General features: G+C 71.5%; 97 protein-coding genes, 1 tRNA gene and 2 pseudogenes (2 of these 100 running past the window's edge). 65 read left to right on the top strand and 35 right to left on the bottom strand.

Annotated features, from left to right (window positions below; genetic code table 11):
* The 4 genes and pseudogenes from ACFYX0_RS09880 to ACFYX0_RS09865 all read left to right on the top strand — a co-directional run.
* Positions 1–40 carry the end of a hypothetical protein gene (locus ACFYX0_RS09880; protein ID WP_355914690.1) on the top strand. 341 nt of this gene lie to the left of the window's left edge, so only the last 40 of its 381 coding nucleotides appear in the window; its start codon lies beyond the left edge, outside the window; the stop codon is at positions 38–40.
* A 259-nt stretch (positions 41–299) separates the two neighbouring features.
* Positions 300–560, top strand: a pseudogene (locus tag ACFYX0_RS09875) (hypothetical protein); the annotation flags it as partial.
* A complete protein-coding gene (locus tag ACFYX0_RS09870) occupies positions 557–847 on the top strand; it encodes a BON domain-containing protein (protein ID WP_355914696.1) in 291 nt (96 codons plus the stop codon). The pseudogene ACFYX0_RS09875 and the gene ACFYX0_RS09870, both read left to right, overlap by 4 nt.
* The gene (locus ACFYX0_RS09865) at positions 844–1,608 is read left to right on the top strand and encodes a metallophosphoesterase (RefSeq protein WP_388968587.1); all 765 of its coding nucleotides are present in this window, start codon (positions 844–846) and stop codon (positions 1,606–1,608) included. The genes ACFYX0_RS09870 and ACFYX0_RS09865 overlap by 4 nt, the downstream gene beginning before the upstream one ends.
* A 67-nt stretch (positions 1,609–1,675) precedes the next feature.
* Here the strand turns inward: ACFYX0_RS09865 and ACFYX0_RS09860 are convergent, their stop codons facing one another.
* A complete protein-coding gene (locus ACFYX0_RS09860) occupies positions 1,676–2,452 on the bottom strand; it encodes an HAD family hydrolase (protein WP_388968584.1) in 777 nt (258 codons plus the stop codon).
* A 267-nt stretch (positions 2,453–2,719) separates the two neighbouring features.
* Entirely contained in the window at positions 2,720–3,568 is an 849-nt protein-coding gene (locus tag ACFYX0_RS09855; protein ID WP_388968581.1) for a ScbA/BarX family gamma-butyrolactone biosynthesis protein, read from the bottom strand.
* 210 nt (positions 3,569–3,778) lie between these two features.
* Here ACFYX0_RS09855 and ACFYX0_RS09850 point away from each other — a divergent pair, with 210 nt between their 5' ends.
* The 3 genes from ACFYX0_RS09850 to ACFYX0_RS09840 all read left to right on the top strand — a co-directional run bounded on the left by ACFYX0_RS09850 (position 3,779) and on the right by ACFYX0_RS09840 (position 7,850).
* Positions 3,779–4,429, top strand: a complete 651-nt coding sequence (locus ACFYX0_RS09850) for a ScbR family autoregulator-binding transcription factor (RefSeq protein ID WP_388968578.1) — start codon at positions 3,779–3,781, stop codon at positions 4,427–4,429.
* Positions 4,430–4,574: 145 nt separating this feature from the next.
* Positions 4,575–7,040 carry a SpoIIE family protein phosphatase gene (locus tag ACFYX0_RS09845; protein WP_388968575.1) on the top strand — a complete coding sequence of 822 codons (2,466 nt, stop codon included), beginning with the start codon at positions 4,575–4,577 and terminating at the stop codon, positions 7,038–7,040.
* 18 nt (positions 7,041–7,058) lie between these two features.
* A complete protein-coding gene (locus ACFYX0_RS09840; protein ID WP_388968572.1) occupies positions 7,059–7,850 on the top strand; it encodes a DUF429 domain-containing protein in 792 nt (263 codons plus the stop codon).
* 23 nt (positions 7,851–7,873) lie between these two features.
* Here the strand turns inward: ACFYX0_RS09840 and ACFYX0_RS09835 are convergent, their stop codons facing one another.
* From ACFYX0_RS09835 to ACFYX0_RS09820, 4 genes are all read right to left on the bottom strand, one after another.
* Positions 7,874–9,943 (bottom strand): SpoIIE family protein phosphatase, encoded by a 2,070-nt coding sequence (locus ACFYX0_RS09835; protein ID WP_388968569.1) that lies wholly within the window; start codon positions 9,941–9,943, stop codon positions 7,874–7,876.
* A gap of 240 nt (positions 9,944–10,183) precedes the next feature.
* Entirely contained in the window at positions 10,184–10,702 is a 519-nt protein-coding gene (locus ACFYX0_RS09830; protein ID WP_388968566.1) for a hypothetical protein, read from the bottom strand.
* A gap of 124 nt (positions 10,703–10,826) precedes the next feature.
* Positions 10,827–12,200: a sensor histidine kinase gene (locus ACFYX0_RS09825; RefSeq protein WP_388968563.1), complete on the bottom strand. Its 1,374-nt coding sequence runs from the start codon at positions 12,198–12,200 to the stop codon at positions 10,827–10,829.
* A gap of 5 nt (positions 12,201–12,205) precedes the next feature.
* Complete coding sequence (locus ACFYX0_RS09820; protein WP_355914726.1) at positions 12,206–12,892, bottom strand: response regulator transcription factor; 687 nt, start codon at positions 12,890–12,892, stop codon at positions 12,206–12,208.
* 347 nt (positions 12,893–13,239) lie between these two features.
* Between ACFYX0_RS09820 and ACFYX0_RS09815 the strand changes: the two genes are divergently transcribed.
* A complete protein-coding gene (locus ACFYX0_RS09815) occupies positions 13,240–15,684 on the top strand; it encodes an MMPL family transporter (protein WP_388968560.1) in 2,445 nt (814 codons plus the stop codon).
* Positions 15,685–15,686: 2 nt separating this feature from the next.
* Positions 15,687–16,421, top strand: coding sequence for an LmeA family phospholipid-binding protein (locus ACFYX0_RS09810; RefSeq protein ID WP_388968557.1), 735 nt, complete (start codon positions 15,687–15,689; stop codon positions 16,419–16,421).
* 31 nt (positions 16,422–16,452) lie between these two features.
* On the opposite strand, the gene ACFYX0_RS09805 is transcribed toward ACFYX0_RS09810, so the two are convergent.
* Entirely contained in the window at positions 16,453–17,172 is a 720-nt protein-coding gene (locus tag ACFYX0_RS09805) for a hypothetical protein (RefSeq protein WP_388968554.1), read from the bottom strand.
* Positions 17,173–17,447: 275 nt separating this feature from the next.
* A complete protein-coding gene (locus ACFYX0_RS09800) occupies positions 17,448–18,686 on the bottom strand; it encodes a PP2C family protein-serine/threonine phosphatase (RefSeq protein ID WP_388968551.1) in 1,239 nt (412 codons plus the stop codon).
* A 251-nt stretch (positions 18,687–18,937) separates the two neighbouring features.
* Between ACFYX0_RS09800 and ACFYX0_RS09795 the strand changes: the two genes are divergently transcribed.
* Both ACFYX0_RS09795 and ACFYX0_RS09790 read left to right on the top strand, forming a co-directional pair.
* Positions 18,938–19,750, top strand: coding sequence for an SAM-dependent methyltransferase (locus tag ACFYX0_RS09795; protein WP_388968548.1), 813 nt, complete (start codon positions 18,938–18,940; stop codon positions 19,748–19,750).
* A 248-nt stretch (positions 19,751–19,998) separates the two neighbouring features.
* A complete protein-coding gene (locus ACFYX0_RS09790) occupies positions 19,999–20,988 on the top strand; it encodes an aldo/keto reductase (RefSeq protein WP_388968545.1) in 990 nt (329 codons plus the stop codon).
* Positions 20,989–21,205: 217 nt separating this feature from the next.
* Here ACFYX0_RS09790 and ACFYX0_RS09785 read toward each other — a convergent pair whose 3' ends face one another.
* From ACFYX0_RS09785 to ACFYX0_RS09755, 7 genes are all read right to left on the bottom strand, one after another.
* Positions 21,206–23,209, bottom strand: coding sequence for a collagenase (locus ACFYX0_RS09785; RefSeq protein ID WP_388968542.1), 2,004 nt, complete (start codon positions 23,207–23,209; stop codon positions 21,206–21,208).
* 161 nt (positions 23,210–23,370) lie between these two features.
* Complete coding sequence (locus ACFYX0_RS09780) at positions 23,371–24,330, bottom strand: LysR family transcriptional regulator (protein ID WP_388968539.1); 960 nt, start codon at positions 24,328–24,330, stop codon at positions 23,371–23,373.
* Positions 24,331–24,459: 129 nt separating this feature from the next.
* Positions 24,460–25,440 carry an ATP-grasp ribosomal peptide maturase gene (tgmB, locus tag ACFYX0_RS09775; RefSeq protein WP_388968536.1) on the bottom strand — a complete coding sequence of 327 codons (981 nt, stop codon included), beginning with the start codon at positions 25,438–25,440 and terminating at the stop codon, positions 24,460–24,462.
* 16 nt (positions 25,441–25,456) lie between these two features.
* The gene (gene tgmA, locus ACFYX0_RS09770) at positions 25,457–25,648 is read right to left on the bottom strand and encodes a putative ATP-grasp-modified RiPP (protein WP_311698028.1); all 192 of its coding nucleotides are present in this window, start codon (positions 25,646–25,648) and stop codon (positions 25,457–25,459) included.
* Positions 25,649–25,936: 288 nt separating this feature from the next.
* Positions 25,937–26,872: an anti-sigma factor RsbA family regulatory protein gene (locus ACFYX0_RS09765; protein ID WP_388968533.1), complete on the bottom strand. Its 936-nt coding sequence runs from the start codon at positions 26,870–26,872 to the stop codon at positions 25,937–25,939.
* The gene (locus ACFYX0_RS09760) at positions 26,869–27,222 is read right to left on the bottom strand and encodes an STAS domain-containing protein (RefSeq protein ID WP_388968530.1); all 354 of its coding nucleotides are present in this window, start codon (positions 27,220–27,222) and stop codon (positions 26,869–26,871) included. The genes ACFYX0_RS09765 and ACFYX0_RS09760 overlap by 4 nt, the downstream gene beginning before the upstream one ends.
* Positions 27,223–27,413: 191 nt before the next feature.
* The gene (locus ACFYX0_RS09755) at positions 27,414–27,587 is read right to left on the bottom strand and encodes a CsbD family protein (protein WP_311698031.1); all 174 of its coding nucleotides are present in this window, start codon (positions 27,585–27,587) and stop codon (positions 27,414–27,416) included.
* 177 nt (positions 27,588–27,764) lie between these two features.
* Between ACFYX0_RS09755 and ACFYX0_RS09750 the strand changes: the two genes are divergently transcribed.
* Positions 27,765–28,661: a hypothetical protein gene (locus ACFYX0_RS09750; protein WP_388968527.1), complete on the top strand. Its 897-nt coding sequence runs from the start codon at positions 27,765–27,767 to the stop codon at positions 28,659–28,661.
* A gap of 101 nt (positions 28,662–28,762) precedes the next feature.
* Here ACFYX0_RS09750 and ACFYX0_RS09745 read toward each other — a convergent pair whose 3' ends face one another.
* Positions 28,763–29,674, bottom strand: coding sequence for an SGNH/GDSL hydrolase family protein (locus tag ACFYX0_RS09745; RefSeq protein ID WP_388968524.1), 912 nt, complete (start codon positions 29,672–29,674; stop codon positions 28,763–28,765).
* A 254-nt stretch (positions 29,675–29,928) separates the two neighbouring features.
* Between ACFYX0_RS09745 and ACFYX0_RS09740 the strand changes: the two genes are divergently transcribed.
* Together ACFYX0_RS09740 and ACFYX0_RS09735 are read left to right on the top strand one after the other, a co-directional pair.
* Positions 29,929–30,909 carry a D-cysteine desulfhydrase family protein gene (locus ACFYX0_RS09740; RefSeq protein WP_388968522.1) on the top strand — a complete coding sequence of 327 codons (981 nt, stop codon included), beginning with the start codon at positions 29,929–29,931 and terminating at the stop codon, positions 30,907–30,909.
* Positions 30,910–31,029: 120 nt separating this feature from the next.
* Positions 31,030–31,224, top strand: coding sequence for a DUF6417 family protein (locus tag ACFYX0_RS09735; RefSeq protein WP_311698035.1), 195 nt, complete (start codon positions 31,030–31,032; stop codon positions 31,222–31,224).
* A gap of 50 nt (positions 31,225–31,274) precedes the next feature.
* On the opposite strand, the gene ACFYX0_RS09730 is transcribed toward ACFYX0_RS09735, so the two are convergent.
* Positions 31,275–32,993 (bottom strand): SpoIIE family protein phosphatase, encoded by a 1,719-nt coding sequence (locus ACFYX0_RS09730; protein ID WP_388968793.1) that lies wholly within the window; start codon positions 32,991–32,993, stop codon positions 31,275–31,277.
* A gap of 240 nt (positions 32,994–33,233) precedes the next feature.
* Between ACFYX0_RS09730 and ACFYX0_RS09725 the strand changes: the two genes are divergently transcribed.
* A complete protein-coding gene (locus ACFYX0_RS09725; protein WP_388968519.1) occupies positions 33,234–34,298 on the top strand; it encodes a biotin/lipoate A/B protein ligase family protein in 1,065 nt (354 codons plus the stop codon).
* Positions 34,299–34,331: 33 nt separating this feature from the next.
* On the opposite strand, the gene ACFYX0_RS09720 is transcribed toward ACFYX0_RS09725, so the two are convergent.
* Both ACFYX0_RS09720 and ACFYX0_RS09715 read right to left on the bottom strand, forming a co-directional pair.
* Positions 34,332–34,787 (bottom strand): hypothetical protein, encoded by a 456-nt coding sequence (locus tag ACFYX0_RS09720; protein WP_355920744.1) that lies wholly within the window; start codon positions 34,785–34,787, stop codon positions 34,332–34,334.
* An 86-nt stretch (positions 34,788–34,873) separates the two neighbouring features.
* Positions 34,874–35,596, bottom strand: a complete 723-nt coding sequence (locus tag ACFYX0_RS09715) for a GNAT family N-acetyltransferase (protein ID WP_388968516.1) — start codon at positions 35,594–35,596, stop codon at positions 34,874–34,876.
* Between the two features lie 591 nt (positions 35,597–36,187).
* Between ACFYX0_RS09715 and ACFYX0_RS09710 the strand changes: the two genes are divergently transcribed.
* Genes ACFYX0_RS09710 through sbnA form a run of 5 tightly spaced genes read left to right on the top strand, consistent with a single transcriptional unit; the run spans position 36,188 to position 45,254 of the window.
* Positions 36,188–38,797: a Pls/PosA family non-ribosomal peptide synthetase gene (locus tag ACFYX0_RS09710; RefSeq protein WP_388968513.1), complete on the top strand. Its 2,610-nt coding sequence runs from the start codon at positions 36,188–36,190 to the stop codon at positions 38,795–38,797.
* 12 nt (positions 38,798–38,809) lie between these two features.
* Positions 38,810–42,073, top strand: coding sequence for an amino acid adenylation domain-containing protein (locus ACFYX0_RS09705; protein WP_388968510.1), 3,264 nt, complete (start codon positions 38,810–38,812; stop codon positions 42,071–42,073).
* Between the two features lie 42 nt (positions 42,074–42,115).
* Positions 42,116–43,120, top strand: coding sequence for a TauD/TfdA family dioxygenase (locus ACFYX0_RS09700; RefSeq protein ID WP_388968507.1), 1,005 nt, complete (start codon positions 42,116–42,118; stop codon positions 43,118–43,120).
* Entirely contained in the window at positions 43,117–44,187 is a 1,071-nt protein-coding gene (sbnB, locus tag ACFYX0_RS09695) for a 2,3-diaminopropionate biosynthesis protein SbnB (RefSeq protein WP_388968504.1), read from the top strand. The genes ACFYX0_RS09700 and sbnB overlap by 4 nt, the downstream gene beginning before the upstream one ends.
* Positions 44,188–44,225: 38 nt before the next feature.
* Complete coding sequence (gene sbnA / locus ACFYX0_RS09690) at positions 44,226–45,254, top strand: 2,3-diaminopropionate biosynthesis protein SbnA (RefSeq protein ID WP_388968501.1); 1,029 nt, start codon at positions 44,226–44,228, stop codon at positions 45,252–45,254.
* A gap of 389 nt (positions 45,255–45,643) precedes the next feature.
* Here the strand turns inward: sbnA and ACFYX0_RS09685 are convergent, their stop codons facing one another.
* A complete protein-coding gene (locus ACFYX0_RS09685; protein ID WP_388968790.1) occupies positions 45,644–47,311 on the bottom strand; it encodes an MFS transporter in 1,668 nt (555 codons plus the stop codon).
* Between the two features lie 122 nt (positions 47,312–47,433).
* Positions 47,434–47,901: a MarR family winged helix-turn-helix transcriptional regulator gene (locus ACFYX0_RS09680; protein ID WP_388968498.1), complete on the bottom strand. Its 468-nt coding sequence runs from the start codon at positions 47,899–47,901 to the stop codon at positions 47,434–47,436.
* Between the two features lie 246 nt (positions 47,902–48,147).
* On the opposite strand from ACFYX0_RS09680, the gene ACFYX0_RS09675 reads away from it, so the two are divergent.
* From ACFYX0_RS09675 to ACFYX0_RS09650, 6 genes are all read left to right on the top strand, one after another.
* Positions 48,148–48,735: a hemerythrin domain-containing protein gene (locus ACFYX0_RS09675; protein WP_388968495.1), complete on the top strand. Its 588-nt coding sequence runs from the start codon at positions 48,148–48,150 to the stop codon at positions 48,733–48,735.
* 116 nt (positions 48,736–48,851) lie between these two features.
* Positions 48,852–49,370: a hypothetical protein gene (locus ACFYX0_RS09670; RefSeq protein ID WP_388968492.1), complete on the top strand. Its 519-nt coding sequence runs from the start codon at positions 48,852–48,854 to the stop codon at positions 49,368–49,370.
* 58 nt (positions 49,371–49,428) lie between these two features.
* A complete protein-coding gene (locus tag ACFYX0_RS09665; RefSeq protein ID WP_388968489.1) occupies positions 49,429–49,743 on the top strand; it encodes an ANTAR domain-containing protein in 315 nt (104 codons plus the stop codon).
* A gap of 160 nt (positions 49,744–49,903) precedes the next feature.
* On the top strand, positions 49,904–51,286 hold the full coding sequence (selA, locus tag ACFYX0_RS09660; protein ID WP_388968486.1) for an L-seryl-tRNA(Sec) selenium transferase: 1,383 nt from the start codon (positions 49,904–49,906) through the stop codon (positions 51,284–51,286).
* 3 nt (positions 51,287–51,289) lie between these two features.
* Positions 51,290–53,074, top strand: coding sequence for a SelB C-terminal domain-containing protein (locus ACFYX0_RS09655; RefSeq protein ID WP_388968483.1), 1,785 nt, complete (start codon positions 51,290–51,292; stop codon positions 53,072–53,074).
* A gap of 72 nt (positions 53,075–53,146) precedes the next feature.
* Positions 53,147–53,608 (top strand): excalibur calcium-binding domain-containing protein, encoded by a 462-nt coding sequence (locus ACFYX0_RS09650; protein ID WP_388968480.1) that lies wholly within the window; start codon positions 53,147–53,149, stop codon positions 53,606–53,608.
* A gap of 75 nt (positions 53,609–53,683) precedes the next feature.
* On the opposite strand, the gene ACFYX0_RS09645 is transcribed toward ACFYX0_RS09650, so the two are convergent.
* Together ACFYX0_RS09645 and ACFYX0_RS09640 are read right to left on the bottom strand one after the other, a co-directional pair.
* Positions 53,684–54,277, bottom strand: coding sequence for a DUF4352 domain-containing protein (locus tag ACFYX0_RS09645; RefSeq protein WP_388968477.1), 594 nt, complete (start codon positions 54,275–54,277; stop codon positions 53,684–53,686).
* Between the two features lie 315 nt (positions 54,278–54,592).
* Positions 54,593–54,688: transfer RNA gene (locus ACFYX0_RS09640), tRNA-Sec, on the bottom strand.
* A gap of 189 nt (positions 54,689–54,877) precedes the next feature.
* On the opposite strand from ACFYX0_RS09640, the gene selD reads away from it, so the two are divergent.
* Complete coding sequence (gene selD / locus ACFYX0_RS09635; RefSeq protein WP_388968474.1) at positions 54,878–55,900, top strand: selenide, water dikinase SelD; 1,023 nt, start codon at positions 54,878–54,880, stop codon at positions 55,898–55,900.
* Positions 55,901–55,925: 25 nt separating this feature from the next.
* Here selD and fdh read toward each other — a convergent pair whose 3' ends face one another.
* Positions 55,926–59,186 (bottom strand): formate dehydrogenase, encoded by a 3,261-nt coding sequence (gene fdh / locus ACFYX0_RS09630; protein ID WP_388968471.1) that lies wholly within the window; start codon positions 59,184–59,186, stop codon positions 55,926–55,928.
* A gap of 354 nt (positions 59,187–59,540) precedes the next feature.
* Here fdh and ACFYX0_RS09625 point away from each other — a divergent pair, with 354 nt between their 5' ends.
* Positions 59,541–60,236: a haloacid dehalogenase type II gene (locus ACFYX0_RS09625; protein WP_388968468.1), complete on the top strand. Its 696-nt coding sequence runs from the start codon at positions 59,541–59,543 to the stop codon at positions 60,234–60,236.
* 17 nt (positions 60,237–60,253) lie between these two features.
* Here ACFYX0_RS09625 and nrfD read toward each other — a convergent pair whose 3' ends face one another.
* From nrfD to ACFYX0_RS09610, 3 genes are all read right to left on the bottom strand, one after another.
* Positions 60,254–61,270, bottom strand: coding sequence for an NrfD/PsrC family molybdoenzyme membrane anchor subunit (gene nrfD / locus ACFYX0_RS09620; protein WP_388968465.1), 1,017 nt, complete (start codon positions 61,268–61,270; stop codon positions 60,254–60,256).
* A complete protein-coding gene (locus ACFYX0_RS09615; protein ID WP_388968462.1) occupies positions 61,267–62,286 on the bottom strand; it encodes a 4Fe-4S dicluster domain-containing protein in 1,020 nt (339 codons plus the stop codon). Before ACFYX0_RS09615 ends, nrfD begins: the two co-directional genes overlap by 4 nt.
* Positions 62,287–62,489: 203 nt before the next feature.
* Complete coding sequence (locus tag ACFYX0_RS09610) at positions 62,490–63,452, bottom strand: helix-turn-helix transcriptional regulator (RefSeq protein WP_388968459.1); 963 nt, start codon at positions 63,450–63,452, stop codon at positions 62,490–62,492.
* A 331-nt stretch (positions 63,453–63,783) separates the two neighbouring features.
* On the opposite strand from ACFYX0_RS09610, the gene ACFYX0_RS09605 reads away from it, so the two are divergent.
* Positions 63,784–64,152: an ANTAR domain-containing protein gene (locus ACFYX0_RS09605; protein WP_388968456.1), complete on the top strand. Its 369-nt coding sequence runs from the start codon at positions 63,784–63,786 to the stop codon at positions 64,150–64,152.
* A gap of 182 nt (positions 64,153–64,334) precedes the next feature.
* Entirely contained in the window at positions 64,335–65,429 is a 1,095-nt protein-coding gene (locus ACFYX0_RS09600) for an alpha/beta hydrolase (protein ID WP_388968453.1), read from the top strand.
* 151 nt (positions 65,430–65,580) lie between these two features.
* Here ACFYX0_RS09600 and ACFYX0_RS09595 read toward each other — a convergent pair whose 3' ends face one another.
* From ACFYX0_RS09595 to ACFYX0_RS09585, 3 genes are all read right to left on the bottom strand, one after another.
* On the bottom strand, positions 65,581–66,441 hold the full coding sequence (locus tag ACFYX0_RS09595; RefSeq protein ID WP_388968450.1) for a ribonuclease BN: 861 nt from the start codon (positions 66,439–66,441) through the stop codon (positions 65,581–65,583).
* A 315-nt stretch (positions 66,442–66,756) separates the two neighbouring features.
* On the bottom strand, positions 66,757–68,037 hold the full coding sequence (locus ACFYX0_RS09590; RefSeq protein WP_388968787.1) for a cytochrome P450: 1,281 nt from the start codon (positions 68,035–68,037) through the stop codon (positions 66,757–66,759).
* Positions 68,038–68,251: 214 nt separating this feature from the next.
* Complete coding sequence (locus ACFYX0_RS09585) at positions 68,252–68,980, bottom strand: hypothetical protein (protein ID WP_355916359.1); 729 nt, start codon at positions 68,978–68,980, stop codon at positions 68,252–68,254.
* Positions 68,981–69,537: 557 nt separating this feature from the next.
* Here ACFYX0_RS09585 and ACFYX0_RS09580 point away from each other — a divergent pair.
* The 6 genes and pseudogenes from ACFYX0_RS09580 to ACFYX0_RS09555 form a co-directional block, all read left to right on the top strand.
* Positions 69,538–70,005 (top strand): annotated as a pseudogene (locus ACFYX0_RS09580) (hypothetical protein); the annotation flags it as partial.
* A 48-nt stretch (positions 70,006–70,053) separates the two neighbouring features.
* The gene (locus ACFYX0_RS09575) at positions 70,054–71,433 is read left to right on the top strand and encodes a hypothetical protein (RefSeq protein WP_388968784.1); all 1,380 of its coding nucleotides are present in this window, start codon (positions 70,054–70,056) and stop codon (positions 71,431–71,433) included.
* Positions 71,430–72,998, top strand: a complete 1,569-nt coding sequence (locus ACFYX0_RS09570; protein WP_388968447.1) for a VWA domain-containing protein — start codon at positions 71,430–71,432, stop codon at positions 72,996–72,998. Before ACFYX0_RS09575 ends, ACFYX0_RS09570 begins: the two co-directional genes overlap by 4 nt.
* A 49-nt stretch (positions 72,999–73,047) precedes the next feature.
* Positions 73,048–74,160 (top strand): AAA family ATPase, encoded by a 1,113-nt coding sequence (locus ACFYX0_RS09565; protein ID WP_388968444.1) that lies wholly within the window; start codon positions 73,048–73,050, stop codon positions 74,158–74,160.
* A complete protein-coding gene (locus ACFYX0_RS09560; protein ID WP_388968441.1) occupies positions 74,157–77,009 on the top strand; it encodes a hypothetical protein in 2,853 nt (950 codons plus the stop codon). Before ACFYX0_RS09565 ends, ACFYX0_RS09560 begins: the two co-directional genes overlap by 4 nt.
* 150 nt (positions 77,010–77,159) lie before the next feature.
* Positions 77,160–77,612 carry an ATP-binding protein gene (locus ACFYX0_RS09555; RefSeq protein ID WP_388968438.1) on the top strand — a complete coding sequence of 151 codons (453 nt, stop codon included), beginning with the start codon at positions 77,160–77,162 and terminating at the stop codon, positions 77,610–77,612.
* A 73-nt stretch (positions 77,613–77,685) separates the two neighbouring features.
* Here the strand turns inward: ACFYX0_RS09555 and ACFYX0_RS09550 are convergent, their stop codons facing one another.
* Both ACFYX0_RS09550 and ACFYX0_RS09545 read right to left on the bottom strand, forming a co-directional pair.
* On the bottom strand, positions 77,686–79,281 hold the full coding sequence (locus ACFYX0_RS09550; protein ID WP_388968435.1) for a glycerol-3-phosphate dehydrogenase/oxidase: 1,596 nt from the start codon (positions 79,279–79,281) through the stop codon (positions 77,686–77,688).
* A complete protein-coding gene (locus ACFYX0_RS09545; RefSeq protein ID WP_355916341.1) occupies positions 79,278–79,877 on the bottom strand; it encodes a helix-turn-helix domain-containing protein in 600 nt (199 codons plus the stop codon). Before ACFYX0_RS09545 ends, ACFYX0_RS09550 begins: the two co-directional genes overlap by 4 nt.
* 74 nt (positions 79,878–79,951) lie before the next feature.
* Between ACFYX0_RS09545 and ACFYX0_RS09540 the strand changes: the two genes are divergently transcribed.
* From ACFYX0_RS09540 to ACFYX0_RS09530, 3 genes are all read left to right on the top strand, one after another.
* Entirely contained in the window at positions 79,952–81,547 is a 1,596-nt protein-coding gene (locus ACFYX0_RS09540) for an FAD-binding oxidoreductase (protein WP_388968432.1), read from the top strand.
* Positions 81,548–81,611: 64 nt separating this feature from the next.
* Positions 81,612–82,490 carry a YegS/Rv2252/BmrU family lipid kinase gene (locus ACFYX0_RS09535; protein WP_388968429.1) on the top strand — a complete coding sequence of 293 codons (879 nt, stop codon included), beginning with the start codon at positions 81,612–81,614 and terminating at the stop codon, positions 82,488–82,490.
* Between the two features lie 203 nt (positions 82,491–82,693).
* Entirely contained in the window at positions 82,694–83,188 is a 495-nt protein-coding gene (locus tag ACFYX0_RS09530; protein WP_388968426.1) for a PaaI family thioesterase, read from the top strand.
* Positions 83,189–83,222: 34 nt separating this feature from the next.
* Here ACFYX0_RS09530 and ACFYX0_RS09525 read toward each other — a convergent pair whose 3' ends face one another.
* Positions 83,223–83,537 carry a hypothetical protein gene (locus ACFYX0_RS09525; RefSeq protein ID WP_388968423.1) on the bottom strand — a complete coding sequence of 105 codons (315 nt, stop codon included), beginning with the start codon at positions 83,535–83,537 and terminating at the stop codon, positions 83,223–83,225.
* A 193-nt stretch (positions 83,538–83,730) separates the two neighbouring features.
* Between ACFYX0_RS09525 and ACFYX0_RS09520 the strand changes: the two genes are divergently transcribed.
* The 3 genes from ACFYX0_RS09520 to ACFYX0_RS09510 all read left to right on the top strand — a co-directional run bounded on the left by ACFYX0_RS09520 (position 83,731) and on the right by ACFYX0_RS09510 (position 86,131).
* Positions 83,731–84,525 carry an SDR family oxidoreductase gene (locus ACFYX0_RS09520; RefSeq protein ID WP_355916329.1) on the top strand — a complete coding sequence of 265 codons (795 nt, stop codon included), beginning with the start codon at positions 83,731–83,733 and terminating at the stop codon, positions 84,523–84,525.
* 138 nt (positions 84,526–84,663) lie between these two features.
* The gene (locus tag ACFYX0_RS09515) at positions 84,664–85,206 is read left to right on the top strand and encodes a hypothetical protein (RefSeq protein WP_388968420.1); all 543 of its coding nucleotides are present in this window, start codon (positions 84,664–84,666) and stop codon (positions 85,204–85,206) included.
* Positions 85,207–85,309: 103 nt separating this feature from the next.
* Positions 85,310–86,131, top strand: a complete 822-nt coding sequence (locus ACFYX0_RS09510; RefSeq protein ID WP_388968417.1) for a DUF3566 domain-containing protein — start codon at positions 85,310–85,312, stop codon at positions 86,129–86,131.
* Between the two features lie 13 nt (positions 86,132–86,144).
* Here the strand turns inward: ACFYX0_RS09510 and ACFYX0_RS09505 are convergent, their stop codons facing one another.
* The gene (locus ACFYX0_RS09505) at positions 86,145–87,068 is read right to left on the bottom strand and encodes a glyoxalase (protein ID WP_388968414.1); all 924 of its coding nucleotides are present in this window, start codon (positions 87,066–87,068) and stop codon (positions 86,145–86,147) included.
* Between the two features lie 206 nt (positions 87,069–87,274).
* Positions 87,275–89,071 (bottom strand): AMP-dependent synthetase/ligase, encoded by a 1,797-nt coding sequence (locus tag ACFYX0_RS09500; protein ID WP_388968411.1) that lies wholly within the window; start codon positions 89,069–89,071, stop codon positions 87,275–87,277.
* Positions 89,072–89,753: 682 nt separating this feature from the next.
* Between ACFYX0_RS09500 and ACFYX0_RS09495 the strand changes: the two genes are divergently transcribed.
* From ACFYX0_RS09495 to ACFYX0_RS09385, 23 genes are all read left to right on the top strand, one after another.
* Entirely contained in the window at positions 89,754–91,166 is a 1,413-nt protein-coding gene (locus tag ACFYX0_RS09495; protein ID WP_388968408.1) for a transcriptional regulator, read from the top strand.
* Positions 91,167–91,721: 555 nt separating this feature from the next.
* Positions 91,722–92,426: a 3-oxoacyl-ACP reductase FabG gene (fabG, locus tag ACFYX0_RS09490; RefSeq protein ID WP_355916315.1), complete on the top strand. Its 705-nt coding sequence runs from the start codon at positions 91,722–91,724 to the stop codon at positions 92,424–92,426.
* A gap of 246 nt (positions 92,427–92,672) precedes the next feature.
* The gene (locus tag ACFYX0_RS09485) at positions 92,673–93,767 is read left to right on the top strand and encodes a beta-ketoacyl-[acyl-carrier-protein] synthase family protein (RefSeq protein ID WP_388968405.1); all 1,095 of its coding nucleotides are present in this window, start codon (positions 92,673–92,675) and stop codon (positions 93,765–93,767) included.
* Positions 93,764–94,312, top strand: coding sequence for a beta-ketoacyl synthase chain length factor (locus tag ACFYX0_RS09480; protein WP_388968402.1), 549 nt, complete (start codon positions 93,764–93,766; stop codon positions 94,310–94,312). The genes ACFYX0_RS09485 and ACFYX0_RS09480 overlap by 4 nt, the downstream gene beginning before the upstream one ends.
* Entirely contained in the window at positions 94,309–94,812 is a 504-nt protein-coding gene (locus ACFYX0_RS09475; protein ID WP_355916306.1) for a hypothetical protein, read from the top strand. The genes ACFYX0_RS09480 and ACFYX0_RS09475 overlap by 4 nt, the downstream gene beginning before the upstream one ends.
* Positions 94,813–94,909: 97 nt before the next feature.
* Complete coding sequence (locus ACFYX0_RS09470) at positions 94,910–95,545, top strand: UbiX family flavin prenyltransferase (protein ID WP_388968781.1); 636 nt, start codon at positions 94,910–94,912, stop codon at positions 95,543–95,545.
* A complete protein-coding gene (locus ACFYX0_RS09465; RefSeq protein ID WP_388968399.1) occupies positions 95,542–97,014 on the top strand; it encodes a UbiD family decarboxylase in 1,473 nt (490 codons plus the stop codon). Before ACFYX0_RS09470 ends, ACFYX0_RS09465 begins: the two co-directional genes overlap by 4 nt.
* 118 nt (positions 97,015–97,132) lie before the next feature.
* Positions 97,133–97,621, top strand: coding sequence for a MaoC family dehydratase N-terminal domain-containing protein (locus tag ACFYX0_RS09460; protein ID WP_355916300.1), 489 nt, complete (start codon positions 97,133–97,135; stop codon positions 97,619–97,621).
* Positions 97,593–98,030 (top strand): MaoC family dehydratase, encoded by a 438-nt coding sequence (locus ACFYX0_RS09455; protein ID WP_388968396.1) that lies wholly within the window; start codon positions 97,593–97,595, stop codon positions 98,028–98,030. Before ACFYX0_RS09460 ends, ACFYX0_RS09455 begins: the two co-directional genes overlap by 29 nt.
* Positions 98,031–98,112: 82 nt before the next feature.
* Positions 98,113–99,036: a 3-oxoacyl-ACP synthase gene (locus ACFYX0_RS09450; RefSeq protein WP_388968393.1), complete on the top strand. Its 924-nt coding sequence runs from the start codon at positions 98,113–98,115 to the stop codon at positions 99,034–99,036.
* 111 nt (positions 99,037–99,147) lie between these two features.
* Positions 99,148–100,236: a C45 family autoproteolytic acyltransferase/hydolase gene (locus ACFYX0_RS09445; protein ID WP_388968390.1), complete on the top strand. Its 1,089-nt coding sequence runs from the start codon at positions 99,148–99,150 to the stop codon at positions 100,234–100,236.
* Complete coding sequence (locus tag ACFYX0_RS09440) at positions 100,233–101,234, top strand: 4'-phosphopantetheinyl transferase family protein (RefSeq protein WP_388968387.1); 1,002 nt, start codon at positions 100,233–100,235, stop codon at positions 101,232–101,234. The genes ACFYX0_RS09445 and ACFYX0_RS09440 overlap by 4 nt, the downstream gene beginning before the upstream one ends.
* Position 101,235: 1 nt before the next feature.
* Positions 101,236–102,762: a lyase family protein gene (locus tag ACFYX0_RS09435; protein ID WP_388968384.1), complete on the top strand. Its 1,527-nt coding sequence runs from the start codon at positions 101,236–101,238 to the stop codon at positions 102,760–102,762.
* An 11-nt stretch (positions 102,763–102,773) separates the two neighbouring features.
* Positions 102,774–104,444 (top strand): AMP-binding protein, encoded by a 1,671-nt coding sequence (locus ACFYX0_RS09430; RefSeq protein WP_311698908.1) that lies wholly within the window; start codon positions 102,774–102,776, stop codon positions 104,442–104,444.
* 90 nt (positions 104,445–104,534) lie between these two features.
* Positions 104,535–106,031, top strand: a complete 1,497-nt coding sequence (locus tag ACFYX0_RS09425) for a phytoene desaturase family protein (protein ID WP_388968381.1) — start codon at positions 104,535–104,537, stop codon at positions 106,029–106,031.
* A gap of 23 nt (positions 106,032–106,054) precedes the next feature.
* Positions 106,055–107,215: a 2Fe-2S iron-sulfur cluster-binding protein gene (locus ACFYX0_RS09420; RefSeq protein ID WP_388968378.1), complete on the top strand. Its 1,161-nt coding sequence runs from the start codon at positions 106,055–106,057 to the stop codon at positions 107,213–107,215.
* 305 nt (positions 107,216–107,520) lie between these two features.
* Positions 107,521–107,724 (top strand): phosphopantetheine-binding protein, encoded by a 204-nt coding sequence (locus ACFYX0_RS09415; RefSeq protein WP_355916273.1) that lies wholly within the window; start codon positions 107,521–107,523, stop codon positions 107,722–107,724.
* A gap of 65 nt (positions 107,725–107,789) precedes the next feature.
* Complete coding sequence (locus ACFYX0_RS09410) at positions 107,790–109,646, top strand: FAD/NAD(P)-binding protein (RefSeq protein WP_388968375.1); 1,857 nt, start codon at positions 107,790–107,792, stop codon at positions 109,644–109,646.
* Between the two features lie 130 nt (positions 109,647–109,776).
* Complete coding sequence (locus ACFYX0_RS09405) at positions 109,777–110,976, top strand: acyl-CoA dehydrogenase family protein (RefSeq protein WP_388968372.1); 1,200 nt, start codon at positions 109,777–109,779, stop codon at positions 110,974–110,976.
* A 139-nt stretch (positions 110,977–111,115) separates the two neighbouring features.
* Entirely contained in the window at positions 111,116–112,189 is a 1,074-nt protein-coding gene (locus tag ACFYX0_RS09400; RefSeq protein WP_388968369.1) for a saccharopine dehydrogenase, read from the top strand.
* Positions 112,179–113,366 carry a saccharopine dehydrogenase family protein gene (locus ACFYX0_RS09395; protein ID WP_388968366.1) on the top strand — a complete coding sequence of 396 codons (1,188 nt, stop codon included), beginning with the start codon at positions 112,179–112,181 and terminating at the stop codon, positions 113,364–113,366. The genes ACFYX0_RS09400 and ACFYX0_RS09395 overlap by 11 nt, the downstream gene beginning before the upstream one ends.
* 159 nt (positions 113,367–113,525) lie before the next feature.
* Positions 113,526–114,845, top strand: a complete 1,320-nt coding sequence (locus ACFYX0_RS09390; RefSeq protein WP_388968363.1) for a lysine N(6)-hydroxylase/L-ornithine N(5)-oxygenase family protein — start codon at positions 113,526–113,528, stop codon at positions 114,843–114,845.
* Positions 114,842–114,906, top strand: partial view of an NAD(P)/FAD-dependent oxidoreductase gene (locus tag ACFYX0_RS09385; protein WP_388968360.1) — the start only. The gene runs 994 nt beyond the window's last position; the window shows 65 of its 1,059 coding nt (coding positions 1–65); the start codon lies at positions 114,842–114,844; its stop codon lies off the right edge, out of view. Before ACFYX0_RS09390 ends, ACFYX0_RS09385 begins: the two co-directional genes overlap by 4 nt.

The following is a 114,906-nucleotide window of genomic DNA, read 5'->3' as shown; positions in this document are numbered from 1 at the left end:
CCAGGTGAACCAGTTCGCCGGACACGCGTCCCGTCACTGACCTCCGGGCGACTGTCGGGCGGCCTTCGGCCCCCCCACTCCCTCCCCCCCCGCGGCGGCCACTCGGCCCCGCTCCTCGTCGCCGCCCCGCCACAGTCACGGCGTTCTCCGGGCCCCGACTGAGGACCGCGACCGGCCTGCCGGCCGTCGGGACCAGCTTCTCCACCGGATCGAGCCCACGTAGCGGCTCCCACCCCACGTCATCCGTCGCGCGCCGGCCGTCGCCGTGCGCCCCGGTCGGGATGTGCTGTGTCGAAGAGCTCGGCCGGGCGCAGGAACTCCCCGTCGCCTCGGTGCGGATGCCCGTGCTGTCGCCCACGGATCTGCTGTGGAGCCTCATCGCCGCCTTCTCCGAGCACCACTGCGACTTCGGTGCGGTCCTTCCCGTCGCCCGCGCGCTGCGCGAGAAGGTCGACTGGGATCAGGTGCGGCGGCACTGTGGCGAGGACCCCATGCCTGCCGCCTTCTTCTTTCTCCTCGAACGCCTGAACGTCATCGCCCCGCAGATGGAGGCGCCATGAGCAGCCACGACGCAGGGCGGGCGCGGTCCGGTGCTCCGGCGGCCGGGAACACGGAGTACCGCGTCGCCCACCTTCTCGAACGTCTCGCCGCCGGTCACCCCGGTGAGCTGGGCGTACGGGTCGAGGTCCGCGGTGAGGCGGTGCAGCTGACCGGCACCGTCGCCTCCGCGCAGTCCCGTGAGGAGATCCTGGGCATGGTGCGGGAGGAACTGGCGGGAGTCCCGGTCCACAGCGACATCGTGGTGGCGGAGACCTCCGCGCCCGGCCAAGCGGAGGAGCTCGCATGATCCGGGTGGCGGCGGTCGGAGACATCCATATGGGGCCGGAGACCCGGGGCGCGCTCCGCCCGGCCTTCGAGTCCCTTCCCGAGAGCGCCGACGTGCTGCTGCTGGCCGGTGACCTCACCCGCCACGGCACCCTGGAGGAGGCCCGGGTGGTGGCGGGGGAGGTCAGGGATCTGCCGGTGCCGGTCGTGGCGGTGCTGGGCAACCACGATCACCACGACGAGCGGCCGGACGAGGTCGCGGCCGTCCTGGAGGACTCGGGGGCCCGGGTCCTCGAAGGGAGCGGAACCGTCCTGAGCGTCGGGGACACCCGGGTCGGCGTGGCCGGGACCAAGGGATTCGGCGGCGGATTCGTCGGTCGTAGCGCGGGCGAGTTCGGTGAGCCGCTGATGAAGGAGTTCGTACGGTGCTCACGACGGTGCGCCGACGCCCTGCGGGTGGCCCTGGAGGAACTGGACGAGCAGGGCTGTGATGTACGCATCGCCCTCACCCACTATTCCCCCGTGCCGGAGACGCTGGCCGGGGAGCCGCCGGAGATCTACCCCTTCCTGGGCAGCTATCTGCTGGCCGAGGCGATCGACGCGGCCGGCGCGGATCTCGCGGTGCACGGGCACGCCCATGCCGGTACGGAACACGGCATGACCAGTGGTGGCGTCAAGGTGCGGAACGTGGCCCAGCCGGTCATCGGGCGGGCCTTTCGCGTCTACCACCTGCATGCGCACGAGCCGCTGACCGCCGGCGTGTCCGGCACGGCCCCGGACTGAGGGGGACCGCCCGCCCGGTCAGGGGGACATACGGCGCCCGGAGAGCCCGGGGTGCGCCCGGCGGACGTCAGTGAGCGGCCCTGGTGCCGGACTGGGCCCGGCCGCCCTGGTGGGGAACCTTCGGCCGTGGTGGGGCGGGCGGCGGCGTGCCTGTCTCCTCCCGGCTGGGCGTGGACCGGCTCTCCGCCCAGGCCACCAGCTCCGGGTCCGCCAGGGTGTCCACCCACAGATCCGCCAGGTCCAGGGCCTCGGGGCCGGGATTCCGGCCGACCCCGATCACCCGCAGCCCCGCACCGACGGCCGCCTTCAGGCCGTTGAGCGAGTCCTCGACCGCCAGGGCGTCACCGCACTCCAGGCCCAGGCGCCGTACGGCCTCGGCATAGGTGTCGGGAGACGGCTTCGGCGCGACTCCGGGCTCCGGCACGACGATATGCCGGAAGTGCTGTCTCAGGCCCACGGACTGGAGGCTGAACTCCACGACGTCGGCAGGGCAGTTGCTGGCGACTGCCAGGGGAGCGAACCGGCCCAGGCCTGACACCAGGGCCGGTGCTCCGCGCATCGCCATGGGGCACTGCGCCACCAGTGCGCGGAAGGCGGCCAGGAGTTGCCCGGCCATCTCCTCGCTGCTGTCCGGTTTGCCGATGAGGCGGGCCATGAGGGCGCCGCACTCGGTGTAGTGCAGGCCCTTGCTGCTGTCCGTGAACTCCGGGTCGGGGGCGGTGCCGTTCTCGCGCAGAACGATGTCGCGGGCCTGTTGCCAGTGGCGTTCGGAGTCCACGAGGGTGCCGTCGCAGTCGAAGACGACGGCCTGGGGTGTCCAGTCGAGGATGCGATGGGTGGTCATGTGCGTGCTTGCCGTTCTGGTGCAGGACGGAACTGCCGAAGGGCGGCGCGATCCGCCGGTGGGGGGTTCCGGTGCGCCTATGGGTCGATTCACTGCGGAGAAGAGTGAAACGCGGTGCGACGGTGGCCCGTTCACTCGTGCGGTGGTCGCACACCGCGCACCGCCGTGGTCCCGGGCGCATCCGGAACCAGAAACATAATGAACGCTACGCTCTGTTTGACACGTTGGGGAGAATTGCCGACGCAATACCCACGTGTGGGTGACATCTCAGCGATAGCGGAACATTCCCGTGACGGTCTGCACGCCGCCCTGACGGCAATGGAAAAGAACCGAACGGCCGTACTCGGAACAGTGAATGACGGCGGGCGGCCGGTGTTCCGTGAACCGCAGCGCGGTCATAAGGCAGGAGACCGGCCGCACCAGACGTCCGCCGCTGCGCAGGGCGACGGCCTGCCGTGCCGCCTCCAGCAGGGCCATCCCGGGCACATGGTCCGTGCCGTGGTCGAAGAGGAAGGGGTGGCGGGGGTCGGCGGGATCCAGGAGGACCTCGCCGCCCTCCAGGGAAACGACGACGTCCGACGCCGACTCGAGCCCCAGCAGGGCCGGTTCGGGCCGAGCCCGCCGGTCCGTGCGCTCGGCCGGGGCGGCGCCGCACCTCAGGGCCGCGTACCGTCCGGCGTCGAGGAACCGCGCCCCGCCCGCCGCGTGCGCGAACGCCCGGTCCCCGGCGAGGAACGCGACCCGCATCCGCAGACCGGTCACCGTGCTCCCGCTCCGGTCGCTGTGTACGTCGCTGACGGATGCCAGACAGGTGATCTCGCTGGCGCCGTGGGGCGCCCGGGGCTCGGCCGCCTGGTCGAGCTCGTAGGCCACGTCGTGGATCAGGAAGCGGGCCGTGGGCGGCACGCCGAAGTGGCGCAGCGGAAGGTAGATGCCGAGTTGGCGCAGTGTCTCCACGATCATCCACGGGCTGTGGCGGTCGTCGCGCCCGCGGGGGAACGTGGGATGCGAGCGCGTCCAGGCGGCCGCCGCGCAGAAGCTGAGCGGTCCACAGCGGCGGACATCCGTGAGCAGGACCTCGGCCACCGAGACCCGGTGCACGTATTCGCGCGCCACGGTCCTGGACCAACTCAGCGCGGGACAACAGGCCCCGGAGGCGCCCAGGGTGCACCCGTCGAGCGAATTCCGCGCGCCCCGTATCGGCTGCCGAGAATCCATGTAATACAGCTAATAAGACAATTGTGGGTTCCGCATGCGCGGCCTCGTGTCCGGGCGGCAGGAGGGCTACATTCCTCTCGCGCTCCACCGACAGGCAAAGGAACACACGTGCAGGATCGGGCAGAAGAAACCCGCCGAGCCGTCTTGCGGGCGGCGGCTCACCTGTTCTTCGAACGGGGATACGCGGCGACCAGCATCAATGACATCAGCGAACGGTCCGGCCGCACCAGCGGGGCGATCTATTTCCATTACACCAACAAGGAACAGCTCGCCCTGGCCGTGGTCGAAGCGCACTTCGCCGCCTGGCCCGCGCTGGTGGCGCACCACGAGGCCGCCCTCGAACCGACCCTCCGGAAGCTGGTGCGTCTGAGCTTCGCGGTCGCCCGTGCCTTCCGGGACGACGTCCTCGTCCGCGCGGGCGCCCGGCTCTGGGCCGAGCGCCGATCCATCGCCGTGGAGATGCCCCCGCCCTTCGTCGACTGGATCGCCACGGTCGAGCGCATGCTGACCCAGGCCCGGGTGGAAGGAGATCTCGCTCCGCACGCCGAGCCCAGCCGCGACGCCCCCACCCTGGTCGCCGCGTTCTTCGGGCTGCACACCCTCTCCGACGCCCTCGACGGCCGCGTACTGATCGAGGACCGCCTGGCCGATCTCTGGCTGCTGCTCCTCCCGGGCCTCCAGTCCTGCCCCGCCCCCCGGGCACTGCTCGCCGACGTGGGGGCCGCGCCACGGGCCCGGCGGACGGCCCCCACGCCCTGACGGCCCACCGCACGGCCCGGCATCCCGCCCCGGAGTGATCAGCGGTTGAGAAAGGCCCAGCGCGGGAGCAGCCTGGACGCAGTGCTGCGGATGGGTCCGTCGACGACTCCCGGCGGGGCCCGGACGACAGAGCGAGGGCGACGACATGGCGCAGGGCTCCGCGATACCGGACAGGCACCGTTCCACGAGGCGGGAGCCCGCGCAGGACGCTGGGGTCATCGTGGATCCGCGGGGCACCGTGACCGCACTGAGCCCGGGCATCTGCCGGCTCCTCGGCTACGAGCCGGAGGAACTGGTCGGCCGGGCCGCGACGGAACTGCTCGCCGAGCCCCCGCCGCCGGCCGTCCTGCGCAGCCACGCCCGGCGGGAGACCTGGAGCAGCCGCCTCACCCTCCGGCACCGGGACGGTCACCCGTTGGCGTGGACGCTGCGGGCCGAACCGTTGCGGGACGCGACCGGGAAGACGTACTGGCTCCTCACCGCCGAGGGCGTCGAGCCGTCCGGGCTCCCGAGCGGGAACGTCGGCGAACCGGACACCGCGCTCCTCAAACAGTGGGCGCTGGACCAGTTGCCGCTGCCGATGGCCCTCTACGACCGCAGAGGAGTGCGGCTGGAGGTCAACACCGCCATGCGGCGCGAGTCGGGCCGGCAGGACCACGAACTGCTCGGCTGGCCCATCGGCGAATCGAGGTCCGGGAACACCCTGCTGGAGCTGCAGGGCATCGGCGAGGCCATGACGGAGGTCCTGCGCACCGGACGAACGGTGATGTGCGAGGCACACTCGCCCGGCTCCGACACCGCCGTCGCGCGGGTCTGGCTGCTGTCGCTGTATCCCGTACGCGGCCCCGGCGGCCAGGTCTGCGGCATGTCCGCGGCGGCCGTGGACACCACCGAGCAGTACCGCGCCCGCAGACGCCTGGCCGTCCTCAACGAGGCGGCGCTGCGGATCGGCACCACCCTCGACCTCAGCCGCACCGCCGACGAGCTGGCGGCGGTCGGCACCGACCACTTCGCCGACTTCGTGCTGGTGGACCTGCTCGACAGCGTCCTCAAGGGCGAGGACACGGTCACCGGACCGCACAGCCTCCTGGTGTTCCGCAGAACTGCCCAGCGCTCGGTCCTGGCACGGTGTCCCGAGTCGGTGGTCCCCATCGGGGGCACCTACTCCTATCCGGAGGACTCCCCGCCCGGACGCGCCCTCGCCGCGGGCCGGGGCGCCCTGCACCGCGCCGAGGACATCACGCAGTGGTGGGCGGAGAGCTCACCCGCGCGCGCCCGCAAGATCCGCGAGTTCGGGATCCACTCCTTCATGGCCGTACCGCTGCGGGCCCGCGGGATCACGCTCGGGCTGGCGCTGTTCTTCCGCCACCGCAACCCCACGCCCTTCGAGGCGGACGATCTGCGGCTCGCCGAAGAGCTGAGCGCCCGTGCGGCGGTCCACGTCGACAACGCCCGCCGCTACAGCCAGGAACGCGCCACCGCGCTCGCCCTGCAGCAGACCATCCTTCCGCACCCCGCCCTGCACCACCCCGCCGTCGAGACCGCCTCCCGGTATCTGCCCGCCCACGCCGGTGCCGGCATCGGCGGCGACTGGTTCGACGTCATCCCCCTGTCCGGGGCCAGGGTGGCCCTCGTGGTGGGGGACGTGGTCGGCCACGGCATCACGGCCTCGGCGACCATGGGCCGGCTGTGCACGGCGGTACGCACCCTGGCCGATGTGGACCTGACCCCCGACGAACTGCTCACCCACCTCGACGACCTAGTGCTGCTCATGGACCGCAACGAGGAGGCCGACCCCGGCGGGCGCTCCGCCCCGAGCTCGGGCGAGGTCGGCGCCTCCTGTCTGTACGCGGTGTACGACCCGGTCTCCCGGCGCTGCTCCATGGCCCGGGCCGGCCACCCGCTGCCCGTCCTGGCCACCCCCGACGGCGAGGTGCGCTTCCTGGACCTGCCGGCCGGACCACTGCTGGGCCTCGGCGGCCTGCCGTTCGAGGCCGCCGAGTTCGCCGTCCCGGAAGGCAGCGTCCTCGCCTTCTACACCGACGGGCTGATCGAGTCCCCGGCACGGGACGTGGACGAGGCCTGCGATCTGCTGCGTGCGGCCCTCGCCGACCCCGGCCGTCCGCTGGAGGAGACATGCGACCGGGCGCTCGGCAGTCTGCTGCCCGAGGCCCGCACCGACGACGTCGTGCTCCTGCTGACCCGGACCAGGGCCCTGAGCGCCGACCGCGTGGCCACCTGGGAGCTGCCGTGCGAGCCCTCCGTCGTCGCCCTGGCCCGCGAACTGGCCTGCGAGCGGCTGTCCACCTGGCAGCTCGGGCACACCGCCTTCGTCGCCGAACTGGTGGTCAGCGAGCTGGTCACCAACGCGATCCGCTACGGCTCCCCACCGGTGTATCTACGGCTCATCCGTGACACGGCCCTGATCTGCGAGGTCGGCGATGCCAGCAGCACCGCACCCCATCTGCGGCGGGCCCGCCTGTCCGACGAGGGCGGCCGCGGCCTGCTCATTGTCGCCCAGCTCTCCCAGCGCTGGGGCAGCCGCCACCACCGCTGCGGCAAGACCATCTGGGCCGAACTCCCGCTCACGCCCGAGATGCAGCCGATCTGAACGGTCGAGAATGGGCGCATGACACGAGGGCAGGCGATGACGGTCGGCGTCGACCTGGCCGCGAGCGCACGGCGTACGGCGGTGTGCCGGGTGCTGTGGCCGGACGAGGGCGGCCTGACGGCGGAGTTCGTCGTGCCACGGGACGACGGGGAGCTGCTGGACCTGGTCCGGACGGCGGACAAGACGGGCCTGGACTGCCCGCTGGGCTGGCCGTCGCACTTCGTGGCCACGGTCGCGGCCCATCACCGGGGTGAGCGGTTGCCCGCGCCCGCCAGGTTCACCGAGCGGACGGACGGCAGAGCGGGCCTGGACGCGCTGCGGTTCCGGCTGACCGACGACCTGACCTGGAAGGCGACCGCGATGCGGCCTCCGCTGTCGGTGTCCACCGACCTGCTCGGCGTCGTGGCGCTGAGGGCGGCCCATCTGCTGGACCGCCTCGCCGCCGACGGCGCCGCCGTGCCCCGGGACGGATCAGGACCGGTCGCCGAGGTCTATCCCGCCGCGGCACTGCGGCGGTGGGGGATCCGTCCGGCCCGGAGCTACAAGAGCGGTACCTCCGAGGCGCGTTCCGTCCGGGAGGACATCGTCAGCTCACTCGAAGCGGGCCTGGGAGCGCCCCTGCCCGAGCCGGTGCGCGCGGTCTGCACCGACAGCCACGACCATCTCGACGCGTTCGTCTGCGCCCTGGTCGCGCGCGCCGTCGGCCTCGGGGACACCGGGTGGCCACGCTCCCCGGAGGAACGCGAGGCGGCCCGGCTGGAGGGCTGGATCCATCTGCCCGGCACCGATCTCGCAGCCCTGCGCCGCTGACCGGGTGCCGGACGAGAACCGGCCTACCCGGTCCGGACCGCGAGCAGGGCCACGTCGTCGTGGTCGTCGGGATGGCGCAGCCCGTGCAGCAGAAGGTCGCAGGTCTCCTCCAGGGGCCGTTCCGGCTTGTCGAGGAGGGCCAGGAGCGAGTCGAGCCGGTCGTCGATGGCGTGGTGACGGGTCTCCACGAGACCGTCCGTGTAGAGGATCAGCACGTCGCCCGGGGACAGGTCGACGGTCGTGGTGGTGAACGGCACACCACCCACGCCGAGCGGTGCGCCGGAGGGCAGGTCCAGCAGCGCGGGTTCCCTGCCCGGACGGGCCAGCGCGGGCGGCATATGGCCCGCGTTGGCCAGGTGGCATCGTCTGCTGTGGGGGTCGTACACCGCGTAGACGCAGGTGACGATGTAGTGCTCCAGATCGCAGGTGATCTTGTCGAGATGCTGGAGCACGGTGCCGGGGGCCAGATCCAGGTCCGCGTAGGCGCAGGTGGCGGTGCGCAGCCGGCCCATAGTGGCGGCGGCGTCGATGCCGTTGCCCATGACGTCGCCCACGACGAGCGCGGTCTTGTCGTCGTCGAGCGGGATGACGTCGTACCAGTCCCCGCCGACCTCGCTGGTGGCCTGGGCGGGCTGGTAGCGGTAGGCGAGTTCCAGGCCGGGGTGGTAGGGCGGGTGCTCGGGGAGCAGGCTGCGCTGGAGGGTGAGGGCGGTGTTGCGCACGCTCTGGTACCAGCGGGCGTTGTCCATGGCCACGGCGGCACGGCCGGCCAGCTCGGTGGCGAGGACGACGTCGTCCTGGTCGAAGGGGTGCGGATTGTGGGTGCGTTTGAGGTCGAGAGCGCCGAGCACTTCGCCGCGGGCGATCAGGGGCACCGCCAGATAGGAGTGGACGCCGGCACTGGCGAGGAGGGCGGCGGCGTCGGGATCGCGGGCGATGCGCCGCAGATCCTGGGGGGCGACCTGACGCACCAGGACCGGCCGGCCGGAGTGCACGCACAGGGTGACCAGCCGGTCCCCGTCGTAGGCGGCGAGGTCACCGGGCGGGTCGGCGGCGCGGAGCGCCACGGTGGGATGGGACGCCTTCAGGGCCAGGGCACGGAAGAGCTCCGGGCCGCCTCCCGGCTGCCCCGTGCGGCGGCAGGCCAGGGCGGAGTCCAGGACGTCCACGGCGACCACGTCGGCGAGATCGGGGGTCGCGACCTCGGCCAGCTCGCGGGCGGTCTGCTCCACCTCCAGGGTGGTGCCGACGCGGGCGGAGGCGTCCGCGATCAGGGCCAGGCGCCGCCGGGCACGGTCGGCCTCGATGGCCGCGCGATGCCGCTCGGTGACGTCGACGACCGAGGTGGCCGCGCCGAGGACCCGGCCGCCGGGGTCCTCCAGCCGGTAGAACGACAGGGACCAGGCGTGGTCGGTGTCCGGATCGGCCGGTGTGCGACCGACGGCGTACTGGTCGAGGAGCGGGTCGCCGGTCGCCAGCACCTGGTGCAGGGCGGACTCGACGGTGTCCATGTCGGGGAACGGCAAGACGGTCTCCCGCAGATGGCGGCCGATGTGCTCCGCGGCGGGTATGCCGTCGATGCGCTCCAGCGCCTGGTTGACCAGGAGATAGCGCAGATCGGCGTCCATCAGGGCCAGTCCGATGGGGGACTGGTCGATCAGCCGCTGGCACAGGGCCAGATCGGTCTCGACGCGTTGCATCACGCCGTGGTCGGCTGCGATGCCCAGTGCGTAGACGTCGCCGACTTCGTCGAGGAGCCGCATGTTGCGGAACTCCATCAGGCGGGTGCTGCCGTCCCTGTGCAGGATGGGGAAGGCGCCGGACCAGCTGCGGCCCGTCTCCATCACCTCGGCGAACAGACCGAGAATGGTCTGCAGGTGTTCCGGGCGGACCAGCAGCCGTCCCGCCGTCTCACCGAGGGCCTCCTGCGCCGAGTAGCCGAAGAGATCCTCGGCCTGGGGACTCCAGAACACGATTCGGCCTTTGGTGTCCAGCACCACCGCGGCGATGCTCAGGAGATCCAGCAGGCTGCCGGTCCGGGGCCGGCCCGGGTCGGTTCGGTCGCCGTCGGCCTGGAAGGGTTCGGTTGTCATCCCAGATCTCCCTCCGCCTGCCGGCGCGGCGCGGGGGCCACTCGCCGGTGTCGGTCCACACCCAGGTCCGGCTTCCCGTACTTCCATGCTGCCCCCGGCCGTGCGGCCGTGCCCAGCCCGGAAAGCGGTGGGTGCGTGGTCTTGTACGGGGGGTGATGGTGGCAGGCCCGTACGAAGCGTGGTGGCGGGCGGACGCCTCAGCGGTCGCGGGTCGGTGGCCGGACGGGTCTGAGCCGAGTCTCAGCAGACGACGGCCGCGGCCTCGGTCAGGCCCATGTCCTCGACCAGGCCGCAGACCGCGAACGGGTCGCCGCCCTGGCGCGCCGGGACGACCAGCCCATGTGCGGCGGCGGGCCTGGCGCTTGTGGTGCGACCGGGTGCGTACGGCGCTTGGCGCGGTGTGGACGCGACGGCGGGGCGCCGCCCGGCCCGCACCTGGGTGGCCCGCCGCTCCTGTGGCTCACCGAGGTGGCGGGCGTCGGGAACTGCCGAGCGCTGGGCGGGGACGGGCCGGCGCTCCTCGGAGGAGGAGCGGAGTCCCGCGGGCGAGGAAGGCGCCGACCACGGACGAGACAGGGAACCGGTGTGTACGAGCGCCGCCTCGCCACGCGGGGGCCGTGGCGCCGGGGGACGCGGAGCGATGGGTGCGGGCGCATGGGCGTCGGCTGCCGCGGCCTGCCGACCGCCGGAGTCGTGCCGAACGGTCACGCACCCGGCGGCGAGCAACGCGACGGCGACGGAGAGGAACGTGCGGCGCATCCGCCCACGGTCGCGCACCGACGGCACGGGGGAGCGGCGACGCGCGGGCGAGACACCGGGACGGGTGAGCGGCCCCGGACCGGCGGGGATGTGCAGATCGGTCCGAGCGGTGCCCCGGGGCGCGTCAGGACAGTTGGGACGAGCCCGGGTCGGCCGGCAGTCGTACGGTGAAGCAGGCGCCGCCTTCCGGGCCATGGCCCTGGGCGGTGACGGTGCTCCCGAGGAGCGTGGCCAGACGGTGCGCGAGGGCAAGGCCGAGGCCGCTTCCGACGGCGCGGACGCCCCGGTAGCGCGTTGTGAGGGTGCCGCGTTCGAAGGCGACCGCCACATCCTCCTCGGTGAGCCCGGGGCCCCCGTCGCGGACCTCCAACCGTGCTCCGGTTTCCTCCTGGCACAGTGCCAGCACCAGGGGCCGGCCGGCCGGGGTGACCCGCAGCGCGTTCTCCAGAAGGCCGTCGACGAGCTGGCGTACCCGGAAACCGTCCGTGGTGATCCGTACGGGGTGTCGGGGACGTTCGGCGCGGAAGACCACGTCGTGCCCGGCGCAGCGGGCCGACCAGACGGTCGCGGCCCGGGCCACGAGCGCGTCCAGGTCGACCTCGTCGGTGTCCAGCCGGAAGTCGTCCGCTTCCATGCGGGCCAAGGCGAGCAGATCGCCCACGAACCGCTCCAGCCGCTCCATCTCGCCGCCCAGGATCCGGCCCGCCTCGGGCACCTCGTCGCCGTTGATCACCTTGTCGGCCAGCGCCTCGGCATAGCCCCGTACGGTGGTCAGCGGGGTGCGGATCTCGTGCGAGACCGACATCAGGAAGTCCCGCTGCCGCTGCTCGCTGTGGGCCAGCGCCGCGTCCAGCGAGTTGAGGGCGGTGGCCAGTTCGGCGACCTCGGCAGGACCTTCCACCGGTACCCGAAGGCCACGCTCGCCCTCGGACAGCCGATGAGCGGTACGGGCGGCCGACACGAGCGGGCGGGCCAGACGCCGGGCCAGCAGCGCCCCCGCCAGGGCTGCACCGGACAGTCCGAGACCCAGGGGCAGCACCAGGGCACCGCGCATCCGGTCCGCGGCCTCGTCCACGGAACTCATGGGCCGGGTCAGCACCAGTCCGCCGCCCGTGCGCGCCGGAACCCCCTCCACCAGCACGTCCTGCCCGTCCAGGAACCCGGTGCCGGACACGTCCCGCCCCGCGAGCAGCGTCGTACGCCAGGCGGCGCCGACCACGGGCGCCGCCGGGCCCTGCACCGCGCCGGCGGTGCCGACGAGGGCGAGTTCGGTGCCGTTCGGGCCCGCGATGAGCTGCTGCCGGTCCAGCATCAGGGATGCCAGCGCGGGGGTGCGGGCCATGACCTCCGCCTGACGGGAGAGCTGGTCGCGCTCCTGGGACTCGGCGGTGGAGCGGATCGTCCGCCAGGCGAAGAGAGCCGTCACCAGTACGGCGACCGCCGCCACGGCGGTGGTCAGCAGCACAACGCTCCCGGCCAGGGCGGCGCGGCGGCGCATCGGAGTCACCGGCCGGTGTCCGCGACGCCGTACCCCACTCCGCGCACGGTGCGGATCGGGCTCGCGTCGCCGAGCTTGGCGCGCAGTTGGGAGACGTAGACGTCGATCATGCGCGTGTCCCGGTAGCCGGCGTATCCCCAGACCCGTGCGAGGAGCTGGTCGCGGGAGAACACCTGCCCGGGGTGGCGCATCAGTTCGGCGAGCAGATTGAACTCGGTGGTCGTCAGCTCCACCGGGCGGTCGTCCACCTGAAGGGTGCGGCGCCCGGTGTCCAGCGCGAGCCGGCCCACCCGGCGCACGGTCTCCCGCTCCGGGCCCGCGGCGCGCCGCAGCAGGCTCTTGACCCGGGCGACGAGCTCGTGCGGGGAGAACGGCTTGGTGAGGTAGTCGTCGGCGCCCAGCTCAAGCCCGAGGATGCGGTCGGTGACCTCGTCCCGGGCGGTCACGAACACCACGGGAGTCCAGTCGCCGTCCTCGCGCAGCCGTCTGCACACCTCCATGCCGTCCATACCGGGCAGGGCGATGTCCAGCACGATCGCCACCGGGCGCATCCGGCGGACGGCGGTGAGCGCCCCGTCGCCGTCGGCTTCGACGTGCACACCGAAGCCCTCCCGGGCCAGATAGCGCCGTTGCAGCTCGGCGATGTGCGGCTCGTCCTCGACGACCAGGACGAGCCCCTTGTTCTCCGGCATGTTCCTCTCTCCTCGCACCCCGGTCCGGGCTCTCCCCGCACCCGGGCCCGGAGGCCGACCCGGGGCCGCGGGACGCTCGATGCTAACCAGCGCCGCCCGCCCGGACCTCGGCGGGAGCCGATCCTTACATCGCCCGAACAATCACCGAACCTCCCGCTCGTACGCCTCCGTCACCCTGGGGCCGAGACCGAACGTCCGGAGGACCACGTGAACAGCAGCGGCACCGCCGCCTCCCCGCCCCGCCGGACGCCGTGTCCGGTGGACGACGACCGCATGCCCGCCCAGGCCGGCGCACCGGCGCGACCGGTGCCCGTACGGGGCGCCATAGCGGGGAGGGAGAGCTGAGTATGGCGTTCCCGCACCTGTGGGCCGGACCGGGTCCGACCGCCCCCGCTCCGACCGCGCGACTCGCCGACGCGGCCGCGTCCGGCACCGGCTCCGGAACGCGCGCGCTCCTCGTCCTGGGCATCGTCACGGCCGCCGCACTGCTCCTGTCCGTGACGCTGTTCCTCCTCCGCACCCGCCGTACCCGCCCGCCCGCCGACGCCCCTCGCCCCCGCCCGGCCGTGGGCCGCCTGCATCTGCTCGGCTTCTGGTGTGCGCGCCGGCCGTGGTGGGTTCTCGGCACCTGGCTGCTGGTCACCCTGGCCGCGCTCGGCGCCGACCAGACCTGGGGCGGCTCGTACGACGACGACTTCTCGCTGCCCGGCACCTCGGTGCAGACCGGCGCCGACCTGCTGGACACGCACGGCTCGGCCGCCGTGCGCGGCACCGCCTCACCGGTCGTGCTGCACCCCGACCACGGATTGCTCGCCGCGCACCGGACGGCCGTCGAACAGGCCGTCGCCGCCCTGCGGAAGCTGCCCGAGGTGACAGCCGTGGCCGATCCGCTCGCGACGCCCGGCGCGGTCTCCGCCGACGGCTCCACGGGCATGGCAACCGTCCACTTCGCCCGCAACCCCGTCCGCTTCGAGACGTCGTACCTCGACGGGGTCGACGACGCCGTGCACCCGCTGCGCGCGGACGGCGTCGAGGTGGAGTACGGCGGCCCCCTGGGGAGGCTCGCGCGGCCCAAGGCCGCGGACCGGCTGTCGGAGGCGATCGGTCTCGTCACCGCCGTGGTCGTTCTGCTGACCGGCTTCGGCAGCCTCGCCGCGGCCGGACTCCCGCTGCTCACCGCCGTGATCGGGCTGCTGACCGGCGTCTGCCTCCTCGGACTGCTGGCCGCCGCCTGGACGTTCGGCACCGCCGCGCCGACGCTCGCCACGATGATGGGCCTGGGCGTGGGCATCGACTACGCCCTGTTTCTCGTCACCCGCCACCGACGGCTGCTGCACGACGTCGACGACCCGGCCGAGGCCGCGGGCCGGGCCGTGGCGACCAGTGGCCGCGCCGTGATCGTCGCCGCTACGACGGTGGCACTGGCGCTCGGCGGCCTCTACGCGTCCGGCGTGGGCTTCATCGGCACCCTCGGCATCGCCGCCGGCCTGACCGTCGTCGTGGCCGCCGTCGCCGCGCTCAGCCTCACCCCGGCCCTGCTGGGCGTCGCCGGCCGCCGTATCGACCGCTGGCGGGTGCGCCCGCCGGTCGACGAGCCCAACGGGACCGCCGACACCTGGCACCGCTGGGCCGGCTTCGTGGGCCGCCGCCCCTGGGCGTTCCTCGTCGGCGGCGTCCTGGTCCTGGCGGTGCTCGCCGTGCCCGCCGCGTCGATGCGCCTGGGCCACATCGACGACGGTGCCGACCCGACCGGCTACACCGACCGCCGCGCCTACGACCTGATCGACGACGGCTTCGGGCCCGGCACCAACGGCCAGTTCACCGTCGTCGCCGCCCTCGACCGCCACCGCACCGAGGGCCCCGACACGATCCTGGCCCTGTCCGCCACCCTGCACAACGCCCTCGCCCGAACCCCAGGCGTCGCCCAGGTGTCCACCCCCGTCGCCACCGACGACCGGGCCCTGCTGGTCGCCACCGTCACCCCCACCACCGGCCCCCAGGACCGGGCCACCTCCGATCTGCTGCACCGGCTGCAGAACGACGTCCTCCCCGGCACACTGGCCGACTCCGGCGCGGTGGGCCATGTCACCGGCACGACCGCGGCCCAACTCACCTTCCGGGACGTGGTGGTGGACCGGCTGCCGGTCATCATCGCGGTCGTGGTCGCGGCGGCCTTCCTGTTGCTGCTCACCGTCTTCCGCAGCCCGGTCGTCGCGCTTAAGGCGGCCATCCTCAACCTGCTGTCCATCGGCGCCGCCTACGGCGTCGTCGTGACGGTCTTCCAATGGGGCTGGGGCGCCTCGCTCCTCGGCGTGCCGGAGCCGGTGCCGGTCGAGTCCTACGTCCCGATGATGATGTTCGCGATCGTCTTCGGGCTGTCCATGGACTACGAGGTATTCCTGCTGTCCCGCATCCGGGAGTCCTGGCTGCACACCGGCGACAACCGTCGCAGCGTCGCCGCCGGACTGGCCGGCACCGCCCGGGTCATCACCTGTGCCGCCCTCATCATGACGAGCGTCTTCCTGGCCTTCCTGCTCTCCACCAACGTGGTCATCAAGATGCTGGCCCTGGGCCTCGGCGTCAGCGTCGTCATCGACGCCACGCTGGTCCGGCTCGTCCTGGTGCCGTCCACCATGTATCTGCTCGGCCGGGCCAACTGGTGGCTCCCCCAGTGGCTCGACCGGATCCTGCCCCGCTTCGACCCCGAGGGCCCGTCACCCGCTCCCCTCCCGGACCCGACGGCGGCAGACACCCGGGACACGGCCCCCACCGCCCCGGCGAAAGACCGGTGACGATGAGCCGCCCACCGACCCCGACGACGGTGATGCGCTCGCTCCTACGGTGCCACCGCACCGTCACCGCGCTCGCCCTCGCGCTGCTGCTCACCGCCGCCGGCGCCGAACTCACCGCCCGCACCCTGCTCCACGCCCGCCTGGCCACCGTGGCCGGAAGAGTCCTGGGCAAGGGCAGTTGCATCCGTGTCGAGGGCGGACCGGCCCTGCTCGACCTCTGGGAACGGCACCTGGACGCCGTGACCGTACGCAGCGAGCACGCACGGCTCGGCCGCATCCCCGACGTGGCCGTACGGGCGCGCCTCGACGACATCCGTCTGACGGATGGGCAGGCCGGCACCGTCGCCCGCACCCACGCCGAGGTCGCGGTGCCCGCGGCCTCGCTGCAGGCCCTGGCCGCCGCGTCCGGCACCAGGATCCCGGTCACCGGCGTCCGCCCCGACCCCGGGGCCGGCACCATCACCCTCGATCTGGGCCAGAGCGGCCTGGCCCAGGTGACCCTGCGGCCCCGGCTGAAGGACGGTCGCGTGACGCTCGCAGTCGACAGCGCGGAGGTCCTGGGCGGCCCCGCCCCCGTCGCGCTCGTCGACCGCATCCGCGACACGCTGTCCGACCGCAGTGGCACCGACTATCCGCTGGGCCTCAAGGCCACGGCGCTCGACGTCACCGCATCCGGTCTCGATGTGACCCTGGCCGGAGGACACGCTCGACTGCCGGCACGGAACAACACCCTTTGAGCACGCCGTCGGTGCCGCGGTGGCCGACGGCCTACTCGGTCCGCTCCGCCGCCGCGGTGTCGTCGGCCGACGCGGCCTTCTCCTCGGCCTTGTCAGCGGCCTTCTCCGTGGCCTTCTCCGGGGTGCTGTAGAAGACCGAGGCCCCCTGCTTGCTGCGCTGCGCCTGGTTCTTGGCCACGAGGCCTTCGAGCGTCGTGCGGATCACGGTGGTCTTGATGGCGCGCTCGGGACGGACCTGGCCGAGGCCCGTGGCGATCTCGGCGGCGGAGCGGGGTTCGCTCTGCTCGGAGAGGTGACGGCGGACCAGCTCGACCAGCGTGGGCTCGGACGCCTTCGCCTCGGCCGCCGTCGTCTCGGTGGGCTTCGCCTCGGCCGGCTTGGCCGCGGCCTTCTTGGCCGGCTTCTTGGCGGCGGTCTTCGCGGCCGCGCCACGACCGCGCGCAGGGGCGGTCTTCTCCGGCTTCGCCTGCTTGTCCGTACCGGACTTGGCGGCGGGCTTCCTGCGGGCAGCGGGCACGGTGGCACGGTCCTCCGTCACCGGAGGCGCGATCTGAGGCGGCGTCAGACCGAGAGCCTGCTGCATGTTCACCAGTACCACGTGGTCGTGCTGCAGACCGGCCAGTTGCTGCTGCAGTGCGGTGATCTCCGCGCTGACGCGGTCCTGCTCCTTCACATTGCGTTCGAGGTCGTCGGTCACCTGCGCGGAGTACTGCGATGTCAGATCGGTGGCGGAGGTGGTGGTCTCGGACATGAGGTCGACCTTTCTCGGGTTCTTGTGGTGCGGCGCGGAAAGCCACAAGCACATGTTCTGGGGCTGGCATCCGTGTGACGGCGGCGATAACTACGCGAATACCCCAGCTTAGTGATGGTACGGATGAGTGGAGCTTCTTGCTCTGATGGAGTCATGTCTTTTCCGCGAGCTCAGCTTGAGGATTCAGGCTGTGCGTCGCCTTGCGGGTACATGTGTGCGAGCCGCCGGAGAGCCGGAACGGTGTGCCGGCCCTTCCTCCTCGCCGACGTCCGCCCTCAGTCCGACGAGGGCGTCAGCGCGGCCAGCAGCACGGTTCGGTCGTCGGTGCCACCGGTGACCGAGGTGTGATGCAGAATCCGTTCACACCATGTGTGCAGGGTGCCGGAGGCCGTGAGGTCGGCGGAGGCGTCAACGGCTTGGGCGAAGAGGCCTGCTAGGCGGGTGATGCCCTGGTCGATGTCGGATTGACGCGACTCGACCATGCCGTCGCTGTAGAGCAGGAGCAGTGCCGGTTCGGGCACCTTGAGCACTGTGGGTTCGTAGGTGCCGGTGCCCAGTCCCAGCGGCAGGCCCGGGCTGGTGAGCGTGACGGGTGCGGCCTTCCCGTCCGGACCTCGGATCAGCGGGGGAGGGTGACCGGCCCCGACGAGGGTGCAGGTGTGGTGTTGTGCGTCCCACTCGGCGTACATGCACGTGGCGAAGGAGGCACCGGGGATGTCAGAGGCAAGTGTGTCGAGCCTGCGCACCAACTCGGCGGGGGAGATGTCGATACCCGCCAGGGTGCGGGCGGCCGTGCGTAGTTGAATCATCGCCACGGCCGACTCCGGGCCGTGCCCCATGGCGTCGCCGACGACCAGACCGATACGGCCGCCCGGCCGCGGCAGCACGTCGAACCAGTCGCCGCCGATGACGGTGTCGTAGCCGGCGGGCACATAGGCGTGGCTGATGTGGCAGCCGTCGAACGAGTGGGCGGTGGCGGGCAGCAGGCTCTGCCGGATGGCCAGCGCGGTCCGGCGCTCGCGTTCGTAGCGGCGCGCGTTGTCCAGAGCCACACAGGCCCGCGCGGCGAGCGCCTCCACGGCCGCGGTGTCGTCCGACAGGAAGCGGGCCCGGTCCGGGCCGCGACCGCAGACCACGAAGCCGACGGCGGCACCCCGCAGATGCAGGGGCACGACCAGGAAGGAGGCCGTCCGGAGCAGGCGGCCGATACGGGCGTCGTCCCCGCTCGACACGCGCAGCCGCTCGGAGGTGTGGGCGTCGACCGCGTCCAGCAGCTGCGGACGCCTGGTGGCCAGGGAACGCGCGTACGGTGTCTCACGCGGGAAGACGATCACCTCGCCGACCGGCAGTATGCCCTCCCACGTCGCGGAGGCCTCCGCTCCCACGCGCAGCGCCAGCCGACGGGCCTCGACGTGGGGCGGATCCCCGGCCGGGTACGCGTTCTCCTCGACGAGCCAGCGTTCCAGCAGATAGACCGACGCCGCGTCGCAGAAGCCGGGGGTCAGCGCCTGCACGATATGACGACCCGTCAGATGAAGGTCGAGCTCCGACCCGATGACATCGGCCCCGGGTGAGAAGGCTGGCCGACGGCCCGAGCGGGCGGCGGCCGGTGCTGCGTCGAGATGGCTGCGCGCTTGGTTCCGCAGGGTCGTGCCTTTCCGGGTGGGGCCGGTTGTGACCGCTCGGCAACGGCATTGCCCCGCCGCGGTTCAGACCGCAACTATATGATGGAACATCAAGATCATTGTGCGAGGGGAGAGTTGCTGTGCTGGGTGATGAGTTCCTCCCCAAGGGTGTCGACGCCGGCAAGGCCAGCGTGGCCCGGATGTACGACGCCATGCTGGGCGGGGAGCACAATTTCGCGATCGACCGGGAGGCTCTCGCGGCCTTCACCGCCATCGACCCGCAGGTGCGCACCCTGGCGCGGGCCAACCGCGCCTTCCTCCAGAGGGCGGTGCGCTTTCTGATAGAGGCCGGGGTGCGGCAGTTCATAGACCTCGGCTCCGGCATCCCCACCCAGGGAAACGTCCATGAGGTGGCGCAGTCGGTCGCCCCGGGGGCGCGCGTGGTGTACGTGGACAACGACCCGGTGGCCGTGGCGCACAGCGCCTCCCTGCTCGGCGGCAACCCGGACGCGGTCATCGTCGACGCCGACATCCGCCGGCCGGCCGACATCCTGTCCTCCCCGCAGGTGCGGAAGCTCATCGACTTCGACCAGCCCGTCGCCGTACTGATGGTCACCATCCTGCACTTCATCACGGCAGAGGAGGATCCGGCCGACATCGTCGCCGCCTTCCGCGACGCCCTTCCCGACGACGGCTGGCTGGCGCTCACCCATGCCACCAACGAGGACCGCCCGGACACCGCCGCCGCGGTGGGGCAGCTGTACAGATCCAGGGCCACCTCGCCGGTCACCGCGCGTTCCCGCGCCGAGATCCTCACCCTGTTCGACGGCTTCGACCTGGTCGAGCCCGGCCTGGTCCATGTGCCCCTGTGGCGCCCCGGCCCGAGCGACACGATCCCGGACAACCCGTCGGAGTACTGGGTGTACGCGGGCGTCGGCCGCAAGCGTCCCTGACCCGAGCCGGGCACCCGCCGGGTTCGGAGCCCCGAGCGGGCCGCGTGTGCGCCGGCCGGGCATGCGTCGGCAGGTCGGGGAGCGCATCCTTGACTTCGAGCGCACTCCACGTCATAGCGTCCACGGCATGGCCCCACCGGGCTCCGTGCCGCCGGGACGCCGGTGCGCGGCATCCACGACTCCGGCGAGTCGGAGGAGCGCGGTGAGGCAGCGAAGACCACGATCGCAGGGAAAGTCTGGAGACGATCATGAAGCAGCGCAGGCTCCGGGACCTCGAGGTGTCCGCCATCGGTCTCGGCTGCATGGGGATGTCCGCCTTCTACGGCTCGGCCGACGAGGAAGAGGGCGTCAGGACCATCCAGCGCGCCCTCGAGCTGGGCATCGACTTCCTCGACACCGCGCAGATGTACGGCCCGCTGACCAATGAGTCACTGGTCGGCCGTGCGATCAAGGGGCGCCGTGACGCCTATGTGATCGCTACGAAGTTCAATTACCGCATGGACAACGCCGTCCCGGGCGACATGAGCACGGTCGGGCCGCAGGACGGTTCCGCGGAGCACGTACGCAGCTCGGTCCACGGTTCGCTGAAGCGGCTCGGGACCGACTACATCGACCTCTACTACCAGCACCGGGTCGACCCCAAGGTGCCGATCGAGGAGACCGTGGGCGCGCTCGCGGAGCTGGTCGCGGAGGGCAAGGTGCGCCACATCGGCCTGAGCGAGGCCGCCGCGGAGACGATCCGCCGTGCGCACGCCGTCCACCCGATCACGGCCGTGCAGACCGAGTACTCGCTGTGGACGCGCGACCCCGAGGCCGAGGTACTGCCCACCTGCCGTGAGCTGGGCATCGGGTTCGTGCCCTACTCCCCGCTCGGCCGCGGCTTCCTGGCCGGCCGGTTCGCCTCTCCCGAAGACCTCGACGAGGGCGACTTCCGGCGCACCGGTCCGCGCTTCACGGGAGACAACCTCAAGGCGAACCTCAGGCTCGCGGAGAAGGTGAAGGAGATCGCGCAGGAGAAGGGCGTCACCCCGGCGCAGCTCGCGATCGCCTGGGTGCTGGCCCAGGGCGAGGACCTGGTCCCGATCCCGGGCACCAAGCGCCGCACCTACCTGGAGCAGAACGCGGCCGCGGCGGACGTCGAGCTGACGAAGGACGACCTCGCGCGCATCGAGGCGGAACTGCCGAAGGTCGCGGGGGAGCGCTACGACGAGGCGGGCATGCGGACCGTGAACCGCTAGGCGGTCCCTTCCGGCTTCGAGCGGGGGTCCCCAGAGCTCTTCGAGCGGGGGCCCCCGTCGTGCCTACCGGTCGGGCGACGCGCTCGTCGTCGGGAGGGGTGACTTCGAGGGCCTCCTGCGGTCAGCGTGCAGATGTCGCAATCCACACCGAACCCAGAAGACCCTCATCTGTTCAAGCACCCAGCGCGCGTGTCGCCAACGTCCCGGGACAACACACCTAGGGCGTCGGACCGTGCGTGCCCGGCCGGGGTACGACCGCTCCCGGTTCGGCGCAGGCGCCCGCGGCGCACGCGGTGAGCCAGGTGTCGAAGTCGGCGTCGTAGCGCGTACCGATATCGGTGGCGTAGACGGCGTGGCCGCCCGGGTAGTCGCCGACCCGGAAGCGGGCGAGCATGCGCTCGATGTCCGCCGGGTGCTTTTCGACCATGTACCGGACCGCGAGGTAGCCCCAGGGGTAGGTGCGCGTCACATCACTGTTGGCGTACGTGCTCTGGAACAGCGTGCTCAGTGTGTAGGTGTGTTTGCCGGCCTCGGCGACCGCCTCGGTGTCGGTGATGCCCCGGTAGCCGTAGGAGACGTACTCGGCCAGCCCCTCGATCCACCAGATGTCCGGCACCGCCGTCTGCTGTGTGAAGTCGCCCTTCATGTCGTCGCGTGCGTCGAGATAGTGCGTGTACTCGTGGTTGAGGTTCCAGATCCGAGCCGTGAAGCCGTCGTCGTACGCCTTCTGGTACATGATCGACAGCGGCTGGTTGCGGGGGTCGGCCGGATCCCCGACGAGGGTGATGCCGCCGTTGTCGGTGCTGACGCCGAAGATCGCCCCGGCGTAGGTCCGGTAGTCGGTCGGACTGGCGAACACCACGAGCTGGACGGTCGACTCGTACTGGCCGGGTATCGGCCCCGCGTTCTTGACGAGGTCGTGCACATACGGGTCCTGACGCACCACGCTCGCGCACGCCGCGTCGAGGTCGGCGGCCGTCAGCGACTGGGCCCGTATGGTGTGCGTGGCGTCGCAGGCGTGGGTGACCGGCAGCGCCGCACTGCTCAACCGGCCCCCGAGGTCGCAGACGTCGTAGTACGAGCAGTCGGCCTTGTCGTAGGCGTCCAGCTGGGTCGCGACCGCCACCCACAACTGCGCCGTCGGGCCGGTGATCCGTGAGGAGTCCAACAGGTTCTTGGCGGGCGGCCGGACCAGGGCCGTGAGCGCGGGGTGCTCGACATGGCGGGCGAGTCCCATCCCGGCGTTGGAGTCCAGATAGGCGCGGTCGGTCCCCAGCAGGTCCAGGTGGTGTAGCGCGAAGGTGTGCAGGGTGCCGATGATGCGCGGGTCGCCCGCGACGGCGTCCACATAGGCGGGATTCCAGTTTCCGCGCCACAGCGGGGTGTAGACGTCGTTCACGGCGGCCACCATGCTCGCGACCGCGTCATAGGATCCGTCGTATCCGTTGAGCAGGCGCCGGTAGGCGGTGAGATAGCCGCCCTGCAGATCGGCGCTGTCGGTGAGGATGACGACGTCGCCCAGGACGTCGCCGTTGGCGGAGGTCACGTCCCACGCGTGCCGGCGGGCGAAGAAGGCGTCCAGTCCCCGGGCCGTGGCGTCGGTCAGCCGCTCGCTGTAAGGGCCCGTGTCCGACGGGTCGTTGAACTGCACGTAGTAGCCGGCCCGCAGGAACAGCACCAACTGCCAGATGCCGGCCGAGTTGTCGCCGCCGTATCTCCGCGCCGTCGTCGTGAAGGCCTTGGCGACGGTGACCATCTGGGACTCCCCGAAGACCGGGCTGGCGTCGGAACCGGTGACGGCGAACAGGCTGTTGACGCACTCCACGGTCGACGCTCTGACGAACGCGACGAGCGCGGAGCCGGTCCTGCTGCCGAAGTCGGCCGGAGAGCAGGCGGCCTTCGACGCGGCGACCGGGACGGGTGTGTGCGAGGGCGCGGCGGGCCGCAGCGGCGGCAGCTGGGCGGGAGCCATCCGCCGGTCCTGTACGGCGTGCCCGGGGGTCACCAGGGTGGAGCCGGTCGGGGCGGGCGGGGTGGAGTCCGCTGCGGCGCCGGGGGCGCCGACGGCGGCGGGCGGCGCGGAGTCGTGGACTGTGGTGGGGGCGTGGGTGCGGGCCGGTGACCCGGGCGTGGCGAGGGCAGGTGGCGCCAGCAGGCCGACGAGCGTGATCCCGGCGGCGAGCGCGCCGGCCACGCGTCCGGGCAGGGCGAAGTAGCGCATCCGGACTCCTTCATGGATCGATGCGCCTCGGAAGGGGTGATGAGGCGTGAGAGGCACCATCGCAGTGACCCCGTGCGCCGGCAATGGCGTGTGACATAGCACATTGCACTGTCGCGCCATAACACGCGCGGCACACCCGGCGGCCGGTGTCCCGGCTGCCTCTACCGCCCGGCCACGCTCCAGGTCCGCGCGGCCCAGGCCCTCAGATGCGGCGACTGTGCGACGAGTTCACGGTAGGCGGCCGTGGCGGACGAGAACAGAGTCTCCGCCACCTCCCCGGACACCGCGTCACGCCGCCAGACCAGCACATAGCGACACCACAACGGTGTGCCGCTCAGCGGCCTCACCAGTACCTCGGGGATGGTCCGGAGCGTCGCCTGCACCAGGGACACCCCCAGTCCGTCGGCGATCATGCTCAGCAACTGCTGCCGGTCGCCCAGGAACTGATGTACTGTCACCGGCGAGAACCCGGCCGCCTCGCATGCCGCGTAGAAGACGCCCGGCCAGCCGGCCCCGTCGTCGGGGGTCACGAACCACGCGTCCTCGGCCAGGTCGGCGAGCGCGAGCTGAGGACGGTGTCTGAGCCGATGGCGGGCCGACAGGGCCACGAACGTCGGCTCGGTGACGATTCCCCGGTGCGCCAGGGCGGCCGAGTGGTGCAGTTCGCTGCCGGGGTAGTCCGCGGCGACCGCGGCATCGACCTCGCCCCGCTCCAGGAGTTCGACGATCGCCGAGGTGGCGTACACGCTGCTCACCGTGAGCGACACCCCCGGCAGCCGGTCACGGACCCGGGTCACCATGCCGGGCAGGACGGGGGAGTTGGTCGCTGCCAGACGCACCACCGGGCGCGCGCTCGTGGCGTTCGCCGCCCGCCGGTGCCCGATCGCCTCCGCGCGGGCCAGGACGTCCCGTGCCTCGGCCACGACCTCCAGGCCGTACGGGGTCAGCGTCGCACCCGACACTCCGCGCTCGAACAGAGGCCTGCCGAAGAAGCGCTCGATGCGCTGGAGCTGGGTGCTCAGGGCCGGCTGGGAGTACCCGAGGTCCGACGCGGCCCGGCCCACGCTGCCCGCGTCGGCGATCGCGCACAGCACACGCAGATGGCGAAGCTCCAACTCCATCCGTCCGCTTCCCCCTTCTCATCGCCCGGCCGGTCCGGCGACCGGCGTCGCACCGGCGGTGGGGAAGCGTTCCATCGAGAACCCGCGCCCACAAGGCGGGGATCCGCCTACCTTCGACGCCGTGGCCGGTCAGTGCGACGGGCCGGGGGAGGACGTCGGCGCTGCGTTCGTTTCCTCCTCTCCCTCGCGAGCCAGCCAGTGGGCGAGGGCGCGGGCGATGGGCTGGCCGGTCTCCAACTCGACGAAGCCGAACTGGCCCGACTGATTGCACTCCAGGAACCACCAGATCCCGTCGGCGTCCTCCGCGAAGTCGAAGGCACCGTAGGCAAGTTCGGCCTGGCGCAGATAGGCGTGCACGGCGGCCGCGATGCGGGGCGGGACGTCGGCCGGCTCCCAGGGGCCGATGGAGGGGGCGAACCGGACGTCCACGTCGTCGGCGTCGGGGACGGCCGGTTTGCGCGCCGCCAGCAACTGGTCGCCGACGGCGGTGAGACGGATGTCGGCGCGCTTGGGGATCCGTCGTTGCAGCAGCGTGGGGCCGAAGGCCACGGCCGCGAAGTCCGCGTCCGGTGCGACACGGCTGGTGGGCACCGCCCGGGGAGGGTCCTGCGGATGCGTTCCGGAGACGGGTTTGACCACCAGATCGGGGAAGCGCTCGGCGAAGTCCCGGGCGGCCTGCGGAAACGTCGTGATCAGGGTGGCCGGTACGGGCAGTCCGCTGCGCTGGGCGAGATGGAGCTGCCAGGGCTTGCGACGGGCCCGGCGGGCCGCGTCGGGGCGGTTCATCCAGCGTGCGCCGGTGCCGTGCAGCATTCCGTACAGCGCCTGCGAGGCCTCCTCCGTCAGCCAGTCCGACGGCTCGGGGACCCGTGTGGCCGGAACCCCGGGCCGGCGCACCCAGATGGACCGCAGCCCGCTGGTGCTCACCAGACGGCCGGCGGCGGAGAGATGGCCCTGGAAGGTGCCGTGCACGTACTCCCCCGAGAGAGCCACGGCGCCCGGAAGGTCCGCCGGGTCGAGCCGGACCACGGGCACACCCGCCGCGTGCAACTCGGTCACCACCATGTCCGCCGTCACATCCTGTTCAGAAGTGAGGATCAGCACGGTCATCGTCGGCGCTCCGCGTTCAGTCGTCGAAGTGGGTCTTCGAGCCCGCCGTGGAGGTCGTGGCTCCCCATTCCCGCAACACCGCGTAGTCATGGGCGGCTATCCGTCCGTTGGGGAGGACGTTCAACTGCAGGGCGGAGTCGTAGCTGTACGGAGTGCTGACCTCCGACTCCTCGGCCGGGCGAGCGTAGTGCAGCGCGAACGGTCGCATCGTCTCTCCTTGTTCCGTGCTTCATCGGCAGGCGGATGGTGACGCTCCGATATGGCCGCCGGCTGCCGGGTCGCTGTGGCTCCACCCACTTATACGAATCGAACGGGTGAATGGTTGCGTCACGTTGTGTCACGGCCCGGCGGGCGGCTCCGGAACGTTCGCCTCCCTCGGGCGGGGCTGTGGCCGAGGCCGAGGGGGACCGGCCTGGGGAACGTACGCGGGAACCGGCCGCCCCGCCTGGTCACACGGCCCGCGCGGCGCCTCCGAGGGCATCCGCTCGGCGGGGGTTCAGACGGCGAGGTAGAAGCGGATGGTGGTGCCTGGATCGCCGGTGTGGACACGGACGAGATCGGCGACGTGGTTGACCAGCAGCAGCCCCCGGCCGCCCGGTCGGCTGGGCGCCTGGGGGCGGCGGCCGGCCAGTGGATCGATCAGCCGGCCCGCGTCGTGCACCTCGCAGACGACGTGCCCGCCCTCCGCCCAGATCCGCAGCGTTCCGCCGCCGGCACCGTGCAGGACGCTGTTGGTGGTCAACTCCGCCACCGCGAGCGCCAGATCCTCCAGCTGTGGAACGGACAGGCCCATGTGCCCGCCGTGCCGGACGGCGAACTCACGCGCCCGGGACAGCTGCCCGCTGCTGTCGAAGGCGAACTCCGCGGCGCCCGGCGGCACCGTCAGAGGCTCGTTGTAGCGGGCGGCGACCGCCTCGGGGCTGTAGGCGGGGGACGGTGTCTCCCCGTACTCGTCGATCACCACCGGATGGGTGGCCCATGCGTCGTCGAGCACGCCGCTGTCGAGCCCGGCGGCGTCGTACGGACACAGGATGGTCACCTCGCGCCCGGTGAACGCCGCGTTGATGAGCGCCTCATGCTGTACGCACGCCGGGTACTCTACCGTGGTGCGGCCGGGCCAGATGGGTTCACCGATGATCCGTACCCGCCCCTCGCCGTGGGCGTCGGCGAACCTGCGCAGCACCCCTGGGATGATCCATCCCGGGTTGCGGCCCGCCCGGGTCATGTCCACGAAGCACACCTCGTCGGCATGCGGGCCCAGGCCGTCCCGGATCAGTGCGAGGCGGTCCGGCGGAGCGGCCACGCCGACCGGTTCGCCCGCGGCGAGTCCGGCGAGAACGAAGGGGACCGTCCCGGCGACGTACTGCTGAGGGCCGCGATAGAACAGGGCCGGGTGGAGGAACGCCTCCCGTGTGGTGACCGCGTCGGTCACGGTGCCACCTCGATCCCGCCCGTTCCGGGCCAGAAGATGTCGAGTACGCGCGTCAACTGCGGCGGCGGCCGGTGGACCACGAGGTGCTGTCCCTCGGACAGCGACCGTGTGGCCGTCACCAGGTCCGTGACCCCCGCCACGTCGATGAACGCCAGTTCCGACAGCTCCATATGGAGCGGTGCGCCCTCCTGCCGCGTCAGCAGGCCGAGCGCCTCCTGCCAGACGCGTCGTGTGTCGAGGGTGACTTCCCCGGCGACCCGTAGTCCGGGACGGGCCGGCAGGGGGTGGGCCTCGAGTCGGGCCCCGTCGCGCGGCGGGGCGGCCGAGAGTTCCCCGAGTGGGACGTCCACGCTCCACCTCCCTTCGCCTTCGTGCCGGTCCACGCACGAGCACCATAGCCCTGACGGACCGTCGGCAACGCCTTCGACGGCGCCCGGCGCCGTCTGCCGTCCGGGCCGGTCGGACGCCGGACGGGGGCTCCGCGGGCAGCGGAAGGGTCCCCGTCCGATGCACGGGGACCCTGGTGCGGGCGTCTCATGTGTCAGCGCTTGAAGACGTCCTTGGTCTTCTCCTTCGCCTGGCGAGCGTTGCCCTTGGCCTTCTCTGCTCGGCCCTCGGCCGTCAGCCTCTCGTTCCCGACGGTGCGGCCGACGGTCTCCTTGGTCTTGCCCTTGGCCTGTTCCATCTTTCCTTTGGCCTTCTGCTCTCCAGCCACCTTTGTTCACTCCACGTCACGTCGACTACGGGGGCAATACATCGAGTGGCCTCGGGTCCGGTGTTCAAACCTGGACATCCACCCCGGGACGTTTCCTATGACAGGCGTCATGGAGATGTGCTATGACAGCGGTCATGACCAGTGTGGTGCGGGGCCTACGGGGACAGGGGGAGCACAGTGACTGAGGGCCTGTCCCGGATGATGTGGGAGCTGGTGGAGCCGGTGCACGACCTCGTGTACTTCACGCCGGAGGCACGGCAGGCGGCCGACGAGCTCGGTATGCGGGGTTTCTGGATGGGGTACGTCGCCCTGCGCGCCGCGCCCCTCGGACCGGTCCCGCCTGTGGTGGTGACCAGCGCCTTCTATGTGTTCCACCCCAGCCGGGTGACACGGGCACTGCCGGACGCGTGGCGGTACGCGACGGTGACGGACATCCTCGCCGCGCGACAGCGAGGCGTCGGTCTGGCCATGGGGCGCCTGTACGGGCAGGACGCCCTGCGCAGTGCCGGGATGTCCGAGACGGCGGATCTGGCCTGGTCCGCGGCCGAGGCGGCCGACACCGCGGGGCGCGTGCTCGGCGCCGCCAACCAGGCCCTGGACCGCCCGGCCGAGCCCCATGCGCGGCTGTGGCAGGCCGTGACCACACTCCGTGAGCACCGTGGGGACGGGCATGTCGCGGTACTGGTGAGCCGAGGCGTCAGCCCGGTCGAGGCGCTGGTGCTCAAGGCCGCCGCGGGGGAGTCGGACGGCGCGTTGCTGCGCGAGGGCCGGAAGTGGGACGCCGGGGCCTGGCACGCCGCCGAGGCCGCGCTGCGGGACCGGGGATGGGTCGACGACGGCGGGCGGCTGACCGGCCGGGGGGTGGCCGAGCGCCGCGCGATCGAGGACGCTACCGACGCGGCCGCCGAGGGGCCGTGGCGTGCTCTGGGCCGCGACGCCACGATGCGGCTGGCGGAACTGCTGGCTCCATGGGCCCGGACGGTGGTGGCGGCCGGAGTCATCCCCTCGGGCAACCCGGTGGGGCTCACGGGTGCGGTGCACGGTGACTCCGGCGGCGGCCGCCCCGCGACCTGACCCTCACGGCTCTCGTGCGCGAGCCCGCCCGTGAGCGACGCACACACGGGCGGGCGGAGGTGACCGGCCGCGTCAGCTGGGCCGCGGCCGGCCGGGTCCGGTCATCCGCGCCGCCACCCGTGACAGCCGAGGGCGTGCTCGACGGCGGCCGCCATTGCCTGCTCTCCCTGCGCGTTGGGGTGCAGGGGCGCGGCGGGCGTGTCCGGGGTGAGGGTCTCGATCCAGCGCTGCCCGGTCGGCCGGCACAGGTCGTGCCCGACGGTCGACGTGTACGTGTCGACGTATCGTGCGCCGTGCCGGTGCGCCTCCCTGGCCAGCATCGCGTTGAGCTCCTTCTCCTTGTCCCGCAGATAGGGGAAGTCCCCCGCGGCGAACGGGACCGAGGTGCTCGTACAGCCCACCCCGTTGTCCGGGAACAGGTCCGGGTAGCCCACCAGCAGGATCCGGGCGTGCGGCGACCGCTGCCGGATTCCGTGGAGCACCCGGGCTATCTTCGGCGCCGTCTGCTCGACCGTCTCCGTGAGCCGGTCACCGCCGCCGCTGGTGAAGTAGGCACGGCACGGCGCACCGGCCGGATCGGACGAGGTGAGGCGGGCACACGTACCGAGCACGGTGGTGAAGCCGACGTCGTTGCCGCCGATGCTGACGGTCACCAGGTCCGTCCTGCGGCTGAGCGCGGCGAACTGGGCCGGGGCCGTGCCCTGGGGGGCCGTCATCTCGACGGTGGTGGCCCCGGAACAGGTCACGTCCGCCAGCCGCGTCCGCTCGTAAGCGGCCACCAGGGAGGGGTAGTTGTGGTCGGACCGCTTGCAGTTGGGGTCCACCTGGCCGGGGACCGCCGGTGCCGACGCGTAGGAGTCGCCGAGGGCGACATAGTCGCCGCCCCGCGCGCTCACGGGGGACGCGCTCGCCTCAGCGGCACCCGTGCCCGCCAGGGTGGCGGCGCCGCTGATCACTGCCGCACTGAACGCCAACGCGCGTCTCGCACCGAGACTCCGTGCCTTCTTCGCCACGGCCGGTCCTTTCATGGATGAGGCAGGCCCTCCGGCCGGGCGGCCGGAGCGGATGCGAGGCCAACTCGCCCGGCCCGCGCGGTTTCTGAGGATCACAAAGAACACCGGTCTGCGGTACCTGCCGTGCCGTAACGAATCGACGGGCCCGCCCGGCCGCCGCCCCGCTCCCGCCCGGCCCCCCCGATCGCCGTGGATAATGCGGATCACCCGGACCCCTCACGCGGTCCCTCGTCCCACCGTCCGCTGGAGATCGCATGAGTGACAGGATCACCCTGTCGACGTGGCCCACCCCGCTGGAGCCGATGCCCCGCCTCGCGACGGCGCTCGGCCTCGGCGAGGACGATCTGTGGGTCAAGAGGGACGATCTCATCGGCCTCGGGGGCGGCGGCAACAAGGTCCGCAAACTGGAGTGGACCGTCGGAGCCGCCCTCGCGGAAGGCGCGGACACCCTGGTCACCACCGGGGCCGCACAGAGCAACCACGCCCGCCTCACCGCGGCCGCGGGAGCCCGAGCGGGACTCGATGTCGTCCTGGTCTTCCCCGGAACGGCGACCGACGCGGCGAACGGCTCCGGCAACCTCGTCCTGGAAAGCCTCTTCGGGGCGCGGATCCACTGGGCCGGGGACGGCGCTCCCAGCGCACTGGGCGACGCCGCCGAGGACGTCTGCGCGCAACTGCGCGAGAGCGGCGCCCACCCCTGCCTCATCCCCTTCGGCGGTTCGAGCCCCCTGGGGGCACGGGGATACGTGGACGGCGGAGAGGAACTGCTCGCCCAACTGCCCGACGTACGGCATGTCGTGGTCGCGCTCGGTTCCGGCGGCACCATGGCCGGGCTGATCGGCGCGCTCGGCGAGGAACGGGTTCTCGGCGTGCACTGCGGCGCGGTGGCCGACCCCGCCGAGACGGTCGCGGGCCTCGCGACCGCCCTCACCCGCCGCGATGTCGCACCCGGATCCCTGCGCATCCGTACCGACCAGGTGGGCACCGGATACGGGACCCTGCACGAGCCCGTTCTGGAGGCGATGCGGACGGCCGCGACCACCGAGGGCATCGTCCTGGACCCGGTCTACAGCGGTCGCGCCCTGGCCGGTCTGATCAGCGCCGTCCGGGACGGCGACATCCGCCGCGGGGAACGCACCGTGCTGCTCCACACCGGTGGGCTGCCCGGCCTGTTCGGCCATGCGGAGACCGTACGGCGCACCGTCACCGCCCTGCGCTCCCATCCGGCCGGCTGAGACCGACAGCCGGCCCCGTCCGCGGCGCCGTACCGGTGCGCCACGACGGGTGAAAGGGGACGGCCGCGCGCCCGCCCCGGCCCGCGTGACCAGCCGCCCACGGGGTACGTTGCCCAGGACATGGACGACAACGACCCCCTCGGACTCGAGGACCTCGAGTCCGCTCCCGTGGAGCGGCTGGCTCTGATGAGCCGCGAGGAAGCGGACGATCTGCTACGCCTGCTCGCGACGGTCGCCTCGCAGGGCGGCCCGCTGTCCGCGGAGGCGGCACGGCTGGCCCGGGAGATCGCGTCCCGTATCCCCTCGGAGAACTGACCGCCGCGGCCCGCCGGGCCCAGGTGCCCGGCGCGCGTGAGAGGCGCCCGTCACGGCACCGCGGGCGTGCGCAGGGCCAGAACCGCGACGTCGTCGTCGTTGTCGGCCGGACGCGTGCGTTCGAGCAACTCGTCGGCGAACGACTCCAGCGAGCGGCGGGCCAGCGCGGCGGCGTGCCGGCGCAGCCGGTCGAGTCCCTCGTCGAGGGAGTGGCCCCGCGACTCGATGAGACCGTCGGTGTACAGCAGCAGCGTCGACTCGGGCGGCAGCACCACCGTCGCGTCGCCGCGTCGCCGCCGGGGCCTGATGCCGAGGAGAGGGCCGTGCCCCTCGGTGAGGTACTCGGTCAGGCCCTCACGCGTCACCAGCAGGGGCGGGGGATGACCGGCGTTGGTCCACAGCAGGGTCCAGCGCCCGTCGCTGCCGACCGCCGTCCGGGCGAAGACCGTGGTGGCCATGGAGACATCGGTGAGGCGGGTCATCGCCTCGTCGAGCCACTCCACTATGCGGCTCGGCGGTTCCTTCTGGGACCAGGCGTGGCCACGCAGCATGTTGCGCACCTGCGCCATGCCGGCCGCCGCGTCCAGGTCGTGCCCGGCCACGTCTCCGATGGCGATCGCCGTGTCGCCCTCGGCGAGCGCGAAGACGTCGTACCAGTCCCCGCCGACCTGTGAGGCGTCGGGAGCGGGCAGATACCGCGCCGTCATCTCCAGCCCGGGCAGCCGCGGCAGCTGGGGCAGCAGATGGCGTTGCATGGTCTCGGCGACCTTGCGTTGCCGCTGGTAGAGGCGCGCGTTGTCCAGGGCCAGCCCGGCCCGGCGGGTGATGTCCTCCAGCAGCGCGAGGTCGAAGGAGGTGAACGCCTCGGGCCGCTCCGAGCGTCCCAGGGTCAGGGCGCCGAGCACCTCACGCAGACCGCGGATCGGGGCGATGGCCGCGGAGTGCATACCGGTCGCCTCGAACAGCAGGCGCTGTGCGACCGCGATCCCCGAGTCCGGCGTGCGCCGGTACGTCCCGGGGCCCGTCACGGTCGACGCGACGCCGCGCAGGGCGCGCGACAGAGGCATCGGGGAGTCCTCCGGCACGGGCGGCATCGGCCCCTGCAGATCGTCCCGGTGCACCAGAACACCGTTCTCGCGGTGGACCACGGCCGTGCGCCACACCTCGTCGCGTTCGGTGATCTGGTCGATGACGGCCCAGTCCGCCAGCCGGGGGACCACCAGGGCCACCAGCCGCCTCAGCGCCTCGTCCACGTCGAGCGTCGAGGTCAACTGGGTGGTGGTCTCGGCCAGCAGAGCCAGCCGTTCCAGCTCGGAGAGCGGCGCCGCGGTCGGCTCCGTACGGGCACGGGGGGTGTCCGTGTCGGTGGACGGGTGGAAGAGCACCAACGTGGCGCCCTCCGGCTCACCGATGTCGTACGGGGTGACCAGCCAGGACACCGGCAGCAGAAAGCCGTCCCCGCGGACGAACCAGACGTCCTCGGCCTGTGCCGTCCGCCGGCCCAGGAACGCCTGTCTCATCTCACACCGCGCCCTCGGCAGCGGTTCCCCATGGCGGTTGCGGTGCAGCAGGTCGTGGGCGTCCTGCCCGAGGAGCTCCCCGGACGATCGCAGGAGCAGGTGCTCGGCACGGGAGTTGACGGCGACGATCTGCCCCTGCTCGTCGACGACGTAGGCGCCGGTGCCGAGGGCGTCGAGCGCCGGCTTCAGAGACTCCTGACCGGTTCGCCGAGAGGGCTCGTCCACGGTGTCGATGCCGTTGAGGTTCATCATGCTCGGCCTCCTCCCCTCCGCGTCGCGGCCGACCGTGCCTGCCCTGCCCGCGCAGGGACCGGAGGCGACCCTATCTGGTGCCGATATTCTCACCGGCTTCCGAGCGGAACGCGCACTTCGTTCCGGACTCCGTGAACCGGCCACCCCTCGGCCGCCCGCCCGGGCCGGCCCGTGGAACAGGAGACCTGCGAACGGCGTTACCGTGACGGCAGTCCAGGAACGATCAAGGCGGTGGGCATGCACGGCGAGTACAAGGTCCCCGGGGGCAAGCTGGTCGTGGTCGATCTCGACGACCACGACGGCGTCCTGCGCAATGTCTGCGTCGGGGGAGACTTCTTCCTCGAACCCGATGAGGCCCTGCTCGCCATCGACCGGGCTCTCGAAGGCGCCCCGGTCACCACGGAGGCCGCCGAACTCGCCGAGCGCGTCCGGTCGGGCCTGCCCGAGGGTACCGTCATGTACGGCCTGACTCCCGAAGGCGTCGCGACAGCCGTCCGCCGCGCGCTCGCCCAGGCCACCGACTGGACCGACTACGACTGGCAGTTCATCCACGAGGAGCCCCAGTCGCCCGCCCTGCACATGGCCCTGGACGAGGTCCTCACGGCGGAGGTCGCCGCCGGTCGCCGGCCGCCGACCCTGCGGGTGTGGGAGTGGGGCGGCCCGGCCGTCGTCATCGGCAGCTTCCAGTCGCTGGGCAACGAGGTGGACGCGGAGGCCGTGCGACGGCACGGGATGACCGTCGTCCGGCGCATCTCGGGGGGAGGCGCCATGTTCGTGGAACCCGGCAACACCATCACCTACTCCCTGTCCGTGCCGGCCTCCCTCGTGTCCGGGCTGTCCTTCGCCGACTCCTACGCCTACCTCGACGACTGGGTGCTGGGCGCCCTGGACGACATGGGCATCAAGGCCTGGTACCAGCCCCTCAACGACATCGCCACCGACGCCGGCAAGATCGCCGGAGCCGCGCAGAAGCGCATGGTCGGCCCCGAAGGCGGCCCGGGCGCGGTCCTGCACCACGTGACCATGTCCTACGACATCGACGCCGACAAGATGGTCGAAGTGCTGCGCATCGGCCGGGAGAAGCTGTCCGACAAGGGCACCCGCAGCGCCAAGAAGCGCGTCGACCCGCTGCGGCGGCAGACCGGGCTGTCCCGGGAGGCCGTCATCGACCGCATGATCCAGTCGTTCCGCACCCGCTACGGCCTCAGCGGGGGCCACATCACCCCGCGGGAGCTGGAGCAGGCCGAGGAACTGGCCGCCACGAAGTTCTCCGCCCCGGAGTGGACCGCGCGCGTGCCGTAGCCGTGCAGGGTCGGTGCGTGCGGCCGGCCGGCGTCAGTCCCACAGCGGATACGTGACCACGCGACGGAACCCGTCGGGCCTGCCGTCGGTGTAGACGAGGCTCAGCTGGGTGTAGTGCCGCAGCTGCGGATCCTTCTTCCAGGGCTCCGGCCGGTCGAGCCGTACGACGACCGGGTACGAGTGGAACGTGCCCGCCGCGCAGTACGGGTTGCAGTCGTTGACCACGTTGATGCCGCTGGCCGTGGCCGAACCCGGGTCCCAGTGCGTCCAGTGCAGCGAGGACAGGCGGCTGTTGCCGTCACCGCAGGCGAGCATGAAGGCGGCGGGCCGCACCTGCGCGTGCCAGACACAGTCCACGATCACCGGATGAGCGGTCTGCCGTTCGGGGCCCTGTCCGGCCGGTGGGGCGGCGGAGGCCGTACCCATGGCTGCTGCGAGCAGAGCGACGGCACCCAATGCGACCGCCGTCCTCACCGTGTGGATCCGCATGTTCGCTCCTGGCCGTCCGTGGGCACCTGTGTACCGACGCTACGACCGCGACCGGGGAACGCACCACTCGTACGCGCCGCACGTTGTCACCAGAGCTTGTCGATCTCTCCCGGATACAGCTCGATGCGGCTGGCGTGGAACGCTGTCCGGTCCTGTCGGGCCCTGGCCGAGAAGAAGCCGCCCAGGGTGACCTTGTCGAAGCCGGGCCGGTCACTGGGAAACGGGTCCTGCGGTGTGCCGCCGACCAGCACCGTGCCGGGGAGCATCTGCCAGCCCGCGCCCTCGTAGAACGTCCGGAGCGGGCTGTCGCAGGTGAACAGCCCGAGGTCCAGCCGCCGGGCGATCATCGTCTCCCGCGCCGCGGCGACCAGGTGCCGGCCGTGTCCGAGGCCGCGGCTGTCCTGCCGTGTCACCACCGTGCTCAGGCCGCCCGCGGCGTAGCGCGCGCCCGCGTGGAAGATCTCCTTGGACAGGATGTCCAGAGCGGCGAGCACCGTCCCCCCGTCCACGAGCAGCATCGACCAGGGACGCAGCAGGGGATCGTGGGTCGGGGCACCGTCAGGGGCGACCGTGCCCTCCGCGGAGGGCCAGGCCTGCTCCTGGAGGTCGCGCACCTGTGTGCGCAGTCCGACCGGGGTGGCTTCTTCGGGAAACGACAGGATCTGCACCCGCTGATTGTGCTCGCCCGGCGCGTCGGCGCAAGCGATTTTCGGAGCGGCCGGAGCCCCGGACGTCGTCGGGGGCGTACGGCCGGAGCCGTCGGCCGGCGGTGCCCGTTGCCCGGTGGCGGGCAGAGCGTTCTTTTCCATCGAATTGGTTGAGAAGGACTCTGACGACGGCTTTCTGATGTTCGGTCACACCATGTGCAAGCACTGCAACAGCGTGTCCGGCGGAAAGCACGATGCCGGCGACACCGAGGGTCACGACCCCCGGATCCTGTGTTATGCCCCTCAGGGCTCACCAGTTGTCAAATCACCCGCCTGAATTCACTCGTTCAGACCAGACGCCTACACTTGTCGAACTTTCACTTATTGCATTCGCATCCGTCGAGGGCGCGCGGGACGCATCGCGGAAGTGGTGTCGCGGGGAGCTCGGCGCACCTCTTTGTCACGTTCGGGTCAGGACCTTCCTGGCGGGCGCCATGGCTCCGACGTGCGGATATGTGGCCGCTCGGCGTGAGGGGGAGCCGCCATCCGAGTGCATGCCGACGTGTTTTCGCGTGTGGCGAGCCCAGGAATACCGGCTCGTTGAGCGATAGTGTCGAGTTGTCGAGATCGATTCCGAGTGGCCTCCCGATCGCGACAGACTGACACTGAAGCGCACGGTTTCAAGCCGGGCGTCAGGACATGGGCCTGATCATCGCAAGACGATGGTTAGCGATATATCCGCAAGGAGTTAGCATGGGAGAGAAGTCTGCCGAGGTGTTGATACCCGGCCCGGACGAACCTCCGAACGCCAGGCGAAGCAGCACAGGCCCGTCGACGATGGAAACCGAGAGGAAATTCGCCGAAGTACTGGCTGATGTCGTGTGCGTCGAACGCGTTTCGGCCGACAGTCACTTCTTCGAGGATCTCGGTGCCAACTCGATGGTGATGGCGCAATTCTGCGCGCGCGTCAGGAAGCGGGGGGATCTGCCCTCGGTGTCCATGAAGGACATCTATCGCAACCCCACGATCCGCAACCTGGCAGCGGCAGTCGCGGACGCCATCCCTACTCCCGTCGACGGACACACCCTGACGGCACGGTCGGTGCAACCGGCGGTGGCGGCTGCGGAGACTCCGGTGACGCGGGCGAGCACGGCGTCCTATGTACTGTGCGGAACGCTCCAGTTGTTGGTCTTCGTCGCGTACTCCTTCGCCACCGCGCTCGCCGCCGCGCGAGGCTACGACTGGGTGTCCGACGGAACGGGTGTCACCGACATCTATCTCCGGTCCCTCCTGTTCGGCGGGAGCGGATTCCTCGTCGTGTGCCTGTTCCCGATCCTGGCCAAGTGGATTCTCGTGGGCCGCTGGAAGGCGGGTGAGTTCCCGGTCTGGGGCCTGACCTATCTACGGTTCTGGATCGTGAAGTCGCTGCTCCATGCCAATCCGATGATTTTTCTCGCCGGCAACCCGCTGTATGTGCTGTACCTGCGGGCCCTCGGCGCCCGGATCGGCAAGGGAGTCACGATCCTGTCCCGCTCCGTGCCGGTGTGCACCGACCTGCTCACGGTCGGCGAGGGCACCGTCATCCGCAAGGACGCGTTCTTCATGTGCTACCGAGCGCATGCCGGGCGTATCCAGACCGGGCGGGTCACCCTCGGCCGTGATGTGCTCGTCGGTGAGAAGACCGTGCTCGACATCGACACGTCGATGGGTGACAGGGCCCAGCTCGGTCACGCGTCCGCTCTGTACCGGGGTCAGTCCATCCCGGACGGCGAGCGCCGGTACGGATCTCCGGCGCAACCCACGGAGATGGACTTCGTACGGGTCGAGTCGGCCAAGTGCGGCACGCTGCGCCGGGCCTGGTTCGGAATCGCGACCCTGCTGCAGCTCTTCCTGGTGTACGTCCCGCTCTTCGTCGGCGGTGCGTACATGGTGTTCAGCTGGGTGCCCGCGCTCGAGGACCGCCTGAGCCCGAACGACGTCGACTCCTTCCCGGAACTCCTGACCGACTCGCTGCTCATCTCCTGCGTGGCGTTCTTCGGTCTCGTCGTCGGCGGCCTCATCACGGTCTGCACGCTTCCCCGTCTGCTGAACCTGGCCATCAAGCCCGACAAGGTCTATCCGCTCTGCGGCTTCCGGTACGCGGCGCAACGAAGCATCGCCCTCATGACGAACATCAGGTTCTTCACCTGGCTCTTCGGCGACAGCTCGTACATCGTGCACTACCTGAGGGCGCTCGGATACGACCTGACGCAGGTGGAGCAGACCGGCTCCAACTTCGGCACCGAAGTGGTGCACGAGATCCCGTATCTGGTCTCCGTCGGCAGGGGCACGATGGTGGCCGACGGCCTGTCCATCATCAACGCCGACTTCTCGAGCACGTCCTTCCGGGTGTCCCGGGCGACGATCGGAGCGCACAGCTTCATCGGCAACAACATCGCCTATCCCGCGGGAGCCAGGACGGGTGAGAATTGTCTGCTGGCCACCAAGGTCAAGATTCCCCTCGACGGCGAGGTACGCGAGGACGTCGGGCTGCTCGGCTCGCCGAGCTTCGAGATTCCCCGCACGGTCGAGCGCGACTCCCGGTTCGACCACCTCAGGTCGGGCAACGAACTACACAGTCACCTCTCCCGGAAGAATCGTTACAACCTGCGTTCCATGGCCTTCTTCCTCTGTGTCCGGTGGCTGCACGCCTTCGTCCTGACGGCGATCGGTCTCGCCACCCTCAATCTGTACGGAGCGCTCGGGTACATCGTCATCGCCTGCTATCTGACGTTCAGCCTCGCATTCACCGCGGTGTACTTCGCCCTGGTGGAGCGCGGCATCGCACGGTTCCGTCCGCTGAGCCCTCAGCTGTGCTCCATCTACGACCCGTACTTCTGGTGGCACGAGCGCCTGTGGAAGGTCCCGGACCGCCATGTGATGGTCTTCAACGGCACCCCGTTCAAGAACCTGATCTGGCGAATGATGGGCGTGCGCATCGGCCGCAGGGTCTTCGACGACGGCGTGTACGTGACGGAGCGGACGCTCACCACCATCGGGGACGACTGCACCCTCAACATCGGCAGCAAGATCCAGTGCCACTCCCAGGAGGACGGCACCTTCAAGTCCGACCGCACCACGCTCGGTGCCGGCTGCACCCTCGGTGTCGCCGCACATGTCCACTACGGCGTGATCGTGGGCGACCACGCCGAGCTGGCACCCGACTCCTTCCTGATGAAGGGCGAGGAAGTCCCTCCGTACGCACGGTGGGGCGGCAACCCGGCGGCGGAGAACCCGGACGCTCCCGGTCGGCCCTTCGGCGTCGGTCCGGCCGCGACGACAGCGACGTCCACGGCACCCGGTGCCGCGCCGACGGTGAGTTGAGGAAGGCCTGTGATGGAAGCGCACCTGAACGCGGACCGGGAGTTCTGGAGCCGCGTGCTGACCGCCGGCGGGAGCACCGCGATCCCCCGGTGGGCGCCGGAGCCGGTCGTGGGTGTCGCCGTGCACGAGGCGGTGGTGCCGGACGAGACGGCCAGGGCGGTGCGCGCCCTGGCGGACGAGCTGGAGGTGCCGCTCGGCGCGGTGCTGCTGGCCGCCCATGCCAAGGTCCTGGCCGCCCTCTCGGGCGAGCAGGACGTGGTCACGGGATATGTCGCCGGGCCGGACGAAGACCCGCTGCCCTGTCGGCTGACCGTCGCGCCCCCCACCTGGCGTGACCTGGTCGCGAGCACCCGCCGCGAGGCGGCGGAACTGCTCGCGCACCGGGCGTTCCCGGTGCGGGAACTGCGCCGGGAGCTCGGGGTGGCCGGACCGTCGTACGAGATCGTCCTCGACCCCGAGGGGACCGGGAGCGCACTCGCCGACGACACGGTGCTGGCGGTGGAGTGGGACGACCGGGGCGAACGGACGCTGCTGCGGCTGCGCCATCGCACCGAGGCACTGGATGCCGACTGCGCGGCCCGGATCGGCGGCTACCACCTCACGGCGCTGAGGCTGCTGGCCGCCGATCCGGGTGCCGAGCACGCACGACAGAGTCTGCTGTCGGCGGAGGAAGCAGAGCACCAGCTCGAAGGGCTGGCCGGGCCCGCGCGGACGCTGCCCCGGCACCGGGTGCACGAGCTGTTCGAACAGCAGGCGCGGGCCCACCCCGAGACCGTGGCCGCCGTGCACGGCGACCGCACCTGGACCTACGGGGAGCTCAACGCCCGAGCGAACCGGCTGGCCCGGGCGCTGCTGGCCCGCGGGCTCGCCCGCGAGGACGTCGTCGGCGTGGTCACCGAGCGCAACCTCGACTGGCTGGCCGCCGTGCTGGCGGTGTTCAAGGCCGGAGGCGTGTATCTGCCCATCGAGCCGCACTTCCCGGCCGGCCGTATCGAGGCGACACTCTCGCGCGCCGGCTGCCGGCTGGTGCTGACCGAGTCCGGCAGCACACACACCCTCGACAAGGCCCTGGCGCTGCTGCCCGACATCGAGCGGCTGACCGTCGAGACGGCGTACCAGGAACAGCAGGGCGACACCGATGTCTCGGTCAAGGTCACCCCCGACCAGCTCGCCTACATCTACTTCACCTCCGGCTCCACCGGCGAGCCGAAGGGCGCCATGTGCGAGCACGCGGGCATGCTCAACCACATCTTCGCCAAGATCGACGATCTGGGTGTCGGCGAGGGTTCCGTGGTGGCGCAGACGGCCCCGCAGTGCTTCGACATCTCGCTGTGGCAACTGCTCGCCGCGCTGCTGGTCGGCGGGCGCACCCTGCTGGTCCGGCAGGACGTGATCGTGGACGTCGAGCAGTTCGTCGACACACTGGCCCGCGGCCGGGTCGGCGTCGTCCAGGTCGTGCCCTCCTATCTGGAGGTGGTGGTCTCCTATCTGGAACAGCACCCCCACGAACTTCCGGACCTGATGTGTGTGTCCGTGACCGGCGAGGCGCTCAAGCGGGAGCTGGTCCAGCGCTGGTTCACCAGCCAGCCGGGGATCAAGCTGGTCAACGCCTACGGGCTCACCGAGACCTCCGACGACACCAACCACGAGGTCATGGACCGGGTACCGGACCGGATCCTGCTGGGGCGCGCCGTCAACAACGTACGGGTCCATGTCGTCGACGAGCACCTGTCCCTGGTGCCGCTGGGCGCCCCGGGCCTGATCGCGTTCTCCGGGGTCTGTGTGGGCCGCGGGTACGTCAACGACCCCGAGCGGACCCGCGAGGCGTACCTCGACGATCCGTACCGGCCGGGGGAGCGGCTCTATCTGGGAGGCGACTGGGGACGCTGGCACCCCGGCGGCAAACTGGAGTTCCTCGGCCGCCGCGACAACCAGGTCAAGATCCGTGGCTTCCGCATCGAGATCGGCGAGATCGAGAACAATCTGCTCAGGGTGCCCGGGGTACGCGACGGCGCGGTCGTCGTGGCGGAACTGGCGGGCCGCAGCGCCCACCTGATCGCCTTCTACACCGGCCGGTGCCAGCCCGCGGACGCGCTGCGCCAGGCGCTTAACGTCGTGCTGCCCGTCTATATGGTCCCCTCGGCCTTCCACTGGCAGCAGAACCTGCCGCTGACCGCCAACGGCAAGATCGACCGGAAGGCCCTGACCACGCTGGCCCAGCAGACCGCCTCGGCCGCGGAAACGGGCGCCGAGGGGAAGGAGTTCGAGCCGCCGCGCACCTCCTCCGAGCGGAAACTGGCGGCCGCCTGGGCCGAACTGCTGGGCGTCCCCCAGGACCACATCGGCCGGCAGGACCACTTCTTCGACTCCGGCGGCACCTCGCTGTCGGCGGTGAAACTCACCATCGCCCTGGGCCGGGCCGTGTCCCTGAAGGACATCACCCGCCACCCGGTGCTCGCCGACCTCGCCGCGCTCCTCGACGGGGCGACCCAGCGGCGCCCCGAGCTGCTCCAGCCGCTGACCGCCCCCGGGAGCGGGCAGGACTGCGCCCTGGTGTGCTTCCCCTACGCCGGCGGCAACGCGGTCAACTTCCAGCCGATGGCCGGAGCCCTGGCGGGCAGCGGGACCGCGGTCTACGCCGTCGACCTGCCGGGCCACGACCTCGCCGCCAAGAACGAGCCGTTCGCGCCGATCACGCGGGTGGTGGAGCAGGTCACCGCCGAGATCGCCGCGCGCGGCCTGACCAGGGTCATGCTCTGGGGGCACTCCTCGGGCGCCGCCCCGGCGCTGGAGACGGCCAGGAGGCTGCGCGAGGCCGGTGTGGACGTCCCGCGGGTGTTCGTCGGCGCCCAGTTGCCGGGCACCGCCGCCGAGCGTCGCTCCGCCATCGCCGAGCTGACCCGGCGGAGCAACGCCGAGATCGCCGCCCAGTTGACCGCGGACAGCGGCTACACCGAGCTGGGCGAGCTCAACGCGCAGCACGCCGAGCACGTCGGTGCCGCCTACCGGCACGACTGCGTGTCCGCGCACCGCTACTTCGCCGACGTCCTGGACAGCCCGCCGACGGCGAAGCTGGCCGCGCCGGTCACCGTCGTCCTCGCCGCCGACGACCCGCACACGCGCGGTGCCCCCGACCGGTACCGCGACTGGCAGCTCCTGGCCGAGCACGTGGACCTGCACGAACTCGCCGAAGGCGGCCATTACTTCCCGCGCACCCGGCCGGCCGAAGCAGCACGGGCCGTCCTGGGCGCAGCCGAACTGCTGACCTCCTCCTGAGCCTCCCCCGAGTCTCCCGAGACGCAAGGAAAGGAAACCGAGATGTCGTCCTCATCCCCGGCATCACTGCTCGAGGTGGAGCTGGTCCCGGACAAGCCCCCGGTCCTGCATGTCGAGGCACCCGGCGGTGCGGCGGCCTGGGCGGCCGAGCACCGGGACGCCCTGCGCGCGCAGGTCACCGAGCACGGGGCGCTCCTCGTCCGCGGTCTTGGCGTACGGGAGACGGACCAGGTGGGGGCCGTCTTCGCGGGACTCACCGACGGCCTGATGACGGAGCGGGAGGCCTTCGCCCCTCGGCGGAGCCTCGGACCTGGGCTGTACTCCTCCTCGGCCTGGCCGGACAACCAGCCGATGTGCATGCACCATGAGCTGAGCTACACGCTGGAGGTCCCCGGCCTGATGCTGTTCGCGTGTCTGCGCGCGCCCGGCCAGGGCGGCGCGACCGCCGTCGCCGACGCGGAGCGTGTGCTCCAGGCGCTGCCCACCACGCTGAGCGAACGCTTCGAACGCGAGGGCTGGCTGCTCACCCGTAGCTACAACGAGGAGATCGGGGCGTCCCTGGAGGAGTCGTTCGGCACCGACGACCGCGCCGCCGTCGAGCGCTACTGCCGCGACCACGCCATCGACTTCGCCTGGCAGCCCGACGGGTCGCTGCGGACGCGGCAGCGCCGTGCCGCCGTGGTGCGGCACCCGGTGACCGGCCGGCGTTGCTGGTTCAACCAGATCGCCTTCCTCAACGAGTGGACGCTGGCCCCGGAGGTGCGTGAGTACCTGGTCGACGAGTACGGGGCGGACGGACTGCCGTTCAACACCTGTTTCGGCGACGGCAGCCCCATCGGCGAGGACGTCGTCCAGTTGCTCAATTCCACCTACGAGGACCACACCCGGCGCGAGCCCTGGCAGCCCGGAGACGTGATGCTCGTCGACAACATCCGCACCGCGCACAGTCGCGAGGCCTTCGCCGGAGATCGCCAGGTGCTGGTCGCCATGGCCGAGCCGCAGCGCCTCTCCGACAGCCGCCCGACCTCGGAGGTGAGTCCGCGATGACGACCTTGCCGTCCCCCGCCACCCAGTCCGCCCCGCCGCCCCCGGGCTCCATGCCGACCTTCGCGGTGATCTCCGGAGCGCAGGTGCAGCAAGCACTCGCGGGGCGCGAGAGACAGATCGTGGATCTGGTCGAGACCACCTACCGGCTGCACGGCGCAGGGGACTCGGTCAACCCGCCCTCGTACTTCCTGCGCTTCCCCGACCGCCCGACGGACCGGATCATCGCGCTGCCGGCCTCCATCGGCGGGTCCGTACGGGTCGACGGCCTGAAATGGATCTCCAGCTTCCCGGGCAACGTGTCCGCCGGGCTGCCGAGGGCCTCCGCGGTCCTGATCCTCAACGACCCCGACACCGGCTACCCGCTGGCCTGTCTGGAGAGCTCCATCATCAGCGCCACCAGAACCGCGGCGTCCGCGGCGCTGGCGGCGGACTGGCTGACCCGCACCCGGACCCACCCCACCAGGGTCGGATTCTTCGGCGCGGGCCTGATCGCCCGGTACATCCACTCGTTCCTCGTCGGCACCGGCTGGGCGTTCGACTCGATCGGGGTGCACGACCTGTCCGCCGACAGCACCGCAGGCTTCTGCGGCTATCTGCGGCAGTCCCCGTCCCCCGGCCAGGTCACCGTCCACGACACCGCCGAGGACCTGATCCGCTCCAGCGACCTGGTGGTCTTCGCCACCGTCGCCGGGACACCCCATGTCACCGACCCGGCATGGTTCCGCCACAACCCCGTGGTCCTGCACATCTCCCTGCGCGACCTCGCCCCCCAGGTTCTGCTCGCCTCGGCGAACTACGTCGACGACGTCGAGCACTGCCTGAAAGCCGACACATCCCCTCACCTCGCGGAGCAGGCAACCGGCAACCGCGACTTCCTGGACGGCACCCTCAACGACGTCATGACCGGCCGGTCGACCCCGCCGGCCGACCGACCGGTCATCTTCTCGCCGTTCGGGCTCGGAGTCCTCGACCTCGCCGTGGGCAAGTACGTCTACGACGAAGCCGCCCGGGCCGGACACCTCCATCTCATCGACGACTTCTTCCACGAACTGCGCCGCTACGGCTGACGACGACCTTCCCTCGGCCCTGGCACCAGGAGGCCACCGTGCCCGTCATAACCGCTCCTCACGCCTTCAACGAAAGCCAGCTGTACGTCGACCTCGAGCCGATCTTCGGGCGTTCTCTGTACCTGAAGTGCGAGGGCTTCAACTTCGCGGGCTCGATCAAGCTGAAGGCAGCCATCGAGATGGTGGAGACCGCCGAACGGGATGGAGTCCTGAAGCCGGACTCGATTCTCGTCGAGTCCTCCTCCGGAAACCTGGGCGTGGCGCTCAGCATAATCGCGGCCAGCAAGGGCTACCGGTTCCTGTGCGTCACGGACTCACGCTGCAATCTGTCGACCCGGCTCCTGATGGAGGCGCTCGGCAGCCAGGTGCACATCGTCGCCGACCTGGATGCCAACGGCGGCTTCCTGGGTGCGCGGATCGACTACGTACGCGAGCTGTGCGCGTCGGACGACCGGTATGTGTGGCTCGGGCAGTACACCAACCCGGGCAACTGGCGCGCGCACTACCGCACCACGGCACCGGAGATCGCCGAGGAGTTCCCGGAGCTGGACGTGCTGTTCATCGGTGCGGGCACCACCGGCACCCTGATGGGCTGTGCGCGCTACTTCCGGGAGTGGCACAGGCCCGTGCGGATCGTCGCCGTGGACAGCGTCGGATCGGTGGCCTTCGGCGGCAAGCCGGGCCGCCGAATGATCCCCGGTCTGGGCATGAGCATGCGCCCGCCGCTGCTGGACGAGTCCTTCGTGGACGAGGTGATCCGGGTCGAGGAGGCGGACACCATCCGCGCCTGCCACCGGCTGGCCCGCCGTGGATTCCTCTTCGGCGGCTCCACGGGCACGGTGGTCAGCGGTGCGATGGACTGGCTGTCCCGCCATGACACCCGCGGTCTGACCGCGGTGGGTATCGCTCCGGACCTCGGCGAGCGCTACCTCGACACCATCTACCAGAGCAACTGGCTCGAGGCGCTGTACGGCGACGAGCTCCTCTTCGACGAGGAGGAGCTCACGAAGGATCCCCGGGGAGGTGAGCCCCGATCCCGGGCTTCCCGCCGAAGCCCTGACGCCTAGGCCCTGTCGTCAAACTCCCGCCTGCCCCGCGACGCCACGCCCGCTCGCCCGCGCTCGACTTCGCTCGCGCGGGCGGTGCCCCCACCGCCGCGCCGGACACGGCCCCGAGTACACCCGGTACGAGGGGCCGAGTCCGGCACTCCCCCAAGCTCTTCGAGCAGGGGGTACCCCCAGAGCACGCTCCCCCACTCTCGGCTTCGCTCGAGCGGGAGGGGCCCCCACGCCGCAGCAAGGCCGCCCTCTGGGCGGCGACGCGAGTTTGACGACAGGACCTAGCAGCTGTCCCGAGCCCGGGACGCCGTCGGCCACCGGAGCGCCCATGGGCGGACCGGTGGCCGTGGGACCTCTCGCCCCGGGACACCGTTCGCCGGTGTCCCGGGACGGATACGTCATGCGGAGGGCGCGTTGTGCTGTCCCTGCGCTTCCTTGGTACGGGCGACGGCCGGCCCGTCCTGCGGTGTGCGCTCCGGCGTGGGAGCGTGTCCGCCGCGCAGCGCCGAGGCGAGCGCGGAGACCAGGGCCATGCCCGCGGCCACGGCGAAGACGATGGTCAGCCCGTGGTGGAAGGGACCGGAGACCAGCCGTGGGAAGAAGCTGTGACCGGTCAGGGCGGCACGCTGGGCCGCCGAGAGATGGGAGAGCGTTCCGCCGAAGGCGAGCAGGTGCTCGATGGGGTTGTTGCCGAGGAAGGTGGCGAACAGGGTGCTGACCGGCGGCAGTGACGCCGCGTGCTGCGCCGCGGCGGCCGGGACGCCGTGCGCCGTGAGCCCGGACCTGAGGGTCGTGGGCAGCGACGAGGCCAGCCCGGAGACCATCAGCGAGAAGAACACCCCGATGGACAGGGCGGTCCCCGAGTTCTGGAAGGTCGAGCGCATGCCCGAGGCGACGCCCCGGTGCTCCGGCGGCACGCTGCCCATGATCGACGACGTGTTCGGCGAGGAGAACATGCCCTGGCCCAGGCCGTTGAGCAGCAGCAGTGCCGCGAACGTCGTGTAGTCGAAATCGACCGGCAGGGTGAGCAGTCCCAGGAAGGACGCCGCCACGACGACCAGCCCCGCCGTGGAGAACACCCGGGCGCCGAACCGGTCCGACAGATAGCCGGACAGAGGACCGGCGATCAGGAAGCCCAGCGTCAGCGGCAGCATGAAGATGCCCGCCCACAGCGGCGTGTCCTCGAAGGCGTAGCCGTGCAGCGGCAGCCATATGCCCTGCAGCCAGATGATCAGCATGAACTGCAGCCCGCCGCGCGCGATTGCGGTCAGCAGGGCGGCCACATTGCCCGCGGCGAACGCCCGCACCCTGAACAGGGCCAGCCGGAACATGGGCTCGGCGACGCGCGTCTCCGCGTAGCAGAAGAGCAGCAGCAGGGCGCCGCCGCCGAACAGCCCGCTGAGCACCCAGGGGTTGCCCCAGCCGGTGGCACTGGAGCCGTAGGGCTGGATGCCGTAGGTGATGCCGGCGAGCAGGATTCCCGCGCCCGCCGCGAAGGTGATGTTGCCCAGCCAGTCGATGCGGCCGCGGCGGCCCGCCGCGGTCTCGCGCAGGCTCAGATACGACCAGATCGTCCCCGTGATGCTGACCGGCACGCTCACCCAGAACACGGCCCGCCAGTCCACGGCGGCGAGCAGTCCGCCGGCCAGGAGGCCCAGGAACTGACCGGCGAGCGCGGTGATCTGGTTGATGCCGAGGGCCATACCGCGTTGCCGGGCGGGGAAGGCGTCGGTGAGGATGGCGGCCGAGTTGGCGGTCAGCATGGAGCCGCCGAACGCCTGTACGATGCGCCACAGGATCAGCCACAGGGCCCCCGCGCCCGCCCGGAACGGATCCAGGGACAACGCGACGGACGCGACGGCGAAGATCAGGAACCCGAGGTTGTAGATCCTGACCCGGCCGAACATGTCGCCGAGCCGGCCGAGGACGACGACGAGCACCGCCGACACCAGCAGATAGCCCAGGATCATCCAGAGCAGATAGCCGATGTTGCCGGGCGCGAGCGGGTCCAGGCCGATCCCGCGGAAGATCGCGGGCAGCGAGATGATCACGATGGAGGCGTCCATCGTCGCGATCAGCACACCGAGGGTGGTGTTGGACAGGGCGACCCACTTGTAGCCGGGGCCCGCGGGCAGGTCCCGTCGGCGGCCTGTGCCGGGTCGGCCAGCGTTGCCCCGGGCGCCCGCGCTCACAGCCGGGCCGCCAGTCGGTCGAGGAGTGGCACGGCCGACGCGAGCGTGTCCCGCTCCTGGGCCGTGAACTCCTCCAGGGCCGCCGAGAGCCGGTGGACGGACTCCGAACGCCGCTCCGCCAGCATCGCCCGGCCCTCCTCGGTGATCGCCACGACTGCCCGCCGTCCGTCGGCCGCGTCAGGTGTACGACGCACCAGTCCACGCTGTTCGAGCCCGGCCAGCGTGCTGGCCATCGCCTGCGGCCGTACGCGCTCCAGGTCCGCGAGCGACCCCGGGTATCCGGGGCCTTCGGCCGCGAGCCGGGCGAGCACCGACACTCCGGAGAGGGTCACGTCCCCTACGGCGTGCGCCTGGCGCAGCCGCCGGGTCATCCGGCCCACGGCCAGTCGCAGGCCGGAGGCGAGGCTGTCGACGTCCGCCTCGACGGCGACGCGATCGGGTCCGGTCTGTTTGTCTGCCTTCACAGGTAATAACACTAGGTTTATCAGCCTGGACTGTTCAATCACGTGTTAGTAATCGTCGAGCTGCCGCCGGTTGACGCGGTACAACCTCGGGGACGTTCTCCCTCGGGTTCGGCAGGGGGTGCACCTGATTGCAGCAGCGACCGTGCGCCGCGGGGCGGGACGTGCTCGGCGTTCCGTTTGCCGGGCCCGGTCAGGGTTACCCGCCCGGAGAGGCCGACGGCCGACAAGGAGAGGAGGAACCCCGCCGTGAGCAACGCGACGATGGAACGCGAGGAGGCGGCGCGGCTTCCCGAGGGCGACGTGGTCCGCATCCTGCTGGAGCAGCACGCCCGGATCCGGGACCTGTTCACCGAGGTCAAGAGCGCACAGGCGGAGCAGAAGAGAGAGATCTTCGACGAGCTGAGGGCTCTGCTGGCCATTCATGAGACGGCGGAGGAGATGATCCTGCGCCCGACGGCGAGGAGAACGGCCGGAGCGGCCGAGGCCGAGGCGCGTAACCATGAGGAGGAGGAAGCCAACAAGGTCCTCGCCCAGCTGGAGAAGGTGGACGTCGGCAGCCCCGAGTTCGACTCCCAGATCGCCGCCTTCGAGCGGTCCGTGATCGCCCACGCCGAGCACGAGGAGCAGGAGGAGTTCCCCGCTGTGCGTCAGGGCTGCGACGAGAACCAGCTCAAGGGCATGGGCGCGCTGCTCATGACGGCGGAGAAGCTGGCACCCACCCATCCGCACCCGCGCGCCGCGGGATCGACCGCAGCCCAGTGGCTGACCGGGCCCTTCGCCTCCATGGTCGACCGCGTCAAGGACGCCCTCACCCGGTCCCGGGGCGGCACCTGACAAGGCGAGGCCGGCTGCGCTTCGACGGCTGGATCGCCGGGATCGGTACGTCGTCCGGCACCCGTGTGGTGGTGGGGCATTGGGCACGGTCGCCGTTCGGGGCGTTCAGTGACGTGATGCTGGAGCGGCGGGACGGGCACCGCCTCCTGCTGGCTCCCTCCGCGCAGACGGCGGACTTCATCGCCGGCACCTATGTCTTCGACGAGGTGCGGGTGACGCCGGTCCGGGTGGACGCCACCGAGCGGGACTGGACGGTCACGGCCGGCGCGCTGCGACTGCGCTTCTCCCTGGGCAGCCGAGGTGCCGTAGGGCGGCTGCTGAGAGCCGTGCCCGGGCCGCTCGCCGCCCGTCCCGCCTGGGCCGCGTGGACGACCCGGCCGGCATGGCTGCTGCTGGGCGCACGCACCTGCGGCAGCGCGGGCGGCGGCCGCTACGAGTGGTACGGGGCGAAGGACCTGCACCGCATCACCGCTGCCATGGTGCGCTTCGAGGACGAGGACCTGGGCTCCCTCGGCCCGGTCCGGCCCCCCGTGCGATTCGGGTTCGGCTCGACCCCGCGCGGGCCCTGCCTGGTGCGCCTCACCACCACGGTGGACATGGGACAGCACGAGCGGACCCGTCTTACCCGACCGTGAACAGGGCGTTACGCAAGTTTGAGTCGTGCTCGGAGATCTCCTGGGGGAAGGTGGAACTGTGACAGCAGGCGCCACGGAACTTGCCCGGGAGTGCGAGCGGCTGCGGGTGGAGAATCGGCAACTGCAGCGTGCCGTGTCCTCTCACGCTCTGGTCGACCAGGCGATAGGCGCCGTGATCGTGCTCGGACGGATCCGGCAGGACGAGGCCTGGGGGGTACTGCGGGACGTCTCGCAGCGCACCAACACCAAGCTGAGCCTCATCGCCGAACACGTCCTCAAGTTCGCTCAGGGCGGTGACCTGCCCCAGCCGGAGCTGGACGAGTTCAGGCGGGCCCTGGAGCGCAACAGGATCGGCTCCCGCACAGATCGGTGATCCCCGTGGCGCAGATCGCTGAGTCCCGTACCGCAGCGCACCGCGGCCGCCACCCGCGCCCCTCCCGCCGCCGTCCCGGCGTGTCGAACGGCCGGCCGCGGGCACTGGGAGACGATGAGGCGTCCCGGACAGCCAGCGGGACCGACGAGGGAGGGGCCGCATGGAGCGCCAGGCCGCGGCGGACGGGACCGGCGAGCGCCGCGCGACGGCCGCGCCCGGCACGGACGGCCCGTCGTCGCGCGGCGACACCGCCGACGTACGACGGCGGATTCCGCGCACCGACGCCGTACTGCGTGATCCTCGGCTGTCCCGGGCAGCGCGCCGACTGGGACCGCGTGTCGTGAAGGAGGCGGTGCGGCAGGCGCAGGAGCAGGCCCGGGCAGGCAGCATCGCGCCGGGTCAGGTGGAGGACGCGGCGGTCGCCCTGCTGCCCGCCACGGCCGGTGGACTGCGGTCGGTGATCAACGCCACCGGTGTCCTGCTGCACACCAACCTCGGCCGGGCCTCCCTGTCGGCGGCCGCCCGGCAGGCCGTGCACGAGGCCGGCGGACCGACGGACGTCGAACTCGACCTGCGCACCGGCGTCCGCGCCCGCCGCGGTCGCACCGCGCTGCGGGCCCTGGGCGACCAGGTTCCGTCCGCCGCCGCCGTACACGTCGTCAACAACGGCGCCGCCGCGCTGGTCCTCGCCGCCACCGCGCTGGCCGCGGGCAAGGACATCGTCATCAGCCGGGGGGAGATGGTGGAGATCGGGGACGGTTTCCGGCTCCCGGACCTCCTCGTCTCCACCGGGGCCCGGCTCCGCGAGGTCGGCACCACCAACCGCACCACCGTCGCCGACTACGCTGCCGTGATCGGCCCGGAGACCGGGTTCGTACTGAAGGTGCACCCCTCGAACTTCCGCATCACCGGATTCACCCGCGCCGCCGAGACCGGCGAACTGGCCGCGCTGGGCGTCCCCGTGGTCGTCGACATCGGCTCCGGCCTGCCGGCACCGCACCCCCTGCTGCCCGAGGAACCCGATGCCGAGACCCAGTTGCGCGCCGGAGCCTCACTCGTCACCGCGAGCGGCGACAAACTGCTCGGCGGACCGCAGTGCGGACTGCTCCTCGGGGAGGCGGAGTTGGTCCGCACCCTGTCCCGCCATCCCCTCGCCCGTGCCCTGCGGGTGGACAAGCTGACCCTGGCCGCCCTGGAGGCGACGCTCACCGGGCCGCAGACCCCGACCGCCGCCGCTCTGGCCGCCGACCCGGCCGACCTCATGGACCGCGCCCTCCGACTCGCCGACGAGCTGAGCGCCGACCGCATCGACGTACGGGCCGTGGAGAGCGCGGCGACCGTCGGAGGCGGCGGCGCGCCCGGAGTCACCCTGCCCAGCGCGGCGCTCTCCCTGCCCGAGTCCCTCGCGGCCGTACTGCGCACCGGGGCCGTCCCCGTGGTCGGCCGCCTGGAGGCGGGGCGATGCCTCCTCGACCTGAGAGCGGTACCGCGCGAGGACGACGAGCGGCTCGCCGACGCCGTGCGGTCGGCCGCGAGGAGGTAGCGCATGCGGGTCCTGGCCACCGCCGGGCATGTCGACCACGGCAAGTCCGCCCTGGTACGGGCGCTCACCGGAATGGAACCCGACCGCTTCGAGGAGGAACGCCGCAGGGGACTCACCCTCGATCTCGGCTTTGTGTGGACCCGGCTCGCCCCGGACGGGGAACATCTCGCCTTCGTCGATGTGCCGGGTCACGAGAAGTTCGTCGCGACCATGCTCGCCGGGGTGGGGCCCGTGCCCGCCGTCCTGTTCGTGGTGGCCGCCGACCAGGGCTGGCAGCCGCAGTCGCAGGAACACCTGGCGATCCTCGACGCGCTCGGGGTGCGGCACGCCGTGCTCGCGGTGACCCGTAGCGACCTGGCGGACCCCGAACCCGTACGGGCCGACGCCGTCGCGCGCATGGGCGCCACCTCACTCGGCAGCGTGCCGTCCGTCGCGGTGAGCGCCGTGACCGGTGCCGGACTGGACGAACTGCGCACCGAGTTGGCCCGGTTGGCCGGTGCGCTGCCGGACCCGCCCGTGGACGCGGACACACGGCTGTGGCTGGACCGCGCCTTCACGGTACGCGGCCACGGCACGGTGGTGACCGGCACGCTCGGTGCGGGCACCCTTCGGGTCGGCGACCGCCTGGTGACGGGGGACGGCTCAACGGCACTGCGCGTGCGCGGACTCCAGTGCCTGCACGAGGAACGGTCCGCGGTCGGCGGGGTGGCCCGGGTGGCCGTCAATGTGCACGGCTCCACGGCCGACGCCCTACGGCGGGGGCAGGTGCTGCTGGCCCCGGACCGCTGGCTGCTCACCGGCGTGACCGATGTCCGCATCACCGGCGAGCCGGCCGGTGAACTGCCCCGTGGGGTCACCCTGCACATCGGTACGGCCGCCGTTCCCGTGACGGTACGACCCCTGGGCGAGGACACAGCGAGGCTGATCCTGGGCCGCGCACTGCCCCTGCGCGTCGGCGACCGCGCGGTGCTGCGGGAACCGGGCGGCCGGCGCCCGCCCTGCGGAGTGACCGTGCTCGATGTGCGCCCGCCCCGGCTGACCCGGCGGGGCGCGGGCCGGGCCAGGGCGGCGGAGCTCGCCGCCATGACGGGCTGTCCGGACGGCCCCGCGGAGCTACGGCGGCGCCGCCTCGTGCGCCGCTCCGAACTGGTGGCGATGGGCGTACCGCCGCCTGCCGCGCCCCTGGTCGGGGACTGGCTCGTGGACGAGACCCACTGGGCGGGGTTGCGCGAGCGGCTGGCCGCCGAGGTTGAACGTCACGCACAGCGGCACCCGTTGGAGCCGGGCCTGCCGGCCGAGGCGGCGCGGCGCCTGCTCGGCCTGCCCGACAGATCGCTGGTGGACGCCCTCGCCGAGGCGCCCGGCGCCATGGAACTGAGGCGGCGGCAGGGCCGGTTGTACGGCCCCGGCGACGACCGGCCCACGCTTCCTCCGCCCCTCGCAGCGGCCGTCGACGCCGTACGGCGTGAACTGGCGGCGGCGCCGTTCCGCGCTCCGGAGGCGGATCGTCTCCGGGAACTGGGCCTCACCCGCAAGGCGCTGACCGCCGCGGTGTCCGCGGGGGCGCTGCTGGCGGTGGCGGACGGTATCGTGCTGCTCCCGGGTGCGGACAGCCGCGCCGCCGACGTCCTGCGCCGGCTGCCCCAGCCGTTCACCCTCAGCGAGGCCCGCCGAGCCCTGGACACCACCCGCAGGGTGGCTGTGCCCTTGCTGGAGTTCCTGGATGCGCGGGGGTTCACGCACCGGGTGGACACCCAGCGCCGCCGCTGCGGGATTACGAACAGGTGACTACTGTCCCGGACCGGCACAGGCGTCCCAAGCAGTCGCTACCGTCGTCGGTCCGACACATTGGGGGGACAGATGACAAACCCGTACACCATGCCGTCTCAACCAGTCAGACCCGTGCCGAAGTGGGCACGGAAGCGCTATGTGCTTCCCGCACTGGCACTCGCGTTCTTCGTCGGTGTGGGGGCCGGCGGCAGCGGACAGGAGACCAACACCAAGACGAAGGCTGCAGCCGACAGCGTCCTGCCGACCGCCACGGTCACGGCGACCGCGACGGCCACCGAGACCGCGACGCCTCAGCCGGCACCGACCGTCACCGCCACCAAGACCGTGCAGGTCCACGTCACGGTCACCGCGAAGGCCGTGGCAGCGGGTGGAGGCTCGGGCAGCGACGACAGCAGCGGCGGAGGGGGCGGCAGCGTCTACTACGCCAACTGCAGCGCGGCTCGCGCGGCGGGGGTGGCACCCCTCTACCAGGGCCAGCCCGGGTACGACTCCCATCTCGACCGGGACGGCGACGGCGTCGCGTGCGAGTGAGGACAGGGAGCCGCCGAGACGCCGGATGAGCACGAAGCCCGGCCGTGCCCCCACCACGGCCGGGCCGGCGTCAGATCAGGACAGCTTCCACTCGGCGGTCTGGTCGGAGAATCCGGAGTCCATCGTGAACTGGACCGTCGCCACCTTCGAGCCCTTGGGCACCTCGAAGACGATCCAGCCGAGCGCCTTCGCGCCGGGCTTCAACTTCACATCTGACGACATGGACGGGCCGGCGGTGATGTCGGCGAACGTCGACTCGAACTGCTGACCCTCGCTGTCGGCGATCTGGGCGCCGTTGGAGGGGCTGTCGCTGTAGGTCTTGGTTCCGGTGTTGACGAGCCGGAACTGCACGCCGACGAACCGCTTGCCGGCCTCCGGGGTCGTGAATTCGTCGCTGGACTTCGCGGGGTCGGCGACCTTGACGAGGGTGACGTCGAGCTGGCTGCCGTCGTCCATGCCCTTCGCGGTGATGGTGTCGCCGGCCTTGGCCACCTTGGGCGCGGCGCTCTTCTTGGTGGTGTTCTTCGCGGTGCCCTTGCCGGTGTCGGCCTTGGCGGAGGCATTGGCCTTCGGCTTGTCGACGACGGAACTGCCCGGGTTGCACGCGGTGAGAGCGAGTGCATCGACGGCGGCAGCGGTGGCGAGTCTGATGTGAGTACGGGTGCGCATGGGTCCCTCAGGGTTGTTGTGGTTCGCATGTGAAGGGCATGTGAAGGAATCGTATGGTTGCACGTTCCATCAAAAAAGTTGAGGGCTGGGGGAACCTGAAGGCCGATTCTGTCGTCGCCTTGACGAAGAGGCCGGTGCCTGCGGAGGAGGAGCGGGTACCGCGGTGGGAAGTCGCGTCGGCGGGACGGGGACGTGCGGTCCTTGCGCTCACGCTCTCGGATGCCCGGTGCGCGGGCCGTGGGGCGACCGTGTTCCGTCCCCGGGCGGCCGGGCGTGCGAGTGGCTCCGCGGTCGCGCCGGTCGGGGCGGATACCTTGGCGGAGGCGGACGGGAATCGAACCCGCCTGCCCGAGATCCTCGGACACCTCGGTTTTGAAGACCGGGAGGGCCACCAGGCACCCACACGCCTCCACCGCCCGTCAGGCTACTGGAACGCCTGCCCCGGCCCGCACCGGCCACACCCCCTGGAGCAGGCGAGTTCGATTCCCGTCCGCCCCGCCGAAATCGGCGGTGGCATGTTCGACCAGGCCCTACGGCGGTACTCCCAGCGCGGTGCGCACACATGTGGCCGCGACCCACCCTCCGACGAAGGAGCCCGCTATGACCTCGACGCGTGAGACACCCGTACGGCTCACCCAGTTCGCGCACGGCGGCGGGTGTGCCTGCAAGATCCCGCCCGGTGAGCTGGAGGACATCGTCGGCGCGCTGACGGCGCCGCCGGTCGCGGCCGGCAGCTCGCTCCTCGTCGGGCCGGCCACCGGTGACGACGCCGCCGTCGTCACCCTCCCCGCCGCCCATGGCGCCGCCGCGGCCGCAGTGGTGGCCACGGCCGACTTCTTCACCCCCGTCGTCGACGATCCGTACGACTGGGGGCGCATCGCCGCCGCCAACGCCCTGTCCGACGTGTACGCGATGGGCGGCCGTCCGCTGGTCGCCGTCAACCTGCTGGCGTGGCCGCGCGAGGTGCTGTCCTTCGACCTGGCGCGCGAAGTGCTGCGCGGTGGACTGGACGTGGCGGTCGAGGCCGGCTGCCATGTGGGCGGCGGCCACAGCGTGGACGATCCCGAACCCAAGTACGGCATGGCCGTCACCGGACTCGCCGATCCGTCACGGCTGTTGCGCAACGACGCCGGGCGGCCGGGTCTGCCGCTGTCGCTGACCAAGCCTCTCGGTCTGGGCGTCCTTAACAACCGGCACAAGACCACGGGCGAGCGGTTCGAGCAGGCCATCGCCACCATGGTGAAGCTCAACCGGGACGCGGCCACCGCGGCTCTGGACGCGGGTGCCCGCTGTGCCACGGACGTGACCGGCTTCGGCCTGCTCGGTCATCTCCACAAACTGGCGCGGGCGTCCGGCGTGACCGCCGTGATCGACACATTCGCCGTCCCGTATCTCGACGGGGCACGGGAGGCCGTCCGCGACGGCTACGTCAGCGGCGGTACCCGGCGCAATCTGGAGTGGGTCACGCCGTACACGGACTTCGGGGACACGGACACCGACACCCGGCTGCTCCTGGCCGACGCGCAGACCTCGGGCGGTCTGCTCGTGGCGGGGGAGGTGCCCGGGGCGCCGGTGGTCGGGGAACTCGTCCCGCGCGGGCCCCACTCGATCGTGCTGAAGTGAGGCCCGCGGCCCGGCCGCCGCAGGGTCACGGCTCCGTACCGGTGTGATCGTCGATCCCGGACCGCGCCCGGTAGACCCGCACCAGCTCCACCGCGGCCGGGCCGCGCGGGCGGCGGCCCGGCCGGATGTCGACGGCGAACGCCTTGGTCTCCTGGATATGGGTGTTGGGGTCGAGGGCCATGTGCACCAGCTCGTTGGCCGCATCTCCCGTGCTGTAGCCGTTCGGACCCCAGTGGTAGGGCAGTCCGACCTGGTGCAGGGTGCGCCCGTGCACGGTCAGGGGCCGAACCCGGTCGGTGACGAGCACACGTGCCTCGATGACGTTGCGGGCGCTGACGATCGTGGCCCAGCCGGTGTGCTCCAGGCCGCGCTCGGCCGCGAGCTCGGGAGACACCTCACAGAAGAACTCCGGTTGCAGTTCCGCCAGATAGGGCTGCCAGCGGGACATCCCGCCCGCGGTGTGGTGCTCGGTGAGCCGATAGGTGGTGGCCACGTACGGGAACACCTCCGTTCCCGGCTCGCCGCCGCTCGGCTGGTAGCGGTTGTCGGGGTGCGGTGGCAGCAACTGCCGTACCGGATTGCGCTGCTGCTCGTACAGCAGGTTGGGGAACGGCGAGTCCTGCGGCTCGTAGTGGGCCGGCAGCGGACCGTCGGTCAGCCCGGAGGGCACATACAGCCAGGCCTTGCCGTCGGCCTGCATGATGAACGGATCGGTGCCCGAGAGGGCCTCCGCCCCGGTGGTGTCCGAAGACGGCTTATATCGCGGCGACTTGGTCGCGGCGAAGTCGGCGATGTCGTGACCGACCCACCTGGCCTGGCCCTCGTCCCACCACACCAGTGCCTTGCGCTCGCTCCAGGGTTTGCCGTCCGGGTCGGCCGACGCCCGGTTGTACAGGACGCGGCGGTTGGCCGGCCAGGCCCAGCCCCACTCGCTGGCCACCCAGTTCTGCTCCCTGCCCGGCTTTCGGCGGGCCGCCTGGTTGACGCCGTCGGCGTACACCCCGCAGTAGATCCAGCAGCCGCAGACCGTGGAGCCGTCGGAGGCGAGCTGCTCGTAGGAGGACAGCGGATTCCCCTCGGTGTCATGGCCGTTGATCTCGGCGAGGACCGCCTCCGCGTCCGGCTCGGCGAGCTCGCCCCTCGTGGGGTAGTCCCATGTCAGGTCGAGCACCGGGCGGTTCATCTCGTCGGTCGATCCGGCGAGCTTGCGGCGGATGATTCGGCCGAGGTGGAAGGTGAACCACAGGTCGCTGCGGGACTCGCCGGCCGGCTCGACCGCCGCGTGGTGCCACTGCAGCAGTCGTTGTGTGTTGGTGAAGCTGCCGTCCTTCTCGGTGTGCGCCGCGGCCGGCAGGAAGAACACCTCGGTGCGGATGTCCTCGGTGCGCAGCTCGCCCGTCTCGATCTCCGGCCCGTCCTTCCACCAACTGGCCGACTCGATCAGGGAGAAGTCCCGTACGACGAGCCAGTCCAGGTTGGCCATGCCGAGGCGCTGCATCTTGGCGTCGGCCGAGCCGACCGCGGGGTTTTCACCGAACAGGAAGTAGCCCTTGCAGGTGCCCTCGAGCTGGGCCATCACCGTCTCGTAGGTGGAGTGCGAGCCGGTCAGCCGCGGGAGGTAGTCGAAGCAGAAGTCGTTGTCGGGGGTGGCGGCGTCGCCCCAGTACGCCTTGAGCAGGCTCACCAGGTACGAGCGCATGTTGCCCCAGTAGCCCTTGTGGGCCGCCTCGGCGTTCACGAAGGCGTCGAGGTCCTCGTTCTTGTGCGCGTGCGGCATGGGGATGTACCCGGGCAGCAGGTTGAACAGGGTCGGGATGTCGGTCGAGCCCTGGATGGAGGCATGCCCGCGCAGGGCCAGGATGCCGCCGCCCGGCCGGCCGATGTTGCCGAGCAAGGTCTGCAGGATCGCGGCCGCGCGGATGTACTGAACGCCCACGGTGTGCTGGGTCCAGCCGACCGCGTAGGCGAAGGCGGTGGTCCGCTCGCGCCCGGAGTTCCCCGTGACCAGCTCGCACACCTGGCGGAAGAGGTCCTGCGGCACGCCGCAGATCTTCTCCACCATCTCGGGCGTGTAGCGGGCGTAGTGCCGCTTGAGGACCTGGAAGACGCAGCGCGGATGGGTCAGCGTCTCGTCGCGTTCGGGCTCGCCCTCGCCGATGGCGGCGCCGCCCGCGCCATGGGCCTCACCGCGGGCCGCCTCGGCGACCGAGCTACCGCCCTCGGGGCGCTTCTCGTACTCCTGGTCGCGTGCGCCGGAGGCCGCCTGCATCTCCGTGCCCGCGTACTGCCAACTGCTGTTGTCGTAGCTGCGGCTGTCGGTGTCCAGCCCGGAGAAGACGCCGGCGAGGTCCTCGGTGTCACGGAAGTCCTCCCGCACGATGACCGGCCCGTTGGTGTAGGCCACCACATAGTCGCGGAAGTACTTGTCGTTCTGCAGGACGTAGTTGGTGATGGCGCCGAGGAAGACGATGTCCGAGCCCGCGCGCAGCGGCACATGAAGGTCGGCCAGGGCGCTGGTGCGGGTGAACCGCGGATCGATGTGGATCACCTTCGCGCCACGGGCCTTGGCCTCCATCACCCATTGGAACCCGACCGGATGGCATTCCGCCATGTTCGAGCCCTGGATGACGATGCAGTCCGAGTTCTGCAGGTCCTGCTGGAAGGTGGTCGCGCCGCCGCGTCCGAACGAGGTTCCCAGACTGGGAACGGTGGAGGAGTGTCAAACACGCGCCTGGTTCTCGATCTGAATCGCTCCCAGGGCGGTGAACAACTTCTTGATCAGGTAGTTCTCTTCGTTGTCCAGCGTCGCTCCGCCGAGGCTGGCGAAGCCCATCGTGCGCCGGGTGCGGGTCTCGTCGACCTCCCACTGCCAGCCCTCGCGACGGGCCGCGATCACCCGGTCGGCGATCATGTCCATCGCCGTGTCGAGGTCGAGGCGCGCCCACTCGGTGGCGTGCGGGCGGCGGTACAGGACGTAGTGCTCACGGGCGTGCCCCGTGGTCAGCTGAAGGCTCGCCGCGCCCTTGGGACACAGCCGGCCGCGCGAGATGGGGGAGTCCGGGTCTCCCTCGATCTGGGTCACCCGCTCGTCCTGGACGTAGACGTTCTGGCCGCAGCCGACGGCACAGTACGGGCAGACCGACTTGACCACCCGGTCCGCGGTGGCGACCCGGGGAGCGAGCCATGCGCCGGCGCCGCTCTTGGCCGCGGCCCCGCGCCCCAGGGGATCCGTCCCCGTCAGCTGGCGGAAGACCGGCCAGGAGTCGATCCATGTGCGTACGCCCATGCCGTCCGCCCTTTCGGTGGTGCCGTGCCTCAGCGCGGTGCCCGGTGTACTCCGTCCCTTCGGGACCCGAGCGGTCCCGTTCGTCCTGCGGCAGATTCTTCCGCAGCCGGGTCGGCACGGCATCCTCGAACGCCGCCCGGCCGATGCTGGGTACCCGTCGGATGCGTGGCCAAACCGGGCGTCCTGGCGAGAGTGAGCCGAGACTGTGAGGGGACTCCGGCCTGCGGTGTGTTCCCCTGGCGGTGCGCACACCACGCCCGTAATGTCCGGGTGGCCCTGGTGTGGAAGGTGCGATGGGAGTGGTCGGATTGCTTACCGGTGACGGTCTCCCGGCGACCAGGGGCGGTGATCTGCGTGCCCCGTGACACACGGCCGGAGGTCCTCGTCTTCGACGTCAACGAGACGCTCACGGACATGGGCCCGCTCAGTGCGCGCCTGGAGGACATCGGCCTGCCGGGGCACTTGCTGCCGATCTGGTTCGCCGGGGTGCTGCGCGACGGCTTCGCGGTGACCCTGGCGGGCGGTCATGCCACCTTCGCCGCCGTGGCCCGGGACGGGTTGCGGTCCCTGCTCGCCCGGGAACGGTCCGGCACGCCGGACCCCGGAGCGGCCGTGGACCACGTCCTGGCCGCACTGCCCGGACTGCCCGTGCATCCGGACGTGCCTGACGGCGTCCGGGCCCTGCACGCGGCCGGGCATCGTCTGGTGACCCTGACGAACGGCTCCGCCGACACCACCCGGTCCGTGCTGGACCAGGCCGGTCTGGGGGACTGCTTCGAGGCGCACCTCGACGTCGAGGGCGCGGGCCGTTGGAAGCCCGCCCCGGAGGCCTACGCGTACGCGCTGCGCACGGTGGGCGTACTGGCCGAGCGGGCCACGCTGGTCGCGGTGCACCCCTGGGATATCGACGGCGCCGGACGGGCCGGTCTGTCCACCGCCTGGCTGCGGCGGAGGCCCGACGCCTACCCGGCGGCACTGCGCCCCGCCGACCGGGAGGCCACCGGGATCGCCGATCTCGCGCGGCGACTGGACACCGCTCCCGAGAGGTGACGCCGCACGTCCGGCCGTCAGTGAGAGCGCTGCTCCAGCCGCTCCCGCTGCGGTACGACGGTGTACTTGGGGTCCTCGGCGGACGCCACCCCGGCGTGGAACACCCCGAACCGCACAGCCGCCGACCCGGTCATCAGTGCCGCTCCCGCCGCCACCGTGAGCAGCCGGCTTCTCCGCCGGCCCGCGAGGACCGCCAGCGCGGCGCCGCCCGCGGTGAGCGCCTCCGCAGAGCGCAGGAGCGTACGCGGCCTGCCCTGCTCGAACGGTTCGGCGGCCAGGCCCATCCGTCGCTTCATCACCTGGAAGGCACCCAGTTCCAGGGCGGAACCCAGCACCGCCATACGGCACGCGGGCCCGGTCTGCCCGACCGGCGCGCAGGCCAGGGCCAGCCCGGCGGCGGCGCTCGCACCGGAACCCGCGAAGACGAACGGCAACTGACGGTAGCCCTCGTGCCAGGTGGGAACCGCGGTGTCGGAGACCAGGACGGCGGTGTAGGTGGCGACGGCAGGGCCGAGGACGGCGGCCCCCGCCGTCGCGGCGGCGCCGACGAGGCGGTGGCGGTGCGCCACATCGGTGGCCGCGGCGACCATGGTGAGCGGCGCGTATCCGGTCAGCAGCCACGAGCCCACGCTCATGGGCGAGGTGGGTTTGAGGACACGGAGCATGTTGAGGAAGCGGGCGGGCCGGCCCAGATCGTGCACGAGTGCCGCCAGGGACAGGGAGATCGCCCCTACCGCGCCCAGCTTCGCTGTCCGGGCCAGCGCGGGGCGGCCGGTGGCGTGCGCCCCGGCGGCCAGCAGCGAGGACGCGCCGGCGAGGCCTCCGAGATACAGGTAGCCCGCGATGTCGAGGGCCGACCACCTCGGCGGGTTCAGGATCGGCAGGCCGTAGTAGGAGGAGAACCGGGCCTTGGGCACCATGCGTTGTTCACCGCCGCCACGGCGACGACGACGGCCGGTGTACCCGCCGGGGAGCGCGTCGCGTCCGGGCCGCGCCCCTTCCACCCCGTCGCGGGAGACGCCCGATCCGCTCATCGCGGCCTCCTGGCGAAGGCGGCGACGGCCAGCGCACCGAGCGACACCGCGGCCGCCGCCGCGTGCCGCCACATGGCGGGCAGGTCCCGGGTGGTGACCACCGGGTCGGGTGGCAGTCCGTAGACCTCCGGCTCGTCCAGCAGCAGAAAGAACGCGCCGTCGCCGCCCACACCGTCGTCGGGGCTCTCGCCGTAGAGGCGGGCGTCGGTGACGCCCGCTGCGTGCAGCCGGGCCACGCGGGCGGCGGCGCGCTCGTGCAGTTCCTCCAGCGGGCCGAACTGGATGGAGTCGGTGGGGCAGGACTTGGCGCAGGCCGGCTCCATCCCGACGCCCAGCCGGTCGTAGCACAGCGTGCACTTCCACGCCCGCCCGTCGACGGGGCGCTGGTCGATGACACCGTACGGGCAGGCGGGCACGCAGTAGCCGCATCCGTTGCAGATGTCCTCCTGGACGACCACCGTGCCGAACTCGGTGCGGAACAGCGAGCCGGTGGGGCACACGTCGAGGCAGGCCGCGTGGGTGCAGTGCTTGCAGACGTCCGAGGACATGAGCCAGCGCAGTTCGGTGCGTCCGTCCGGCGACACGGGCGAGATCTCCCGGTCCGCCGCGCCGGCGGGGGCGGTTCCCGGCGCGGGGGCGGTGGTCCCGAGCTGCCGGGCCGCGTCGAAGACGTCGACGTCCCCGTGGCCGGCACCGGGTGCCTGTCCGTCGAGCTGCCTGCGCTGCTCGATGAACTTCACATGCCGCCAGGTGTCCGCGCTGAGGCCCTGCGTGTTGTCGTAGGACATGCCGGTCAGGTGGAGGCCGTCCTCCGGCACGGCGTTCCACTCCTTGCACGCCACCTCGCACGCCTTGCAGCCGATGCAGACGGAGGTGTCGGTGAAGAAGCCCATGCGCGGCGGGTGGTCGACGTACCCGGCCGCTCCCGCCACGTCGGGCTGGGGACCGAACAGCTGGTTGCCGTGCACCGCGCCCTCGGCCGTCCCGCTCGCCTTTCCGGCGCCGCCCTGCGTCATGCCAGACCTCCCTGCTCGGCTTGCTCGGCTGATGCGTCCGCCTGCTAACCGGTCGTCCTCCGCGCGGGGCGCACCCCGGGGCGCGGCGTCGTTTCGAGCCTGGCACGAGTCCCCTGCGGCCGCGCGTTCGAAACCGCCGGAGAGGGGCCGCTCCGCGCACTGCCCTCGGACGCGCCCTTCCCTGCGGCGGGCCGCCCGGAGGGTCAGCGAGCGTTCTGCCGCAGCGTCGTCCGCGGTGTCCGGCCGTAGGCCTCGCGGTAGAGGGCGGCGAAGCGTCCCGGGTGGTGGAAGCCCCAGCGTGCCGCGACCTCGGTGACCGTGACATCGCCCTCGGGGTCGGCCGAACGGAGGTCATGGTGGGCGTGGGTGAGGCGGACCTGGCGCAGATACCCGAGGGGAGTGGTGTCCAGGTGCCGGCGGAAGGCGTACTGGAGGGTGCGGATGGTGACGTGGGCGGCGGCGGCCATGTCGGCGAGTGTGATGTCCTGGTCGGCGTGGTCGTCGATGTAGGCGGCGGCGCGCCGCAGGGCCGTGGGGCCGGCGTCGGCCCGGTCGGAGCCGGTGGGATCGGTCTGCGCGGTGGTGGGAAAGGTCGCGAGGACAGTTGCCGCCAGATGCTGGGTGAGGGTCGAGACGACCAGTGGCTGGCGGGCCAGGCCGGGTTCCGCGAGGACGGTCTGCAGCCGGGTGATGGTGTACTTCAAGTGCTCCGCGGCGGCGGGGGAGTGGGGCCGGTGCCCGGTCAGGCGTACCGGCTCGGGACGTGACCGCGGTACGAGGTCGGCGACCTGGGTGAGCAGGTCGGGGTCGAGCATGGTGATGTTGTAGCGGGCCTGGCGGATGCGTCCGCTGTAGGGCAGCTCCGGCGGGGCGAAGCAGACGGCGTCCCCGGGGCCGAAATCGTCCCGGACCCCATGGAAGGCGTGGTCCTCGATGGTGCCGTCGTGCACGACGCAGAGGCAGATTCTGCCGAGCGGCGTGACGGAGTAGTCCATGTCGAAACGCAGGTCCAGTTCATCGGTGCTGACCATGTCCGTGGCATGGCGGATCAATTGTGCGCGGTTGCCACCCGGGGTCCCGCTGCCGATGCGCATTCTCGCGTACGCCTGGCTGAAGAACGCCTCGGTCTCCGCCAGGTCGTCGCTGTCGAAGGCCAGCGTGTCCATGACTGGTTTCTCCCCTCCCTCAGCGATGCGGATTCTTTCGGACAGGTAAGGCCGGGCCGGTCGGAACGGAGTCCCGGCACGTTCATAGACTTTATAGATGCACTGTTTTCCGGTCCGCCGGACGGAAAACGTGCAGAAGGCGGAGCAGCCGCTCGACGCGATCGGCGGGCCCGGCTTTCGTTTCCCGTACTGCGCCGCGTGAGCTGTTCGTTTGATGTATCGCCACTTGGGGCCGCCGAGTACAGAGTGGGGCACGAAGAGGCCGAAGCGGTCGTGGCGTGCCTGTGCGGACGACAGGCCGACGCGTCCCCCGTCTGCCCCGGAGGTGTCCATGGCGTTGTCCGGCCTCTCCGGGTGTCCTTCCCTGGAGCCGCTGTCCGTGACGGAGCTGGCCCGGGACGTGCGGCGGCTCAGCGCGGAGAACGCGCGACTGCAGCGAGCCCTCACCGACGACGCCGTCCGCAATCAGGCCGTCGGCGTGCTGGCGGTCCTCGGCCGGGTCATGCCCGAGGACGCAGGCCGGGCGCTGCGGGAGGTCGCCCGGCGTACCGGCACCGGCCTCGACGACCTTGCCGCAGGCGTGGTGAGGTTCGCGCAGGGCGGCGACCTCCCCCACGAGGAGCTGGGCGAGCTGCGGCGGGTACTCGACGGGTGCACGGGTGATTCCGGGCGCCGGGAGCAGCCCTCTACAGCAACCTGAGCGTGGCGGCGACCTGAACCGGCCGCCGTGGTGGGTACGGGCGCAGGCGCCCGCAAACGGTTCCGGTACGACGTTCACTCGCGCAGGCGTACGACGCCACTCCTTCGGACCGGCCCGGCGAGCCGCGCAGGGGCGAGCACTTGACGCTCGCTGAGGAAGAACCCCTCGGAAGGAGGACCCCCATGAGCGCCACCCGACGCTCTCGCTGCCTGCGCAAGCCTCTGTCCGCCCTGACGGCCCTGGCCACCACCGCAACCCTCGCCGTCGCCGTCCCGGCCCTGGCGACCCCGGCTGCCGCCGCCGCCAAGGACACCTGTGGCGACCCCCGGCAGAACCTGGAGCCGACTGCCCAGGCGTTCCTCGACAAGCTCGCCAAGGGGGGCGGCCCGCCGATCCAGGACATGACGCCGGCCGCCGCCCGCAAGGCGCTGCTGGACCTCCAGGCCGCCTACCCGGTCGAGAAGCTTCCCGCCGACATCACCGAACGCACCATCCCCGTCGGCCCCACCGGCTCGGTCTCCATCCGTATCGTCCGGCCGAAGGGCATGACCGGCAGGCTGCCCGCGGTGATGTACTTCCACGGCGGTGGCTGGGTCCTCGGCGACGCCTCCACCCACGACCGGCTGGTACGGCAGATAGCCAACGGCGCCAAGGCCGCGGTGGTCTTCGTCAACTACACCCGCTCGCCCGAGGCCAACTACGACACCGCCAACGAGCAGGCCTACGCGGCCACCCAGTGGGTCGCCCGGCACGGCGACGAGATCAACGTAGACGGCTCCCGGCTGGCCGTGGCCGGTGACAGCGTCGGCGGCAACATGACCGCCGCCGTCACCCTGATGGCAAAGCACCGCGGCGGCCCCAAGCTGGCCCAGCAGGTGCTGTTCTACCCGGTCACCGACGCGAACTTCACCACCCCGTCCTACCAGCGCTACGCCAAGGGCTGCTGGCTCACCGCCGCGGGCATGAAGTGGTTCTGGAACGAGTACGCCCCCGACACCTCGGTCCGCACCCGGCCCACCGCCTCCCCGCTGCGCGCCACCGCCGACCAGCTTCGGGGCCTGCCCAAGGCGCTGTTGATCACCGACAGCGATGTGCTGTACAGCGAGGGCCGTGACTACGCCGTCAAGCTGCACGCGGCCGGCGTTCCCGTCACCCACGTCCACTACGCGCACATGATCCACGACTTCGTGATGCTCAACGGCCTCGCCGCCAGCCACGCCGCCAGGTCCGCGGTGGCCCAGGCCAACGAGGCCCTGCGGCAGGCTCTGTACGGCTGACGCGGGTCCCGCACCCGTCGCCACCAGGCGTCTCGACGGCGCCCGATCGCACCGCCCCGCCGCTCCGTTTCCGTGACGCGGCCGGGCGGTGCTCGGCGTGCTTCGGGCAGCGGCGGGCCGGTCGGGCCGGGTTCGCGGGTCGCCCGTGCCGTCATCCACTCGCGGCGCGGGTGCGCCGCCGATCGGTGTGGGCCTCGTGGACGTGACGGCCCAGCAGAGGGCCGCCGAAGACGATGAAGCCGACCCCGATGAGCCAGGACTGCACGATGAGGACCGCGCCGACCGTGCCGTAGGTGACGGCGTTGTTCACGATGAGCGGGGAGAAGACCTGGTAGGAGAACCAGCGCAGGCCGACGAGGCCCAGCATGGTGGCCGTCGCACCGGGCAGCAGCGCCCGCCATCTCACCCGGCTGCCCAGCAGGAAGTGCTGGCCCCACCAGAAGAACAGCACGCCGAAAAAGACGGTGAGGGTGATGCGGACGATGGACGGGACCATACCGCCACGCAGGATCGCGCCGCTCTGCACCTCGGCGAACAGATAGGCCGTCAGGGCAGCAAGCCATACGGCGCGACGCCACACACTGTGCCAGCGCCCCGCGGGCAGATCCCACACCCGTTCATAGCCCGTCTGGACGCTCGAGGCGAAGGTGAGTCCGAACAGGGCCAGGGCGACGATACTGAAGACGCTGGTCGCGCTGAGTACTTTGCGGGGCGCGGCGAACAGTTGGTTCACCGCGTCCGCGGGGCGCCCCGTCAGGCTCATGCCGTCGGTCACCCAGGAGGCGAAGCCGCGCTGCTGGAAGGGGACCGCGGCGGCGACGACGATCAGCAGCGGCGCGAGGGTGACCAGGGCCAGAGCGGCGAAGCCCATGGCGCGGTGCATCAGTTCCATCTCACGGCCGTGCTGCCAGAGCCGCCCGGTGGACGAACTGTGCCAGCGGGTGTGCCAGCGTGTGTGCCGTCCGCGGTGCTGGGGGCGTTCGTGCGGGGGCGGGCCTGAGGAACCCGTCATGCGTCCCCCCGTTCCCGAGCCACCGTCAGCTGAAACCCCCTGCTCCCGCCGATCACCCTGTGGCGGTGCGCGTGCCGCTCACGTGCGATACACTCGATCTAGTGAACGGCGCTGAACTTCGGTGCCCTTCCTCATGCGTTGGTGGTCCAAGGAAAGACGCCCCGCTTCCTGTGGGGAGATGCAGGTGCAAGGCCTGCCCGGCGCTCTATCAGACCCCGCCTCCGCTTGCCCCGGAGGCGGGGTCTTCTGTGTGTTCGGGATCCGGCGGGCGCCTTGGTCGTCGGCGGGTCGGTCGGCAGGGTCGGTCGGCGGGGGTCAGCGGCTGTCGTGGCGAGTGACCCGCAGCGGCAGTGCGTTGGGGCGGATCTGCACATGCTCGACGGCACGGACGCGGTGCCGGGGGACCGGATGGAGTCGCCATCGCGTCATGATGGCCGCCAGGGTGATCCGCATCTCGTGCCACGCGAAGGTGTCGCCGATGCATTTGCGGTTCCCGGCCCCGAACGGGATGTAGGCGCCGCGTGGCAGGTCACGCTCGGTCCGGGACAGCCAGCGGTCCGGGTCGAACCGAAGGGGATCAGGAAAGGACACGGGGGCGCGGTGCAGTGCGGCCGCGCTGAGGATCAGCTCGGAGCCCTCGGGCAGCCGTACCGAGCGGATGGTCGTCGGGCATGCGGTGCGCCGCATCATCAGCCAGTTCGGCTGGTCAAGGCGCAGGACTTCGGTCAGGAAGCGGTCCGTGTACGGGGTCGGGGCACCGGGGTCGCGGGCGAGGCTGACGGCGCGGGCCTCCGCACCGATCCGCTCCTGGGCCCTGGGGTCGGTGCTCAGGACGTGCAGCGCCCAGGACAGCGTGGTGGCGGTGGTCTCCGCTCCCGCGATCAGGAGGGTGAGCAGTTCATCGCGCGCCTGCTCGTCGGTCATGACCGGGGTGGCGACGCCGGCGCGCCCCAGCATGAGGGACAGCAGATCACCGTCGCCCGCGTGGATCCTGGCGTGCTGGACGGCGCGCTCGGCGGGGGTGCGCAGGGTGGCGGCAGCGGCGAAGAAGCGCCGACGGCCGCGCGTGGGAAGCGCGGCGACCCGTGTGGGGAGCACCGTGTGCAGGAACATCCCCTTGGTGAGCACATGCAGATACGCGGGGACCTTCTCGCCCATCTCGGCGAGGTCGCGGGGGATCTCGTGCGACGAGGAGAACAGCACATGGAGGATGACCCTCGTGGTCAGGCGGCGCATCTCTTCGTCGAGTTGGACGACGGATCCCGGGTGCCAGCTCTCGGCCGTCTGCTCCGCGAGGGCGGCCATGGTGGGCGCGTAGCCGGCGATCCGGGCACGGTGGAAGCCCGGCTGGAGGATGCGGCGCTGTCGCCGGTGGAACGCCCCCTCGGAGAGTGCGATGCCATTGCCCATGAAAGGCCGCGCCGTTTGGAAGAGGAGTCCTTTGCCCAGGTCTCTGCTCTTCTCCGTGAGGCTCTCGTGCACGGCGCCCGGTGAGTTGAGGACGAACGCCGGACGACTGCCGAGCAGGATCTGGACGACCTCGCCCTGAGGGCGCAGGGAATCGAAGAACCGGGGTGTATTTTTTTTAGCGTTCACCCTCAAGGTCTCATGGAATAAATTGGCTTTTTATCGTAATTTCCGACCGTCGGGCCGACGGTACGGCGGGCATCGCATGCGAAATGGGCCCGGTCGGCGGGCCCCACGATGACGATGCACGGGAAGCCGACCTGCCTCGCCGCCTGTGCGGCGGCACTGTGGCGCCTCGTCCCAGCCGGTCGGTCGGCTGTCCTCGTGCGCTGCCCGCCGATGGTTACTGCCCCGCTCCCGCCACCGGTGCGGCCGCTTCGGCCGCCCGCAGTCCCGTCCCCGGTGCGCCGGAGCCGAGCCTGCTGTTCGTGGGCTCGTGCCGGCCCGACCAGGTCTGATGGCTCTGCACTCCGGTCAGATGGGCCGGTGCCGGAGTGGCCGGGCCGTAGGTACGGGTGGACCGCCCGCCGCGCGCCGTTGCCTCGGTCAGGGTCAGAGCGAGCTGTTCGAGGCGGTTCTCCAGGGTCCGCAGCATCTCCTCGTCCCGCTGGCGCAGTGCCGCGAGCAGGTCCATGGCCTCCTCGTCACCGGCGAGCGCCGCGATGCTCTCACCGGCCCGGCAGGTCGCCAGCGACTGTGCGGCGGCGGCGTACTCGCACTCCGTGATCCTCAGCATTTGGCGGTCGGTCGCCGGACGGCCGCCGAGCAGGACGCCGTCCGCGATCATCGCACCGGCCTCCAGGGGGATGCGCGCGGCGCGGACGACGACCGACGCGAGCGTCCGGACGACGGCGGTCGCGTCGCTCAGCAGTCGACGGGGCTGCAGAAGGCGGACATGGTCGTCGATGCGGTCGATGTGCTCCCGTACGTCGGCGAGAAGGTTCTCCAGGGTGTGGCGGTGCGGATGTGCGGGAGTGACAGCCAAATCCGCCCGCACCATGTGGATGAGGGCGGCGTGGGTTTTCCGGGCGTCCTGTAGCGCCGGTATGAGCGCGTCCGTCGTCACTGCCATTGGTGCTCCCTTGTCTGGGGTCGTGGGACTGCGGGAGGGGCGGATCTGCCTGTCGAGCGGATGTCCGCGTGGGCCGGCCCCAGGGATCAGCGTGTGCGAACCGGCTGAAGATCGCGCGGTGGCCTGGTCCATCCCGGGTGCGGCCGGGGACGGTTCCTCGTGGTGACAGCGCTCGGCGGGATGTCCGACGCCGAGCCGCCCGGCTAGCCCGTCCGGGTGTGCCGTACGCCGAGCGGTGGCGTACGCCCTCGACGCGGGCACGGGAGCCGTGAGCGGCCGGAGTTGAGCCGAGACGTTCCGCGGGGGCCGGTTCCCCGCATCTCGGCCGCGCCGCCGGACCGTGGCTGAACCCGGGCGAGGGCCGACTCCGGGCCTGTGGTTCCTGCCCTCGTGGCGGGGAGTGCGGGCGGGCCGGAGGGGGCGGCGAGCCGCTCCACGAGGGCGTTGTCAGTGGTCGCCACTAAGTTCAGCCGTGTCCCGCCGATCTGGCGTGGACGTCCCCTGGGCGCAAAGGAGATGGTGCGTTGTCGGTTTGGGAGAAGTCGAGTACGGCACGGGTGACACCACCCGCGCGGCCGCGGAAGCTGGCCAAGGTGCCGTTCGTCGAGCTGGCCGACGGACGTCTGCAGGGAGTGGTCTCCAGCGGCTCGGACATCGAGCGGGTGTATGTCTCGTCAGTCGCGGCGGGGACCTACGCGTTCGCGTGCAGCACCAACAACAACCGCCCCTGCGGCGGCGCACGGGGCTCGTTCTGCAACCACATCCGGGCCCTGATCAACGAGGCGGTGCTGCAGTACGGCGCCGAGCGCGTCGCCCGTTATCTGCGTGTGGACGTCGCGGAGGCGGAACGGAGCGCGGACACCCTCGCCTCGGTCATGACCGGCACCCGTCCCCCGCAGGCGGACGCCAAGGCGGCCGCCGCCGTCTTCAGCCGGTTCCTGCGCCACCTGGCCTATCTGGAACTGGCCCCGGTCACCGTGCCGTTGCCCGAGATGCAGTGGTTCCCGCCGACCAGGGCGGCGGCGGACGCGGCCCCGAGCGAGCGGGCGTCGAGCGCGGGGGAGCGCGCCTATCTGCTCGCCGAACCGATCACCGGACTGGACGAGGCCCTCGCCGCCGTCGACGCCTTCGACCAGGCTCTCGTGGGCGGACTGCTGCGTCCGCACCCCGGCCAGGCCGCGGGCCTCGACGAACTCGCCCAGGCCGTCGCGGGGACACCACTGGCCTCCAGGACCGCCGAGGCGGCAGGGAAGGCCGCCGCCGGAGCCGCGGGCGAGGACGACATCGTCGCCCTCGCCGCCGCCCGCACGGCACTGCTCGGAGCCGCGCACGACGCGCTCGTGGCGCGCGTCACGGAGACGACCGGCCGGGGTCGCGGCGAGACGGAGACGGTCCCCGGGGCCGATGCCCGGCCGACGGCGAACCTGCCGGCCGCAGCCCGCTCCTGGCTCGCCGATCTGGTGCGCGCCGGATGGCAGGGCATCGACCACGACATGGTCTCCGGGGCGGCACAGATCGTCTCCGCGATGCTTCCGGACCCGGCCCTGCGCCGCCTGGGCACCCTCCTCGACGGCTTCGCCGCGGAGCTGGCCGCCTCCTGCCCCGGCGCCTCCCTCGAACGGATTCCCGTACGCCGCTGGGCGGACCTGTGGTCGCGTGCGACGCTCCTGACGCTGCCCCGGGCCACTGCCACCCCCATGGCCGGCACGGCCACGGGACGCCTGCTGCCCCTCGGCGTCGATGTGCACGAACACGCGACCGCCGCACAGGCCCAGGTCCACGCGGTCCTCGAACCCGCCGACGGCAGCGCGCCCCGCCTGGTGCGGGCCAGTGTGTCGGTGCCGAAGCCGGACACGGTCCTCGGAGCCGGCGTGTGGCAGCTGATGCGTCCGCACATGTCGCTGCTGGCCGCTCTCGGCGAAGGCCGCTCCATGGACCTCGTGGACATGCCGATCACCGCCGAGGGCGACCTGATCTGGAGTGACGAGCACGGGCGCCTGGGTGAGCCCGCGGACGCCTTCGCCGCCGCCCGCGTCGCCCTGCCCACGGCGACCGCCGCCGAGGCCGCGCCGCTGGACCGGCACCCGGCCCGTATCGCCGTACCCGTGCTGCTGGAGGGCTACAGCGTCCATCAGGACGACGACACGCTGACGTTCGAGGTCGCCGGTCACCGGCTCGCCGTCGATGCCGACCGCGCCCCGGACGCCGGGCCGCTCGGTCCCGAGGCCGTGGCGAGGTCGAGTGCCTGTATCGGCCTGCTGCGCTGGGACGATGGTGCGTTCAGCGTGCAGCCGCTGGCCGTCGAGACGACCGTGCGGAAGAAGGCGGTGGCGGTGCACGCGGGGGCGTGGGCCGGGGGTACGGCCGACAAGGCCGCTGCCAAGGCCGAGAAGGCCGCCACCGACGCCGTCGCCGCGCTGCGGGAGCGGGCGGGGAGGCTGCTGCGGAAATGACCGAGCAAACGAACGCGCGGACGACCGGACAAACGATCGATCAGACCGCTGGTCTGGCCGGGCAGTCGACCGCACAGATCGGCGGGACGGCCGCGCAGTTGGCGCAGACGACTGGGCAGGCGAGCGAGGAGACGGCCGAGGAGACGACTCAGGAGACGGCCGAGGGGACGATCGGAGCGACGAGCCACGAGAGTCGCCGTCAGGTTCTGTACTGGCGGCTTCTCGCCCGGCTGTTCGACCGCGAGGAGCAGGCGACGCTCGAATCGGCGAGTGTCTCCGTCGTCGAGGACATCGGCCTGCCGCCCGCTCTGCTCGACCCGGCGGCCTCCGTCGACTCGATCGTGCAGCGCCATCCGGAGCTGGCCGCCGAGTTCGAGGGACTCATGGTGCCCGAGCCCGACGAGGACGGCGCACGCGACCGCGCGGCCGAGGTACGGCGTGCGGCACTGGTCTCGAAGGTGCTGCTCAATGTCTTCGCACAGGGCTCCGGTAGCGTCAGCGCCGCACAGCTGTCCAACTGGCAGTCCGACGCGGGCTGGCTGGAGCGCGCACTCGGCTGCAAGCCGGGTGACCTGCGCGGCGGCCGACCTGCGGGAGGCGCAGCAGCGGGCCCGGGGGTCAGTCCGACCGGATCGGGCGGCCGCGGTACGACGCCCGATCTCAGCCGGCTGATTCCGGCGATCGGTCCGGAACTCGGCTCCATCGAGGCCGACCTCGTCAAGAGAATGCGTCTGCGCGAGGTCCTCGCGGACCCGCAGCTCGCCGCCCGGCTGACCCCGAGCATGTCGCTGATCGAGCAGCTGCTGCGCGACAAGAACAACCTCTCCGGTGTCGCGCTGGCCAACGCCAAGGCGCTGATCCGCCGCTTCGTCGACGAGGTCGCGGAGGTTCTGCGCACCCAGGTGGAGAAGACCACGGTCGGTGCCCTGGACCGTTCGGTGCCGCCCAAGCGCGTCTTCCGCAATCTGGACCTCGACCGCACGATCTGGAAGAACCTCACCAACTGGAGCCCGGAGGAGGAGCGGCTCTACGTCGACCGCCTCTACTACCGCCACACCGCCCGCAAGACGACGCCCCAGCGGCTGATCGTGGTCGTGGACCAGTCGGGCTCGATGGTCGACTCCATGGTCAACTGCACCATCCTGGCGTCGATCTTCGCCGGGCTGCCGAAGGTGGACGTACACCTCATCGCGTACGACACACAGGCGCTCGACCTCACGCCATGGGTGCACGACCCCTTCGAGACCCTGCTGCGCACCAACCTGGGCGGCGGCACCGACGGCACGGTCGCCATGGCACTGGCCCAGCCGAAGGTCGCCGAGCCCCGCAACACCGTGGTCGTCTGGATATCCGACTTCTACGAATGGCGCACCGAGCAGCTGTTCGAGAGCATGTCCGCCCTGCACCGCTCCGGGGTCAAGTTCATCCCGGTCGGATCGGTGACCAGCTCCGGCCGCGGCAGCGTCAACCCGTGGTTCCGGGAGCGCTTCAAGGACCTCGGCACGCCGGTGCTCTCCGGCCACATCCGCAAGCTCCTCCAGGAACTCAAGACGTTCCTCACCTGACCGTCCGCTGCGTCGTCACCTCAGTCATCCAGTGTGAAAGGCCTTTGACATGTCCGACCTGTTGCGCGCCCCCGCCGAGATCAAGTACGCCGAGGAACTGGACTGGCTGGAGTCCGTCGACGACGGCCCCAAGCCCTTCGCGTGGCGCCTGTCCCCGAAGATGGTCCGTCTTTTCATCCTGGGCTCCGAGCGCGCCGACGGTCTCGACCGGGAGATACCGCAGAAGTGGTTCGGTGACCGCAGCTTCGTCGAGCGCTCCATCGTCACCCTGGCCTCCGACCGCGGTCTGCTGCTCATCGGCGACCCCGGCACCGGCAAGAGCTGGCTGGCCGAGCTGCTGTCCGCCGCGATCTGCCGCAACTCCACCATGGTGGTGCAGGGGACGGCCGGCACCACCGAGGACCACATCAAGTACTCCTGGAACGTGTCCATGGTGATCGCCAAGGGCCAGTCGCGGGAGTCGATGATCCCGTCGCCGATCATGACTGCGATGGAGACCGGCGCGATCGGCCGTTTCGAGGAACTCACCCGCTCCACCAGCGATGTCCAGGACGCACTGATCTCGATCCTGTCGGAGAAGTACATCTCGGTCCCCGAGCTGGACAGCGACAACATCGTCTTCGCCAAGCCCGGCTTCTCCGTCATCGCCACCGCCAACAGCCGTGACCGGGGAGTCAACGACCTGTCGTCGGCGCTCAAGCGCCGCTTCAACTTCGTACGCATCCCGGTGATGACGAACAAGAAGAGCGAGGCGGAGATCGTCCGCTTCCGCACCGAGGAACTGCTGCGCCGCCACAGCATCGAGCTGGACGTGCCGCCGACGCTGCTGGACGTGCTGCTGCAGAGCTTCGCCGATCTGCGCGCCTCGGCCGCCGCGGCCGCCGGCGACGACGAGAAGCTGGAGTCCGCGCTGTCCACGGCCGAACAGATCGGTGTGCTCGAAGACGCCATCCTGCACAGCAACTTCTTCGGCGAGCGCGCGCTGACCGCCCGTACGCTCGCCTCCTCGCTCGTGGGATCGCTGGCCCGCCGCGAGCCGGAGGACCTGGCGATCCTCAACAAGTACCTGCACGGAGTCGTCGAGCCGCGCAGCAAGGAAGAAGGCGGATCCTGGCCGGAGTTCCTCGAGGGCGGCCGTGACGCGATTGCCACCCTGTCATGAGCGGCGAGGGACAAGGGACGTTCGACGCCCTGCGCACTCAACTGCAGCAAGCCGCAACGACGTTCGCGGACGGGCCGGACGCCCTGGAGGGCATCCTGCTCGGCATCGTCGACGACGTCGACCGAGCGGTGCGGGAACCGCTGGAGATCTTCCCGGTCTGCCACCACTCGCCGGCCTCGGCGACCGCCATGGCACGGCGACTGCGGGAGAAGCAGCCGAAGGTGGTGTACCTGGAGCTGTGCGAGGACATGGCACCGCTGCTGACCGAACTGCGCAACTGCCGGCTCCCGGTCGCGGTGCAGGCGTTCGCGTCCGAGGTGGAGGGCTTCCCGGCCGACTGGGCGCCGCTGTCGGTGGTCGCGCCGATCACCGAGGCATCGGCCGAGTACCAGGCGATCGCCTACGCGCTGGACACACCCGGTGTCGAGCTGGTGCTCGTCGACCGTTCCTCGGACCATGTGTTCCAGTGGGAGCCGCGCGACGCGGCCACCGGCGAGCCGACCGACCCCGACGCGCCGCCCGCCGAGGAGGAGGCCGCGCTGCACGGTGACGCGGTCGGCGTGGAGATCGGCGATCTCCGGCCGCGATTCGCCGAGCTGGAGGAACACCTGCTGCGCCACGGCCGGGTGAGGCACTGGTCGGAATGGTGGCACCAGTACGTCGAGCTGCCGCTCGGCGACAGCGACCATGACACCTACCGGCAGGTCATGCTTCTGATCGGCAGCCTGTTCCGGCGGCTCGCGCCCGGGGATCCGCGGCGGGTGCGCGTGGACGAGGACCGCGAGCGCCATATGTGGACGAGGATGCGTGAGCACCTGGCGGCGACCGGGACGGACCCCGGGGACTGTCTCTATGTGTGCGGCGCGTTCCACGCGGCCAGCCGCGTCGCGGAGTTCGGCGTCCACGGCGCCGACACCTTCGAGATCAGCCCGCCCAGCGCCACCAAGTGGCAGCACGGGCTGATCCCGTCCAGCCACGCGGCGATCGAGGCGCAGTTCGGTCTCGCCGGCGGCTCGGTGTCGATCGCCGCCACGGTGTGGACGAAGAACCTCAAGCGCACGGGGGTACGGCCGTTCCGACTGGCCGGACAGACGGGCGTGAAGAAGACGGCGGCAGCCGCAAGGACCACGACGGCCAGGAGGACGGCGACGGCCGCCGTGACCGGGACGAGCGCGGCAGGGGGCGCCCTCGATCCGACCGAGGCGGGCGCGGACAGGCTCTCCGGCTTCCTCCAGCGGCCACCGGTGCTCGACCGGCTGGACGAGGCCGAACTGGTCGGCTGGTCGGTGGAGATCGTGCGCGCCGCACGCCGTAACGGCTATCTCGCCTCCACCGCCGACGCCATCGCGGTGTTCGAGACATCGATCCTGCTGGCAGGGATGCGCGACCGGGCCAGGCCCACGCCGTACGACTTCCAGGACGCGGCGGTCACCTGCATCGAGAAGGACTCCGTACCAGGCCGGCGCGATGTGCGCCGCCTGGTGGAGATCATGATGGGCGGCGACCGTACCGGCCAGGTCGGCTACGACGCCCTGCCACCTCTTGCCCGGGATGTGCACGACCGGCTCGCACCGCTCGACATGAAGCTCGGACAGCGCGGGGTGCAGCGGGCGCTGCTGGACATCGCCGCCCGGCCCGAACTGCAGCAGTGCTCCGACGTGTTGTGGATGCTCCGCCGTCTGCTGCCCCAGGGCGCCGCACGGCCGATCATGGGCGAGCGGCGGCTCGGCGAGCGGGCCATCCAGGAGTCCTGGGACCTGGCGCTCGGCACCCACCAGCGGGCGCTCATCGAACTCGGCTACGAGGGCGTCAGCATCGAGCAGGTCCTGGAACAGCGTCTGCGGCGCACGGCGTACGGGCCCCACGCCACCGCGGCGACCGTGCTGGAGACCGTGGAGGACGCGACGCTGTATCTGCGCAGCCGCCGCCTCGCCGACGAGCTGGGGACCCGGGCCCTCGAGGTGCTGTCGAGCGAACGCGGCGTCGACGGCGCGCCGGAGGTGCTGCGCCGGGTGCGGCGGCTGCTGGCCTACTACCGCACCAGCGAACCGGTGCTTCCGGCGTGGATCGAGTCCTTCGTCAAGGCGGGCTACGCGCACTACTGCACCCTGCTGCCGACGGCGTTCACCGATGACGACGCGACCGTCCGTCAGGTCGCGGCGACGATGGGCTTCCTGTTCGGCATGGAGAGCCTGGCGTTGTCTCTGGGCTGCGACCGGACGCAGCTGGAGCTGGCGGTCGCACAATCCCATCCGGAGGAGCCGGCGAAGACCGCCCTGCTGTGGGCGGCCCAGGTGCAGCTCGGACATCTCTCCCGGGCGCAACTGCGGGCCCGGTGCTACGACCTGCTGGACAACCCCCTGGTCGTCCCCGCGTATCCGCGGTATCTGAGCGGACTGCTGCATGCGCTGGAGCCGGTCCCGCAGCTGGCCGACTTCGTCGTCGAGGCCGTGTCGAACGCGTTCGCACGGTTGCCGGACCCGGTGCTGCTGTCCTGGCTGCCGACCTTGATCACCACCTTGCGGTCCGACGGAGCCGAGCTGGCTCCGCTGCTGATCCGGGAGGCCGGGCGGATCTTCCCCGGCCGACTTCCGGCGCTGGACGCATGGGTGCCGCCGTGGCGGGCCGAGCCGAGTCCGCGGCTGCTTGAGCAGGCGGGGCCCGCCGGAGGCGCCCGTGGCGTCGCACTACTGGCCGCCCACCCGGCGACCTGCGATGCGGTGGCGGACCTGCTGGGGTGCGAGGAGGCCTGGGCGCCGGCGGATCCGGGGGCGTCAGGCGTGGAGCTGCTCATACGCCACCCCGATACGGCGGTCGCGCTTCAGGAGCTGCTGGCCGGCTCCTTGTGATCGCCGCGGGGCGGCCGCTTTGCCGCAGCGCGCCCGCGTCCCTTCGCTGGTCCGCCGTGCCGAGCGGCGGACCAGGGAAGGGCGGATCGTAGGCGTCCGCCGGAATGAGAACCCGTCGGACGAACGTTTATTCGGTTGGAGGTGAGGTTGGTGAGATTTCCCCATACGTTCCCGCACCAGCACCGGCCGGGCCGCTGCACGTGGAGAGCAGGGCGGGCGGTCCACCGCCGCACTTGGCTGCTGCCTCACCGCCCCGAGGCCGCGGGGCAGGCTCGCCGTCACACCCGGAACTTCCTGGAGCGCCGGCGGATCGACCAGCCCACCATCGAGAAGGTCCTGCTGCTGGTGTCGGAACTGGTCACCAATGCCGTGGAGCACGCGCGGCCGCTGATCATGCTGCATCTGCAGGTCGGACCGCGACAGGTGCGGGTCGAGGTCACCGACGGCGGACCCGCCCGCCGTGAGGCCGCATGGATGGCGAGCTGCGGTCCGGACGAGCACGGCCGCGGCCTGTGTATTGTCGACCAGGTCGCCACAGCTCACGGCGACAGCCGCGGCCACCGTCGCACCCTGCACTGGGCGGACCTGACCACGGCTGCCTGACCCGCTCGCTCACGGTCCGGCCGCGCGTACCCGGCCGGCTCAACCGTCCGTCCGGCCGGGCCCGCAGCGCCCGTCAACGGCCCCCCTGGTCCTCGCCGAACACTTCCTGCGCGGTCTCGAGCGCGGTGGCGCGGTCGCCGGGAACCAGCCCGATACGGGTACGGCGGTCCAGGAGGTCGGCCGCGTCGAGTGCTCCCTCATGGCGTACGGCCCACAGCAGTTCGGCCCGGGTGACCGGGTGGCCCGCCAGTACCGGCTCGGCCAGCCGGGGGCCGGCCATGGCCAGGGCGTGCACGGCCGGCGCCTCGGTGCCGTAGCGGCTGATCAGTCGGCGCGGCGCACTGAGGGCGCCGAGCACTACCGGCGACGCGGCGCCGACCAGCGGCAGTCCGGCCGTGGGGGAGGGCCCCGCGGGCAGGCGGTGTGCGGCGACCGCGGCGTCGACGGCGTCCTCGGCCATCCGCCGATAGGTGGTGAGCTTGCCGCCGACCACGGTGACCACGCCCTCCGGCGAAGTGAGCACGGCGTGCTTGCGGGAGATGTCGGCGGTGCTCCCCGCAGCGCCGGAGCCACCGGCCGGTGTGGTGTCGAGCAGGGGGCGCAGTCCGGCGAACGCGCCGACCACATCGTCGCGGTGGACCGGGATGTCCAGGGCGGAGCCGAGGACGTCGAGCAGGAAGCCGATGTCGGTCTCGGGCACGGAGGGCACGTCCGGGACGTCGTCCACGGGCTCGTCGGTGAGTCCGACGTAGACCCGGCCGTCGCCCTGGGGCAGGACGAGGACGAAGCGGTTGGTCTCGCCGGGGATCGGGATGTGCAGACCGGCGGGCAGGAAGCCGAGGTGTTCGGCGCGCAGTACGAGGTGGGTGCCGCGCGAGGGGCGGATGCGGACCCCGTCCACCAGGCTGCCCGCCCATACGCCGGACGCGTTGATCACCGCGCGGGCGCGGATCTCGCCTTCGCGGCCGGTGAGTTCGTCGCGTATGCGGGCCCCGGACGAGGTGAGTTCCAGCGCCCGTACGCGGGTCAGGATCCGCGCGCCCCGCGCCGCGGCCGTGCGCGCGATCGCGGTGACCAGACGGGCGTCGTCGGTGACGCGGCCGTCCCAGGACAGCAGTCCGCCGCGCAGCCCCGCACCGCGCAGCGCGGGAGCCAGGCTGCGTGTCTCCGCCGCGGAGAGCCTGCGCGGCGCGGGCAGCGTCGCCCGGGCCGTGCGTGCCGCCAGACGCAGTGAGTCGCCGGCCCGGAAGCCGGCCCAGGCCAGGGCGGCCTGACCGTGGGAGACCAGCGGGGTGAGCGGCAGTACGAACGGCTGCGCGCGCACCAGATGAGGGGCGGTGCGCTCCATCAGGATGCCGCGTTCACGTGCGCTCTCATGGGCGACGTCGAACTGGGCGGAGGCGAGATAGCGCAGTCCCCCGTGAATGAGCTTGGAGCTCCAGCGGGAGGTGCCGAAGGCCAGGTCATGGGCGTCGATGGCGGCGACCGTCAGACCCCGGGCGGCGGCGTCCAGAGCGGCGCCCGCGCCCGTCGCGCCGAGACCGACGACCAGGACGTCCACGGGCGGCCCGTCGATGCTCTCGTCCAGTTCGCGCAGACGACGGGCGGCGGTCAGGGACGTGCCCGGAGCGGGCTGCCCCGAGGAGGCCGGGCTGCTGCTGGAGCTCATGGTGTGAGGGTCCTCTCGAGGATGGTCCGCAGTTCTCCGTAGAAGGCCTCGGTGCCCAACTCGGCGTCGTCCTCCTCGGTCATGGTGCGCAGCGACAGAGTGAAGGACTGGGCGACCAGGAGCAGGGATCTGGCCAGCCGCCGGGGGTGACCGGGGCGTACCGACCCGTCCGCGTGGCCCTCCTCGACGGCGGCGGCGAGCAGTTCGAGGAGGGCGTCCTGGCTCGCTCCGCGCCGGTCGAGCACATAGGGGAGCAGGAGTTCGGGATCCACGTCGATGATCTTGCGGAAGAGCACATGGCGGCGGAAGGCGTCCACGCCGTTCACAAGCCCTTCCACGATCAGGGTGCGTGCGTCCGTCACCTGGCTCCGCTCGGGCATCGCGCCGGTGGCCGCCTCGATCCACTCCCGCGTCATCAGATCGCCGACCAGTGACCGCACATCGGGCCAGCGGCGGTACAGCGTCATCCGGGAGACACCCGCACGGCGGGCCACGTCGGTCAGGGTGGTGCGCCGGACTCCGACGGCCAGGACACAGTCGCGGACCGCGTCGAGCACCGGATCGCTGTCCGAAGCGTTGTGACGAATAGGCGTCATGTGTAACAGTGTAACGCGCCCTGCGGCCGTGCAGGAGACCGCTCTGTTCGTGACGACCGGTAAGGACAAGCACCATGGACATGCTGTGGAGCGGCTGGGGCGACCCGGCCCGGGCTACGCCGCTGCCCGACACGGTGATCGGGCTGCTGCGCGACATGCTCGGGGTGAAGCCGCGCAGCGCCGAGCCGGTCACCCTGGACGAGATCGCCGTCCCCGAGTCGCCGCTGGATCCCTCCGCGCTCCGGGCCCTGCTCGCCGTGGTCGGCGACGAGGAGCATCTGCGCACCGACGCCGAGTCCCGTGTCCGGCACACGCGCGGCAAGTCCACCCCGGATCTGCTCCGCATCCGCGAGGGCGACATGAGCGACGTGCCCGCGGCCGTGGTGCTCCCCGGCGGCCACGACGAGGTCCTCGCCGTGCTGCGCGTCTGCGCCGACCACGACCTGGCCCTCGTCCCGTTCGGCGGCGGCACCTCCGTCGTGGGCGGCCTCGCCCCCGAGCGGCGACGCCCCTTCGTGGCCCTGGACCTGCGCCGTATGAACGGCCTGCTCGACCTCGACCCGATCTCCCGCACCGCCACCCTGCAACCCGGCCTGCGGGCCCCGCACGCCGAAGCGCTGCTGCACGACCACGGCTTCACCCTCGGCCACTTCCCCCAGTCCTACGAGTGGGCCACCATCGGCGGATTCGCCGCCGCACGCTCCAGCGGACAGGCGTCCGCCGGGTACGGCCGCTTCGACGAGATGGTCCTCGGCCTCACCCTCGCCACCCCCGAGGGCACCTTGGCGGTGGGCCGCGCTCCGCGTTCGGCCGCCGGACCCGACCTGCGTCAGCTCGTCCTCGGCTCCGAGGGGGCGTTCGGCGTCATCACGTCCGTGACCGTGCGGATCCGCCCCGTCCCGCAGACCCGCGTCTACGAGGGATGGCGTTTCGACTCCTTCGAGGAGGGCGCCGCCGCCCTGCGGCGCCTGGCCCAGGACGGGCCGCGGCCGACCGTGCTGCGCCTGTCGGACGAGACGGAGACGCTGATCGGTCTGGCCCAGCCCGACGCCATCGGCGCCTCCGGACTGCCGCAGTCCGCCGGCTGCCTGGCGATCGCCGGCTACGAGGGCACCGAGGAGGACACCACCTATCGCCGGCAACAGGCCGCGGCCGTGCTGCGTGACTGCGGTGGCACCTACCTGGGTGAGGAGCCCGGAGAGCGCTGGGCCCACGGCCGCTACTCGGCGCCCTATCTGCGGGACGCGCTGCTGGACGCCGGAGCCTTCGCCGAGACTCTGGAGACCGCCGCCTTCTGGTCCCGGCTGCCCGCTCTGTACGCCTCGGTCCGCAACGCGCTGACCATCGCGCTCACCGACGCGGGCACCCCGCCCCTGGTGATGTGCCACATCTCCCATGTCTACGAGAACGGCGCCTCCCTGTACTTCACGGTGGTCTCCGCGCAGGGCGACGATCCCGTGGCACACTGGGCGCCCGCCAAGCACGCCGCGGGCGAGGCGATTCTGGCGGCGGGCGGCACGATCAGCCACCACCACGGTGTGGGCACCGATCACCGACAGTGGTACGTCCGGGAGGCCGGCCCGCTCGGCATCGGCGCCCTCCAGGCGGTCAAGCGCCGACTGGACCCCACCGGTCTGCTCAACCCCGGCGTCCTGCTGCCCACCGACTGATCGCCCAGCACCCCAACCCGATCGTTTCGTCCACGACCCGTCAGGCGCCCTCGGAGGCACACCGATGCGACAGTTCACCGCCATCGTCAACCCCACCGCCGGCGGATCCGCCGGGGTCGCGGGGCTGCTCCGGGTGGCCCGGCTGCTGCGGGAGGCAGGCGCCGAACTGGAGACCGAGTACAGCCGCAGCCTGGCCCACGCCCAGGAGCTCGCCCGGGAGGCCGGGGCGCGGCAACGGGTCGTCCTGGCCGTCGGCGGTGACGGCATCGTCGGCGGCATCGGCGGGGCCCTGAGCGGCACCGACACGCTCTTCGGTCTGGTCCCGGCCGGGCGCGGCAACGACTTCGCCCGCGCGCTCGGCCTGCCCACCGAGCCGGAGGCACTGGCCCGGGTGCTGCTGGACCACGCCCCCCGCTCCGTCGACACCATCGAAGTGGAGTCCGCCCACGGGCGCAGCGTCGCCCTCGGCAGCGTCTACGCGGGCGTCGACGCGCTCGCCAACCGGCACGCCAACCGCTCCACCCTCCTGAAGGGGGCCGCCTCCTACTACGCGGGCGGACTGCGGGCCGTCGCCACCTGGCGCCCGGCCGCCTACCGGGTCACCGTCGACGGCGAGGAACTGCCGCACCGCGGCTACACCGTCGTGGCCGCCAACTCCGCGTACTACGGCTCCGGCCGCATCATCGCCCCCGACGCCCGTGTCGACGACGGGCTGCTCGACGTGGTGATGATCCGCGAGGCGCCGCGCCGGCTGTTCTTCACCTTGATGAACGAGCTGAAGTCGGGGGCCCATGTCCACCGGCCGGAAGTGCGGATCGTGCGGGGCAGTGAGGTCCGCATCGAGGCCGACCGGAGCGTTCCCTACGGCACCGACGGGGAGGTCGATGCCGTCCTCCCCGTCACGGCCCGGGTGCTGCCCGGAGCGCTCGCCGTGCTGTGCTGAGGGAGCGCGGCCGAGTTTGCCTGGCCGACCGGCCGCCCGGCGACTGATCCGCACCGACGGGTGGGACGGCCGGGGCAGCGGTGGCCGTTCCTCTCGGCCCGGCCCCTCCCACCAGGGCGGGACTGCTGACTTTTGTCATTGACAGTCAGCCGGTGGGGCAGTTAGCTTCGCCTGGCGAAGCCGGACGAGGAGGGCCCCGGGGCATGGGGAGATCACGTACGTACGAATGGGACGACCCCGCGGTCACCGCGGAGGCTGCCGGACGTATGTCCGGGCTGGAGTTCCTGCATGAACTCCTGGCCGGGAGCGTGCCGACCCCACCCATCATCGCGACGCTGGGCCTGGTGCTCTCCGAGGCGGAGCAGGGGCGTGTGGTCTTCACACTGGTCCCGGGTGAGGAGCACTACAACCCGATCGGCAGTGTGCACGGCGGCGTCTTCGCGACCATCCTCGACTCTGCGGCCGGATGTGCCGTTCACTCCACTCTGCCGTTCGGCATGGCGTACACCTCGCTGGATCTGACGGTGAAGTTCCTGCGTCCGGTCACCGTGGACACGGGCGAGGTACGGGCCGTGGGCACCGTGCTCAGCAGCGGCCGGCGCACCGCCCTCGCCCAGGCCCAGCTGCTCGACAGCTCGGACCGTTTGCTGGCCCACGCCACCAGCAGTTGCGTCCTGTTCCCGACGCCCGGGGCCTGAGAGGCGCCGCGCCCACACGCGGCGCACACCCCGCTCAGTAGCCGGGGAAGAGTGAGCGCAGATCAGGCAGCGTGGCCGCGCCGGTTGCGGTGACGCCGTCCTCGTTCCTCCAGGAGCTCGACTCCGTCCACGCGCTGAACGTCAGGGCGAAGTTCTCCCTGGTCGCCGCGCCGGCACCGGCCATGGCGGAGCGTCCCACACGCACTGAGGGGACCGCGGCGCCGGGTGAGGGCCTGGACGGCCTTGCCGCCGAGGCCCCGGCCGGACGTCCGGCGTCCGCCGAAGAGATCGCCGCGAGCATCGTCTTCCTGGCGAGTTCCCGGCGAGCGAAGCCGGCGGCTTCGTGCACGGCGCGGTGCTTCCCCTCGACGGTGGCCGCACCGCGGTCTGATGTCGCAGCCCCCGGCGCCCACCGGGGCAGGGCCGGGACCCCCCCGGTGGGTAAGGCGGCCATCCGGGGGTCGTGATCCCGGAACTCCCGTGCCGGCGCGGCGCCACGGGTACCCAGTCCAGTGCACGCACACGAAAGGGCTGGGACGAGAATGCAGATCGATCTGAAGGGCCGTACCGCACTGGTGACCGCCTCCACACAGGGCATCGGCGCCGCGATCGCCGCCGGGCTGGCCCGCGCCGGAGCCCGGGTCGGGGTCAACGGCCGTACCGCCGACCGCGTGGCCGACAGCGTCGCGCAGCTGACCCGCGAGGTGCCGGGAGCCGATGTGGTGCCCGTCGCCGCGGACGTCACCACCGAGGAGGGCGCGCGCCAGGCCGTCGAGGCACTGCCGCACGTCGACATCCTCATCAACAACCTCGGCATCTTCGGCGCCAAGGACGCCCTGGAGATCACCGACGACGAATGGCGGCGCTACTTCGAGGTGAACGTCCTGGCCGCGGTGCGGCTGACCCGTCTGTGCCTGCCGGCCATGTGTGAACGCGGCTGGGGGCGTGTCCAGTACATCGCCAGTGACTCGTCCGTCGCCATCCCCGCCGAGATGATCCACTACGGCATGACGAAGACGGCGCTGCTCGCGGTGGGCCGGGGATTCGCCAAGCAGGCCGCGGGCACCGGCGTCACGGTGAACTGCGTCCTCGCGGGCGCCACCCACACCGGAGGCGTCGAGGACTTCGTCTACGAACTCGTCGACCGCGACCTGCCCTGGGACGAGGCCCAGCGTGTCTTCATGCGTGAGCACCGGCCGCAGTCACTGCTCCAGCGGCTGATCGAGCCGGAGGAGATCGCCCATATGGTCGTCTACCTCAGCTCCGACCAGGCCTCCGCCACCACCGGCGGTGCGCTGCGTGTCGACGGCGGATACGTCGACGCCATCGTGCCGTGAACCGCATCCCGCGCGCGGCGCCCTGAGATGCGGAACCCCGGGTGTGCACATAGCGTCTGAACCGCACCTCAGTGGGGGACGGCACCGGGCGCCGCGTCGTCGTGCATGGTGCCCGCTCGGCATGGGAGGCCGTCGACCATGCGCACCACCAGTATCCGCCGGCGCAGACCGGCCGGGCCCCCTCTCGTACGGCGGTGGCGAGACACTGCGGACCGTCATCTCACCCCCGTACAGCGTTCGCTGCTGATCACCTGGGTGTCCTTCGGAGTCACCTTCGCCTCCGTGCGGGTCATCACGCATGGCATCCGGGGCGGATGGCTGCCCTGGGGAAACATCTCCGCCGGTGGAGAGCATCTGCACCACTACAACATCGGCATCGTCACGCTCGCCGGTCTGGGACTGGTCGCGGTACGCGGGGACGAGCGGGCCGTCGGACATCCCGCCGTGGCGGCTGCCTATGGCTGCGGAACGGCCCTGATCTGCGACGAGTTCGCGCTGCTGCTGGACCTGCAGGACGTCTACTGGGCCAAGCAGGGCCGGATCAGTGTCGATGTCTCCCTCGGAGTGCTGTCGGCCCTGGGCGTGTATCTGACGGCCAGGCCCTTCTGGCACGAGATCGGCCGTGTCACGGGCCACCACCTCGCCTCCGTCACGAGGGGCGGTGTCCGGACGGCCCGCTGAGGCTCCGCCCCATACCGTCGCCCGCCCCATACCGTCGCCCGCCCCGTACGGGCGTGCCCGACGGCGCCGCGAGGGGCCGCTGCGTGAAGCACGAGGAGGACGCATGAGCCAGGGCAAGCGCCCGACGAATTCCGGACGACGGAAAACCGCCGGGAGCGGCGCCCCCGACGCGGACCGCGGCCGACAGCGTGAACGGAATCGCCGCCGCGACAGCACACGGGCGGCCGGGGGCAGGACCGGTGACCGTCCCCCCGCCGCGGAGAACGCCCGGCGTGGGCAACCCGGAGAAGACGCCGCACCGCCGCACGCCCCGCCCGCGGCACAGCGGCCGACACCGGTCACCACGGCGCCGCAGCATCCGCCCCGCCCGGCATCCGACCGCCTGGCGACGGACGGCCCGCCGGGGAGACCGGAGCGACAGGGCCCACAGGATCGGCAAGCCTCCCCGGCCACCGGTGGCACCGACGGCGAGGCGGCCGAGGCAGGGGAGGCACCCGGGAGATCCGGCGAACGCAGTCGACGGTGGCCGCCGGTCACCGGCCGTGGACCGCGATGGCGCAGGGTACGGCTGCGGATATCCGCAGCTGAGCCCTGGTCGGTGATGAAGACGAGCTTCCTGGTGTCCGCGGGCCTGGGTCTGTGCGTGATCGTCATGGTGGGGGTGGTCGCGATCATGCTGACCGTGCTGGGCCAGGAACCGGTGGTGTCGCTGGGCTGGGAGACCACCGTCGGCCTCACCATCGTCGTCGTCACGGCGGAGGTGGGCCTCGTCACCGCGCTGGCGACTCTGGTCGCCTTCCTCTTCAACTGGACGTCGGGCGCCGTCGGCGGGGTCGAGATGACGCTGGCCCAAGAGCCTCCGGCCCCTCCGGAGACGGAGTCCGACGCCGCACCCGACGAGGACGGCCTCGGGCCCCGGCCATAGCCATGTTGCCGTGTCAGTGAGGTGCGGTGTCGTGGATCTCGGCGATGTAGCCGCCCGGGAACCGCACGAGGGCGCTGTGGCGTCCTTGCGCCGTGATCGGCCCCCACAGCACGGTGGCGCCGGCCGCCCGGGCCTTGGCCAGCGTCGCGGCGAGGTCGCTGACGGCGTAGCCGGTCTGCTCACGGCCGAAGGGGTACGGCAGATGGCCGTCCGTGACGGTCACCACGGTCTTGCCGAATCCCGAGTCGATCGCGGTGCGACGGTACGTCGTCCCGGGCAGACCGATCGCGGCGCCGTCGGCCCTGCGCTGGTCCGACGTGATGTGGCCCCGCGTGAAGCGGAGATAGGACCGCAGAAAGGCGGACGCCGCGTAGGGCGAGACGTAGAGCCGGTTCTCCGGCACGGTCGCCAGGGCCGCGTAGTGCGGCGGGGTGGTGTGCCAGTACAGCTGGGTGTGGATCCCGCCGGGGAACTCGATGACCGCGTCCCTGCCGATGGGATCGTCGAACGGGGCCACCTCGACATCGGCACCCGCCGACAGCGCCGACTTCACGGCGGTGTCGAGATCCGTCGTCAGCCAGCCGTTGCGCTCCACCCCGAAGGGATGGGGAATCGGCGTCCGGAAGTCGAAGACCGACAGCGTGCCGACGGGGGAGAGCACCAGTTCCGAGAGGGTACGGCTGGGTGTGGGGGTGACATCGGTGAGCACCGCTGCGGTGTTCGTACCGCCGAAGGTGCTCTCCCAACTCGTGACGAACGTCTGGAGCGAGCCCGGTGTGACATACACGTGTGTCGTGTCGTACTGCGGGCCCACCGAGACCGGGCGGCTCGTGGCCGAGGCATGGGCGTCGGACGGCGGTGTCGCCTCGGCCGGGACGGACAGGAGCGATGCGGCCAGCGCGGCGGAGAGCAGTAAGACGGCAGAACGACACCTCATGGATGTTCCTTTCTGGTGTGCGCCCAAAGTGGGGGTCGGGTTCCCACCGTGGGTATGTGACGGATGGTCACGTGTCTCGCCGGCGCACCGGTTCATCTCTCAGAGTGAGGACAGGCCGCAGCTCGGACTCCGGACCGCACGAAGAAGCCCCCGGGGCGTTCCCCGGGGGCTTCTCTTCGTGGCGATCGCCTGCGGCGGATGTCGCCTCACCGGGAGGTGTAGAGGGCCTCGATCTCGTCGGCGAAGTCCCGGAGCACCACATTGCGCTTCAGCTTCAGGGACGGGGTCAGATGACCGGAGTCCATGGTGAACTGGTGGTCCAGGATGCGGAACTTGCGCACGGACTCGGCCTTCGACACTGCGGCGTTGCCGTCGTCCACCGCGCTCTGGATCTGGGCGAGGAGCTCGGGGTCGTCGCGGAGTTCCGCCAGGGACGTTCCCTCGGGCTTGCCGTTCTGCTCGGCCCAGCGCGGCAGGAACTCCTCGTCGATGGTCACCAGGGCGGCGACGAAGGGCTTGCCGTCGCCGACCACCATGCACTCGGCGATCAGCGCATGGGCCCGGATGCGGTCCTCGATCACGGCCGGAGCGACGTTCTTGCCGCCCGCGGTGACGATGATCTCCTTCTTCCGGCCGGTGATGCGGAGATAGCCCTCGTCGTCCAGGGAACCCAGATCGCCGGTGTGGAACCAGCCGTCGACGAGGGACGCGGCGGTCGCCTCCTCGTTGTTCCAGTACCCGCCGAAGAGATGCTCGCCCTGCAGCAGCACCTCGCCGTCCTCACCGATGCGCACCGTGCTGCACGGCAGCGGCAGGCCCACCGTGCCGATCTTCTGCCGGTCCCAGGGGTTGAGCGTGGTGGCCGCGCAGGATTCCGCCAGGCCGTAGCCTTCGAGCACGGTGAAGCCGAGTCCGCGGTAGAAGTGGCCGAGGCGTTCACCGAGCGGAGCGCCGCCGGAGATGGCGTGCCGGGCGCGTCCGCCGAGGACCGCGCGCAGTTTGCCGTAGACCAGCCGGTCGAAGAGCTTGTGGCGCAGCCGCAGCGGGAAGCCCGGCCCGGAGGAGGTCTCCAGCGCCCTGCTGTACTCGATGGCCGTGTCCACGGCCTGGTCGAAGATCTTTCCCTTGCCGGTCGAACTGGCCTGCGCCCGGGCCGAGTTGTACACCTTCTCGAAGACGCGCGGCACGCCCAGCAGGAAGGTGGGCCGGAAGGAGGCGAGTTCCGCGGTGATGTCCTTGATGTCGCTGACGTGCCCGAGTTTCACCGGCGCCATCATGGCCCCGATCTCGACGACCCGGCCGAGGACGTGTGCGAGCGGCAGGAAGAGCAGTACGGAGGAGTCCTCCGCGAAGATCGGCTTCATCCGGGCGATGGTGTTCCCGCACTCCGCGAGGAAGTTGCGGTGGGTCAGCATGCACCCTTTGGGCCGACCGGTGGTTCCGGAGGTGTAGACGATGGTGGCGAGCGAGTCCGCGCCGGCCGACGCGATCCGCTCGTCCACCTGAGCCTCCGTCACATCGGTGCCGAGCGAGACGAGTTCCTCGACCCCGCCCGCATCGATCTGCCACACGCTCTTCATCAGGGGGACCCGTTCGCGCACCTGCTCCACGATCCCCTGGTGCGCCTCGGTCTCCACCACGCAGGCCACCGCGCCGGAGTCACCGATGACCCACTCCACCTGCTCGGCGGAGGAGGTCTCGTAGACGGGCACGGAGACCCCGCCGGCGGCCCAGATGGCGTAGTCCAGCAACGTCCACTCGTAGCGGGTGCGGGACATGAGTGCCACCCGGTCCCCGGGCTGGACACCGGAGGCGATGAGCCCCTTGGCGACGGCGCGCACCTCGGTGAGGAAGGCTGCCGCGGTGACGTCCCGCCACTGTCCGGACACCTTGTGGGCGAGCACGGCCCGGTCGGGGAACTCGGCCGCGTTGCGGACGACGACCTGGGTCAGATTACCGTCCGGGGGAACGTCGTATAAGGCCGGAACGCTGAACTCGCGCAAGGCTGTTGCTCCTTGTCGGCGTCGACATCGGTGTCGGCTGCGGCATCTGCTGGGCCGTGTCAAGGGCTTGTATTCGACGGCCCGCACGGAACCAGCCGTAAGCGGACCCTACCAGCCGGTAGGTGAGGCGGTACAGATGCCGGACGTGCACACTTCGTGAAGGCCCTTCCGGGGTCTCCATGTTCACATGGAGGGGGGGTTGATCAGGAAGGCACGATTCCTCTGTCATGGAGGGCATGCCCGATCCTAGTCTGTTCGCATGGTTCCTCTACTGATCGGTAATGACGAACTATCCTGGCCTTTTCGGCCAGTTGAGGAGGGGGCGTGCATGTGCCGAGGGGACGGACGGGGGAGCGTGCCACGGCCCCCGGCTGCCGGGGACCACCCGGTGCCGCCGCGGCTCAGCGCCTCGACCGGCCCAGCTCCGGCTCGGGTCGATGCCGGACGGGAGTACTCGCTGTGATCGCGGCTGCATCGTGACGGTTCCGAAAGGCTTCGGTTCGGTCTCGGCGTGGGAGCGGTTCCTTGTGATGGCCGCACGCGCGCCGCGTACGACACCGACCTGCCCTGCGTGAAGATGAGTCCCGTGCTCCGTACCACAGCCGACGACCTTCGATAGGACCGCCCGATCCACGCAGGTGTCGGCAGAACGAAGAACGTTTCAACCGAGAGGTACCACGCAATGTACAGCCAAACAAGAACTGTAGCTTCGGCGAACCGCCACCGCCATCCTCTGGCGGTTCTGCGCTCCAAAGCCGGTTTCACCCACGGCGAGTACGCGCGCCTCATCGCCCGGACGCACGCGGAGCTCGGATTCGGCCAGATGGCCGCACGGCGCGAGAAGGTCTCCCGCTGGGAGTCCGGCCGTGCCGTACCGGAGCGCACCGCTCAGCTCGCCATAGCGCACATCCACGCGGTCCCCCACGAGGAGGTGTTGAGAATGGACTGGCCGGACTGGCTGCACCTGGCCAACGGGGACGCACGACAGCTGGAATTACCCTGGACGACATCGGCCGTCCCCGAAGCGATACTTGATGCGATCGCCGGGCGCGAGGAGATCCAGCAGGAGTACCTCCTGGCGACTGGCTGGGCCGCCAGGTCACTCATGGAGAACTGGCTGGACGCCATGGCCGAGGAGATGGCCACGACTCCCGCCGACTCCACCCTCCTGGCCGCAGCTCGGGGGCGGGGGCCCGGCCTGGTGGGCGAGAGGGAATCCGTGTTGGAGGCCTGCACCCGGCTGCGCACCCTCCACCGGTTCGCGGCCAACTTCTCCGCCGGCTGGCTGGTGGCCGCCAGCGAACTCGAACTGCGACATCTGGCCGACCACTTCCTGGCCGCACCGGAGGCCCTGCACAAGGGCCGGGACCTGCTGGTCCTCGCGGCCGAGGGACTGGCGGTGTGCGGATTCATCGCCCGGCTGCAGGGCCAGCATGTCGGTGCGCAGCGGTACTACGTCGCCGCGCTGCGGTGCGCGACCGCCGCCAAGGATCCGGAGACGGCTGCGGCGATCGTCACCCTGCACGTCGGCCAGTACCTGGATCTGCAACTGCATGAGGAGGCCGCCGAACTGCTGGAGGCGGTCAAGAAGTTGCTGCGCCGCAACCAGATGCATGTGAAGGACCCGACCCTGCTGGCGCTCCTGCACACGCAGTCCGCCCGTGTCCACGCACAGCGCGGGGACGATCTGAGTCGCCGGAGGGCGCTGACCGTGGGGCGCCATGCGCTGACCACGGTTGCCTCGTCAGGCGGCATCCGGATCCTGCCGTTGCGGTCCGAGGACTGGCTCAGCTGCATGGACGCGGTGTCCCTGCTCGACCTCGACCAGCCCGACCGTGCCATCAAGCACTTCGAGCCGGTCCTGTCCGAGCACCATCCGAAACTGGAACTCCCCCCGTGTGTGCACGCCATGTACTTGCTGCGTGCCGCCGAGACTCAGGTCGCACTGGGCGATGCCACCGGTGGCGCGGAGTCCGCGAGCAGGGCGGCGACCCTGCTCGGGGGTGTGCGGGCGGCGGCGTCCGAGCGGGTGCGGCTCGCCCTGCGGGCGTACGCGCACCTGCCGGAGGTCACCAGGTTCCTCGCCTCCGCCTGAACGGCCGCTGTCCGGCCCGCGCGTCACCGTCTCGCGGCGGTGAGTGAGCCGAGTACGACGACCGGCCGCCGGTCCCGGCGCGAGCGGCGGTGCCACAGGGTGTGAGGACGAGGAGAGGAACAGGCAGCACCGGGACTGACAGCACCACCGACCACGAGGAGACCGAGGGCGAGTGCCCGGCTCCCGCGGTGACACGGAACTCGGCCGCCCGGCACGGACTGGGCGGCCGAGTGCTTTTCCAGGGCGCAACACGCCCTGGAGGAGCCGGCAAGGCCGTAGCGCTCTGTAGCAACCCTCCCCGTGCCGCGTCAATGCCGGAGCAATGTGCCTCCGGTGTGTCCCGTGGAGCCGAGCGGCCGCGAGGCACGTCCGAAGCACACGGGTGGCTGTGGAAAATTCAGGGGCGTTGCGATGAGATTTCGGTGCCCGTCCCGCCGAGCCACACGGACCCCACATACCTCGTGCGCCGAGTCACGGGATTCACCGTGCGGGGGTACCGGGCAGCGTTCTGGACTTTTTCGCGACCATCACGACCATCAGGCTGGAGATTTACTCATGAGCCGTTCTGTCCTGGTTACCGGCGGGAATCGCGGAATCGGCCTGGCCGTGGCACGGCGGCTCAGCGCCGGCGGTGACCGGGTGGCGGTGACCAGCCGCTCGGGCCAGGCCCCCGAGGGGCTGTTCGCGGTGCCCTGCGACGTGCTGGACCCGGCCGCCGTGGACGAGGCGTTCGAGAAGGTCGAGGCGGCCCACGGCCCGGTCGAGGTCCTGGTGGCGAACGCGGGCATCACGCGGGACGGCCTGCTGATGCGGATGACCGAGGAGGACTTCACCTCGGTCATCGACACCAATCTGACCGGCACCTACCGGGTGCTCAAGCGCGCCGTGCGGCGGTTGGTGCGGGTCAAGGGGGGACGGGTCGTCATCGTCTCCTCGACCGCTGCCCTCAGCGGAGTCGCCGGGCAGGTCAACTACGCGGCCTCGAAGGCGGGTCTGATCGGCATGGCGCGCTCGCTGGCCCGCGAACTCGCCCCGCGCGGCGTCACGGTGAACGTGGTGGCGCCCGGGCTCACCGACACCGACATGAGTGCCGCGCTCAACGACGAACAGCGCAAGAAGATCGTGGGTCAGGTCCCGCTCGGCCGCATGGCGGACCCGGACGAGGTGGCCGCCGCGGTCCAGTTCCTGGCCTCGCCCGAGGCCGCCTATGTCACGGGCGCGGTAATCCCCGTGGACGGCGGCATGGGAATGGGGCACTGATGTGTTCCCGGGCCTCGATGCGTCCGGGATCCATTACGGAGACCGCGGCAAAGTTCCGGTGACCGGAAGACTTTGTTCCCCCAAAGAGCCAACAAAGAATTCGGCACGCCCGGCCGAAAACAGACGAGGCAATTTCTTGAGGCCGTTCGACATGACTCACGGGCGAATCGCACCGACGCTGGGAGGCTACAGGTGAACGCGCAAACTGGATTCGGCCAATCCGGCAGGAGGGTCGCCGTCACGGGGATGGCGGTCACCACGGGTTACGGACATGGTGTCGACGTGCTGCGCGACGGGATCTACTCCGGAGTCCCCGCCTTCGTCCCCGTGACCCGGTTCGACACGAGCAGGTACCGGGTCGGCGTCGCCGCCCAGGGCGCGGCCGAGCTGGACCTCGACACGGAGCTGAAGACGCTGACCGAGGAGGCCTGCAAGCAGGCCGGCCTCGGTGGGCCGGAGCGGACCGACACACTCCTGGTCGCGGCCCGGCACGCGGATCCCGCCGTGTCCCGCCTGCCCCGGGAGGAACAGGAGTCCAGGCCCATCAGCGAGACCGCGCAGTGGCTGGCACGTGAGTGCGGCTTCGGCGCCGCCGGTCGCACCTACATCAACGCCTGTGTCGCCGCCAGCGCCGCCATCGCGGAGGCGGGCGCCCTGATCTCCTCGGGCCGCCGGGACCGGGTGGTCGTGGTCGCCGGTCATCTGGTGGACGCCGAGTCCTTCACCACCTTCAACGCCGGCAAGGCGCTGGCCGCCGACGGCCGGCTGAGGCCCTTCAGCTCCGGCCGCAAGGGACTGCTGCTGGGCGACGGCGCCGGCGCGGTCGTCCTGGAGGCGGCGGACAGCCGCGCGGAGATGAGCCCGCTGGCCTACCTGGACGGCTGGGGCATGGCCGGCGACGCACACCATGTCTGCCAGCCGCACCCCCAGGGCCTCGGCATGGCCCGCTCGATCGAACTCGCCCTCGCCAGGGCCGGGTTGGAGCCGTCGGACCTGGACTACGTCAACGCGCACGGCACCGGTACGCCGTACAACGACTCCGCCGAGACCGCGGGGCTGCACCGCGCCTTCGGCGAGCACGCGGAGCGGATCCCCGTCAGCTCGACCAAGTCGATGCACGGGCACGCCCTCCAGGCGGCGGGCATGGTCGAGTTCGTCATCAGCGTCCTCGCCATGCGATCCGGGCGCCTGCCGATCAACTCCGGTTATCTCGGGCCCGATCCCGACTGCCGGCTCGACCTTGTGCTCGACTCCCCGAGGGAACGTGAGACACAGCATGTCATCAGCCTCAACTCCGCCTTCGGCGGCGCCAACACCGCGCTGGTGGTGAGCGCGGCATGACGACCACGGCAGCCAAGCCCATCACCCTGCACCACGTCGTGTGGCCCACCGAGGGGGACCACGACCAGCCGCCGAACCTCCCGGGGTTCACCGCCTCGCCGTTCGGCCCGATCATCGCCCATGTCGCGGACCGCTGTCTGAGCGGTCACTGGGGCGAGCCGCCCGCGCCGTCCGAACGGGCCGGCCGTACCGGGATGGTCATGGTCTCGCGCCTCGGCGACATGGCCACCGAGGCCGCCGTCACCGGATCGGTGGACGCCGGTACGAAGGCGTCGCCGCTGCTCTTCTACCAGTCGGTGCCCAGCGCCGTCCTCGGTGTCGTCTCGGCGCGCTGGGGGCTCGGGGGGCCGGTCATCTGCATCAGCCCGGCCGGCGACCCGCTCGCCGAGGGCCTCGAACTCGCGGAGCTGCTCATCGAGGACGGCAGCACGTCGGACGTCTTGGTGGTGCTGGTCGAACTGGCCACGCGCGACGGCGAGTCGGACCGGGCGGAGGCCCTGCTCGTGGGCGCTCCCGCCGCGCACCGGGAGGAGGGCACGGCATGACGGACACCGGTCTGGAGTTCCCGCTGTCCACCGAGATCGCCCTGCTGCGGCAGTCCTGGTGGCTGCATGACGCCCGCTGGTACCAGGCGGTGAAGGGCCGGTTCGGTCAGGACGTCGCCAACGAACTCAACGCCGAGGTGATGAGGTTCGTCGCCCGGCGGGTCGCCACCCTCTACAGCCGCCGCCATCCCGTGCCCGCGGAGCCCACGCCGCAGGAGGTGGCCGAGACCCTCGAATCGCTGGCCCGGCTGATGTTCTCCTCGATGGTGCGACTCGACTCCGCCGACTTCGACGACGACGGCACCTGGGACTCCGTCGTCAGCGAGCACTTCGCGCTGAAGATGCTGGCGGCCAGCCGGTCGCTCGAGGGCTACCAGTGCCCCTGTCTGGATCTGCGCGCCGGCTGGTTCGAGGGCCTGAAGGTCAAGGCCGACGACGAGGTCGTCGCGTGCATGCGCGACGGGGCGGCGGCCTGCCGCTTCCGCGCCTGTCTGAAGTAGCCGCCGGCCCCCGCGGCGGGACGCACCCCGCCCGGCGCCGCGGAGCCCGGACGACGGACAGGTCCGACAGCCACAGCGAAGGAGCGAGGTGCAGTCGATGCGACTGGTCGTGGCCATCACCGGTGCAACCGGAGTGATCCTGGGCGTCCGGCTGCTCGAGGAGCTGCGGCTCCACGAGGGAGTGGAGACGCACCTGGTGATGAGCCGATGGGCGCGCGTGACCCTGAAGGCCGAGAGCGACCTCACGGCACGTCAGGTGGCCGCGCTCGCCGATGTGTCGTACGTCCCCGACGACCAGGGCGCCGCGATCGCGTCGGGCTCGTTCCCCGTGGACGGCATGATCGTCATGCCGTGCAGCATGAAGACCCTGGCCGCCATCAGGACCGGGTACGCCGACGGCCTCGTCGCCCGGGCCGCCGACGTGACGCTCAAGGAACGGCGCAAGCTCGTCCTCGTCCCCCGCGAGACCCCGCTGGGCGACAACCACCTCGACCATCTGCTGACGCTGTCCCGGAGGGGCGCGGTGGTCCTGCCGCCGATGCTGACCTTCTACAACCACCCGTCCACCGTCGACGACATGGTCGATCACATCGTCGCCCGGGTCCTCGACCAGTTCGGCATAGCCTCACACCGCGCCCGCCGGTGGCAGGGGCTCCCGGACGCCGGCTTCCCCGTGGCCGGTCCCGACCGTCAGCCCGTCATCGCGAACTCCCCCGGAGGGCCGACCTCATGAGCCACATCGTCGACCTGCGTGCGTACACCGACGCACTCGCCGCCCTCGGCGATCTGAAGACCATCAGCCGGCCGGTGAGCGCGGACCTCGAAGCGGCGGCTCACACCCGGCGATCCTACGAACTGCGCGCCCCCGCACCCCTGTTCACGAACATCACGGAGGACCGGATCGGGATGCGGCTGTTCGGCGCGCCCGCCGGGGTGAGCTCCCGGCCGGACCTGCCGCTGGCCCGGCTCGCGCTCTCGGTGGGTCTGCCGCCCGAGACCGACGCGGTCGCGCTGGTGGAGCATCTGGTGCGCACCCGCGACGCCGCGCCCGTACCGCCGCGCACCGTGCCCCGCGAGGACGCTCCGTGCAAGCAGAACGTGTTGCTCGGGGACGAGGCGACACTGGACCACTTCGTCGTGCCTCGCATCCACGAGGGGGACGGCGGGGACTATCTGAACACCTGGGGCGTCATCATCGCGAAGACGCCCGACGGGGCGTGGACCAACTGGTCCATCTCGCGGATCATGAAGCTCGACGGCAAGCGCATGACCGGTCTGGTGGTACCGCCTCAGCACCTCGGCCTGGTCTGGCAGGCCTGGGCGGAGCGGGGCGAACCGATGCCGTACGCCCTGGTGCAGGGCGGCGCTCCGGCCATCCCGTTCGTGGGCGGCATCCCGCTGCCCAGGGGCGTGGACGAGGCCGGCTACATCGGCGCGCTGCACGGCGAGCCGATCGACGTCGTCCGCTGCGAGACCGTCGACCTGGAGGTCCCCGCGCACGCCGAGGTGGTGATCGAGGGTCATCTCTCGGTGGGACGGGACAGTCTGGAGGGTCCGTTCGGCGAGTACGCCGGATACGCCTCGACCCAGACCTCGCTGCAGCCGGTGTACTCGGTGGAGGCGATCACCTACCGCGACCGGCCGATCTGGCCGGTCGTCGCCGAGGGCCGGCCGGCGGACGAGTACCACACCGTGACCGGCACCGGACGGGCCGCCAACGTGCTGCACGCCCTGCGCCGCGCGGGCCTGCCGGTCACCACCGTGTGGATGCCGTTCCTCGCGGCCATGCACTGGACCGTGGTCACCGTGCCAGAGGACTGGCGCACCACCCTCCCGGGCGTCGACTCCACGGAGTTCGTACGGCGCATCGGCGAGGTCATGCACAACAGCGGCGGACCCAGCGCGATGATGCCCGTCACCTTCGTGCTCGACGACGACATCGACCCCGCGAACGAGGCCGACCTGCTGTGGGCGCTCGCGACCCGGCTGCACCCGACGGACCGGCGCGCGGCCTGGGACGGCGTGGTCCTGCCGTTCATGGCCTGCTACTCGGAGGAGGAGCGCAAGGCGATGCGCGGCCCGAGCGTCCTCCACGACGGTCTGCTCCCCGCCTGGGGCGAGGGCCGACTGCACCACAGCTCCTTCGCCCAGGCGTACCCGGCCGACGTCCGCCGCAAGGTCATCGACCATTGGGACGACTGACCACGCCCACCGGCCGAGGACACGCCCGCCGGCCACCGCACCCCGCGACGACCCGGGCCGTCGGTCGACCGCCGCGGACCGCTCGACCCCCTGTCCGACCTTCCACCGATGGAGCGACATGGCGCTCAACCCGAAGTGCGTCGGGACGACGTACCCGCCCGCACAGCCCTACCCCGTGGAACCGCAAGTGATCCGGCGCTTCGCCGAGGCGGTGGGCGACCCCGCTCCCGTGTACACGGACCCGGCGACGGCACAGAGCCTCGGGCACCCGGACGTCCTCGCGCCGCCCACCTTCCCGTTCGTCGTGGTCGCCAAGGCGATGGAGGAGGTGTTCCGCTACGAGGACATCGGCTTCGACCCCACCTACCTCATCCACGGCAACCAGCGGTTCGACTACACCCGGCCGGTCCGGGCGGGCGACCGTCTCGTCACCACCCTGGAGATCACGGGGGCCCAGACGCTGCGCGGCCGGGACGTCCTCGGTCTGCGGGCCGACCTCGCGGACGCCGACGGCTCACATGTCGTCACCACACACATGACCTTCGTATCCCTGAGTGCTGTGGAGGGCGGTGAGCGCGATGACGACCGGCGTGACGATCAGCGCTGAGGACGTGGAGGTGGGGACCGAACTCCCCGCCAGGACGGTCACGGTCACCCGCACCGACCTCGTGCGGTACGCGGGCGCCTCCGAGGACTTCAACCCGGTCCACTGGAACCCGAGGGTGGCGCGGGAGGCCGGACTGCCCGGCGTCATCGCCCACGGCATGCTCACCATGGCCTTGGCCGCCCGCACGGTCACCGAGTGGGCGGGGGATCCGGGCGCGATCCTCGAGTACCGCACCCGCTTCAGCAAGCCGGTCGTGGTGCCGGACGACGAACACGGCGCGACGGTCGAGGTCCAGGGCCGGATCGCGGCCAGGCTCGACGACGCGCGGGTCCGTATCGACCTCGTGGTGACCAGCGGCGGCACCAAGGTGCTCAGCGAGGCACGAGCGGTCGTACGACTGCCTTCGTGACGGACCGCTGCCCCAGGGGACGCGTGCCGAGAGCGGCCGACGGTCCCGCATTCGACTGCCAAGCGAACGGAATACAGGACGGATGAGCAGTTCACCGGCTTTCCTCGTGGCGCCCCGGTATGTCCTGGGCGAGATCGAGGAACCCCACACCGCCCTCACGGACCTCGCATCCCGCGCGGCGCACTACGGCATCCCCGTCGCCCCCCGTACCTGGGGCTGGGGGAGCTACTTCCGCACCGAGCGCCGCACGGTCGAGCTGGCCGTCGACAGCGGCAACGCCACCCTGGAGGCGTCCGGCGCGGCACGCGGGTCGGTCGACGGAGTGATCGTCTGCACCAGCTCCTTCCCCGGCTCCGTCGACGACCACGCCGGCTTCCTCGGCGCGGTGCTCGGTGGACTGGCGCTCCCGTCGGTGTCGTTCGCCTTCGGTATGACGCTCAACCGGTGCAACAACCTGCTCGCGGCCCTGCACGTCGCCGTGTCGCTCGTCCGCGCCGGAAGCCAGCGCCGGGTCCTGGTGGTGACCGCGGACCGGATCCGCGACGAGGCCGTACGGCTGGAGAAGTTCGCGCTGTTCAGCGATGGCGCGGCGAGCTGCCTGGTGAGCGCCGAGGAGGGACCGGACGGCTTCGCGGTCCTCGCGTCGGCCTCGGCCCAGGACGCCGCGGTGCTCGGGCTGCGCGACCAGATCGACTCCCGGCTCGCCGTCGCCGTCAACGCGGAGCTGGAACGCGCCACCGGAATCCCGCCGGAGAAGATCACCGCGTTGCTCCCCGCCAACCTGGTCCGGCCGCTGGTGACGATGAAGGAACGTCAGGCGGGCTTCACGGCCGCGCAGATGCGCACCGGCAACATCGAGCGCCTCGGCCACTGCTTCGCCGCCGACCCCCTGATCAACCTCGTCGACCTCCTCGCCTCAGGCGGGCAGGAGCCCGACGGGCTGTATCTGCTGGCCTCCAGTGTTCCGGGCGCCCGGCACAGCGTCCTGCTCCGCAAGCTCGCCTGACGTCGAAAAGAGGTGTCCGATCATGGTTTGGGTCCGGACCAGGACCGCCGCGGCCGCCGGGCCGTCACGCCGTACACCGGCCGTACGCCGCGCTGCCCTGGAGGTGGCACGGTGACCACGACCGCGTCCGGTCCGGCCCCCTTCCTCCGGCTGACCGGTGACCCCTTCGAAGTCGGGCGGCAGCACGGCGCCGCCCGCGCCACGGCGCTGCGCGCCTTCCTTGACGACGGCCTCGCCCGGCTGAACCACCTTCTGGACACCCCTGTCTCCCTGTCCTCGCTGGGCCCGACCTTCACCGAGTTCGAGAAGGAGATCGAGGCCGCCGCACCCGAACTGGCCGAGGAGATCCGGGGCTTGGCCGCCGGCGCGGGCATCAGCCGTCAGGAGGCCCTGCTGCTCCAACTGCGCCGGGAGATCGCCGGTTACCGCAGCACCCGCCGGCGGCCGCACGGCGACTGCACCACCTACGCCCGGGTGGACGGTACCGGCCCGCACACCGTGCTGGCGCAGACGGTCGACCTCAACGGCAACCTCGACGACCAGACCAGTGTCCTGTCCATCAGCAGGGCCGGGGCCCGGCGGGACGTGTTGATGCTGAGCTTCGGCGGGCTGCTCGGCTATCTCGGGATGAACAGTGACGGCCTGGCCGTCGGCATCAACCTCGTGCTGGGTGGGCAGTGGCGGCCGGGCCTGCCGCCCTACCTCGCCGTCCGTCACGTCCTGGACAGCGCCGGGTCGGTGGACGAGGCACTGGAGGTGCTCTCACGGCTGCGGCTGGCGAGCTCCCGGTCCCTGACGCTGTGCGACTCCTCCGGCGCCGCCTGCGCGGAGTTCCTGGACGGGCGGATGCATGTGGTCCGGGCCGCGCAGAGCGTCCACACGAACCACTTCCTCCACCCCGAGTTCATCCCCTTCGACGAGCTGAACGTCTTCGCCAAGAACTCCTCGCTGCGCCGACTGGACGCGTGCACCGTCCGGTTGAGCGCCCTGCCGGACTCGGCGTCGCCGCGGGACCATCTCGCCCTGCTGTCGACGCCGCCGATCTTCGTGCCGGACAACGGCGACATCCGCCGCGAGCGCACCGTCGCGGTGGTGGCCATGCGCCCGGCCGTCGGCGACCTGCATCTGCTGGGCTCCCGGTCGTCGGCGCTACCCCAGGTCTTCACGGCCGGGGAGACGAGCGGGGCGGCGGGCACATGACGACCGGACGGCCCACGTACGACGACACGGCGATCGGACGACGCACATACGACGACACGGCGCCCGGACACCCCGTGCACGACGGCACGGCGACCGGACCCCGGCCGACGGAGCCCTGTGTCGAAGGGTGGCTCGTCGATCTGCGCGCGGCCGAGCACGCCTGGGACGACGAGGTCCGCCGCGGTGAGCTGTCGGCGGAGGAGGTACGGCGGGCGGAGCGGTTCCGCAGCCCCGCCGCCGCGGTCACCTATGTCCGGGCCCGTTCCACCGTGCGCCGGGTGCTCGCCCGGAGGCTCGGCGAGCACCCCGCAGCGGTGCGGATCGCGGCCGCGCCGGGCGGCCGGCCCGCACTGCCGGACCACCCGCACTGGCACGTCAGCTGGTCGAGGTCGGCGGAGGTGCTGCTGGTCGCTGTGCGCCGGGGCGCGCCGATCGGCGTCGACGTCGAGGTGATGCGCCTCGTGCCGTCGCCTGCCAAGGTGTTGCGCACGGTCTACCCGCACACGCCCTTACTGGCGGACCTGGGCGAACCCGAGGCCTTCTTCTCGGCCTGGACGCTGCTGGAGGCGGCGGTCAAGGCGACCGGACGCGGACTCGCACGCGGAGGACGGGACGTGCGGCTGTACCGGCCGCCCGGGGCGCGCCGCTGTGCGCTCGCCGGGATCCGCGACGCCGGCACCGCGCCGTGGTGCGGCCGCACCGATCAGTTCGAGCTGACGTCAGCCGGTTGTGGCGCCCCTTCGGCCCGGGTGATGACGGCCGTGGTGACCCGGGGCCGCACCGCCCCGGACGTCCGCCTGAACACCTGGCGGCTGCCGGAGACGGAGCCGCCGCCGGACACGGCAACGGAGGCGGGCGTCCCGTGGCCGGACACGGCACCGGGAGCGGGCGTCCCGTGTGCCGAGCATGCGCCGACCGCCCCGTACGAACCGAACACCACAGGCCCGGAAGGGCACTTCACCGATCCCGCACGCAACGACAAGAACAGCAGGAGGTGACATGTCCGCCGACGAAGAGACCCCGGCGCCCGGAGCCGACTCCGGACTGCTGTCGCCCGTCTGGGCCGGCACGCCGGTCGAAGCGGTCACCTCGGACGAGGCCTGGCTGGCGGCGATGGTCGAGTTCGAGGCCGCGCTCGCGACCGCCCAGGCGAGCGTCGGCGCGGTGCCGCAGGGCACGGCGGAGGCCATCCGCACGGCCGGGTCGAGCGGACGGCTCGGTCTGGTGGAGCTCGCCCGCCGGGGGCGGGAGGCCGCCAACCCGGTCGTGTACTTCGTCAAGAGACTCACCGAACTCGTCGCGGAGGTCTCCCCGGAGGCCGCCGGGCACGTCCACGCCGGATCCACCAGCCAGGACGTCCTGGACTCGGCGGCGATGCTGGTCGCCACCCGGACGCTCACCCTGCTCCGTGACGACCTCGGCCGGATCCGCGCGGCCCTCGCCGCCCTGAGCCGCGAGCACCGCACCACACCGGCCGCCGCGCGCACGCTCACCCAGCACGCGGTGCCGACCACGTTCGGGCTCAGGGCCGCCACCTGGCTCACCCTGATCGCCGACGCCCACGACCGGGTCGGCGCGCTGCTCGACACGCGTCTGCCCGTGTCGCTCGGCGGCGCGGCCGGCACGCTGTCGGCGTACCACGACCATCTGCGAGCCGCCGGTGTGCCGGGGGTCCATCCCGAACTGCGGCTCGTGGAACTGGTCGCGGACGAACTGGGGCTGGCGGAGAGCGCGCTGCCCTGGCACGCCGCCCGTACCCCGATCGCCGATCTGGCCGGTGTACTGGCCTTCGTGGGCGGAGCGCTCGGCAAGTTCGCCGCGGACGTCCTGGTGCTGTCCCGCACGGAGATCGCCGAGGTGGCGGAGCCCGCCGCGGCGGGCCGCGGTCAGTCCTCCGCGATGCCGCAGAAACGCAATCCGGTACTGAGCACGCTGGTCGCGGCGGCGGCGCGGCAACTGCCGGTGTACGCGCTGGTCCTGCAGCAGGCGGTGGTCACCGAGGACGAGCGTCCCGCGGGCGCGTGGCACGCGGAGTGGCAGCCGCTGCGCGAGTGCCTGCGGCTGGCGGGCGGCGCGGCCCACACGGCGGCCGAACTCGCCGAGGGCCTGGTCGTGTCGGCGGAGCAGGTCCGCGCCAACCTGATGCTGACCGGCACCGGACTGGTCGCCGAGCGGCTGTCCGTCGCGCTCTCCCCGGACCTCGGGCGGCGGCCGGCCAAGGAAACCGTCACCCGTGCGGTGCGCTCCACGGAGACCGGTGTCCCGCTGGCCGAGGCGCTCCGGCTGGCGCTGAAGGAGGCCGGACACGCGGACGGTCCGTCCATCCCGCTGGAGCGGTTGCTCGCCCCTGAGGACTACCTGGGGGCGGCCGTTCCCCTCACCGACCGCGCCGTGCACCGGGCCACCACCACGACCGCCGGCGACCCGTCGACCGTTGGCGACCGGTCCCAGGCCGCCACCGACAACCCGCACCCGTACACCCGTCCCACCGATCCCACCCCCTCGTCGCACGACCGGGAAGACTAGGAGACAGCCAGATGATGATCAGTGAGGAACTCCGCCAGAAGATTCTCGCGGACAGGGCTCTGGGTGCGGGCAACGTGCTGCACCGGCTCCCCGGGTACGGCCGGTCCCTCGACGAGCAGGTACTGTGGACGGACGGCTCATGGCGCTCGCCCTCCGGTGACCACCCGGAGGTGCTGACCCTCGGTGAGCTGCAGGAGATCGTGGCCACCTACGCCGGCTTCTACCACCAGGCGGGCGTGCGGGCGAAGGACGCGGTCGCGATCGTGTCCACCTCCATCACCGACTTCGCCCTCAACCTGATGGCGCTCACCAGCCTCGGTGCGATCGCGTCCCTGGTGAACGCGAACATGCCGCTCGAGGTGCGCCGTGAGTACATCCGCCGCCAGCAGGTGGTCGGCGTGATGACGCGGGAGCCCTGGCACAAGGAGCTGCTGCAGCACCTGGACGACGAGCTCGCGCCGGGCTTCGTGGCGCTGCAGTCCGAGATCACCCCCGAGCACCGGGCGCAGCGGCCGGAGAACTACCCGTTCCGCCACACCCCGACGGACCCGATCCTGATCTCCCACTCCTCGGGCACCACCGGCATCCCCAAGTCCGCCTTCCACACCCACGAGACGCTGTTCCACGGCGCGCTCAGCAGGCTGGAGGACGGCCAGGACTGCAGCACCCGCAAGCGGCTGCTCGCGCTGCCCGGCCACCATGTGTCCGCCATGTCCAACACCCTGCTCGGCCTGACGCTCGGCGCTCCGCTGGTGCACCAGACCGACCCCAGCGGCACCGCCGTTCTGGACGCCGTCGAGAAGCACCGCCCCACCATCGTCTTCGGCTTCACGCACACCTTCGCGGAGATGGCGGCCGAGGACCTCGCGGGCCGTGACCTGACGAGCGTCGAGGCGTACTACGTCTCCGGGGACGCCGCGCACCTGGTGCACATCAAGCGTCTGCTGGAGAAGGGCTCGCACACCGTGACGGGCCGCGACCTGAAGCCGCACACGGCGCCGGGCGCGATCTTCATCGACATGTTCGGCTCCACCGAGATGGGTTATGTGCTCTTCGACTTCGCCCACCGCGCCGGCGGGCAGAACATCGGCCGCTGCATCGGACGCCCGATGCGCTTCGCGCAGGCCGCCGCGCTCTCCGAGGACGGCACGGTGCTGCCGCCCGGACAGGTCGGACGGCTCGGTGTGCGGTCCCGGTCGCTGACCCCGGGCTTCTGGAACGACAACGTCCGCTGGCACAAGCAGTGGCTCGGCGGCTACTTCCTCACCGGTGACCTCGTCTACCGCGACGGCGCGAACAACTTCTACCACCTGGACCGCACCAGCGACGCGATCCGCACCGAGGCGGGCGTCGTGTACAGCGCCTACACCGAGGAGATGCTGCTCGGGGAGTACCCCGAGATCCTCGACTGCACGGTGGTCGGCATGGCCGACGAGGGCGTGCAGTTCGGCTGGGAGGACGAGGGGGTGGCCGAGACCCATGTGTTCCTCAACCTGGTCGAGGGGGCGAAGGCGCCCGAGGACCCGACCGCCTGGGTGAACGCCGCGCTGGCCAAGTACGGGCTGCCCGAGATGGCGAGCGCCGTCGTCGTGGACGAGGACACGATCCCGGTCGGCATCACCGGCAAGGTGCTCAAGCGCATCGTGCGCGACAAGGCCAAGTCCATCGTCGGCGGGTGCTGACAGACACCGCGCCCTGACCGGGGAGGCGGCGGGTCCGCCTCCCCGGTCACCGGAGCGAAGACCATGCGGTCACCGGAGGGAGACATCGCAATGAGCGTCGACTACGACGTGATCGTCATCGGCGCGGGCAACGCCGGGCTCGCCGCCGCGGCCACGCTGCAGCGCGGCGGCCGGCGGACGTTGCTGGTGGAGCGCCACAACGTGCCGGGCGGCGCGGCCACCTCGTTCGTCCGGGGCCGCTTCGAGTTCGAGGTGTCACTGCACCAGCTGGGCGGCATGGGCGGCCCGGGCCCGCTGCGGGAGGTTCTGGACGAGATGGATGTGACGCGCAGGCTGCGGCTCATCCAGGACGACGAGCTGTACCGGACGGTCGTGCCCGGCGTGCTCGATGTGACACTGCCCGCCGACTGGCAGGGCGCGGTGGAGGTGCTCGACAACCACTACCCCGGCAACCGCGCCGCGCTCACCCGCTTCCTGGGGATCGTGCGGGAGGTCGGCCTGTGGCAGCTGACGGCCCGCGCCAATCTGCACCGGCTGAAGGAGCAGACGGAGTGGTTGTCCGGCCTCTCCGACGTACGGCGCTACGGTCTGCGGACCTTCCGCGAGGTGCTGGACGAGTTCTTCACGGACGAGCGCCTGAAGTTCGTGCTGTCGTCGTACTGGAGCTACAACGGCCAGCTGCCGTCCCGAATGTCGTTCATGGACATGGCGCGACTGCTCGCGCTGTTCATCGAGACCAAGCCGTACCAGATCGTCGGCGGCAGCCAGGCCCTGTCCTCCGCGATGCTGGAGTCCTTCCTGGAGGCGGGCGGCGAGGTCCGGTTCAACACGAGCGTCGACAAGATCGTCACCCGAGGCGGCCGGGCCGTAGGCGTCCGCCTGGACGACGCGGAGACCGTCTCGTGCCGGCTGGTGGTCTCCAACGCGCCGTCCAGCACCACCTACACCCGGCTGCTCGACCCGGCGGACGTCCCGGTCGGCGTCCTGCGGGACCTGGGCTCCCGGCGGATGGGGCCGTCGGCCACCGCGCTGTATCTGGGCCTGGACGCGCCCGCGGCGGAACTCGGCTTCTCCACGGCGACCAACTTCCTCACGGCCGATCTGGACGAGCGGACCGTGGCCCGGGGCATGCGGTCGCTGGAGCCGGCCCCCTTCCTGCTCGCGAGCTGCTACGACGTCCGGCCGACCGGTTTCGCGCCGCCCGGCGCCTCACAGGTCAACCTGGTCACCATCCAGTACGCGGACCCGTGGGAGGCGGTCCCGGTGCGGGACTACCAGCAGGCGAAGTCCGCGTACGCGGCCTCCCTGCTGGACCTGCTGAAGGCCATCGCGCCCGGGGTGCGGGACGTGATCGAGGAGGCCGAGATCGCCACCCCGGTGACCTTCAAGCGCTATCTCAGCCAGCCCGGCGGCGCCATCTACGGCTTCGACCAGGACGCGATGGACAGCTGGCTGTTCCACGAGGACGACCTCAAGCCCAATGTCCCGGGCCTGGTCCTGGTCAGCAACTGGGTCACGGCCGGCGGCTACAACTCGACCATCGTGACGGCGGCCCGGCTGTCCCGGCGGCTGCTGGCCGTTCTGTGACGCACCATCGAGCGGAGTCAGACATGTCAACGTCCACCAATCCGTTGGCCCACCTGTTCGAGGGGGCGGACGAGGTCGTCGCGGAGATCGAGCGGCGCGGCGCGGCCGGCGCGGACCATCCGGCCGACGCCCGGGAGGAGATCACGCCGTACCACCCGAAGGTCCTGGACCTGACGGTGGCGGAGGTCGTCGAGGAGACCGTGACGACGAAGACCTTCCGGATGCGGCGCGCCGACGGCCAGCCGCTGCCGCCGTTTCTCGCCGGCCAGTACATCAGTCTTGACGTACGGGTCGGCGACGTCCTGACCAGCCGTGCGCTGTCCATCTCCTCCAGCCCCTCGGTGCTCGACCACTACGATCTGACCGTGCGCCGGCTGCGGGGCGGACGGGTCAGCAACCATCTGATCGACACCGTGCGGCCGGGCGACCGGTTCACCAGCGGCGGGCCGATCGGCACCTTCTACCACGACCCGCTGTTCCACGGGGACGACGTCGTCTTCCTCGCCGGCGGCTCCGGGGTCGCACCGGCCATGAGCATGATCCGGGACATCGTCGACCACGGCCTGTCCCGCCGGATGACACTGGTCTACGGCTCCCGGCACGCGGACGACATCATCTTCCGCGACGAACTGGACGCCGTCGTACGGGATCACCCGGACATCACGGTGCATCACGTGATCTCCGACCCCGGGCCCGACTGGACGGGTGAGGTCGGGCCACTGGACGCCGAGCTGATCTCCCGGCTGGTCGGCCCGCTGGCCGGCCGGATGACGTATCTGTGCGGGCCGCCCGGCAAGTACGCCTACCTCGTACGGCAGTTGGAGGTGCTCGGGCATCCGCGCCGCCGGATCCGCCTGGAGGCCAACAGTGTCGCCCTGCCGCCGCCGGCCGACCCCCGCTGGCCGGCGGGACTCAGCCCGGAGGAGGAGGTCACCGTCACCGTCCGGGGCCGGGGGAGCATCAGCGTGCCGCGCGGCCGGCCGCTGCTCGACGCCCTGGAGGACAACGGCCTGCGCCCGGAGGCCTCGTGCCGCTCGGGGGAGTGCGCCCTGTGTCGCGTACGGGTGTGCTCCGGCGAGGTGTTCCACGCCGAGGAGGCCCGACTGCGCGCGTCCGATCGCGAGTTCGGCTTCGCGCACTGCTGCGTCGCCTATCCGCTCACCGACGTGGAAATCGATTTCTAGCGCTCGGCCGACCTTTTCGGACGGTCGCAACCTGTCCGAAAAAATGCTCCACTCCCCTTCATGTTCCCGCCGGAATATGATGTGATGGAACAGCACGCCGACCGGTCGGTCTGGCTGGGGGAGATAAAAATTCTCCATCTCCCCGCCATGTGTTTCCAAAGCTCCTGCGGAGCTTCCCGGAGTTCCTCTCCCTTTATGCCCGGCGAAATGCCGAGGCGTTTCCCGTGGTGTCCCCACACCCTCGACTGGAGGTTTGCAGTATGTCCTCTGACCTGCGGAAAGTAATGATCGACACGCTTCGGGACATGCACTTCGACACGGAGTCGGTGACCGACGACACCCCGCTGGGCGACGGTGGCCTCGAATTGGAGTCACTCTCGATCGCGGAACTCGTGATGCAGCTCGACAATCACGGCGTGGAATTCTCCGATGAGGAGATGGAAAAGCTGCCGACGATGACCTTCGGTGAATTCGCCGAAGAAGCCGCACGGCGCGCCGCAGCGAAGTAAGAAAAGCCCCTCACCGTACCGTGCCCCGGCGCTCGTTTCGCTCGGGCGGACCGAAGGAAGGAGATGTGACCTTGCCGCAGCCGACCAGGACGATCTGTGTCGTGGGCGCCGGTCCGCGAGGCCTCGCGGTCCTTGAGCGGTTATGTGCCAACCACACCGGCGAGCGCCGGCTGTCGGTCCACGTGGTCGACCCCTGCCCGCCCGGGCCCGGACGCACGTGGCGCACCCGGCAGTCCCCCCATCTGCTGATGAACACGGTGACCTCGCAGGTCAGCCAGTTCACCGACGACAGTGTCCAGTGCGCCGGGCCCATCCGGCCGGGCCCCAGCCTGTACGACTGGCTCCAGCGGCCCGAGGCCGGCACCCCGAAGGGCTGGCTGCGGGCGGAACGGCTCGGGCCCGACGACTACCCCTCCCGGGCACAGTACGGCCGCTATCTGGAGTGGGTCTTCGCCCACCTCGTGGCCACCGCCCCCGACACCCTCCGGATCGTCGTCCACCCGGCCACGGCCGTCACCCTGGACGAGGACGCGACCGGCCAGTGCGTCACCCTCGACGACGGCACCCGGCTGACCGGCCTGGACGTCGTGGTGCTGTCCCTCGGGCACGGCCCCAACGAGCCCGCGGCCGAGGAGCGTCGGCTCACGGCGTTCGCCGGCCGGCACGGGTTGCGCTATCTGCCCGCGGCCAACCCCGCGGACCTCGACCTGGACGACATCGCCTCGGGAGAGGTCGTCGGGCTGCGCGGTCTCGGACTGGCGTTCTTCGACGTCCTCGCCCTGCTCACCGAGGGCCGGGGCGGCAAGTTCGCACCCACCCCCGACGGACTGCGGTACCTCCCCTCCGGTCAGGAGCCCGTGCTGTACGCGGGATCCCGTCGCGGAGTGCCGTACCAGGCGCGTGGGGAGAACCAGAAGGGGCCGACCGGCAGACACGAACCGCTGTTCCTCACCCTCGACGCGGTCCGCCGGATCCGCGCCCTGTCCGGCGCGACCTTCCGGCAGCACGTCTGGCCGCTGCTCGACGCGGAGGTGCGCGCCGTCTACCATCATGCGCTCGTGGCGCAGCGCACCGGCCGGGCCACCGCCGATCTGTTCCTGGCCGAGTACCTGGCTGCCAACGTCTCCGGGCGTACCGCCGTGCTGCGTCGTCACGGCGTGACCGCCGCCGACGAGTGGGACTGGGAACGCGTCGAACGCCCCTGGGGGCAGCGCGCGTTCGCCGACCGCGCCGACTTCAACCGCTGGCTGCTGGACTATCTGCGCGAGGACGCCCGGCAGGCCCGGGGCGGCAACGTGGACAATCCGGTCAAGGCCGCCCTGGACGTCCTGCGCGACCTGCGCAACGAGGTCCGGCTCGCCATCGACCACACCGGGATCACCGGCAGCTCCTACCGGGACGAAGTGGTGGGCTGGTTCACGCCGCTCAACGCGTATCTGTCCATCGGCCCGCCCCTGTCCCGTATCGAGGAGATGACCGCCCTCGTCGAGGCCGGAGTGCTCCAGGTCGTCGGCCCCCGCACCCGGGTCCGCCCGGACCCGCTGGGGGAGGGCTTCCTCATCGGCTCCGACGCCGTACCCGGCGCGGAGGTGCGTGCCACCACGCTCATCGAGGCGCGCATCCCCGACGTGGACCTGCGCCGCAGCGGCAACCCGCTGCTGCGGCATCTGCTCAGCACCGGGCAGGGCCGGCCGCACAGCATTCCGGATCCCGAGGGTGCCTACGAGACCGGCGGACTCGACGTCACCCGCCGCCCCTACCGGGTGGTGGACGCCGAGGGCGTGCCCCATCCGCGCCGGTTCGCCTACGGGGTGCCCACCGAGTTCGTGCACTGGGCGACGGCCGCGGGCATCCGCCCCGGGGTCGGCTCGGTGATCCTCGAGGACGCCGACGCCATCGCCCGGGCGGCACTGGCTCCCTGACGGACGTCACCGGCCCGCCGGTCCCCGCCGCCCCGGCGCGGATCCGTCGGCCGGCCCGACGCCCGACCCGGTCATCCGAACCGGCCGGGCCGCCCCGCGGCCCTGGTCCTCACCCGCACGGAGTTCCCCAGTGGACATCACCACGAGCTTCGACCCCGAGGCACTCGCACTCCCCTTCTACGACGACGAACACCGCCGCTTCGCCGAGGAGATCGGCGTCTGGTGCGACGGCCACGGCCCGCTCTGGGAGGCCGTGCGCCGGATGGACCCGGACGAGGCCGGGCGCCGCCTGGTGGGCATGCTCGGCGAGGACGGCTGGCTCGCCACGCTCGACCCCCACGCCGCGCCGCACCGTCTGCCCGGGGATCTGCGCGCCCTGTGCCTGGGCCGGGAGGCGCTCGCCTACGCCGAGGACCTCGCCGACTTCGCCTACTCCATCCAGTCGCTGTCCGCCACGCCGATCATCCGGTTCGGCGACGCCGACCAGCACAAGCGCTATCTGCCCGGCATGGCCGACGGCTCGATCATCGGCGCCTTCGCCGTCTCCGAGAAGCAGGCCGGCTCGGACCTCGCGGCGGTGGGACTCAGCGCCCGGCGCGTCGAGGGCGGCGGCTACGTCCTCAACGGCGGCAAGGCGTGGATCGCGCACGCCACCATCGCCGACCTGTTCGTCGTCATCGCCCGCACCGGGGACGGCCCGGGGCCGCTCGGCCTCACGGCCTTCCTAGTGCCCGCCGACACCCGCGGCGTGCGGGTGAGCGAACGGCTGGAGGCCGTCGCGCCCCGCTCCTTCGGCCATCTGTCCTTCGAGGACTGCCAGGTGCCCGCCGAGGCCGTGCTCGGCCGCCCGGGCCGCGGCTTCGTCATCGCCGCCGACCTGCTCGACCGGTTCCGGATGACCGTCGGCGCCGCCGCCGTCGGCTTCGCCCGCCGGGCCGCCGACGCCGCGCTGGCCCACACCAGGAACCGGGACGCCTACGGCGGCACGCTCTTCGACCTCCAGCTGGTGAAGGGCTCGCTCGCCGACATGGAGGTCAGGATCAACGCCGCGGAGCTGCTCGTCGCGCGCGCGGCCTGGGACTGCGACCGCGGCAGCCGCGGCTACGCCCGCCACTCCCACATCGCCAAGGTCCATGCCACGGAGGCGGCCCAGGACGTCGTCGACGCGGCCGTGCAGCTCTTCGGCGCCGCCGGAGTGGTCAAGGGCGGTCTGCCCGAACGCCTCTACCGGCAGATCCGTTCGCTGCGCATCTACGAGGGCGCCACCGACGTGCTGCGCCTGGCCATCGCCGACGCCCTGGACGTACGGCGCGCCGCCCTCGCCGGATGACGGCCCGTCGCCCCGGGCCCGCCACCGGATCCCGTCCACCCGCAAGGAACACCGGCTCGACCACCCCGCCCCGGACAGCGGCCCACGCGGCCCGCGTCCACCGGGCCGGGGGACGTACCCCCTTCGAGGAGCAGCACTGATGTCGGACCTGCCCCGCCTGTGGCTGCGGCACGAGAGCCGCCTCACCGAACGCCGAGCGCCGCTGGTGCCCAGCGACGCCGCGCGCCTGGTGAGCCAGGGCGTCCCGATCACCGTGGAGGAGTCGCCGCAGCGTGTGTTCCCGCTCGCCGAGTACGTCCGCGCGGGCTGCGCCACCGCACCGGCCGGCAGCTGGACCCGGGCGCCGGAGGACCATCACGTCCTGGGGCTGAAGGAGTTGCCCCCGCAGCCGGACCCGCTGCACCACCGGCATGTGTACTTCGGCCACGCCTACAAGGGGCAGCAGGGCGCCCGGGAGCTGCTCGGCCGGTTCACGTCGGGCGGTGGCGCGCTGCTCGACCTGGAGTACCTCACGGACGACGACGGGCGGCGTCTCGCGGCCTTCGGCTACTGGGCCGGCTACCTCGGCGCGGCACTGGCGGTCCTGCACCGGCGCGGCACGCTGCGGACACCGTTGCGCTCCCTGGAGCGTACGGAACTGGACACCCTGTTACGGGAAGGCCGCGGCGGCGGCACGGCACTGGTCATCGGCGCCCTGGGCCGCAGCGGCCGGGGCGCGTGCGACGCGCTGGAGACCGCCGGGATCGAACCGGTCCGCTGGGATCTGGCGGAGACCCGCGCCCTGGACCGGGACGCCCTGCTCGACCACGACATCCTGGTCAACACCGTGCTGGTGACCCGCCCGGTGCGGCCGTTCCTCACCCCCGAGGACCTCGACGCGCCGGGGCGGCGCCTGTCCGTCGTCGTCGATGTCACCTGCGACGTGGGCTCCGACTGCAACGTCCTGCCCATCTACGACGCGGTCACGGACTGGACGCATCCGGTACGGCGGCTGCGCGAGGGCGACCGTCCCCTGGACCTGATCGCTCTCGACAACCTGCCCTCCCTGCTGCCCACCGAGGCCAGCCGGTCCTTCTCCGCCGAACTGTGGCCCCATCTGCCGAACCTCGGCGCGGACTCCTCGCCCTGGTCCCGCTGTCTGCGCCTGTTCGGGGAGGCGGTGGCCCGGGAAGCGGCCGGAGCCGACGGAGAGGAGAACGTCCGTGTCCGGTGACCGGATCGTGCCCGCGAGCGGTGTCGTCCACTGGATCGGCACCGGGCTGTCCACCGGCCGCAGCGGCCTGGGACTGCTGTGCGAACGCGCCGAACGGCTGCGGCTGTGGGACCGTACCGCCGAGCGTGCCGACCGTCGGCTCGCGGCCCTCGGACTCACCGGCCGCGCCGAGGCCCGCGCCCTGCGACCGGGCGCCCTGGAGGCCCAGGTGCGCCCCGGTGACGTGGTCGTCTCCATGCTGCCCGCGACCGAGCACCCGGCCCTGCTCCGGCTCGCCGTCGACCGGGGGGCCCACTTCGCCTGCACCAGCTACACCTCCGAGGCGCTCGACGAGCAGGCGGCCGTGGCGGCCGGGGCCGGCCTGGTCGTCCTGACCGAGGCAGGGCTCGACCCCGGCATCGACCACCTGATGAGCCATCAGCTGGTCGAGCGGGCCCGCGAGGAGGTCGGCGACCGGGCGGCGTCCGTCACCTTCACCTCGTACTGCGGCGGCATCCCCGCCGAACCCAACGACTTCCGCTACCGGTTCAGCTGGGCGCCCTACGGCGTCCTGGCCGCGCTCCGCTCGCCCGCGCACCACATCGACGGCGGCCGGCGGAGCACCGTCCGCCACCCCTGGCAGGCCACCCGCACCGTGGTCCTCGGCGGGGAACCGTTCGAGGTCTACCCGAACCGGGACAGCCTGCCGTTCGTCGCCCAGTACCGCGTGCCCGACGGCTGGCACCTGGACACCTTCGTCCGGGGCACGCTGCGCAACACCGGCTGGCGCGCGGCCTGGACCGAGGTCTTCGACACCGTCCTGACCGACGACGAGACCCGGATCCGCGCCCTGGCCAAGGAGCTGGCCGACCGCTACCCGACCACGGAGGCCGACCGGGACCGCGTGGTCCTCTCCGTCGACCTGACCGTCGAGAACCCCGCCGGCGGCACCCGGTGGCAGGGATCCCAGTTGCTGGACCTCACGGGTGACGAGACCGAGAGCGCGATGGCCCGCTGTGTCTCACTGCCGCTCGCCCACGGCGTGACCCGCATCCTCGACGGGGCCCTGCCGGCCGGTCTGAACCGCGCGGCCGAGGACCCCGACGAGGCCGCCCGCTGGCTGCGCTTCCTCGCGGCCCATGGCGTGGCCACGACGTACACCCAGACCCCGCCCACCGGCCCGGGAGTCGAACCATGACCTCCGTGGCCCGCCCGCACGCACCTCTCGGCATCGCGTCGCCGGGCCCCCGCCGAGCGGTGGCGGCCGCTCGGCACGCGTCCGGCGGTCCGCCGGGCATCGCACGTGAACCCCTTCACACCATCGAGCGCGGCGACCCGCCCCAAGGAGAGATCCCACATGGCTCATGAGCCCACTCGCTCCGGCCCGACGCACTACCGCTGCCTGGGAGTCGGCGTAGGCCCGGCCAACCTGAGTCTCGCGTCCCTGCTCCACGGCCGGACGGACGTGCCCAATCTGTTCCTGGACCGCAAGGAGTCCTTCAGCTGGCACGACGGTCAGCAGCTGCCCGGAAACACCTTGCAGGTCTCCTTGTTCAAGGACCTGGTGACGCTGGCCGACCCCCGCAACCCGTTCTCGTTCCTGTCCTACCTCCACGACAACGGACGCCTGTACCACTTCCTCAACGCCCAGTTCGACGCCGTACCGCGAGTCGAGTTCCGCAACTACCTCGCGTGGGCGAGCCGTTGCAACAAGAACATCGCCTTCGGCGAGGCCGTCCGGGAGGTCGCCTTCGACGGGGTGTTCACGGTCCGCACGGACCGCCGTACCGTCACCGCGGACAACGTGGTCGTCGGCGTGGGCAGCGTGCCCTGGGTCCCGCCGCAGGTCCAAGGCGCCCTCGGGCCCACCCAGTTCCACATCAGCGAGTACCTCCACCAGGCCAAGAACCTGGGCGGCAAGCGGGTCGTGGTGATCGGCGGCGGACAGTCCGGCGCCGAGGCCTTCCTCGACATGATCTCCCAGCCCAGCAAGGACCTGCCGCGCCGGGTCTCGTGGATCTCCCGCCGGGGCAACTACTTCCCGATCGACGACTCGCCCTTCACCAACGACTACTACATGCCGTCGCACGCCGAGTACTTCTTCAGCCTCGACCGCGGCAGCCGGCAGGCGTTCAACGAGCGGCACATCCTCACCAGCGACGGCATCTCCGAGAGCACCCTGCGCGACATCTACCAGCGTGCCTATCTGCACCGGTTCGTCGAGGGCAACGTCGACCTGGTGGGCCTGTACCCCAACCGCGAGGTGACCGACGTGTCCACCGGCCTGTACGGCGGCTGGCAGGTGACCGCCCGCCACAACGACGACCGCGAGGTCGTGGAGCTGTTCGAGGCGGACGTCGTGATATGGGCGACCGGCTTCCGGTCGACCCAGATGGACTTCCTCGACCCCATAGCCGACCGGCTGGAGCGCGACGGCGACGAACTGCGCATCGACGAGGACTACGCCGTCCACTGGGACGGGCCCGACGACCGCCGGATCTTCGTGCAGAACGCGGCACGCGGTCAGCGCGGCCTCGCCGACCCCAACCTGAGCCTGAACGCCTGGCGCAGCCAGCGCATCGCGGACCGGCTCGGCAAGGTGTCCAGCAACGACCAACTGCCGTCGTTCATCGAGTGGTCGACCAAGATGGGCGCCCGGGCCGGGAGGGACACATGAGCCCGACGCAGAGCACACCGATCGTCGTGATCGGCGCCGGGGTGATCGGCTGCCTGATCGC

The sequence above is a fragment of the Streptomyces sp. NPDC002573 genome (genome assembly GCF_042889625.1).
GTDB classification, from domain to species: domain Bacteria; phylum Actinomycetota; class Actinomycetes; order Streptomycetales; family Streptomycetaceae; genus Streptomyces; species Streptomyces gibsoniae.
Note: the sequence above shows the minus strand (reverse complement) of the source record. Positions and strands in the feature narration are given on the sequence as shown.

What these genes read in the sequence shown, in the direction of transcription:
- ACFYX0_RS09545 (WP_355916341.1), bottom strand. Translation starts at nt 79,877, where the DNA reads ATGACGCCTATTCGTCACAACGCTTCGGACAGCGATCCGGTGCTCGAC.
- ACFYX0_RS09740 (WP_388968522.1), top strand. Translation starts at nt 29,929, where the DNA reads ATGAGTGACAGGATCACCCTGTCGACGTGGCCCACCCCGCTGGAGCCG.
- ACFYX0_RS09390 (WP_388968363.1), top strand. Translation starts at nt 113,526, where the DNA reads ATGGCTCATGAGCCCACTCGCTCCGGCCCGACGCACTACCGCTGCCTG.
- ACFYX0_RS09840 (WP_388968572.1), top strand. Translation starts at nt 7,059, where the DNA reads ATGACACGAGGGCAGGCGATGACGGTCGGCGTCGACCTGGCCGCGAGC.
- ACFYX0_RS09430 (WP_311698908.1), top strand. Translation starts at nt 102,774, where the DNA reads ATGATGATCAGTGAGGAACTCCGCCAGAAGATTCTCGCGGACAGGGCT.
- ACFYX0_RS09685 (WP_388968790.1), bottom strand. Translation starts at nt 47,311, where the DNA reads ATGGACGCCTCCATCGTGATCATCTCGCTGCCCGCGATCTTCCGCGGG.
- ACFYX0_RS09865 (WP_388968587.1), top strand. Translation starts at nt 844, where the DNA reads ATGATCCGGGTGGCGGCGGTCGGAGACATCCATATGGGGCCGGAGACC.
- ACFYX0_RS09835 (WP_388968569.1), bottom strand. Translation starts at nt 9,943, where the DNA reads ATGACAACCGAACCCTTCCAGGCCGACGGCGACCGAACCGACCCGGGC.
- ACFYX0_RS09540 (WP_388968432.1), top strand. Translation starts at nt 79,952, where the DNA reads ATGGACATGCTGTGGAGCGGCTGGGGCGACCCGGCCCGGGCTACGCCG.
- tgmB (WP_388968536.1), bottom strand. Translation starts at nt 25,440, where the DNA reads ATGACCGTGCTGATCCTCACTTCTGAACAGGATGTGACGGCGGACATG.
- ACFYX0_RS09530 (WP_388968426.1), top strand. Translation starts at nt 82,694, where the DNA reads ATGGGGAGATCACGTACGTACGAATGGGACGACCCCGCGGTCACCGCG.
- ACFYX0_RS09715 (WP_388968516.1), bottom strand. Translation starts at nt 35,596, where the DNA reads ATGGAAAAGAACGCTCTGCCCGCCACCGGGCAACGGGCACCGCCGGCC.
- ACFYX0_RS09415 (WP_355916273.1), top strand. Translation starts at nt 107,521, where the DNA reads ATGCACTTCGACACGGAGTCGGTGACCGACGACACCCCGCTGGGCGAC.
- ACFYX0_RS09825 (WP_388968563.1), bottom strand. Translation starts at nt 12,200, where the DNA reads ATGCGCCGCCGCGCCGCCCTGGCCGGGAGCGTTGTGCTGCTGACCACC.
- ACFYX0_RS09400 (WP_388968369.1), top strand. Translation starts at nt 111,116, where the DNA reads ATGTCGGACCTGCCCCGCCTGTGGCTGCGGCACGAGAGCCGCCTCACC.
- ACFYX0_RS09565 (WP_388968444.1), top strand. Translation starts at nt 73,048, where the DNA reads ATGTCCGACCTGTTGCGCGCCCCCGCCGAGATCAAGTACGCCGAGGAA.
- ACFYX0_RS09785 (WP_388968542.1), bottom strand. Translation starts at nt 23,209, where the DNA reads ATGCGCTACTTCGCCCTGCCCGGACGCGTGGCCGGCGCGCTCGCCGCC.
- ACFYX0_RS09730 (WP_388968793.1), bottom strand. Translation starts at nt 32,993, where the DNA reads ATGAACCTCAACGGCATCGACACCGTGGACGAGCCCTCTCGGCGAACC.
- ACFYX0_RS09780 (WP_388968539.1), bottom strand. Translation starts at nt 24,330, where the DNA reads ATGGAGTTGGAGCTTCGCCATCTGCGTGTGCTGTGCGCGATCGCCGAC.
- ACFYX0_RS09515 (WP_388968420.1), top strand. Translation starts at nt 84,664, where the DNA reads ATGCGCACCACCAGTATCCGCCGGCGCAGACCGGCCGGGCCCCCTCTC.
- ACFYX0_RS09595 (WP_388968450.1), bottom strand. Translation starts at nt 66,441, where the DNA reads ATGACGGGTTCCTCAGGCCCGCCCCCGCACGAACGCCCCCAGCACCGC.
- ACFYX0_RS09485 (WP_388968405.1), top strand. Translation starts at nt 92,673, where the DNA reads ATGGCGGTCACCACGGGTTACGGACATGGTGTCGACGTGCTGCGCGAC.
- ACFYX0_RS09510 (WP_388968417.1), top strand. Translation starts at nt 85,310, where the DNA reads ATGAGCCAGGGCAAGCGCCCGACGAATTCCGGACGACGGAAAACCGCC.
- ACFYX0_RS09860 (WP_388968584.1), bottom strand. Translation starts at nt 2,452, where the DNA reads ATGACCACCCATCGCATCCTCGACTGGACACCCCAGGCCGTCGTCTTC.
- ACFYX0_RS09475 (WP_355916306.1), top strand. Translation starts at nt 94,309, where the DNA reads ATGACGGACACCGGTCTGGAGTTCCCGCTGTCCACCGAGATCGCCCTG.
- selA (WP_388968486.1), top strand. Translation starts at nt 49,904, where the DNA reads ATGGAGCGCCAGGCCGCGGCGGACGGGACCGGCGAGCGCCGCGCGACG.
- ACFYX0_RS09645 (WP_388968477.1), bottom strand. Translation starts at nt 54,277, where the DNA reads ATGCGCACCCGTACTCACATCAGACTCGCCACCGCTGCCGCCGTCGAT.
- ACFYX0_RS09820 (WP_355914726.1), bottom strand. Translation starts at nt 12,892, where the DNA reads ATGCCGGAGAACAAGGGGCTCGTCCTGGTCGTCGAGGACGAGCCGCAC.
- ACFYX0_RS09495 (WP_388968408.1), top strand. Translation starts at nt 89,754, where the DNA reads ATGTACAGCCAAACAAGAACTGTAGCTTCGGCGAACCGCCACCGCCAT.
- ACFYX0_RS09585 (WP_355916359.1), bottom strand. Translation starts at nt 68,980, where the DNA reads ATGGCAGTGACGACGGACGCGCTCATACCGGCGCTACAGGACGCCCGG.
- ACFYX0_RS09605 (WP_388968456.1), top strand. Translation starts at nt 63,784, where the DNA reads ATGGCGTTGTCCGGCCTCTCCGGGTGTCCTTCCCTGGAGCCGCTGTCC.
- nrfD (WP_388968465.1), bottom strand. Translation starts at nt 61,270, where the DNA reads ATGAGCGGATCGGGCGTCTCCCGCGACGGGGTGGAAGGGGCGCGGCCC.
- ACFYX0_RS09650 (WP_388968480.1), top strand. Translation starts at nt 53,147, where the DNA reads ATGACAAACCCGTACACCATGCCGTCTCAACCAGTCAGACCCGTGCCG.
- ACFYX0_RS09700 (WP_388968507.1), top strand. Translation starts at nt 42,116, where the DNA reads ATGTCGTCCTCATCCCCGGCATCACTGCTCGAGGTGGAGCTGGTCCCG.
- ACFYX0_RS09465 (WP_388968399.1), top strand. Translation starts at nt 95,542, where the DNA reads ATGAGCCACATCGTCGACCTGCGTGCGTACACCGACGCACTCGCCGCC.
- ACFYX0_RS09460 (WP_355916300.1), top strand. Translation starts at nt 97,133, where the DNA reads ATGGCGCTCAACCCGAAGTGCGTCGGGACGACGTACCCGCCCGCACAG.
- ACFYX0_RS09570 (WP_388968447.1), top strand. Translation starts at nt 71,430, where the DNA reads ATGACCGAGCAAACGAACGCGCGGACGACCGGACAAACGATCGATCAG.
- ACFYX0_RS09450 (WP_388968393.1), top strand. Translation starts at nt 98,113, where the DNA reads ATGAGCAGTTCACCGGCTTTCCTCGTGGCGCCCCGGTATGTCCTGGGC.
- ACFYX0_RS09655 (WP_388968483.1), top strand. Translation starts at nt 51,290, where the DNA reads ATGCGGGTCCTGGCCACCGCCGGGCATGTCGACCACGGCAAGTCCGCC.
- ACFYX0_RS09535 (WP_388968429.1), top strand. Translation starts at nt 81,612, where the DNA reads ATGCGACAGTTCACCGCCATCGTCAACCCCACCGCCGGCGGATCCGCC.
- ACFYX0_RS09550 (WP_388968435.1), bottom strand. Translation starts at nt 79,281, where the DNA reads ATGAGCTCCAGCAGCAGCCCGGCCTCCTCGGGGCAGCCCGCTCCGGGC.
- sbnB (WP_388968504.1), top strand. Translation starts at nt 43,117, where the DNA reads ATGACGACCTTGCCGTCCCCCGCCACCCAGTCCGCCCCGCCGCCCCCG.
- ACFYX0_RS09425 (WP_388968381.1), top strand. Translation starts at nt 104,535, where the DNA reads ATGAGCGTCGACTACGACGTGATCGTCATCGGCGCGGGCAACGCCGGG.
- ACFYX0_RS09615 (WP_388968462.1), bottom strand. Translation starts at nt 62,286, where the DNA reads ATGACGCAGGGCGGCGCCGGAAAGGCGAGCGGGACGGCCGAGGGCGCG.
- ACFYX0_RS09710 (WP_388968513.1), top strand. Translation starts at nt 36,188, where the DNA reads ATGGGAGAGAAGTCTGCCGAGGTGTTGATACCCGGCCCGGACGAACCT.
- ACFYX0_RS09790 (WP_388968545.1), top strand. Translation starts at nt 19,999, where the DNA reads ATGAAGCAGCGCAGGCTCCGGGACCTCGAGGTGTCCGCCATCGGTCTC.
- ACFYX0_RS09815 (WP_388968560.1), top strand. Translation starts at nt 13,240, where the DNA reads ATGGCGTTCCCGCACCTGTGGGCCGGACCGGGTCCGACCGCCCCCGCT.
- tgmA (WP_311698028.1), bottom strand. Translation starts at nt 25,648, where the DNA reads ATGCGACCGTTCGCGCTGCACTACGCTCGCCCGGCCGAGGAGTCGGAG.
- ACFYX0_RS09830 (WP_388968566.1), bottom strand. Translation starts at nt 10,702, where the DNA reads ATGCGCCGCACGTTCCTCTCCGTCGCCGTCGCGTTGCTCGCCGCCGGG.
- ACFYX0_RS09725 (WP_388968519.1), top strand. Translation starts at nt 33,234, where the DNA reads ATGCACGGCGAGTACAAGGTCCCCGGGGGCAAGCTGGTCGTGGTCGAT.
- fabG (WP_355916315.1), top strand. Translation starts at nt 91,722, where the DNA reads ATGAGCCGTTCTGTCCTGGTTACCGGCGGGAATCGCGGAATCGGCCTG.
- ACFYX0_RS09720 (WP_355920744.1), bottom strand. Translation starts at nt 34,787, where the DNA reads ATGCGGATCCACACGGTGAGGACGGCGGTCGCATTGGGTGCCGTCGCT.
- selD (WP_388968474.1), top strand. Translation starts at nt 54,878, where the DNA reads ATGACCTCGACGCGTGAGACACCCGTACGGCTCACCCAGTTCGCGCAC.
- ACFYX0_RS09435 (WP_388968384.1), top strand. Translation starts at nt 101,236, where the DNA reads ATGTCCGCCGACGAAGAGACCCCGGCGCCCGGAGCCGACTCCGGACTG.
- ACFYX0_RS09610 (WP_388968459.1), bottom strand. Translation starts at nt 63,452, where the DNA reads ATGGACACGCTGGCCTTCGACAGCGACGACCTGGCGGAGACCGAGGCG.
- ACFYX0_RS09705 (WP_388968510.1), top strand. Translation starts at nt 38,810, where the DNA reads ATGGAAGCGCACCTGAACGCGGACCGGGAGTTCTGGAGCCGCGTGCTG.
- ACFYX0_RS09455 (WP_388968396.1), top strand. Translation starts at nt 97,593, where the DNA reads ATGACGACCGGCGTGACGATCAGCGCTGAGGACGTGGAGGTGGGGACC.
- ACFYX0_RS09480 (WP_388968402.1), top strand. Translation starts at nt 93,764, where the DNA reads ATGACGACCACGGCAGCCAAGCCCATCACCCTGCACCACGTCGTGTGG.
- ACFYX0_RS09520 (WP_355916329.1), top strand. Translation starts at nt 83,731, where the DNA reads ATGCAGATCGATCTGAAGGGCCGTACCGCACTGGTGACCGCCTCCACA.
- ACFYX0_RS09470 (WP_388968781.1), top strand. Translation starts at nt 94,910, where the DNA reads ATGCGACTGGTCGTGGCCATCACCGGTGCAACCGGAGTGATCCTGGGC.
- ACFYX0_RS09870 (WP_355914696.1), top strand. Translation starts at nt 557, where the DNA reads ATGAGCAGCCACGACGCAGGGCGGGCGCGGTCCGGTGCTCCGGCGGCC.
- ACFYX0_RS09810 (WP_388968557.1), top strand. Translation starts at nt 15,687, where the DNA reads ATGAGCCGCCCACCGACCCCGACGACGGTGATGCGCTCGCTCCTACGG.
- ACFYX0_RS09560 (WP_388968441.1), top strand. Translation starts at nt 74,157, where the DNA reads ATGAGCGGCGAGGGACAAGGGACGTTCGACGCCCTGCGCACTCAACTG.
- ACFYX0_RS09505 (WP_388968414.1), bottom strand. Translation starts at nt 87,068, where the DNA reads ATGAGGTGTCGTTCTGCCGTCTTACTGCTCTCCGCCGCGCTGGCCGCA.
- ACFYX0_RS09805 (WP_388968554.1), bottom strand. Translation starts at nt 17,172, where the DNA reads ATGTCCGAGACCACCACCTCCGCCACCGATCTGACATCGCAGTACTCC.
- ACFYX0_RS09670 (WP_388968492.1), top strand. Translation starts at nt 48,852, where the DNA reads ATGCTGGAGCGGCGGGACGGGCACCGCCTCCTGCTGGCTCCCTCCGCG.
- ACFYX0_RS09735 (WP_311698035.1), top strand. Translation starts at nt 31,030, where the DNA reads ATGGACGACAACGACCCCCTCGGACTCGAGGACCTCGAGTCCGCTCCC.
- ACFYX0_RS09600 (WP_388968453.1), top strand. Translation starts at nt 64,335, where the DNA reads ATGAGCGCCACCCGACGCTCTCGCTGCCTGCGCAAGCCTCTGTCCGCC.
- ACFYX0_RS09440 (WP_388968387.1), top strand. Translation starts at nt 100,233, where the DNA reads ATGACGACCGGACGGCCCACGTACGACGACACGGCGATCGGACGACGC.
- ACFYX0_RS09420 (WP_388968378.1), top strand. Translation starts at nt 106,055, where the DNA reads ATGTCAACGTCCACCAATCCGTTGGCCCACCTGTTCGAGGGGGCGGAC.
- ACFYX0_RS09845 (WP_388968575.1), top strand. Translation starts at nt 4,575, where the DNA reads ATGGCGCAGGGCTCCGCGATACCGGACAGGCACCGTTCCACGAGGCGG.